Source organism: Klebsiella sp. BIGb0138 (assembly GCF_004342285.1).
Lineage (GTDB): Bacteria > Pseudomonadota > Gammaproteobacteria > Enterobacterales > Enterobacteriaceae > Klebsiella.
This window is the reverse complement of sequence record NZ_SMCV01000001.1, coordinates 516,089-631,431: the sequence shown is the minus strand read 5'-3', so window position 1 is coordinate 631,431 and position 115,343 is coordinate 516,089. Positions and strand designations below refer to the sequence as shown.

Genomic DNA, 115,343 nt, shown 5'->3' with positions numbered 1-115,343 from the left:
GCATTATGGGCGCCATCACCTGGTGGCTGTATAACGATCCGCAGCTGGGCGGGGTGATGACGCTGGCGATGATGCTGAATCTGCTGATGGCGGCGATGATGGGGGTGATTATCCCGATGGTGATGGTCAAGCTGGGGCGCGATCCGGCGGTCGGCTCCAGCGTGATGATCACCGCGATCACCGACACCGGCGGTTTCTTTATTTTTCTCGGTCTGGCGACGATATTTCTGATGTAATCTGCGGTTTGTTGCGCAGACGGCGGGGGATCAGCGCCATCACCACCAGGCCTGCCAGCACGCCGATCGCCAGATTGCTGGTGCCGACCGTGGCGCCGACGGTCACCAGCATGACCAGCGTTTCCGGCCATGGGGTTTGCGCCAGCTCCGCCGGACGGATGCTATGCCAGCTAAAGGTTTTTGCCGCCACAATTACCATCACTCCGGCGAGCACCACCATCGGAATTTTCGCCATCACCTCGCTCAGGGCGGTCACCAGCAGCAGCAGTACCAGGCCTGCGGCAATCGTTGAGACGCGGCTGCGGCCTTTCCCCATTTCCACGTTAACGATGGTTTGACCGATCATCGCGCAGCCGGCGATCCCGCCATACAGCCCGGCGAGAATATTGGCGATACCCAGCCCGGCGCTCTCCCGCGCTTTGCTGGAAGGCGTATGGGTCAGGTCATCCACCAGCTTTGCCGTCAGCAGGGACTCCATCAGACCGACGAAGGCGATACTTAACGCGCAGGGCCAGATAATGTGCAGGGTTTGCCGATCGAGCGGTACCAGCAGGGCGGTGAGTCCAGGTAATCCCCCGCCCATTGAACCTTCATCGCCGACGGTCGGCAGCAGCTGGCCGGTGGTGACGGTAAAGACGGTCAACAGGACGATGGCGATAAGCGGCGACGGGACGGCTTTAATGTAGCGCGGCGCCCACAGCACAATCAGCAGAGTCAGGACGAACAGGCCGAGAATCAGCGGCTGTTTGCTCCAGAAATGCGGGATCTGAGCAAAGAAGATGAGGATCCCCAGCGCATTGACGAAGCCGGTCATCACCGATTGCGGAATAAAGCGCATCAGTCGGGCCATACCGCACAAGCCAAACAAAATTTGAATAATACCCGCCAGAATAACAGCGGGCAGGATATACCCCACGCCGTGTTGCTGCACCATCGGGCCAATCACCAGCGCTACCGAGCCAGCGGCGGCGGTGACCATTGCCGGCCTGCCGCCGAGCACCGACATCGCCAGACACAGGACGACGGAGGCGATCAGGCTGACTTTCGGGTCCACGCCGGCAATTACCGAAAAGGAGATAACCTCCGGAATCAGCGCCAGGGCGGTCAGCACGCCGGCCAATGTTTCCCGCGTCAGCAGCGACGGAGAACGTAATACGTGGCGAACAGCGCCTGTTGAAGAGGACGAAACGTGGTTTGAGGGCTGGTGCATAAGAGATTCGCAGGTTAGTTAAAGCTGGATATATAAGCCTGAGCTTGTGTGCGGTCTGTCACAAAACAGGGGATGATAGCGCGGGAACTGTGCTTATACCAGTACAAAATATGATTTAGCGTACACATTTATTAAACATTTTTATAACAGATCTCAAAACTCAACTTAAATTTTAAACAATATTTAATTTTTTGATCTTCGGTGTTACCTTGATCTCCGATAATCGTTTCACCTGCGCTAAATACAAAAGCGAGTAAAGTAAGGCTCAAATCCGATGAAGAAAAAGATGGCCGTACCCAGCTCTCCGGCGGTTGGTTCAGAGACACCTCGGACCGACACCCGCCATGAGCAAGAGACGGATGTATTGTTGATTGGCGGTGGCATCATGAGCGCCACGTTGGGAACCTGGCTGCAGGAACTTGAGCCGGACTGGTCTATTACCATGGTCGAGCAGATGTCCAGCGTGGCTGAGGAAAGCTCGAACGGCTGGAACAATGCCGGTACCGGCCATGCGGCATTGATGGAGCTGAACTACACGCCGCAAACCGCCAGCGGGATTAATATCGATAAAGCGGTCGATATCAACGAGTCCTTCCATATCTCTCGTCAGTTTTGGGCTCATCAGGTGACGCGCGGCATACTCAGTAAGCCGAAATCATTTATCAATAGCGTGCCGCACATGAGCTTTGTGTGGGGCGAAGACAATGTGAATTTCCTGCGCGCGCGCTACGCGGCTCTGCAGCAGAGCGAGCTATTCCGCGGCATTCGCTACTCTGAAGATCATCAGCAGATCAAAGAGTGGGCGCCGCTGGTTATGGAAGGGCGCGACCCGCAGCAAAAAGTGGCGGCAACCCGCACTGAAGTTGGTACCGACGTTAACTACGGTGAAATCACCCGTCAGCTGATTGCCGGACTCCAGACCCACGACAATTTCTCCTTACAGCTTGGCACCGTCGTGCGTCGCTTTAAGCGCAACGCCGACAAGAGCTGGACGGTAACGTTGGCCGATGCGGATAACCGCCGCCAGAAGCGGGTCATTAAAGCCAAATTCATCTTTATTGGCGCCGGCGGCGCTGCGCTGACGCTGCTGCAGGAAACCGGTATTCCGCAGGCAAAAGAGTACGCCGGCTTCCCGGTTGGCGGCCAGTTCCTGGTTTGTGAAAATCCGGAAGTGGTTAATCACCATCTGGCTAAAGTATACGGTCAGGCTGAAGTGGGCGCGCCGCCGATGTCGGTTCCGCATATCGATACGCGGATTATCGACGGTAAACGCGTGGTGCTGTTCGGGCCGTTCGCCACCTTCTCCACCCGCTTTCTGAAAAACGGTTCGCTGTGGGATCTGCTGGCTTCAACCAATACCTCGAATATTCTGCCGATGCTCAACGTCGGTCTGGATAACTTCGATCTGGTGAAATACCTGATTAGCCAGGTGATGCAGAAAGATAACGATCGCCACGAAGCGCTGCGCGAATACTATCCTGAAGCGAGAAAAGAGGACTGGCGTCTCTGGCAGGCCGGTCAGCGGGTACAAATCATCAAACGTGACGGTAAGAAAGGGGTGCTGCGCCTCGGTACTGAAGTCGTCAGCGATGATGAAGGGACCGTTGCTGCACTGCTGGGGGCCTCGCCGGGAGCCTCTACGGCGGCGCCGATCATGCTGCAGCTGCTGGAGAAGGTCTTTAAGGACAAGGTTCAGTCAGCCGCCTGGCAGGCGAAGCTGAAAGAGATCGTCCCGTCCTACGGCCTGCGTCTGGATGGTAATCCATCGGCGATTGAACAGGCGCTGGCGTGGACCAGTGAAGTGCTGCAACTGCACTATGAGCCGGTTGCGGTGGTTGACCAGGTGCCGCTCGCCGAGCTGAAACCCCTGTCCGGCGATAAGCCGATGGCGGATATCGCGCTGTAAAACGTTGTACCCGGCAGCGCTGGCCGCCGGGTTTTTACCTTCTCGCCTTAGCGCTCGACGGCATTGCCAATCGTTTCGTCGGCTTTCCAGATCCGGTATTTCACTTCGACGTTAGCTGGCGTGTAGACCACGATAGGCAGCTTGCTGTTATAGCGCAGCATACCGGCGTCACCTAATCCTGCGGTGATGAACTTACGCTCTTTTTTACCGTCCGGGCAGGCCATCATCGTGGAAACCGGGGCGGTCACGTTATCAAATACGTAGTAATCGTAGCCCCAGCCTTGCAGGGTTTTGCTTTCCAGCTGGCCGCCGAGGCGATGGCGATTACAGTCGACTTCCAGCGTTTGACCAATCATCAGCTCAACTTTTAAGGCGGATTCGTCCTGCTGTTCCGGCAGCTGAATCACCTGACGCTTCATGCCCTTCTCGGCCTTCGGGTAAGGGGCGACCTTTTCCAGAGGCTGTTCCGCGGCCAGCGCGCCGGTGGAAACGCAGGCAACCGCCAGCAGGGAAACAGCAAGCGTAGAGATTTTTTTCACGATTCGTCATCCTTTGTTATCGATCTTCAACGGCCAAAGACTAACACTCTTTAGTTAAATGGTAAGAATAATTTACCATTATTTTCATACTCCATAGTCTTATTAACTGGGTTTGTTGATTTATTTGCGTGCATTCACTGCCGTGTTGCGCTCTCTGAGCGTAAGATTCTTTTGGTTATCCCTGAGGGAATATTGCCACCAACAGAAACCGGCGATCCAACGTTAATAATCAGCAAACGAAGTTGTTTTTAGAGGCACTGATTCCAGCCTGACGGGTCAATACCTGTGAATGACAAGGCGTTATCAGGGACATGAATGGAAACAGAAGGTCTTTCGGGGGAAGCGGGCGGCTTCCCCCGGAAGATTACTCATCCCGACTGATTTTCCCTTCTTCGATAAAATCTTCATCAATCTCATCGGTGTTACCGGCATGCTCGCGGCCGGAGAGCAAATTCCAGCAGGCGATAAACAGCGCGGCGATCAGCGGACCAATGACAAAACCGTTGATCCCGTAAATCTCCATTCCGCCAAGGGTGGCGATCAGGATCAGATAATCCGGCATTTTGGTATCTTTACCCACCAGCAGCGGGCGCAGAATGTTGTCTACCAGACCGATGACGACGACGAAGAAGCCGACGATAAACGCCCCTTGCCATATCTGATCGGTCGCGAAGAGGAAGATGGCGGCCGGTACCCAGATAATGGCCGAGCCCACCGCCGGAATCAGCGACAGAAACGCCATGATGGCTCCCCACAGAATACTGCCATCAATCCCGGCGATAGAAAATGCAATCCCGCCCAGGATACCCTGCGCCAGAGCCACCGCCACGGTGCCTTTAACGGTGGCTCGCGATACGGCGGCGAACTTGGCGAACAGATGCTGCTTAACGTAGTTAGACAGCGGCAGAGCCTCGAGGAACAGCATCACCAGATACGGGCCATCTTTAAGCAGGAAAAACAGCAGATAGAGCATGATGCCGAAGCTGACGGTAAAGCCAAAGGTCCCCTTACCAATCAAAAACGCGCTGCCGGCCAGATACTGTCCGCCTTTCAGCGCAGCGTCTGAGAGCTGTTTCTGAATCTGCTCGGCACTGTCAAGGTCATGCTCAGAGAGGAAACTTCTGGCCCACTCAGGGAGATGGCCAAACAGGCTCGCCACCACCGCGGGGAACTGTGTGTCATTGTGCTGAAGCTTGGTGTACACCACGTTCAGTTCGAAGGCCAGCGACGAAATAATAATCGCCAACGGCGTAAAGACAATCAGGCAGATAATCACCACGGTCAACAGCGAAGCCAGACCGTTACGCTCGCCGAGGCGGGCGCGCAGGTTATTCTTAATCGGGTTAAAAATCACCGACAGAATCGCCGCCCACAGGATGGCGGAGTAATAAGGGGAGAGAACATTAAAAAAGGCGAGGCTGACCATCAGCAAAATCAGGATAAAAAATCCCTTCGTAAGTCCATTAACTCTCATATTCAGTGTTCCGGTATACAGGCAAGTAGCTCGAATAATAGAAGCTATTCTTCGATTTACAATCACTATTGATCGTAGTTTCTTCGTCAGCAGCCGAAATGGCGGCTGCCACCTGTGGCTGGCATGGCGATTACTGGCCGCCGCGGCCGGGCAGAATCGGGCATTAAAAAACCCGCAAACTCAGAGAGAATGCGGGTTCTTAAGGGGTTACCGGTCGTTGCAATAACTTACCGGTGAATGATTTGGTCGGCACGAGAGGATTTGAACCTCCGACCCCCGACACCCCATGACGGTGCGCTACCAGGCTGCGCTACGTGCCGACGCGTGGGGGATAATATTACCCGTTCCCCGACCGAATGCAAGCCGGGAAACGGCTGATTGATTCATAATTAATCAATCAGTTAGCGATGAAGCGTTTTTCATCCGTCAGGATCTGCAGCAGCAGGCTGAGCTGAGGTTTGCGGTTATCGATCTTCTTGCCTTCGCTGTTCCAGGTACTGTAGGTCCCGTTGTGGTTTAGCACCACGGTGGACTCTGGCGAAGTGACGGCCAGCGTATCGCCGTTTGCCGCGGTGACCCAGCTGCGGCGGCGCGCCGGGCTGAACAGATCTTCACCCTGCGAATACTCGTTGGCAGGGGTGGAGACGTGCAGCAGACGCTGCATCAGGGTCGTCATCACATCTTTGTTATCGGTCAGCGCGGCGATGTTCTGCGCCGGGATGCCCGGCCAGTGAATCACCAGCGGCACCTGCAGCTGATCCCGTGACCACTCAAACTGCCCATGGCGTGGATTCAGCGGCATACCGTGACCGGCGGTAACGATCACTACGGTATTGTCGAGTTTGCCCGCGTCACGCAGGGTGCTCAGCACCCGGCCGATTTGCGTATCGACATCGCCCGCGGCGCGGCTATAGCGGCGGACAAAGTTTTGCTGCTGGCCGTTATCCAGGGTCGTGCCATTGAGTGAAATCCACGAGAACCAACGGTTTTCATCCTGCGCGTAGCGGTTCAGCCAGCTAATCCACTGGCTTGCCGTTTGTTCATCGCTTTGCGTTTTCGCCCCCGGCAGGGAGAAATCAGACAGCAGCGCCTGGCGATAGAGCGGGCTGCTGAAGCCGTCGGAGGAGAACAGTCCCAGCTGATAGCCCTGCTGGTTCAGAGCGGTAATCAGCGCCGCCGGAATACGGGCCGACAGGACGCCATCCATATAGCCCGGTGAAATCCCGTAGAACAGGCCAAAAATGCCGTTATCCGTGGTATTGCCGGAGCTCATATGCTGAGTGAAGTTGACGCTTTCTTTGGCAAAACCGGCCAGCTCCGGCATGTTCTTCTCAAAACGCGAATAGTTCAGGTTATCGACGGTGATCAGCAGCACGTTATAGCCGGCCCCGAGGTCGCGATAACGCAGGGGACTCAGCGGATACTCGACGGAGACCGCTTCCGGCGCGCCTTGTTCTACCAGACGACGCTGATAGTCCTGCGCGTCAAGCAGGCCGTGTTTCTCGAGGAAACGGCGTGCCGTCATCGGATAGGAGAGCGGCAGATTCGCTCGCTGCATGGTAATCGGGCGATAGAAATTCGCATCCGCCCAGATATAGATCAGGTGGCTGCTGATAAAAGAGAGAAAGAAAAACCAGGCAATCGGCCGGACATAGCGGCGGCGACGCGTCAGGCTGCGCAGCTTCTGCCAGCTCCAGGTGGCAAAGAGCATTTCCAGCAGGAAGATAACCGGCACGCTGATAAACATCAGCTGCCAGTCGCGCGCCATCTCGTTCTGATCGGGGTTGATCACCAGTTCCCAGACAATCGGGTTAAGATGCAGGTGGAAACGGGTAAAAACTTCGCTATCAATCAGCAGGAGCGTCATCCCCGCGGTCGCCAGAATGACCGACAGGAAGCGCATTAATCGTTGCGATATGACGATAAAGGTCAGCGGGAAAAGAATCAGTACATAGCTGGTGAACACCAGAAAGCTGAAGTGACCAACGAGGCTGACGTACGAGAAGATACGTCCGCCCAGCGTCGTTGGCCAGTCGGCGACAAAAAGATAGCGGCTGCCGAGCACCATGGCCAACACTATGTTGAACAGGGCGAACCAGTGCCCCCAGCTGACCATCTGGGAGATTTTTTCTCGGTAGGGCTGACGAAGAGTCACCATATACAGTTGTTGGTTATCCTTAGTGCGCCGGATCGTCGTTGATCGAAGACTGCAAAGCCTGGGCAAAAGAACGGGCGATCGCCTGACGCTGCGCCGGCGCGACGCTACTATTGATCAGGTTGGTCACCATATTGCCCAGCACCATCAGTGAAAGGTCAACGGGGGCTTTGTGTGTTTCCAGCACGTGGGTCAGCTCGCTGAGCAGCTGTTCGACGTGTTCATCACTATAGCGGGATAATTGCGGCATAAACTCAAAATCTGTTTGTTCGTGAAAGGGCAACATATTACCGTAGCAGCAGCTTTTTTTCCGCATTTTTTCGCCACGGCGCAAAAGCGCGCAGGATCGCGAGTCTCTGGTCGTTGCGGAGTCACGCGACGGTTGCGTCGCCGTCCCGGCGGTGGTTGAATACCGCCCGGTCTAAAAGGAGAGTTTAACATGAGTCTGGATATCGACCAGATTGCCCTGCATCAGTTAATTAAACGTGATGAACAAAACCTGGAACTGGTGCTGCGCGATTCCTTGCTGGAACCGAATGCGACGGTCGTGGAGATGATGGCCGAGCTGCATCGGGTCTATAGCGCAAAAAACAAAGCCTACGGCCTGTTTAACGAAGAGAGCGAGCTGGCGCAGGCTCTGCGCCAGCAGCGTCAGGGAGAAGAAGCGTTTCTCCCGTTCAGCCGTGCGGCAACCGGCCGTCTGCGCGACGAGCTGGCGAAATATCCTTTCGCCGAAGGCGGTATCGTGCTGTTCTGTCAGTATCGCTACCTGGCGGTAGAGTACCTGCTGGTGGCGGTGCTGAATAACTTAAGCAGCATGCGCGTTAATGAAGATCTGGATATCAGCTCCACCCACTATCTGGATATCAATCATGCCGACATCGTGGCGCGTATTGATTTAACCGAGTGGGAAACCAACCCGGAATCGACCCGCTATCTGACCTTTTTGAAAGGCCGGGTCGGGCGGAAAGTGGCCGATTTCTTCATGGATTTCCTCGGCGCCAGCGAAGGGCTGAACGCCAAAGCGCAGAACCGCGGCCTGCTGCAGGCGGTGGATGATTTTACTTCCGACGCGCAGCTGGACAAATCCGAGCGACAGAACGTGCGCCAGCAGGTTTACGCCTACTGCAACGAACAGCTGCAGGCCGGGGAGGAGATTGAGCTGGAATCCTTATCCAAAGAGCTTGCCGGAGTGAGTGAGAAGAGTTTCCAGGCGTTTACCGCAGAACAAGGGTATGAGCTGGAAGAGAGCTTCCCGGCGGATCGCAGCACGCTACGACAGCTGACTAAGTTTGCCGGTAGCGGCGGCGGGTTAACGATTAACTTCGATGCCATGCTGCTGGGCGAGCGGGTGTTCTGGGATCCGGCGACGGATACCCTGACTATCAAAGGCACGCCGCCCAACCTGCGCGATCAGCTTCAGCGCCGAACCTCCGGCGGGAGCTGATCGCGAACACCCTCAGCTTCGGCTGGGGGTGTTTGCCCTGTAGCGAACACCGGCGCGGCGCGTTTTAATCCCGCACTGCGCCAGCTGCGCCTCATCCACCAGGTCATCGACCAGCGCGACGGCACTGTCGGGGCTATGGGTTATGATAGCCCAGGCCAAATCAGCGCGGCCGCTCGTTGAACAACGGCCTGTTTTGCGGCGATTTGTACGTTTTTTGTTGTTGCACCGGGGGGCTGAACGCGGCATCGCTCCTTGCTCCGGGCGGCGCAAGGAGCGGTCACGCTTAGCGTAGCTTTTGGGCGATGGCGCTATACATCAGCGCCGCTTCCAGCGGCTGGGCAGTAAATGAAGGCTCAGCCTGCGGCCAGGTTGACCACTGCACAATCACCAGATGTTCCGCGCGGTTGACCATGATCACCTGACCATAGATACCCAGCGCCCACAGCGACCCTTTCAACCCTTCCTGCGGGGTGGGCGCAACGTTTTTGGCGTTTTGAGGTATCGCATTGTTCCACCATTGATAGCCATAAATTCCCTCCGGGTGCGCCGGCGAGACGGAGTTCAGCGCAGTGGTCCAGGCGGAGGATTGGTCAAACCAACCGTCGGGAACCAGTCGTTTACCGTTGGGCAGGCGTCCGTCGCGGGCGACAAATTCACCGAAGCGACCCCAGTCTTCCAGGGTGGCGTTGAAGCCATGAGCGCCGACGTCATGTTTGCCCTGCTGATAGGCATGCCAGACGCCATCGTGGGCCATTCCACCCGGCTGCCACAGGGTTTGTTCCAGCCATGCGGCAAGCGGCATTCCGGTGGCGCGCTCCAGCACATCTCCCAGCAGCCACGCGCCGCCGGAAGAGTAGGACCACTGCTCGCCGGCCGGATGCGCGCGTTGCAGGGAGGCGACAATCTTGCGTACGCAATCGTAGGCGCCCGGATGCGCCTCGCACTGGGTCAGGCGGGCGAAATGGGACTGCGGGTTGGTGTAGTCTTCATTCCATTCGACGCCGGAGGTGTGCTGAATCAGCTGACGGAGGGTGACGCCATCCCAGGCTGTGCCTTTCAGTTCGGCTTCATAATCGGTGACCCGGTCATCCAGCGTATGGATTTTACCTTGCTGAATCGCGATACCCACTAACGTCGAGACCACCGCTTTGCCCACCGAACGTGACGTCCACAGCGTGGTGTCGGTATTGCCGGCGCCAAGGTATTTATAGGCAATTTTGCCCTCTTTCAGCACCAGAAAACCGGTGACATTCTGGCGCTTCAGATAATCCTGCAGGTTCCAGGTGTGACCGTTTAGCGTATAGCTGACATCGGTCAGCGGCTGGTCTGCCTGCTGTAGCGCTACCGGGGTACCGTGATGGAAGACATCGCCGCGATAGTTACGATAGTCGTTACGAAACCCGATAACGCGATCGGACCGATCCCAGTTGAGCATCTCTTTTTTGTCCGGCAGCGTTTGGTCAAACGGCGTGGGGCAGACATCCAGCATCACGCCGCCGCATGACGCCTGCGACTGCGGTTGCGCGATGCTCACGGCGGGGAATATCGCCAGCATCAGCGCCAGGGCCAGCGGTTTTGCGCTTTTTATCTTTGTCATCAGAGATTCCTTATTAGCAATAACGAGCAGGCCCGCAGTATATAAACCGTTCCTGACAGGCTAAAATCAGCCTATGGGGGATTTTCCCCCGAAGGAAAAGATGAGATGACAACGCTACACTACTCCTTTGCCCAGATTGAGGCCTTTGCCACCATTGCCGAGACGGGCAGCCTGTCGCGGGCCGCCATTCGCCTTGGCAAAGACCGCACCACGCTGCGTGATCTGCTGGATTATCTGGAAGATGCGTTGGGATACACGCTGTTTCTGCGCGCAGGCCGCAGCCTGGCGTTAACCGCCGAAGGGGAGCAGCTATTTCGCCAGGCGCATTTACTGCTGCGCCAGGCCCAGGCGTTTGAATCGTTTGCGCAGACGCTGCCGCGCACGGCGTGTCAGGCGCTACGGGTAGTCTACGATCCGTTTGTGCCCCGGCGGTTTCTCTGCGCGCTGGCGGACACGCTGGCCCGGCGTCAGCTGCGGCTGAGCTGCTGGAGCGCGTCGCGGTGGGAGGCGGAGCAGGCGCTGGCCGCGGGGGAAGCCGATATGGCCATTTGCCAGGCCAATAACCGCACGCTCGGCAGCGAGATGGAGTGGCGGGCGCTGGGCGTCGTTGACCTGGGTTTTTATGCCGCAGAACGGCTGTTCGCCGACTGCGCGCGTCCGCTGACGCTACTCAATCTGTCTTTGGTGCCGCAGCTGGTGATGCATCGTCGCGCTGATGAGCAAATCGCCCGACGGGTGCAGATCTCAGGGCATACGCTGTATATGAATGAGAAAGCGCTGTTGCGTCATGCGTTACAGCAGGGGCAGGGGTGGGGATTCTTGCCCGATCATTTCCAGGCCGCCGACTGGGCTGGAGTGAAGGAGATTGCAACTGAGGTGGGTAGCCAGGGTCTGAACGTCACGATGGTGATGCTGTGGCTGCCGGGGATGAATAAACACCGGACGCTGGGCGAGGCGATCGATTTTGCCCCTCAGCTGTGGGAACGAAGCGCATAACAAAACGCCCCGGACCTTGCGGACCGGGGCGTTTGCCACTCAACGTTGTATCGCGATTAAGCGCGAACGAAGTCGATGTGAGTCAGTTTTGGCTTGAACGCGTGACGCTGAACAGCCTGAACTTTAACTTTTTCTTCTTTACCATCGATAACGATGGTCAGAACTTCACCGTAGAACTCAGCTTTGGTCTGAATGTTCCACACTTTGTCCTGGTCCAGCTCAATTGCTACCGGAGCAGCTTCGCCGCCATAGATGATGGCCGGGAATTTGTTAGCTGCACGCAGGCGGCGGCTCGCACCCTTACCCTGCTCTTTACGTACTTCTGCGTCGATAGTAAACATTGATGTCTCTCTATATTTAAATCCTGCTACAGGCGACCCAGCAGCAGGCAGATGATCTGCTTTGCGAATGCAAAAGCGGGCGGCATTATATCCACCTATGGCCCTGACAGCAATCAAAACCTCAGCCGCAAAGGCGATTAACGCAGTTCATTGGCCCGTCGGAAACGTCCCTGATAGTCGAACACTTTCTCACGTACCTGCCAGTATTGCCCCTTCATGCGCGCGACGACGAAGTCCGGATGGCGGAGCAGCGGCTGCTGGGCGAGGATGTCGGCAGGCGTTATCCAGCGCAGCGGCACGCCCGGCGTACGGGTATGCGGGCGAATAAACAGCTGTTCAAACGCGGTGCGCTGGGCGGGCGTCTGTAAGCGGAAGCGTTCGCTGACGTCGGTGCCGTCCTCATCGTAATAGGTGATTTTTAGCCACGGACCCTTATCGTCGGCGCCGTGCTGCAGGTCCATGCCGCTACAGCGCAGCACCAGCGCATCTTTGAGCTTCAGCGCCGCCTTCAGCATATCATCGGGGTCCACCAGAATGGTGTCGCACTCGCGGCAGCGGCGGGCGGCAATGTCATTCTCCGCATGACACTGCGGGCAGTTCTTAAAGCGAAAACGAAAATCGCACTGTTCGCGATGGCCGTCATCATCCTCAAACCAGCCCTGGCAGCGGCGGCCAAAATGTTCGATCAGCGTACCGTCGGCAGTGGTTTTACCCCAGAAGGTATTGGCGAAACCGCAGGCCGGGCAGAAGACCTGCACCGGGACGTTGTCGCTCTTGCCCTTAGGGGCACCGACTTCCGGGGCGTAAAGGTCGTGAGGATTGCCGGCATAGTCGAGAATCAGGCAGTCGGTTTTCCCCGGCGCGAGGCGCAGGCCGCGGCCGACGATCTGCTGATACAGACTGACCGACTCGGTGGGGCGCAGGATGGCGATCAGATCGACGTGCGGCGCGTCGAACCCGGTGGTCAGCACCGCAACGTTCACCAGATAACGATACTGCTGCGCTTTAAAGGCTTCGATGATCCGGTCGCGCTGCGGCCCGGGCGTTTCCCCGGTAATCAGTTCCGCTTCGCCGGCGGGGAGCAGGCCGCTAATTTCCCGCGCGTGCTCCACCGTGGAGGCAAAAATCATCACCCCTTTACGCGCCTTTGCAAACTCGACGATCTGGCTGACAATGTGTGGCGTAATGCGCCGCTGCTTTTTCAGCTCAAGGTTGAGGTCGGCTGCGCTAAACAGGCCGTTGCTCTGCGGCTGAAGGCGGCTGAAATCATACTGTACCACCGGCATATCGAGGCGTTCCGGGGGCGTCAGATAGCCGTGCTTAATCATATAGCGCAGCGGCAGCTCATAAATACAGTCGCGAAACAGCGCCTTCTCGTCACCGCGCACCATGCCGTGATAATGAAACTGGTAGATCCAGCCTTTGCCCAGCCGGAACGGCGTGGCGGTCAGGCCGAGCAGGCGCAGCTGAGGGTTAACCTGCTGTAAATGGCTGATAATTTGCTGGTACTGGCTGTCGTCGTCATCGCTGATGCGGTGGCACTCATCGACAATCAGCAGCGAAAACTCCCCCTGAAACTGTTCAAGATTACGCGCCACCGACTGCACGCTGCCAAACACCACTTTACCGTGGCTCTCCTTGCGTTTCAGCCCGGCGGCGAAGATATCCGCCTGCAGGCCGAGGGCGCAATACTTCGCGTGGTTCTGCGCGACCAGCTCTTTGACGTGCGCCAGCACCAGCACGCGGCCGCGCGCCAGGCGCGCCAGTTCAGCGATGACCAGGCTTTTACCGGCGCCGGTGGGCAGAACGATAGCTGCGGGTTCATGGTGGCGGCGAAACCAGGCTAAGGTGGCGTCGACCGCCTCTTTTTGGTAGGGGCGTAATGTAAAAGTCATGGATTTACTGGCGTTAATTAACTCGCAAATAGTATGCCACGAATCTTTTCCCTTGAGTGGCGTTAAGAGCCCGTTATACTAGCCAATGAACTTCTTCTTTTTCGGGCGTTTGCCCGCTCCAGCATTATTACAGGCTAAAAAAATCTCATGCGACTTGATAAGTTTATCGCTCAGCAACTTGGCGTCAGTCGGGCTATTGCCGGGCGTGAAATCCGCAGCAGCCGCGTTCTCGTGGACGGCGAAATCGTGAAAGACGCCTCGTTCAAGCTCCTGCCGGAGCACGACGTGGAGTATGACGGTAATCCGCTGACCCAGCAGAACGGCCCGCGCTACTTTATGCTCAACAAGCCGCAGGGATACGTGTGCTCTACCGACGATCCTGACCATCCGACGGTGCTCTATTTCCTCGATGTGCCGGTGGCGCACAAACTGCATGCCGCCGGCCGGCTGGATATCGACACCACCGGGCTGGTGCTGATGACCGATGACGGGCAGTGGTCGCACCGCATTACCTCCCCGCGCCACCACTGCGAGAAAACCTATCTGGTGTCGCTGGAAAACCCGGTGGATGAGCAAACGGCCGAACGGTTTGCCAAAGGAATTCAGCTGCATAACGAAAAAGAGCTGACCAAACCTGCGCGCCTTGAAGTGCTGACGCCGACGGAAGTCCGCCTGACCATCAGTGAAGGGCGTTACCATCAGGTGAAACGGATGTTCGCGGCGGTGGGGAACCACGTGGTCGGCCTGCATCGTGAACGTATTGGCGACATTATGCTGGATGAATCTCTGGAGCCTGGCGAATATCGCCCGTTGACGGAAGACGAGATCGCCAGCGTTGGCCTCCAGCATGCGCGGAGTAAAACGTGACGGCAAAGCAGAATTCTTCATTAGGGATTGTGTTTATTCTTGGCCTGCTGGCCATGTTGATGCCCCTGTCAATTGATATGTATCTCCCGGCGCTGCCGGTGATCTCGGCACAGTTTAATGTGCCGGACGGCAGCGCGCAGATGACGCTCAGTACCTATATTCTGGGCTTTGCGTTAGGTCAGCTGCTGTATGGCCCGATGGCCGACAGCATCGGCCGTAAGCCGGTGATCCTCGGGGGAACGTTGATTTTCGCCGCGGCGGCGGTGGCCTGCGCGCTATCGCAGACCATCGAGATGCTGATTAGTATGCGTTTCTTCCATGGCCTGGCGGCTGCGGCGGCGAGCGTGGTGATCAACGCCCTGATGCGCGACATCTATCCGAAGGAAGAGTTTTCGCGCATGATGTCGTTCGTCATGCTGGTCACCACCATTGCCCCGCTGGTGGCGCCAATGGTGGGCGGCGCCGTGTTGGTATGGTTCAGCTGGCACGCTATTTTCTGGATCCTCGCGCTGGCGGCGCTGCTGGCCTCGGCGATGATTGCGTTCTTCATCAGAGAAACGCTGCCGGTTGAACGGCGGCAAAAGTTTCGCATGCGCACCACGCTCGGTAACTTCGCGACCCTGTTCCGCCATAAGCGGGTGTTGAGCTATATGCTGGCGAGCGGCTTCAGCTTCGCCGGGATGTTCTCATTTCTCAGCGCCGGTCCGTTTGTGTACATCAATATTAACCACGTCTCCCCGCAGCACTTTGGTTACTATTTTGCGCTGAACATTGTCTTCCTGTTCATCATGACCATCATTAACAGCCGCTTTGTGCGCCGGGTAGGGGCGCTGAATATGTTCCGCGCCGGGCTGTGGATTCAGTTTGTGATGGCGGTATGGATGGTGGTTTGCGCGCTGCTGGATGTCGGATTCTGGGCGCTGGTGGTGGGAGTCGCGGCATTTGTCGGCTGCGTATCGATGGTCTCCTCCAACGGCATGGCGGTTATCCTCGATGAGTTTCCGCACATGGCGGGTACCGCCTCTTCGCTGGCGGGAACTTTCCGCTTTGGTATCGGGGCGATTATCGGCGCCTTGCTGTCGATGGCGACCTTTACCACCGCCTGGCCAATGCTTATTTCCATCGCGTTTTGCGCCAGCAGCTCGATTCTTTTCTATCTCTATGCCAGCCGGCGGCGAAAAATCGCCCATTAATACACCTTCCGGGGGGCGATTTCCGCCCCTTTTTTGATGCACATCAACCGCGATGGGCTTCAGGGTTCTGTAACTTGTTTCTTTTATGTAAAATAAATTAGTGTAAAAAGTCGCATTGTTGCGATAAAAAAGTTGTTTTGGATCACAGAAACGGGTACATATAGCCCCGATCTGTTTCCGCAGCGTAACTATAAAGTTCTGGATAATAAGCCGTTAACCCTGGCGCCATGCGGGTGTAAGCGTTTTCTATGCGGATGCAGGACTATTTGTCAACAGTGTGTTAATATTGATGTAAATTTATTGTGAAGTGCTTTGCTTCCGGGGAAACTAAGTGAATACACAACAACTCTCTATCGTACACCGTCTGCCGCAGAGCTATCGCTGGCTGGCCGGTTTTGCGGGTTCAAGAGTTGAACCGATTCCGCAAAACGGCGCGCAGAGCGAAAACAGCCTCGTGGCGTTGAAATTACTCAGCCCGGACGGTGAGAAAGCGTGGCCGGTCATGCATACGCTCAGCCAGGCGCTTAGCGACATCGAAGTCGACTGCTCCATCGTGGAGTGCGAAGGGGAGCCGTGTCTGTTCGTGAATCTGCAGGATGAGTTTGCGGCCACCTGCCGGCTGAAAAACTTCGGCGTGGCGATAGCTGAACCTTTCTCGGGTAACAATCCATTCTGACCGTCAGCTCAGCGCCAGAAGCTGGCGGGTATACTCCTGTTGCGGAGCGGTAAAGACGCGTTCGCACTCTCCCTGCTCGATAACTTCCCCCTGCCGCAGCACCATCACCTGATGACATACCGTGCGCACAACGCGCAAATCATGGCTGATAAAAATATAGGCCAGCTGATGCTTTTGCTGTAATGCTTTCAGCAGGGTCAGAATTTGCGCTTGTACGGTCTTGTCCAGCGATGAGGTCGGTTCATCGAGGACAATCAGCTGCGGTTTGACGATCAGCGCCCGGGCAATTGCAATACGCTGACGCTGACCGCCGGAAAACGCCGCCGGGTAGCGATGGCGGGTTTGCGGGTCGAGCCCGACCTCCTGCATCACCTGAATGACCGCCTGTTCACGGGCGGCCGGCGTGAGCGTAGGCTGGTGGACCCGCAGCCCTTCTTCAATAATCTGCAATACGTTCAGCCGGGGATTCAGCGACGAATTGGGATCCTGAAACACCACCTGCATCCGGCGGCGCAGCGGCAGCATCTGCCGGCGGCTGCGTCCCTGCAGCGGCAGGCCATCGAAGGCGATGGACCCCTCAGAGGCGATCAGGCGCAGCAGCGCCAGCCCGGTGGTGCTTTTTCCTGATCCGGACTCGCCCACCAGCCCCAGCGTTTCACCCGCGCGCAGCTGAAAGCTGAGCGCATTGACCACCCGATTACGATCGACCACCCGGCGGAGGATCCCTTTGCGAACCGGAAAAGCGACGCTGAGATCGGTGGCGTTGAGCAACAGCGGGGCATCTGCGGCCAGCGGGATTGGCAGGCCGCAGGGTTCGCTGTCCAGCAGCCGACGGGTATAGGGGTGTTCGGGGGCGGAGAACAGCGTGCGACAGTCGTTTTGCTCGACGCAGCGACCGTTTTGCATCACCGCGACGCGGTCTGCTAGCTGGCGGACGATGCTTAAGTTATGGGTGATAAACAGCAGCCCCATATTCAGCTCGTTTTTCAGCTCGCGTAAAAGCTGCAGAATTTGCGCCTGCACGGAGACATCCAGCGCGGTGGTGGGTTCGTCGGCAATCAACAGCTCCGGACGGGTGAGCAGGGCCATAGCGATCATCACCCGCTGGCGCTCGCCGCCGGACAGCTGGTGCGGATAGTCCGCCAGCCGGCGTAGGGGATGACGGATCCCTACCCGATCCAGGCAGTTCACTATTTCCCCGCGGGCGGCTTCCCGGCGCATACCGCGATGCAACGACAGCACCTCATAGAGCTGCTTTTCCAGGGTATGCAGCGGATTGAGCGACACCATCGGTTCCTGGAAAATCATCGCAATACGGTTGCCGCGGACTTTGCTCAAGGTACGCTCATCGGCATGCAGCAGCGACTGGCCGTGAAAACGGATGTCCCCGCCCGGGTAGCTGACCGGCGGCGAGGGAAGCAGGCGCAGCACCGAGAGCGCGGAGACGCTTTTCCCGGAGCCGGACTCACCCACCAGCGCCAGGGTCTCGCCCGCGGCAATGCGCAGCGACAGCTCGCTGACGACGGTCGTCGTTTCCCCTTGCTGACTGAAGGCGATGGAAAGGTTGTCTATTTCTAACAGTGGCTGCGTCATGTTATACCGCCTTGCCGGGGTCGAAGGCGTCGCGGACGGCTTCACCAATGAAAATCAATAACGTTAACAGTACCGCGACCGACAGAAAGGCGGCGATGCCCAGCCACGGCGCCTGCAGATTGTTTTTCCCCTGCAGCAGCAGTTCGCCAAGCGATGGCGAGCCGAGCGGCAGGCCGAAGCCGAGAAAATCCAGCGAGGTCAGGGTGGTGATGGAGCTGCACAGAATAAACGGCAGGAAGGTCAGGGTGGCGACCATGGCATTGGGCAGCATATGGCGCAGGATAATATGCCGATCGCTGACGCCCAGCGCCTGGGCGGCGCGAATATAGTCATAGTTACGGGTACGCAGAAACTCCGCGCGTACCACGCCCACCAGCGTCATCCAGCCAAACAGTACGGTAATAACCAGCAGCCACCAGAAGCCCGGCTGAACGACGCTGGAGAGCAGGATAATCAGGAACAGGGTCGGCATGCCTGACCACACTTCAATAAACCGCTGTCCCCACAGATCGAGCCGGCCGCCGTAGTAGCCCTGAACCGCCCCCGCCAGCACTCCCAGCACGCTGGAGAAAAAGGTCAGCAGCAGGCCGAACAGAATCGAAATCCGCGTACCGTATAAAATGCGGGCCAGCACATCTCCCCCGTTGGCATCGGTGCCCAGCCAGTTTTTCGCCGATGGCGGTGACGGGAAAGGGCTATCGGTGGCGAAGTTGATGCTGGTGGCGCCGAAGCGGACCGGTGCCCACAGCACCCAGCCGTGAGCGTCCAGCTGCTTTTGCAGCCACGGATCCTGGTAGTCGGCGGCGGTGGCGAAGTCGCCGCCAAAGGTCTTCTCGCTATAATTTTTCAATGCCGGAACGTACAGGCTGCCGCGATACTGCACCAGCAGCGGGCGGTCATTGGCAATAAGCTCCGCGCACAGGCTACAAACAAAGAGAATCGCAAACAGCCATAGCGCCAGGTAGCCGCGACGATTGTGGCGAAAGCGCGCCCAGCGGGCCTGATTGACGGGACTCAGAAATGACATCAGCGGCCCTCAAAATCGATGCGAGGATCGACCAGCGTGTAGCACAGATCGCTGACAATATTCAGCAGCAGGCCGATCAAGGTAAAGATATACAACGTGCCGAACATCACCGGATAATCGCGGGAAACGGTCGCCTCATAGCCCAGCAGCCCCAGGCCATTAAGAGAGAACATCACCTCGATGAGCAATGAGCCGGTAAAGAACATGCTGATAAACATCGCCGGGAAGCCAGCGATGACCAGCAGCATGGCATTGCGGAACACGTGTCCCCATAAAATTTGCTGCTCACTCACCCCTTTGGCGCGGGCGGTCACCACGTATTGTTTGCGGATCTCATCGAGAAAGCTGTTTTTGGTCAGCATGGTGAGGGCCGCAAAGCCGCCGATAACCGTCGCCAGCACCGGCAGGGTGATATGCCAGAGATAATCGAGGATCTTCTGATACCACGGCAGGCTGTCGAAGTTGGCTGACACCAGCCCGCGTAGCGGAAACAGGTCAAAGTAGCTGCCACCGGCGAAGATGACGATCAGGATAATGGCGAACAGGAACGCCGGGATGGCATAGCCGATAATAATCAGCGTACTGCTCCAGATATCGAACTGGCTGCCGTTGTTGACGGCCTTGCGGATCCCGAGCGGGATCGAGACCAGGTAGATAATTAAGGTGCTCCACAGCCCGAGGGTGATGGAGACCGGCATACTGTTTTTGATCAGCTGTAATACCGAGGCGCTGCGGAAAAGGCTGTCGCCAAAATCGAAGCGCAGGTAATCGCCGAGCATTTTCAGGTAGCGCTGATGAAGCGGTTTATCGAAGCCATAGCGGTGAGTAATCTCGGCAATCACTTCCGGATCGAGGCCGCGTCCGCCGCGATAATGGCCTTCGCTGACGTTGCCGACGCCGGTACGGGCGTGGCTGGCGGCCATACCGCTCTCTCCGGCGCCCGGCAAGCCGCCGCGATCGCCAAACTCAATTGCCGCAATGGCCTGATCGACCGGGCCGCCGGGGGCTATCTGGACAATAAAAAAGTTGATCGTGATGATCGCCCACAGGGTGGGGATTATCAGAAGCAACCGGCGGAGCAGGTATGCGCCCATCGTCATTCCTTACCGTCTGTCCGCGGGCAGTTTTGCCGCTTTGTTAACGTCATACCACCAGGTGTCAAAACCGGATGAGTAGATGGGGCGCGTTTGCGGGAAGGAGAACTTGTTCCAGTACGCGGTCCGATCCTGCGCCATATACCACATCGGCAGCATGTAGTAGTTCCAGGTGAGGACCCGGTCCAGCGCGCGCCCCAAAGGGAGAAGTTTCTGCTGGTTACCCTGCCAGCGAATGATCCCGGCAATCAGTTTATCCACCGCCGGGCTTTGAACTCCCGGCGCGTTGTAGCTTGAATGAATATATGACGAGTCCCAGGAGATCTGCAGGTCAGTCCCGGGCCAGGGCGTCGCGCGCCAGACGCTGGGCATCATATCGTAATCCCGGCTGCGGCGGCGGTTGCTGTATTGAGAGTTATCGACCTGACGAATATCCATGGTGATACCCAGGCGCTGCAGATTATGCTGGAACGGAAGCACCCAGCGATCGTTGCCCCCGGAAGGCAGCAGCAGCTCAAAGCGCAGCGGTTTGCCGCTTCTGGCATTCACCCGGCGCTGGTTTTTGACGACCCATCCCGCCTGATTAAGCAGCGCATCCGCCTGCAGCAGGTTGCTCCGATCGAAACCATCGCCGCGGGAGCGCGGCGGCTGGTAGATGTCGCTGAAGACCTCCGGCGGCAGATCGTTTTTCAGCGGCGTCAGCAGCGCGAGTTCATCGGCATCGGGTGCGTGACGGGCCGCATATTCGGTGTTCTGAAAGTAACTGTTCGCGCGGCTGTAGGCGCTGTAAAACAGCGCCTTGTTCATCCACTCGAAATCAAAGGCGAGGGTGATCGCCTCGCGGACCTGACGGTCGGCAAAAACCGGGCGCTGGATATTAAAGGCCAGCCATTGGGTATCCTGGGCCGAGGTATTTTGATACTGGTCTTTGACGATGTAGCCGTGGTCAAAGTTGCGTCCTACGTAGCGGGTGGCCCAGTTTTTGGCAATGGTCTCTTCACGACGGTCAACGGCGCCAGCCTTAAAGGCTTCAAAGGCGACGTTATCATCGAGATAGTAGTCGTAACGCAGGGTGTCGAAATTCCAGCGCCCGCGGTTAACCGGCAGATCGGCCGCCCAGTAGTCCTTGACCCGCGAATAAACGATGTACTGGCCCATCCGCCAGTCGGTAATACGGTAAGGCCCGCTGGCCAGCGGCGGGGCGGAGAGCGGATCGCTGAGCTTATGCTGGCGCCAGAATTTCTCCGGCATCACCGGCAGGGAGAGCAGACTCAGCATGTTCTCTTTACCCGGCTGCGCGAGGGTGATGCGTACGGTGAGCGGCGCGATGGCTTCGACGGTGGTCCCTTTGTAGAACAGGCGGAACTGGGGCACCCCTTCGGTCATAAATTTGTGGAAGGTAAAGGCGACGTCGGCGGCGGTTATCGGGCTGCCATCATGAAAGCGCGCGCGTGGGTTGAGGGTTATCTCCATCCATGAGAAGTCGTCGGCGTAGCGCGTGCGTTCGGCAATGAGCGGGTAATAGCTGCCCGGCTCGTCATCGGAAGTGGTGAACAGGGTATCGTACAGCGCATCGGTACGCACTCCTGGGTTGCCGCGCAGCGCGTAGCGGTTGAAGTTATCAAAGGTGCCAATGGCGGCAATGACGATCGCGCCCCCTTTCGGCGCCGCAGGATTAGCGTAATCGAAATGGTCAAAATCGACGCGGTATTTCGGCTCGCCTATGATGGCGAAAGTGGTGCTCTCTTTAATCATTTGCGCCTGGCTATTCAGGCTCAGCAGAGTCAGTAATATCAGGCAGATGCGCGCAAACATAACCAGACGATTATCCTCCGTGGGCAGGCCCGGTATGCTCCTGCCTGTAGACTGGCATCATAAGGGATACTCAGCGGGCCGCAAAGTATTTCGCCGGTTGAGCATGGGCGGCAACCAGCGTTTCCAGCGGCAAAGGTCGGCTCAGCCAGTAACCCTGCAGATAGTGAACGCCATGTTTGCGTAACCATTCTGCCTGTTCCGGCGTTTCCACACCTTCTGCGACGGTCATCAGCTGCAGGCGACGGCTCAGCGTCAGCACCGCGTCGAGCACCGGTGAGGTGACGGTTTCGGTGCCGATGGCCTGGACGAAGCCGCGGTCGATTTTCAGGAAGTCGAAGTTATAACGTTCAAGATAAATCAGCGCGCTATGCCCGGTGCCGAAATCGTCAATCGCAATTTCGAAGCCCAGCTCATGCAGCCAGTCGAAGATCGCCAGCGACTTGTGTTTATCGATCATCGCGCGCTCGGTAATTTCCAGTACCACGCTGAAGTGGTCGGCCGGCAGGGCGGCGGCGAACTGCCGCATATCGTGGCGGAAACCGTCGGTATGCAGATGGGCCGGCGAAATATTCAGGCCCAGCTTGCTCCCGGCGGGCAGAATCGTTTGCAGCGTTGGCGCATCGCGGGCGATCAGCGCGAGCAGATGGTGCGTGAGGGGCACGATCATTTCCTGCGTTTCAGCAAGATTAATAAACACGTCGGGCGGGATTTCACCGGCCACCGGATGGCGCCAGCGCATCAGAACTTCAACGCCGCTAATCTGCAGGGTGTCGGCTTTGACCACCGGCTGATAGACAATGTAGAACTGATGGTTCTTTATCCCCATCTGGATGGCTTTACGTGGATCGGACTTCATCGTCAGGACGTAGTATCCCACCAGTCCGGCCAGCAGGCCGCACACTACGCCCAACAGCAGCGCAAACTGCGTATTTTCCGACAGCCAGCTGTTTGCGTAGAGATAAACCTTCAGCGGTAGCCCTTTGATTTGCACCTCGCGAATCGGCTTGACGAGGATTGTCTGCGGATTAACAGGGCTATTTTTTAAGGTGGAGAGGATAACGTTATTCACCACCAGCGCAATACCGCTGAAGTCGTTCTGGCGGGCGGAATAGAGAATATAGGGCGTCAGGTTGGTATTAATCGACACGAAGATGCCATCGTTGCCGCCGTGCGGGCTACGTACCCACATTGCGAGGGCGGCGCTCTGCGGCATCATTGGCGTCCCCTGCAGCAGCCGCATATCGATCGGTTTATTGAGATTGAGGTGTGGAATTAACTGGACCAGCGGGGTATTCATGGGGCCGGTAGCGGAGGAACAAAAAGCGCGGCCATCTTTTACCAGCAGAAAGGCGCGAACGTTCGGGCTGAAGGCCGCCCGCGCGGTCAGATCCGCTAAAACGTCGGCACAGTCGCGATCGACCATGGGCTGCAGGCTGGCAACCGTCTTATTCAGTTCGCCGAAGTATTCCGTCAGGTAGATATCGACATTGTTGATGATGCTATCAAAACGTTCGGAGCGGTTGTGGTAAATCACCATAAACTGAATGCTACCGGCCAGCAGGGCGACGATGACTCCGATGAGTATGCTGGTCAGCCAGATATTACGCCGGGGGGAGAGGTAACGGGTCAGCATAGGCTATTGTCAGTCCGTGTTAATGAGTCACGCCAATGGGTTGATAGAAAACACTTTCTCTACCTCCACTACAAGACATAGCTTATATTGCGGCGTTGAGATGTAAATGGGCAAAAAAAAACACTGCCGCGGCAGTGTTTTTTTAATTCCTGCGCGTCAGCCAAGGGAAAACTGACGGCAGAAGAGATTACGAGCGGCTCAGAACCCGACGCGCTTCGTTATAGCGCTTTTTCCAGTACGGTTCGTTCATGCTGGAGATGGTCACACCGCTGCTGGTGGAAGCATGTACGAACTGGTTGTTGCCGATATAAATGCCGACGTGACGACCAGTGGAACCCGCCCGGAACAGGACTAAATCGCCTGTACGCAGTTGAGAACGTGAAATTGACTTGCCGGAATCCTGCTGCTCAGAAGTGGAGCGCGGCAGTTCCAGACCAAACTGTTCACGGAAGGTACGCTGCACGAATGCAGAACAATCGATCCCCTTCCGGGTGCTGCCGCCAAGACGGTAACGCACGCCTTTCCAGCTCGCATACTGGTCCATTAAACGGGACTTAACGTCCAGATTGCTGACCATTGTTTCAAATTCATCCTGAGAGGCTTGCAGTGATGATAAATCTTCACTACCCACAGCATGCGTCTCAGAATGCATATTCTTTGCGGTATGGCTTGTCGAACTACAGGCAGAAAGCAAAACTGCTACTGCAATCGCGGGAACGACCCGCAAGATATATCTCAAAATCGGCTGAGATTTGACCATGTTGTTTGTTTTCCCTTGTTGTCCTTAACGACAATGTCGTTATAAAAAATGCCAAACGTGGTAGAGCCTAAATACCTGGCAGCAATGAGACAATTCCTTAAACATAAATATGTGCGGTAACGCACAAATTTATTTCGCGCCGGATTGACGTTGCTGGAAAGGCAAAACGAGAACGAGATTACCCTATCAACCGGGGGATGGCGAGCGGTTTTGCGAGATTTCTTATAAGAAATTTTGCGTCTAAAAGTGAATCATCGGGAAAGGGCAAAATAGCGGCAATTATGGGTAAAAAATATGCAATTACTTCATTTGTAAGCTGATTAATGTGACAAAAAGAAGACGGCAGGCAAAAAAGAGGCCGCCAATAAAAAAGGGACCGAGAACGATCCCTTATGGATATGTTTAACAGGATGTAGCAGAAAGATTAATTTTTCTGTCTTCCAGCGGGCAACGTACGATCAAACCACGCAATCAGTTTATCGCTTAACGGCGTCAACAGAACCCAGGGCGCGCCAATCAGCAGGGCGGTCAATGAGCCAACGGCAATATCGGTAAACCAGTGGGCGCCAATCATTACCCGAGGGAAGGCGAAAATGACAAAAATAGCCAGCGCGATGGCAAATGCGCGACGGCCAAAATAGCGCCACATGAAGGCGGCGAATATCAGCAGCATCATCCCATGATCGCCCGGGAAGCTGTCTTTCGAGGCATCTTTGGTCGGGAAGGAGACGACATCGCTGACTTTAACAATCCCGCTGAACGAAAGAGAAGGGCTGGCGCGTTTAACCGGCATCAGGTGCTGAGCCAGCTGGTTAATAATGACCGCGGACAGCAGCATCACCAGGCCGATAATGACGATTCGGCGGCGTCCGGCGCTTTGCTCTTTCAACCAGAAGCTCAACATCAGGCAGCCCATAGCCAGCAGAGAACAGGCGTCGAAGGCGCGATTATTGATGATTGCCAGCAGCCAGGCATAGGCGTGACTCTTTCCCACTCCCTGGTTGAAGAAGTGGAAAATGGTGGAATCCAGCGGGAACCAGAAACCATGGTTAGCCGGCAGATACCACGAGAAAAAAAGTGCGAAACCTGCGGCGTTGAGCAGCAGGATCAGGGGAATTCGGTTTTTAATCATAACGGTCGCGAGTTGTGTAAAACGGCTGAAAACATAACCGCCCTAACTTAAACGAAGTTTCAACAAAGAGGTTTGTAACGCATTCCAGTCCGCCTCAGATTCCGTAATCAGTTCAATGCGGCTATCCGGGGGCGCCACGTTTTGCGTTTCGATATGCAGGTCGAGCCCCTGGCGGTTGATACGCACCAGGCCTTCAGGAATCCGCAGCACGCCTTTCACCCGGCCAACCGGCGCCAGGCGAGCCCATTCGAGCAGGCCAATGGTATCAAACGTGGTATCGGCGTCAAAAATCCAGCCGCAGGCCTGGTAACCCTGGCCGCTGTTCAGGCTCCGACGCCAGCGCTGGTGGGCCGGTAAATTCAGCGCGGCCAGCCCTTTTTTCTGCTCGTGACGATGCGCATGTTCTGCGCTGGCCGCCAGCGGAGTGACGTTAAGACGCGGTAAATCCAGCAGGGCCGGGTCAATATTGCCCTGCGTCGCGCTGACCTGCAGACGACCGCCCGCCTGCTCCTGCCACCAGGCGCTAAACGCCCGTTCGCTTTCTGCCGTCATCCGGTCAGCCTTGTTGCTGATAATGACGTCGGCGGCAGCCAGCTGATCGCGAAAGTTATCATTAGCGACAACGTTATCATCCAGCAGCTGGCGGGGATCCAGGACGCACAGCGTCGCCCGCAGATCGATCCACGGCTCGTAGACGGCGGCGGTCAGAATATCGAGGATCTGTTTGGGATGGCCGAGCCCGGTAGGTTCAATCAGCAAGCGATCGGGTTTCCCCTGGCGCAATAAGGTATTCAGCCCAACCTGCATCGGCAGACCGTTGACACAGCACATGCAGCCGCCGGGAATTTCTTTGAGCAATGCGCCGCTATCGGCCAGCAGGGCGCCATCGATGCCCACCTCGCCAAACTCATTAACCAGCACGGCCCATTGTTCATTTGCAGGCTTATGGGCCAGCAGATGAAGAATCGAGGTCGTCTTACCGCTGCCGAGAAAGCCCGTGATCAAGTTTGTTTTGGTCACTTTTTCTCCAGGATGAAAATGTAATGTTGTAACAGTTTGCACTATCCTGACGAAAAAAGGGCGAAAAGAGAAGGGTTACGGCGGACAGAAAAGGGTTCTGTCCGCAAAAATAGCAGAAATTGTTAAGCCTCCAGCGCCGCCGCGATGGCCTGACGGGCGCCGAGGGTGGCGATCTGACGCCACGCCGCGCTGATGGCCGCCACAAACTGCGCATTGCGCGGCAGGTCGCTGCCAAAGATCTCTTCCAGAGTCAGCAGAGCATTCACGCGTTCCGCTTCATCGCCGCCGGCGACGAGGGCCTGGATCTTCTCTGCCAGCGGGTCACGAATATCAATTGGTTGTCCTGCGTCATCGATACCGCTGACGTAGCGCATCCAGCCGGCGACGCCGAGCGCCAGCAGCGGCCAGCGGCTACCGCGTTCAAGGTGGATGCGGATACCGTCGAGCATACGCTGCGGGAGCTTCTGGCTGCCGTCCATGGCAATCTGCCAGGTCCGATGTTTTAACGCCGGGTTGCGAAAGCGTTCGATCAGGCTGTCGGCATAGGCGCTGAGGTCAACGCCGGCAATCGTCAGCGTCGGGGCCTGTTCGTCCAGCATCAGCCGGCGTGCGGCGGTGCGCAGAACCTCATCCTGCATGCAGTCGCTGATATGCGCATGACCGGCCAGGTAACCGAGCCAGGCAAGGAAAGAGTGGCTGCCGTTAAGCATCCGCAGCTTCATCTGTTCCCACGGCAGGACGTTATCGGTCATCTGCACGCCGACGGTTTCCCACGCCGGGCGGCCGGCGACGAAATTATCTTCGACGACCCACTGAATAAAGGGCTCGCAGCTAATCGCACAGGGGTCGTCGACGCCGAGAGCGGCGCTGATTTCGGCCAGCGACTCGTCGGTGGCGGCGGGAACGATGCGGTCAACCATGGTGCCCGGGAAGCTGACCCGTTCGGCAATCCACTGCGCCAGCTCAGGGCTGCGTTTTTCCGCCATCCCGAGAACGGCGTTTTTCACCACGTGACCATTGTCAGGAATATTATCGCAGGAGAGCACGGTAAACGGCGACAGGCCCCGTTCGCGGCGGCGGGTCAGCGCTTCAACCAGAATACCCGGTACCGACTGTGGCAGCGTGGGATTTTCCAGATCGTGAATAATGCGCGGCTGCGTCAGATCCAGTAAACCGGTAGCGGGGTCGATACAGTAGCCCTTCTCGGTGATGGTCAACGAGACGATAGCGACCTGCGGTTCGCAAAACTTTTCGATGATCGCCGGCAGAGAGTCCAGTTTCGCATTCAGGCATTCATGAACTGCGCCAACCACGATCGGCTGGTTGCCGCGAGCGCCTTTTTCCAGCACGGTGAACAGGTGATCCTGCTGGCGGAGTTGGCTCATCAGCCGATCGCCGCTGAACAGACTAATCTCACAAATCCCCCAGTCTCCGCCGCTGGCGTTCAGCACCCGATCGGTGAGCAATGCCTGGTGCGCGCGATGAAAGGCGCCAAAACCGAAGTGCACAATACGCGAACGCAGCTGACTGCGATCATACTGAGGAAGCTGCACGCTCTCTGGTAGCGTGGCTGTTGCAATAGTCGTCATTATTCACACACCTGATTAACCAATAATTAACATTGCCAGTGTAAAGTTATATGACAGCAAATTAAATTGGTGAGCCGTATTTATCCAGTTAGTGTGAGCTGGATCAATCAATTCAGCGGGACAATTTGATCCTTTGCAAGAAGCCTGTATGGTAGTCATCATTGATGTTCGCATTATTGGTATAACAACTTTAAGAGGGCATAGCGATGGAACAAACCTGGCGTTGGTACGGGCCGAACGATCCGGTATCGCTTGATGATGTACGACAGGCTGGCGCAACGGGGGTGGTCACCGCGCTGCACCATATTCCTAACGGCCAGGTCTGGCCGGTTGACGAAATTAAACAGCGTCAGGCGCTGCTGGCGGAAAAAGGGTTGACGTGGTCGGTAGTGGAAAGTATTCCGGTACACGAAGAGATCAAGACCCATAGCGGGCAGTATGCGACCTGGATTGCCAACTATCAGCAGAGCATTCGCAACCTTGCGGCCTGCGGGATTGATACCGTTTGCTATAACTTCATGCCGATTCTCGACTGGACGCGTACCGACCTGGAATACCTGCTGCCGGATGGTTCGAAAGCGCTGCGTTTTGATCATATCGCTTTTGCCGCCTTTGAACTCCATATCCTCCAGCGTCCTGGCGCAGAAGCGGATTACAGCGCGGACGAACAGCGCCAGGCGCAGGCCTACTTCGCCGCGATGAGCGCGGCGGAAATCGACAAGCTGACCCGCAATATTATTGCCGGCCTGCCGGGAGCGGAAGAGGGCTATACCCTCGATCAGTTCCGCGCACGCCTGGCGGAATATGACCATATTGATAAAGCACAGCTGCGTGAAAATATGGCCGTCTTTCTGCGCGCTATCGTGCCGGTCTGTGAAGAGGTGGGCGTGCGGCTGGCCGTTCACCCGGACGATCCGCCGCGTCCGATCCTCGGCCTGCCGCGCATTGTGTCGACTATCGACGATATGCAGTGGCTGAAAGAGACCGTGGATAGTATTAACAACGGCTTTACCATGTGCACCGGCTCTTACGGGGTGCGCGCCGATAACGATCTGGTGAAAATGGTCGAAACCTTTGGCGATCGGATCCACTTCACCCATCTGCGTTCGACCTGCCGTGAAGAGAACCCGAAAACCTTCCATGAAGCGGCGCATCTCGCTGGCGACGTGAATATGGTGGCGGTGGTGAATGCGATTCTCAGCGAAGAGCTGCGGCGTAAACGCGCCGGCGATCTGCGCCCGATTCCGTTCCGTCCGGATCATGGTCACCAGATGCTGGACGATTTGCGTAAGAAAACCAACCCGGGATATTCGGCCATCGGTCGTCTGAAGGGGATGGCGGAAGTGCGCGGCGTTGAGCTGGCGCTGAAGATGACGAAGTACCCGGAACTGCTGTAATCCCGGCAGAAAGGTAAAAAGGACAGCTTCAAGCTGTCCTTTTTTGTTGGCTTTCCCCGGATCGCAAGGTGAGGGCGCTGGCGCCGTCAGCCGGGAAGGTGGGGCGGCTAGTCCGCGCGGCCCATATAACGGCTTTCTTCGATATGGATGCGAATTTTTTCGCCGGTCGTCAGGTATTCCGGAACCTGAATCACCAGACCGGTGCTCAGGGTGGCCGGTTTGGTGCGGGAGCTTGCCGACGCGCCTTTGATGCCCGGTGCGGTTTCAACGATTTCCAGATCTACGGTCTGCGGCAGTTCCAGCGCCAGCAGCTGGCCGTCCCAGGTCAGAACCTGCATATCCGGCATGCCGCCTTCCGGAATGAACAGCAGTTCTTCTTCAATCTGCTCTTTGGTGAAGGTATACGGCGTATAGTCTTCTTTATCCATAAACACGTATTCGTTGCCGTCGACATACGAGAAGTCAACGAAACGACGGGTCAGGGTCACGGTGTCGACGATATCGTCGCCCTTGAAGCGTTCTTCCACTTTCAGACCGGTACGCACGTCAGAGAAACGCATTTTGTACAGCGTCGCTGCGCCACGGGCGCTCGGTGACTGAATATCAATATTTTTCACAATCAGCAGCTTGCCGTTGTAATTCAGCACCATACCTTTTTTAATTTCATTCGCTCTTGGCATTGCAGTAATCCTGTCGCTTAACGGTTCAAAAAATATCGCGTAAAACTACTCGCGCCGGGCCTTTCAGGCAAGCGGAATTCGCGAGTTTTGCTATCTCCTGATAAAACGTTTAGGCTGTGCCGAGAACCGCATCATCAAGAGAGTCATTTATGGAATGTCGTATCGATTGCGGTGCCTGCTGTATCGCCCCATCTATCTCATCACCGATCCCCGGAATGCCGAATGGCAAGCCCGCGAACACACGCTGTGTTCAGCTTTCCGAAAATAACCTGTGCAACATTTTTGAGTCACCGTTAAGACCTAAAGTCTGCGCCAGCCTGCAGCCGGTTTTGGAAATGTGCGCCACCAGCCGTGACGAGGCGATGACCTATCTGATCGAGCTGGAAGCGAGTACCGCGCCTTAAACGTCTTTAATTCGCCACAGACAAAGCTGGGCGACCGCGGCCATGCCGAGCGCAATCCAGAACACCGCATGATAGTTCCAGATCTCCGCCACCACGCCAGCCAGTGAGCCGGCGATAATCCAGCCGACGCGGGTGGTATTCGTGTACAGGGTGGTCGCCGCACCGGCCTGGCCCGGCATCAGGTCCTGGAAATAGAGCATGCCAATCCCCGCCAGAATACCGATAAAGATCGCGTTCAACGCCTGCATCGCCAGCAGCAAAGCGGGCGTATGCACCAGCAGCATACCGATGTAAAACAGCAGCCCAGCGGCGGAGGCAAGACGCATCAGGAAACGCTTGCCGAAACGTCTGGCATAATAGCCCGCGATCAGCATCGTCGGGATTTCGAGCCCGGCGGCGGTGCCCATCATCACTCCGGCCAGTTTCTCTGACAGATGCAGTTCATTAATGACATACAGCGGCATATTAATGATGTACAGACTGTTGATGCCCCACATTAATGTACAGACGCTGAACAGCAGCAGCGCATCGCGGCGGTTGGTGCGCGGCGCTTCCAGATGACCGACGTCGGCTTTTTTCTCTTTGCGCATACCCGGCAGGAACAACCACACCATCGCCCCGCAGATCACGAAGGCCAGCGCGGCGCAGAGATACATCACGGTAAAGCCGAATCCCATCGCCAGCGCGTAGGCCAGCGGCGGCCCGATAACCCACGCCAGAGAAACCTGGGCGCGCAGAATGGAGCTGAACATCACCGCTTCCCGGCCGGTCTTATCCGCATGCTCGCGGGCAAGGGCGAACATCTGCGGGTTGGCGGTGGAGCCGAAGCTGCTGAGGAAGACGCCGACGAAGAGCAGAATAAAGTAGTTGCGGTTCCAGGCAAACAGCAGGCAGGCCAGGACCCCTAACAGGCAGCAAAAGACGATCAGCCGTTTACGGTCGCCCTGACGATCCGAGCGGCCGGCGAGAAACTGACTCACCGCAATGCCGATGACCGCGCTGCCGGTAAAAAAGAAACCGACCATCGCCGGGCGCACATGCACTTCATTGCTCAAAAACAGACTCAGGGTCGGCGTTTGCAAGGCCCCGGCCATTCCGGTCAGGAAGGCGACGATCAGGAAGGCGGAAGAGGTGAAATCGAAGCCGCGTCGAGGGAGGGCGGCGCTACTGTTTTGCATGTGCAGTTATCTGTGATGGCTGGAGCTGCGGAGTTTACGCCGCCCGTCAGAAAATGAACAGTAGTATGGTATGAAAAATCAAAAAGCAGTTTCAAAATAGCATGTTCAGCAAAAGCTGACGCCGGGCTGAAAGTTGGCGTCTGGCTTCAGCAAAAATGTGCGGCATCTCTAATTTCTGTTATCAGGTTGCTAACAGATCTTGCGCGGTGGGTAAGAAAGGTACAGACTCATTGAAACGTTTCAGCGTCATCCGCCGTTTCTTTCGCAGCAAGATGACGCCTTTTTTCTCAAAGTAGCTGAAACGATTCAATTCAGCAGGAGAGGAGAACCATGTTCCAGTTATCTGTGCAGGATATTCATCCCGGTCAGCAGGCCGGTAATAAAGAAGAGGCGATTCGTCAGGTTGCTGCCGCGCTGGTCAGCGCGGGCAACGTGGCGGAAGGCTACGTTAACGGGATGCTGGCGCGCGAGCAGCAGACCTCCACCTTCCTCGGCAACGGTATTGCCATCCCGCACGGGACCACCGACACGCGCGATCGGGTGCTGAAAACCGGCGTTCAGGTTTATCAGTTTCCGCAGGGCGTGACCTGGGGAGAAGGGCAGACCGCGTACGTGGCGATCGGCATCGCCGCCAGCTCCGATGAACATCTGGGACTACTGCGTCAGCTGACCCACGTGCTTAGCGATGATTCCGTTGCGGAACAGCTTAAGTCAGCGACCACCGCGGAAGAGCTGCGCGCCCTGCTGATGGGTGAAAAGCAGAGCGAAGCGCTGAAACTGGATAATGAAACGCTGAGCCTCGATATTGCCGCCAGCGACCTGCTGACCTTACAGGCGCTGAACGCCGCGCGTCTGAAAGAGGCCGGCGCCGTCGACGCCGCCTTTGTCAGCCGCGCCATCAATGATAAACCGCTGAACCTCGGGCAGGGGATCTGGCTGAACGACAGCGCGGAAGGCAACCTGCGCAGCGCCATCGCGGTTAGCCGTGCCGCGAATGCCTTTACCGCCGATGAGCAGCCGGTATCGCTGCTGATCACCGTCGCGATGGCGGATGAACAGCCTACCGCGGTGCTGAACCGCCTGAGCAATCTGCTGATTGATAAAAAAGCTGACCGCCTGCTGAAGGCCGACGGCGCCACGCTGCTGGCGCTGCTGACCAGTGATGACGCCATCGCTGAAGACGTGCTCAGCGCCGAGTTTGTGGTGCGCAATGAGCACGGGCTGCATGCGCGTCCAGGCACTATGCTGGTGAATACCATTAAACAATTTTCCAGCGACATTACCGTCACCAATCTGGACGGTTCCGGCAAGCCGGCAAACGGTCGCAGCCTGATGAAAGTCGTGGCGCTGGGTGTGAAGAAAGGTCACCGTCTGCGCTTTACCGCGCAGGGTGAAGATGCGCAACAAGCGCTGGATGCGATTGGCGAAGCGATCGCCGCAGGCCTTGGGGAGGGCGCATAAATGAGCAGACGTGTAGCAACGATTACTTTAAACCCGGCCTATGATCTGGTGGGCTTCACTCCGGATATTGAACGCGGGGAAGTGAACCTGGTGCGGACCACCGGTCTGCATGCTGCCGGTAAAGGCATCAACGTCGCGAAGGTACTGAAAGATCTCGGTATCGACGTCACCGTCGGCGGTTTTCTCGGCAAAGATAACCAGGATGGTTTTCAGCAGCTGTTCAGCGAACTGGGTATTGCCAACCGCTTTCAGGTGGTGCAGGGCCGTACCCGTATCAACGTGAAGCTGACGGAAAAAGATGGCGAAGTCACTGACTTTAACTTCTCAGGCTTTGAAGTGACGGCCGCTGACTGGGAGCGTTTCGTCAACGATTCCCTGAGCTGGCTGGGTCAGTTCGACATGGTTTGCGTCAGCGGCAGCCTGCCGTCCGGCGTCAGCCCGGAAGCCTTTACCGACTGGATGGTTCGCCTGCGTAGCCAGTGCCCGTGCATCATTTTCGACAGCAGCCGCGAAGCGCTGGTTGCCGGTCTGAAAGCCGCGCCGTGGCTGGTGAAGCCGAATCGCCGCGAGCTGGAGATTTGGGCGGGTCGTAAGCTGCCGGAAATGAAAGACGTGATTGACGCCGCCCATGCGCTGCGCGAGCAGGGGATTGCCCACGTGGTTATCTCGCTGGGCGAAGAAGGCGCGCTGTGGGTTAACGCCTCTGGCGAATGGATTGCGAAACCGCCTTCAGTGGAGGTGGTCAGCACCGTCGGTGCCGGGGATTCAATGGTTGGCGGCCTGATTTACGGCCTGCTGATGCGTGAATCCAGCGAGCATACGCTGCGCCTGGCGACCGCCGTTGCCGCGCTGGCGGTCAGCCAGAGCAATGTTGGTATTACCGATCGTACCCAGTTGGCCGCCATGATGGCGCGTGTCGACTTAAAACCCTTTAATTGACAGCAGGAGAGGCATAATGAAAACGCTGCTGATTATTGATGCCGGACTCGGACAGGCGCGCGCCTATATGGCGAAAACCCTGCTGAGTACCGCAGCGCATCAAGCGCATCTTGAACTGACTGATAATCCGAACGATGCCGAACTGGCGATCGTGCTCGGTTCAGCCCTGCCGGCTGATAGCGCGCTGAATGGCAAACAGGTCTACCTCGGCGATATTAATCGCGCGGTTGCTCATCCTGAACTGTTTCTGAGCGAAGCAAAAGGTCATGCCGCGCCGTACGTGGCGCCGGTAACGGCCGCCGCCCCGGTTGCTACCGGCGGCGCCAAACGCATTGTGGCGGTGACCGCCTGTCCGACCGGGGTTGCGCACACCTTTATGGCGGCTGAAGCGATCGAAACCGAAGCCAAAAAACGCGGCTGGTGGGTGAAAGTGGAAACCCGCGGCTCGGTCGGCGCCGGAAACGCGATCACGCCGGAAGAAGTGGCGCAGGCGGATTTGGTCATTGTCGCCGCCGATATTGAGGTCGATCTGGCGAAATTTGCCGGTAAGCCGATGTACCGCACTACTACGGGCCTGGCGCTGAAGAAAACCGCGCAGGAGCTGGATAAAGCCGTCGCGGAAGCGAAACCGTATCAGCCTTCCGGGCAGAGCGGCCAGCAGGCCGATTCTGCTAAGAAAGAGGGCGGCGGCGCCTATCGTCACCTGCTGACCGGCGTTTCTTATATGCTGCCGATGGTGGTTGCCGGCGGGTTGTGTATCGCGCTGTCCTTCGCGTTTGGTATTAAAGCTTTTGAAGTGAAAGACACGCTGGCGGCCGCGCTGATGCAGATTGGCGGCGGCTCGGCCTTTGCTCTGATGGTGCCGGTGCTGGCGGGCTTTATTGCCTTCTCCATCGCTGACCGTCCGGGTCTGACCCCGGGCCTTATCGGCGGTATGCTGGCCGTCAGCGGCGGTTCCGGCTTTATCGGCGGGATTATCGCCGGTTTCCTGGCCGGTTATGTGGCTAAGTTGATCAGCACCAAATTAAAACTGCCGCCGAGCATGGAAGCGCTGAAACCGATTCTGATCATTCCGCTGGTTTCCAGCCTGATCGTTGGTCTGGCGATGATCTACCTGATCGGTAAACCGGTTGCCGCTATCCTCGAAGGCCTGACCCACTGGCTGCAAACTATGGGGACGGCGAACGCGGTGCTGCTGGGGGCAATCCTCGGGGCGATGATGTGTACCGATATGGGGGGACCGGTGAACAAAGCGGCGTATGCCTTCGGCGTCGGCCTGCTGAGTACCCAGACCTACGCACCGATGGCGGCGATTATGGCGGCCGGTATGGTGCCGCCGCTGGCAATGGGGATCGCCACGCTGGTCGCCCGTAATAAGTTCGATAAAGGTCAACGTGAAGGCGGTAAAGCGGCGCTGGTTCTGGGGCTGTGCTTTATCTCCGAAGGGGCAATTCCGTTCGCGGCCCGTGACCCGATGCGCGTCCTGCCCTGCTGTATCGTGGGCGGCGCGGTGACCGGGGCCATCTCGATGGCGGTGGGCGCGAAACTGATGGCGCCGCACGGCGGCCTGTTCGTCCTGCTGATTCCTGGCGCGATTACGCCAGTGCTGGGTTATCTGCTGGCGATTGTCGTCGGTACCCTGGTGGCCGGTCTCTCCTACGCGGTGGTGAAACGCCCGGAAGGGCAGACGGCAGAAAAAGCCGCCTGAGTCAGAGCGCGTTAAGCAAAAGGGCCGAATTATCGGCCCTTTTTTGATCTGCTGGTCAGCGATTCTGGATAATGGCCAGGCGGATTTACCCGCTGGCAAGCGGCGTCAGGCCGAGACGGCTTCGGTCTGCTGCGCCCGTAGCCAGGCAATTTCTTCCGCCCAGATATCCGGATTGATGGTTTCCAGAATCAGCGGAATACCGTCGAAGCGGCTGTCCTGCATGATCCAGCGGAAAGCATCGTGGCCGATATTACCCTCTCCCAGGCTGTGGTGGCGGTCAACGCGGCTGCCGAAGGCGCTTTTCGCATCGTTGAGATGCATACCGCGCAGGTACCTGAAGCCGACGATCCGCTCGAAATCGGCGAAGGTTTTCTCACACTCTTCGGCGCTGCGCAGATCGTACCCGGCGGCGAAGGCGTGGCAGGTATCAATGCACACCCCGACGCGGGATTTATCTTCCACCCCGTCGATGATGGCGGCGAGGTGTTCAAAGCGGAATCCGAGGTTGCTGCCCTGACCGGCGGTATTTTCGATCACCGCGGTGACGCCTTCGGTTTTGGCCAGCGCAATGTTAATCGACTCGGCGATCCGCGCCAGGCACTCCTCTTCCGGTATCTGCTGCAGGTGACTGCCCGGATGGAAATTCAGCAACGTCAGCCCGAGCTGCTGGCAGCGGCTCAGTTCATCAATAAAGGCGTCGCGGGATTTTTCCAGCGCTTCTTCTACCGGGTGGCCGAGGTTTATCAGGTAGCTGTCGTGCGGCAAGATTTGCCCGGGGGCAAAGTGATATTTTTCGCAGGCGGCTTTAAATTCAGCAATGGTCTCTTCGGTCAGCGGGGCGGCGCGCCATTGGCGTTGGTTCTTGGTGAACAGCGCGAAAGCGGTGGCCTTGATTTCGGCGGCGCGAATGGCGGCATTGGCCAGCCCGCCTGAGGCACTGACGTGCGCTCCAATGTATTTCATAAAAAACTCCAGTTAAGCCGCTGGGGGGAAAGTAATAATAGCGGCTTAACTGCAGAGTGACATCAACGAATGATGCCGTCAATCTGCTGCCGGTCAGGCCAGCATGCTGTGAATCACCAGGTTGATGGCGCCGCCGCCGATAATCAGCCAGACGAACAACATCAGTGCCATCAGCAGCGGTTTGGCGCCGGCTTTTTTCAGCGCGCTGACGTGAGTGGTCAGTCCCAGCGCCGCCATCGCCATGGCCAGTAGCACGGTATCGAGCGTCACCAGCATGTCGACAACCGGTTCTGGCAGCAGGTGGAAAGAGTTGAATACCGCCACCAGAATGAACAGGATGGCAAACCACGGAATGGTGATTTTACTTTTTTGCCCCTGTCCTTCCGGCGCCAGCTGTTTTACCCGGGCGGCCATGAACAGCAGGAACGGCGCCAGCATCATCACGCGCAGCATTTTCGCAATCACCGCGGCGTTCTCAGCATCCGGGCTGATGGCGTGCCCGGCAGCGACCACCTGCGCGACTTCATGCATCGTCGACCCCATATAGATGCCATAGGCCTCCGGCGTGAACCAGTGCGCCAGCAGCGGATACATCGCCGGATAGAGGAAGATGGCCAGGGTACCGAAAATCACCACCGTTGCCACCGCGACGGTGACCTTACTGGCCTCCGCTTTCACCACCGGTTCGGTCGCCAGAATCGCCGCCGCGCCGCAGATGCTGCTGCCGGCGCCAATCAGCCAGCTGGTATGTTTGTCGAGACCGAAGACCTTCTGCCCAAGGTAGCAGGCGATGAAAAAGGTGCTGGTCAGCGTCAGAACGTCAATGGCGATCCCGCTGACGCCGACATCGGCAATCTGGGCGAATGTCAGGCGAAAGCCGTATAAAATAATGCCCAGGCGTAATAAGTGCTGCCTGGCAAAGATCACGCCGCCGTCGCACGGCTGCCAGATTTGCGGGTAAAGCGTATTTCCGATGACCATCCCAAATAAGATGGCCAGCGTCAGGGCGCTGAAGCCGGCGCCGGCAATCGCGGGAAAGCTACCCGCCCAGAGAGCTGCGCCGGTAAGCACGGCGGTCAGCGCCAGTCCTGGGATAAAATGCCACACCGTGCGATGTTTTGTCGGTAAAGTGAGTGCTGTCATAACCTTCTCCTTTGTCTGCGGAAAGGTTACGACCTGCTGGTCTAAATATAAAATTGATTATATATTTATAATTAATCGTAATAAGTGGTATACGAGCATTCCCGTGGTTCAGCGCGCGATTCACGGAGCGCGACGGGGTATCGGCAAGCCACATTGGATATACAGGCAGGATGGGTTATGCATATCACGCTACGTCAGCTGGAAGTTTTTGCTGAAGTTCTCAAGAGCGGTTCCACCACTCAGGCGTCACAAATGCTGGCGCTTTCGCAATCGGCGGTCAGCGCGGCGTTGACCGATCTGGAAGGGCAGCTGGGGGTGCAGCTGTTTGACCGCGTCGGTAAACGGCTGGTCGTCAATGAGCACGGGCGTCTGCTTTATCCGCGGGCGCTGGCGCTGCTCGAACGGGCGGTGGAAATCGAACAGCTGTTTCACGGCGACAACGGCGCGATTCGCGTATCAGCCAGCAGTACCATCGGTAACTATATTCTGCCGGAAATTATCGCCCACTATCGCCGTGATTTCCCCGATCTGCCGCTGGAGCTGAGCGTGGGAAATAGCCAGGACGTAATCAATGCGGTGGCCGATCTGCGCGTGGACATCGGGCTGATCGAGGGGCCCTGTCACGCGGCGGATATCATTGCCGAACCGTGGCTGGAAGATGAGCTGGTGGTGTTTGCGGCGCCGGATTCGCCGCTGCTGGCGGGAGAGGTGACGCTGCAGCGGCTGGCGGAAGCGCCGTGGATCCTGCGTGAGCACGGCTCCGGCACGCGTGAAATCGTTGACTATCTGTTGCTCTCGCATTTGCCGGCGTTCCATCTTGGTATGGAGTTAGGCAATTCGGAGGCCATCAAACATGCCGTGCGCCACGGTCTTGGCATCAGCTGCCTCTCCCGTCGGGTCATCGCTGAACAGCTGGAGGTCGGCTCGCTGGTTGAGCTGGCGGTCCCGCTGCCCAATTTGACCCGCACCTTGTGGCGCATCCACCATCGACAGAAACATATTTCCAAGGCATTACAGCGCTTTCTGCACTACTGTCAGGTGTAAATACTGCAAATTCAACAGCCTGGTTGTCGCGAGCGGGCAGGGGATAAAGGCTGGCATTTCCGCGGATTAGTGCTTTACTAATAATCCATGCTCGATCATGAAGCTCTCTTATAACTTCGCATTTGTACCGGATGGAACCCGGATCGTCTGCTACAATCGCGCCTCGTTTTTTGGATGGATAGCATTTTCACATGGTTTCGGATACTAAAACCACAGAAGCGCCCGGCCTACGCCGTGAATTGAAGGCGCGCCACTTGACCATGATCGCGATTGGCGGTTCCATCGGTACAGGTCTTTTCGTTGCCTCTGGGGCGACAATTTCTCAGGCAGGCCCCGGCGGCGCGCTGCTTTCTTATATTCTGATCGGTCTGATGGTCTATTTCCTGATGACCAGCCTTGGCGAACTGGCGGCCTATATGCCGGTGTCCGGTTCCTTTGCTACCTACGGTCAGAACTATGTCGAGGAAGGCTTTGGCTTCGCGCTGGGCTGGAACTACTGGTACAACTGGGCGGTGACGATCGCCGTCGATCTGGTGGCATCGCAGCTGGTGATGAGCTACTGGTTCCCGGATACTCCCGGCTGGATCTGGAGCGCGCTGTTCCTCGGCATTATGTTCCTGCTGAACTGGATCTCGGTAAAAGGCTTTGGTGAAGCGGAATATTGGTTCTCGCTGATCAAAGTGGCCACCGTCATCATCTTTATTATTGTCGGCGTAATGATGATCGTCGGTATCTTTAAAGGCGCACAGCCTGCGGGCTGGAGCAACTGGGCCATTAATGATGCGCCGTTTGCCGGTGGCTTCTCGGCGATGATTGGCGTGGCGATGATCGTCGGCTTCTCGTTCCAGGGCACCGAGCTTATCGGTATCGCGGCGGGTGAATCCGAGAACCCGGAAAAGAATATTCCACGCGCGGTGCGCCAGGTGTTCTGGCGTATCCTGCTGTTCTATGTGTTCGCGATTTTGATCATCAGCCTGATCATTCCTTATACCGACCCAAGCCTGCTGCGTAACGATGTGAAAGATATTTCCGTCAGCCCGTTCACGCTGGTGTTCCAGCATGCTGGCCTGCTGTCGGCGGCGGCAATTATGAACGCGGTGATCCTGACGGCGGTGCTGTCGGCGGGTAACTCGGGGATGTATGCCTCAACGCGTATGCTCTATACCCTGGCCTGTGACGGGAAAGCGCCGCGTATCTTCTCGAAGCTGTCGAAAGGCGGCGTACCGCGGAATGCGCTGTATGCCACCACGGTGATTGCCGCGCTGTGCTTCCTGAGCTCGATGTTTGGTAACCAGACCGTGTACCTGTGGCTGCTCAATACCTCCGGGATGACCGGCTTTATCGCCTGGCTGGGGATTGCCATCAGCCATTATCGTTTCCGTCGCGGCTATGTGCTGCAGGGGAACGATCTGAACAATCTGCCGTATCGATCGGGGTTCTTCCCGCTGGGGCCGATTTTTGCCTTCGTACTGTGCCTGATTATTACCCTGGGCCAGAACTACGAAGCGTTCCTGAAAGATACCATCGACTGGGGCGGGGTAGCCGCAACCTATATCGGTATCCCGCTGTTCCTGGTGATCTGGTTTGGCTATAAGCTGGCAAAAGGCACCCGTTTCGTACGTTACAGCGAGATGAAATTCCCGCAGCGCTTTAAGCAGTAGCGTTATCGCCCGACCAATAAAGTCTCGTTAACCGTAATGCTGGTCACTTAAGGTGGCCAGCATTTTTTTATGGGCGATCGTCAGCTGACGTGATGCGGACAACGGTAGTTTGGGTGAACGCAGGTTTCTTCGCTCATGCTGTAAATATCCAGCAACGTACCACAACGATATGCCTGGCCCAAACCACCGTAAAAAAGAGGGCAGGCTCGCCTGCCAGAGGTGTTGAAAAGCTGGCTGAGCGGCATAAAAAAATCCGTAATCTCACAGAGATTACGGATTCTTACCTGGCCGCAGGCGCGCTCAACCGATCTTTAACCGATCGACATTCCGCTTAAGCGGGGCTTTTTCATCACCGGCTGATCAGAAACTGTAGGTCAGGCCCACGGTATAACGGCGGCCATCCAGTACCGTATCGTAGGTATCGTAATCAATCTGCTTATCGAGAACGTTATACACCCCGGCGGAAACCAGCAGGTTTTTGTTGGCGTTGTAGCGCAAGCCGAGATCCACCTGAGTATAGGACGGGGTCCCCTTCGCCATGGAGGTACGGCTCAGATACTCGGAGGTTTTGCCGCGGAAGTTCAGGCGGCTCCAGAAACCGACGTCCGGCGTGGCCTGCCAGTCCAGAGTGGTGTTGAACATATTTTTCGGCATTTTGTTCAACGGCTTACCAGAGAACTGGCCGCTCTTCTGCTCTGACTGGGTATAGGTGTAGTTCGCCGTCCAGTTCAGGTCGCGGGTGATCTTCCAGCCGAAGGTCGATTCCACGCCGCGCATATTGGCTTTATCGACGTTGACGCGATCGCTGACGAAGTCATAGCTGGTATTACCGATGGTGCAGGCCGGGTCGGCCTTGCTCTCACAGCGACGTACTTCGGTGATCTTGTTTTTAAAGTCGGTGTTGAACAGCGTGACGCCGGCGTTCAGGTTGTCGTTGTTATCCCACAGCAGGGCAATCTCTTCGCTCAGGCTCTTTTCCGGCTTCAGATCGGGGTTGCCGACGATAATGCCGTCAAGGCGGCCGCCGCCGGTCACCTGGCCCCAGCTGGCGGAAGACTGACGCAGATCCGGCGCGCGGTAGCCCGCGGAAACGCCGCCTTTCAACGTCCACTGCTCGGCAAGATGCCAGACGCCGTAGCCGCGCGGCGTCCAGTTGGTGCCGTAGTTTTCGTCTTTATCCATGCGCAGACCGCCGGTCAGCGTAAAGCTTTCGGTCATGGCCCACTCATCTTCAGCAAACAGCGCCCAGCTCCAGCGGGTCAGTTTGCTCAGGCCGTCGGCGGCCTCCAGCTGGTTACCTTTATCGCTCAGTTTCTCATAACGATACTGTCCGCCCAGCGTCAGGGTGTGATCGCCAAGGAAGACCTGGTTCTGGTTGTTAAAGGTCGTATTGTACGATTTCATCTTACGCCCGGGGTTGTTGGTCTCTTCCTGCTGGGCGTAGCTGGTGGTGTTGAAGTCGTCGTAATAACCGCTATGGGTCAGAGAATAGGTGGTGTGTTCATAGCGGGATTCGCTTTTGCTATTGGGCGTACAGACATTGCCGCGGCAGCTCTCCTCAGCCATTGACATCCCCGGGGTGCTGTTGCGGTCCTGCAGTTCACGCGCGTAATCGAAATCGAAGTCGTTTTGGTCATCGGGGGTGAAGTTCAGCGTCACGCCGCCGTTGCGCATTTTCTGCTCGTTGAAGCCGTTTTCGATTTTATCTTCCGCGCGGCGTGAGAGCAGACCGGTCACTTTTGCCCCCAGCAGGCCGTCAATCAGCGGGCCGGAAGCGTAGACGTTGGTCTGGAACAGGTCGCCGGAATCGTTGTTTTCCTGGAAAGTCGCGTCGCCATGCAGCGACCCTGTCCAGGCTTTGGTATTGGACACTTTTTTGGTAATGATGTTAATCACGCCGCCCATGGCATCGGAGCCATAGAGCGAAGACATCGGCCCGCGGATGACTTCGATGCGCTCGATGGACTCCAGCGGCGGCAGCCAGCCCTGTTCGATCCCGGAGTTATCGCTGTTCGGGCGGGTGCTGCGGGTGCTGACGCGCTTACCGTTGACGAGGAACAGGGTGTACTGGGAGGACATGCCGCGGATGCTGATATCGCTGCTGCTGCCGCCGCCCGTGACCACCACGCCGGGGACATCTTTCAGCGCGTCGGTGACGTCGCGGTAGGCCTTATCTTCAATCTGCTGTTTGCTGATAACAGAGATAGAGGCGGGCGCATTCTGAATTTTCTGCTCAAAGCCCGTAGCCGTAATGACCATCGTTTCATCGGCTGCGTGAACAAGCTGCGGAGTCGCGGCTGCGCATATGGCGGCGGCAAGTACCTTAATGCGAGGTATAGTCATTTTTACATTCCATTTCAAATGAATAAATCTCCATCGGGCTAACCCTGAGAACCGTATTTATTTGTCTTGTAAGAACTCTGAATGATGGAGAGAAGAAGGAGGGATTGTACAAAAAAATGTTATTTTGTAAACATTAATGATAATTGAAATCATTTGTATTTACTTGGCGAGAGATTAAATGAGCCTAAATTCAAAAAGATAGGGAGATGTAAAGATGGAGGGACTCAGCCCTCCTGTTTCATTTGATGAGGTGTCTGGCGTGAAAACGCAGATGGTCTTCGATAAAGGAGGCGATGAAATAGTAGCTGTGATCGTAGCCGGGCTGAATTCTCAGGGTTAACGGCCAGTCTTTTTGCCGGGCGACCTCGGCGAGGACCGCCGGCTGCAGCTGCAGGGCGAGGAAGGTGTCGTTATCGCCTTGATCGATCAGGGTGGGGATGGCGTCGGTCCCCTGGCTGGCCTGCATTAATGCGCAGCTATCCCACGCCTGCCATGTCGACTCATCGGCGCCCAGATAGGCGCTGAACGCTTTCTGCCCCCATGGCACCTGCGCGGGATTCACGATGGGCGCGAAGGCCGATACGCTGACGAAACGGCCCGGGTTTTTCAACGCCATGATCAGCGCGCCGTGTCCGCCCATGGAGTGGCCGCTGATAGCGCAGCGCTCACCGACGTTAAACTGGCTGCCAATAAGCTGCGGGAGTTCATCGCGAAGATAGTCATACATCCGGTAGTGTGCGGACCACGGCGCCTGGGTGGCGTTAAGATAGAACCCGGCGCCTTTACCCAGGTCGTAACCGGCGTCATCGGCGACGCTATCGCCGCGCGGGCTGGTATCCGGCATCACCAGCGCAATGCCCAGCTCTGCGGCAATGCGCTGTGCGCCGGCCTTGGTGGTAAAATTTTCATCGTTGCAGGTCAACCCTGATAGCCAGTAGAGAACCGGCGGCGGAGTGTCTGTGCGCAACGGTGGTAAAAAGATGCTGAACGTCATTGAACAGTTCAGGGTACTGGAGTCGTGTCGCCAGCGTTGCTGCCGACCTTCGTAACAGCGATGCTCTTCAAGCAATTCCATGCCGGGCTCCTCAGGAAGATAAGTGCACGTAATAAGCCATAATACAGATATTTCATGCGCCCGTGAGCAACTTTCACTTTCTCCTTTGATGAACCTATTGCATCATTAATGCAACTTTTAGCCAACATGCCGGCTGCTGCCATGTGAGGCGAGATGGCGTTCAGCCACGGTAGTGTATAAGGCGTGGCGATGGACGGCGTTGCATCATTGATAAGCGGTACGCGGGAGCCGTCGCGAGATATCAATAGCTAACGCAAATTTCAACAATTATCGTTTCGGCTACTGGATTATGTGCGCCACCTCACGCACAATGAATGCAAACTTTGCCCGCAGAAGAGCAAAGAGCGCCACACCTGCAGGAGAACCTAAATGTCAGCACTGAGTAAAGAAGCCATACTCGTTCATGAAGCGCTGGTCGCTCGTGGGCTGGAGACGCCGCTGCGTCCGCCAGTACAAGAAATTGATAATGAAACTCGCAAGCGTCTGATTGCCGGACACATGACCGAGATTATGCAACTGCTGAATCTTGATCTATCTGATGACAGCCTGATGGAAACGCCGCATCGCATCGCCAAAATGTATGTCGACGAGATCTTTTCCGGGCTGGATTACGCCAGGTTCCCAAAAATCACCGTTATCGAAAACAAGATGCAGGTGGATGAAATGGTGACCGTGCGTGATATCACGCTGACCAGCACCTGCGAACACCATTTTGTCACCATCGATGGTAAGGCGACGGTGGCCTATATTCCGAAAGATTCGGTGATTGGCCTGTCGAAAATCAACCGCATCGTGCAGTTCTTCTCCCAGCGCCCGCAGGTGCAGGAGCGACTGACGCAGCAGATTTTAACCGCGCTGCAGACGCTGCTGGGTACCAGCAACGTGGCGGTGTCCATTGATGCGGTGCATTACTGCGTGAAGGCGCGCGGCATCCGTGACGCCACCAGTGCGACCACCACCACCTCATTGGGCGGCTTGTTTAAATCCAGTCAGAATACCCGCCAGGAGTTCCTGCGCGCCGTCCGTCACCACAACTAAAAACGGAGCAGGTTACATGGAGCGAAATGTCACGCTGGACTTTGTCCGCGGCGTTGCTATCCTCGGTATCCTGCTACTGAATATCAGCGCCTTCGGCTTGCCGAAGGCCGCTTATCTCAACCCGGCATGGGCCGGGAGCTTTACTCTCCGCGACGCCTGGACCTGGGCGATTCTCGATCTGCTGGCGCAGGTCAAATTTCTCACGCTATTTGCCTTGCTGTTTGGCGCCGGGCTTCAGCTCCTGCTGCCGCGCGGCAAGCGCTGGATCCAGTCGCGTCTGACGCTGCTGGCGCTGCTGGGCTTTATTCACGGCCTGTTTTTCTGGGATGGCGATATTCTGCTGGCCTATGCATTAGTCGGTCTGGTGGCCTGGCGGATGGTGCGCGATGCGCATCACATCAAATCGCTGTTTAATACCGGCGTCATCCTGTATGTCATCGGCGTGGCGGTGCTGGTGCTGCTGGGGGTGATTTCCGGCGGGGCGCCGAACCGTTCGTGGGTCCCTGATGCCGCCAGCTTACAGTATGAGCAATACTGGAAGCTGAACGGCGGTATGGAGGCCGTGAGCAATCGCGCCGATATGTTATCCGCTAACCTGCTGGCGCTCGGCGCGCAGTACGGCTGGCAGCTGGCGGGGATGATGCTGATGGGCGCGGCCCTGATGCGCAGCGGCTGGTTAAAAGGGCAGTTCAGCCTTAGCCATTATCGGCGTACCGGTGCGCTGCTGATTGTCGGCGGAATGGCGGTCAACCTGCCGGCGATTCTGGCGCAGTGGCATCTCGCCTGGGACCCGCGCTGGTGTGCTTTCCTGTTACAGGCGCCGCGCGAGCTGGGTGCGCCGCTACAAACGATTGGCTACGCCTCGCTGGCGTGGGGCTTCTGGCCACAGCTGTGCAGACTGCGGCTGGTGGGCGCGATTGCCTGCGTCGGGCGGATGGCGTTAACCAACTACCTGCTACAGACCCTCATTTGCACCACGATTTTCTACCGTTTCGGCCTGTTTATGAAGTTTGACCGCCTGCAGTTGTTAGCCTTCGTCATCCCGGTCTGGGCGGTCAATCTCATCTTTTCCTGGTTCTGGCTGCGCCATTTCCGCCAGGGGCCGGTTGAATGGCTATGGCGTCAGTTAACCCTGCGTGCGTCAGGGACCTCATTGAAAAACACATCCAGATAACGATCTTGATCACAATCGTTAACAAAATGAATGTAACCGTTTCCAGGCTTGTGACATCACTCACGTAGCATGCCCCGCGTCGCTGCCAGAATAGCCTCCTTGCTGAACACAGGAGGTGGGTGTGACGTATTGCAATTCTCTTAAGGTCGGTGAGCATGATCACCATTCGTGATGTCGCCCGTCAGGCGGGCGTTTCCGTCGCTACCGTTTCGCGGGTGCTTAACAACAGTGCACTGGTGAGCCCGGATACGCGGGAAAATGTAATGAAAGCGGTAGCGCAGCTGGGCTACCGGCCGAATGCCAATGCGCAGGCGCTGGCGACGCAGGTCAGCGACACGATTGGCGTGGTGGTGATGGATGTGTCGGATGCCTTCTTCGGCGCGCTGGTCAAAGCGGTCGATACCGTCGCCCAGCAGCACCAGAAGTATGTGCTGATCGGCAACAGCTATCATGAGGCGGAAAAAGAGCGTAACGCCATTGAAGTGCTGATTCGCCAGCGCTGCTCGGCGCTGATTGTCCATTCCAAGGCGCTAAGCGATGAGGAACTGGGCGATTTTATGCAGCATATTCCCGGGATGGTGCTGATTAATCGCATCGTACCGGGCTACGCCCATCGCTGCGTGGGGCTGGATAACGTCAGCGGCGCGCTGATGGCGACGCGCATGCTGCTCAATCATGGTCACCAGCGCATCGGCTATCTCTCTTCTAATCACGGTATTGAAGATGACGACCTGCGCCGGGAAGGGTGGTTCAAAGCGTTACAGGAACACGGCATTATGGCCCCGGATAGCTGGGTCGGTTGCGGATCGCCGGATATGCAGGGAGGGGAGGCGGCCATGGTCGAGCTGCTGGGGCGTAACCTGGGCCTGACCGCCGTTTTCGCCTATAACGACAGTATGGCGGCAGGGGCGCTGACAACGCTGAAAGATAACGGCATTGTCGTCCCGCAGCATCTTTCCCTGATTGGCTTTGATGATATCCCGATTGCCCGTTACACCGACCCGCAGCTAACGACGGTGCGCTATCCGGTTATGTCGATGGCGAAACTGGCGACGGAGCTGGCCCTGCTGGGGGCGGCGGGCAAGCTGGATAGCGATGCGCGCCACTGCTTTATGCCGACGCTGGTGCGTCGTCATTCGGTGATGCAGCGGCAAATTGCGGGGCCGATCACTAACTGATTATGCGCTTTATGTAACCGCTTTCAATCTGTGAGTAAATTCACAGTATATTAACATTCAACTGATTATGATGGCCTCGTTTACCAGTCTGAACCACTATGTCACGGTGATTAATCACTTTTAGCGTAGGAACAAGGCGCTAAACGCTTAATAAAGTCGTATTTCTGGAGCGTTACCCTACACGGAAGACAGAACTTACAGTCGTGAACGTTGTTGTGCGGTAACTTTAATGTAACAAATCCCCGCCAGCTATTTTCACACCAACGGCCCTACATAATAAAACCGGAGATTCCATGAATAAGAAGGTGTTAACCCTGTCTGCTGTTATGGCTAGCATGTTATTTGGCGCCGCGGCACACGCAGCTGATACCCGCATCGGCGTAACCATTTATAAATATGACGACAACTTTATGTCGGTGGTGCGCAAGGCAATCGAGAAAGACGGTAAATCGGCGCCGGACGTCCAGCTGCTGATGAATGACTCACAGAACGACCAGTCTAAACAGAACGATCAGATTGACGTTCTGCTGGCTAAAGGGGTGAAAGCACTGGCGATCAACCTGGTTGACCCGGCAGCAGCGGGTACCGTTATTGATAAAGCGCGCGGCCAGAACGTACCGGTGGTGTTCTTTAACAAAGAGCCTTCCCGCAAAGCGCTGGACAGCTATGACAAAGCTTATTATGTCGGTACCGACTCCAAAGAGTCCGGGATTATTCAGGGCGACCTGATCGCGAAACACTGGAAAGCTAACGCCGGCTGGGATCTGAATAAAGATGGTCAGATTCAGTATGTGCTGCTGAAAGGCGAACCGGGCCACCCGGACGCTGAAGCGCGTACCACCTACGTTATCAAAGAGCTGAATGACAAAGGTCTGAAGACTCAGCAGCTGCAGCTGGACACCGCTATGTGGGATACCGCTCAGGCGAAAGATAAGATGGATGCGTGGCTGTCCGGACCGAACGCCAACAAAATTGAAGTTGTCATTGCTAACAACGATGCGATGGCGATGGGCGCAGTTGAAGCGCTGAAGGCCCACAATAAGAGCAGCATTCCGGTATTTGGCGTCGACGCCCTGCCTGAAGCGCTGGCGCTGGTTAAATCCGGTGCGATGGCCGGCACCGTGCTGAACGATGCTAACAACCAGGCGAAAGCCACTTTCGATCTGGCGAAAAACCTGGCAGAAGGTAAAGAAGCGGCCGCAGGCACAAACTGGAAGATTGATAATAAAATCGTCCGCGTGCCTTATGTTGGCGTAGATAAAGACAATCTCAGCCAGTTTATCGGTAAATAATTATTGAGTTACGGGCGGGGGGATGATACCCGTAATTATTTCGGGTTGCTGAAAGCTACCGCTGATGCAACCTGAAATATAATGCGTAGCCCCGCCCGATTATTCCTGATACAGAACCAGACTCTGGCCGTGCGTTTATTCGCCGGGCGGGGTGTGCATGAACGCAGCCAGGTATAACTATGGTCAGCAATAATAGCGAACGGTCAGGCGAATTCTTGTTGGAAATGAGCAATATCAACAAGTCGTTTCCTGGCGTCAAGGCACTCGATAATGTCAATCTGAAAGTCCGTCCTCATTCTATTCATGCATTAATGGGAGAGAACGGCGCGGGTAAATCAACATTATTAAAATGTCTTTTTGGGATCTATCAAAAGGATTCCGGTAGTATTCTTTTCCAGGGACAAGAGATCGATTTCCATTCCGCGAAAGAAGCGTTGGAAAACGGTATTTCAATGGTTCATCAGGAGTTAAACCTGGTATTGCAACGTTCGGTGATGGACAACATGTGGCTGGGGCGTTACCCCACCAAAGGCATGTTTGTCGATCAGGATAAAATGTATCGCGATACCAAAGGCATCTTTGACGAACTGGATATTGATATCGATCCGCGGGCGCGCGTTGGCACCCTGTCAGTTTCACAAATGCAGATGATTGAAATCGCTAAGGCATTTTCCTATGACGCGAAAATCGTCATTATGGATGAGCCCACTTCGTCATTGACGGAAAAAGAGGTCAATCACCTGTTTAAGATTATCCGTAAGCTGAAAGAGCGCGGCTGCGGTATTGTCTATATCTCACATAAGATGGAAGAAATTTTCCAGCTGTGCGATGAAATTACCATTCTGCGCGATGGTCAGTGGATTGCCACCCAGCCGCTGGAAGGGCTGGATATGGACAAGATCATCTCGATGATGGTTGGCCGTTCGCTGAACCAGCGCTTCCCGGATCGGCAAAACAAACCGGGTGAAGTGATTCTTGAGGTTCGCAACCTGACTTCACTGCGTCAGCCGTCGATTCGCGATGTCTCTTTCGATCTGCACAAGGGCGAAATTCTCGGGATCGCCGGGCTGATGGGGGCGAAGCGTACCGATATCGTTGAGACGATTTTCGGCATCCGTGAAAAATCAGGCGGCACAATCACGCTGCATGGCAAGAAGATTAATAATCATAGCGCCAATGAAGCGATTAACCATGGTTTTGCCTTAGTCACCGAAGAACGACGTTCTACCGGGATTTATGCCTATCTGGATATCGGCTTTAACTCGCTGATCTCCAATATTAAGAAATATAAGAACAGGGTTGGCTTGTTAGATAACTCACGTATGAAAAGCGATACCCAATGGGTGATTGACTCGATGCGCGTGAAAACGCCAGGGCAGCATACGCAAATTGGTTCGTTGTCCGGTGGTAACCAGCAGAAGGTGATTATCGGGCGCTGGTTATTAACCCAGCCGGAGATACTGATGCTTGATGAACCGACGCGCGGGATTGACGTCGGCGCGAAGTTCGAAATCTATCAGCTGATTGCCGAGCTGGCTAAGAAAAATAAAGGAATCATCATTATCTCCTCCGAGATGCCGGAGCTGCTGGGTATTACCGACCGTATTCTGGTAATGAGCAATGGTCTTGTCGCCGGAATTGTTGAGACAAAAACTACTACGCAAAACGAAATTTTACGTCTTGCGTCGTTGCATCTTTAAGAGCAGGGGCTTCTCATGAGTGTGTTAAATAAAAAAAGCTTTCTCACTTACCTGAAAGAAGGTGGGATTTACGTCGTTCTTTTGGTTTTGCTGGCCATTATTATTTTCCAGGACCCCACGTTCTTAAGTCTGCTGAACTTGAGTAACATCCTGACCCAGTCTTCAGTACGTATTATTATCGCCCTCGGCGTGGCCGGGCTGATTGTGACCCAGGGTACCGACCTGTCGGCCGGTCGCCAGGTCGGGCTGGCGGCGGTTATCGCCGCCACTATGCTCCAGGCGGTCGATAACGCCAACAAGGTGTTCCCGGATATGGCCACGATGCCGATTCCGCTGGTGATCCTGCTGGTCTGTGCCATTGGCGCGGTGATTGGTCTGATTAACGGCATCATCATTGCTTATCTGAATGTGACGCCGTTTATTACCACCCTCGGTACGATGATCATCGTCTATGGGATCAACTCCCTGTACTACGATTTTGTCGGAGCGTCACCGATTTCAGGCTTTGACAGCCACTTCTCGCAGTTTGCCCAGGGGTTTGTGGCGCTGGGAACTTTCCGCCTGTCGTACATTACTTTCTATGCGCTGATTGCGGTGTTCTTCGTGTGGATCCTGTGGAATAAAACCCGTTTTGGCAAAAACATTTTTGCCATCGGCGGCAACCCGGAAGCGGCGAAGGTTTCTGGCGTTAACGTGGCGCTTAACCTGCTGATGATTTATGCCCTGTCCGGCGTGTTCTATGCCTTCGGTGGCCTGCTGGAAGCCGGGCGTATCGGTTCTGCGACCAACAACCTCGGTTTTATGTATGAGCTGGACGCGATTGCGGCCTGCGTCGTCGGCGGCGTATCGTTCAGCGGCGGGGTGGGTACGGTGCTGGGGGTGGTGACCGGGGTTATCATCTTTACCGTCATCAACTATGGTCTGACCTATATCGGCGTAAACCCTTACTGGCAGTATATTATTAAAGGGGCGATTATTATCTTCGCCGTGGCGCTGGATTCCCTGAAATACGCGCGTAAGAAATAATATTCCGCTGTCATCCGGCCCGCGCAGATCGCGCGGGCTTTTTTTATGTTTCGCAATGGGGACGATTTCTGTGTTACGCGCCTCTTCGCTAAACGTTTTATCGCGAAAGACGGCGCTGCGGGGGAACGAGCGGCGACGCCGTCGACACGGGCTGCATCGAGGAACGGCCGTTCTCTATGGCCTGTCACTTCTCTTTTTGCAATTCCAGCAGCTGCTCCGGCGTTACCGCCGGGTAGGACTGCGCCCCCTCCGGGACCGCCTGCAAGGTCGGAATGGGAATCAGCGGCCCTAAAAAACGCGGCTCACGTTTGAACACATACAGATCGGCCAGCGCGCCAAAGCGGGCGCCGAACTCACGTAAGCGCACATTCCACATATCTTTCGGCGAAGGCACCGCATAGCACTGCGCCTGAATCCCCATATGCAGAGCGATAAACAGCGCCCGCTCGCAGTGGAAGCGCTGGGTGATGATAATAAAGTCGTTGGTATCGAAAACTTTACGCGTCCGCACAATGGAATCGAGGGTGCGGAAACCCGCGTAATCGAGCACGATATCTGCCGGATCGACGCCGCCTTTAATCAAATCACGGCGCATGGTCATCGGCTCATTGTAGCTTTGCAGCGCATTATCGCCGCTCAGCAGCAGATAGTTCACCTTCCCGCTATTGTAGGCGTTCAGCGCGCCCTGAATGCGGTAGCGGTAATATTGATTGATGACCCCGGTGCGATAATACTTGGCGGTACCGAGCACGACCCCAACCTGGCGGTAGGGCAGATCCTGCAGCTCGTCGTAAATATAGGGGGCTGTTTTCCAGCTCATCCAACGGTCAAGACCCAGCACGGTCAACAGCAGCAGGCCGAACAGGACTAACAGGCTGTATAACACACGCTTTAACATTCACCTGACTCAATGTGGACAATGGAGCTATCAGGCTACTTTACCCGCCGGGCAAGAGCAAGAAACCATCGTTTAATTGCGGGGATTTTCAACAATGCGGGCCAGCAGACCCGCATGGCAGGATGCTTAAGCGAGCAGAATGCGGTCAATGCTGTGACAGCCTAACGCTTTCAGCGTGGCGGCGGTCGCATCCCACTGAATCAGCGGCGCATCGGCTTTCTCGGCAAGAATAGCGCGCTGAATATCCGGATAATCATATCCATTGAGACTCAGCAGGTTCAGCGCCCCCTGCAGCGGAGGCAGGGTGGGGTTAAAGGCGGCATTTTCCGCATAGCTGCCGGCGAAAATCGTCCCGTCTTTCAGCTCCAGCGCCACGCCGGAAGGGGCGTTGCTGTAGGGCATATGGCAGCGGTTGGCCGCCTGAATAGCCGCCTGCGTCAGCGCATCGCCGGCCAGTGGGAAACCATGGTCCTGCTCATCCATCAGCAGCGTTTTGATCGCCAGATCCTTCGGGCCGAAAGCATCCGGCAGGTAGTGCTGTAGGGAGTGCGCCTCGCGGCCCGGCAGATGGATACGCAGGACCTGGCTGCTGTTCAGCTCATTCATAAACTGACGGCAGTGGCCGCAGGGGGTGTAGTTGACGGTGATCGCCAGCAGGGACTTTTCGCCGCGCAGCCAGGCATGGCTGATGGCACTCTGTTCCGCGTGGACGGTTTGCTGCATGGTTGCGCCGGGGAATTCCATGTTACCGCCGAAATACCAGCTGCCGCTGATCCCGCGGGCGATGGCGCCAACGTTAAAATGGGAGAGGTCGGCGCGCGCGCAGGCCGCGGCGAGCGGCAGCAGCGCAAAGGCCAGCGCGTCTTCGTCCAGCCCTGTGGCGTTGCGCAGCGCTGTGACCTGCCCGGCATCCAGCAGTGCTGGAAAATGCGGGTCGGTCAGCATCGGGGCGATGGCCGCTTGCAGGTCTGCCGCCAGGAGAGGAAGAGCAGCTTGAAAACGTGGGTGCATGGCGTTGCCTCATAACAATGTAATGGGAATCTAGTGTACGGGCGGTGATGGCTCGTATATGTGATTAATATCTCATTGTTTATGCAACTTTGTTATGTTGCACTGATAAATGTGATTTAAATCACATTTATCCGACTATCGCCAGCACCAGCGGAAACAAAAAGGGGGCGACCAGCGAAGTAATAATCCCGCAGAGTACCAGCGCCAGCGAGCTGAACGCCCCTTCCTGATAATCCAGCTCCGCACAGCGGGCGGTGCCCAGCGCATGCGATGCGGTACCCATCGACAGCCCGCGCGCGGCTTTGGTGCGGATACGCATCAGGTTAAGCAGCGTATGGCCGAATACCGCCCCGAGAATACCCACGAAAATCACGCACACCGCGCTGATCGCCGGAATACCGCCAATGCTGCCGCTGACCGCCATCGCAATGGGCGTGGTGACCGATTTCGGCATAATCGACGCGGCGATTTGCGGCGTCGCCCCCATCAGCAGAGCAACGCTGGTTCCGGTAATCATGGCCACGACGCTGCCGATAAAGCAGATCGTAATGATCGATTTCCAGCGGGCGCGGATTTGGTGCAACTGTTCGTATAAGGGAAAGGCCAGCGCCACGACCGCCGGCTGAAGCAGGTCGTTGAGAATTTTGCTGCCCTGAAAATAGCGATCGTAGGAGATTCCGCTGATGAGCAAAAAGGGGATGATTACCACCATCGCCACCAGCAGCGGGTTGAGCAGCGGGAATTTAAACCGCACGGCCAGCTTACGGGCGAGGAAAAAAACGATTAGCGTCAGCGGCAAAGACCACCAGATTTCATGCATCATCTTTGATGTCCTCTTTTTGTCCGATCACTTTACGTTCGCCGTGGACCAGGTGCGAGCTCCAGCTCACCACCAAAAAAACCACCAGTGTACTGATGGCGCAGGAGATCGCCACCGGGCCCAACTGCGCGCGCAGCAAATCCCAGTATTGCATGACGCCCACGCCGATGGGCACGAACAGCAGCGCCATGTAACGAATCAGCACGTTACAGCCGGGGTTGACCCATTTCGGCGGCATAATCTGCAGCGCCAGCAGAACGAACAAAATCAGCATCCCGATAATGCTGCCGGGGATAGTCATCGGCAGCAGGGAGGCAATAAAAATCCCGGCGTATAAACAGGCATAGATCAGGACAAAAGCCCGTAGATACTGCCAGATAATATTCAGCGATTTACTCATGGTAATAACCCTTGATGAACCGAATTCATCATACAATTAAACCTTGAAATGTGCTACCGATCACATCATGAATTCTACGCATACCTGGAATAGAGCGACGGAACTGGAACACCCGCAGGCGCGGTAGATAATGTGTTCCCTGCGCGCGTTGTCGACCATCAGATTGGACCAGCTATGATAAAAGCATAGAGATCATCTTACGGCTTTGCAGCAGGTTTCCGCTTTCAACCGTCGGCAGGCTATTGAAATGATAGACAGCACGGTGAGCCGACCGGCAAGACGATGGCCTGATCTCTCGCTAAAGCCCCTTTTAACCCGCAGGCAGAGGCGTTAACATAGCGCCTCTTTTTTTCCCGGATAACGATATGCGTGTTTTACTGGCGCCGATGGAAGGCGTGCTCGATTCGCTGGTGCGCGAGCTGCTGACCGAAGTGAATGATTACGATCTGTGCATCACCGAGTTTTTACGCGTGGTGGATCAGCTGCTGCCGGTAAAATCGTTCTACAGGCTCTGCCCGGAGCTTCATCACCATAGCCGGACGCCTTCCGGTACGCGCGTGCGGGTGCAACTGCTCGGCCAGTACCCGCAGTGGCTGGCGGAAAACGCCGCGCGGGCGGTAGAGCTGGGCTCCTGGGGCGTCGATCTTAACTGCGGCTGTCCGTCAAAGCTGGTTAACGGCAGCGGCGGCGGGGCGACGTTGCTCAAAGACCCGGAGCTGATTTATCGTGGCGCCAGGGCGATGCGCGAAGCGGTACCCGCCCATCTGCCGGTGACGGTCAAAATCCGTCTGGGCTGGGACAGCGGGGCGCGTCGGTTTGAAATTGCTGATGCGGTGCAGCAGGCCGGAGCGACGGAGCTCGTCGTGCATGGGCGTACCAAAGAAGATGCGTATAAAGCGGAACGCATCAACTGGGCGGCAATTGGTGAAATCCGCCAGCGGCTGTCGATTCCGGTGATTGCCAACGGTGAAATCTGGGACTGGCAAAGCGCGCAGGATTGCCTGGCGGCCACCGGCTGCGACTCGGTGATGATTGGCCGCGGCGCGCTTAACGTGCCGAATTTAAGCCGGGTGATAAAATACAACGAGCCGCGCATGCCGTGGCCGCAGGTCGTTGCGCTGTTGCAAAAATATACCCGTCTGGAAAAACAGGGCGATACCGGACTGTACCATGTGGCACGAATCAAACAGTGGCTCAGTTATTTGCGTAAAGAATATAATGAAGCGCTGGTGGTATTTAATGAAATCCGCACCCTGAAAACCTCCGCGGACATTGCCGCCGCTATTGCCCGCTATTAGGGAAAGATTGTTAATCCGCTCACACTTTATTACTCCGGGAGCGTCTGCTGATGGGCATTTCTGTCGCTGAGTGATATTGTGGGGCTCTTATATTCAGGGTTGCTACTGATTACAGGCAAAACCTAAGCACTTCCGTCATTCGTGGCGGGAGTGCTTAGGTTTTTTTTTGCCTTTTATTTTTGAGGGGTTAAATGACGATTTAAAACAATAAGTTATGCTAAGGTCGGTTGCATTAATAAAGCAGTTGGATGACTGACGGGCAGCTATTGCAAAAATAAAAATGAAGACTAAAAACGGGCGGTTTTATTGCCTGGGGCCAGCTATTACCTTTACGCAGTCATAATGGATATCTTTATGCACAACAAGAAAATAAATCATCTCCTGTTGCTGGTGACATTTTCGCTGTTAGTTCCCGGCGCTTTCGCTGCGGAAACGGAAAAATGGAACGGTACGGTATTAGGTTTTGAAAAACCGCAACAAGGATTGCTTGGCGATATGCTGGGAATTCGCCCGATCCTCGAAGATAACGGGTTTAATTATAATCTCGGTTATCTCAATGAAATGGGCTACAACGCCGGCGGCGGCTATAACCATGATAAACATCTGGCCTATATTGACCAGTTTGCTTTGACCTTTAACCAGGATCTGGAACGCTGGACCGGGATCCCGGACGCACGGATTGAAGGCAATATCGTTAACCGCAACCATAACGACGATCTGACCACCCGGCGGTTGCAGGATCCGCGCGTCAACTTTAACGATTTGACCCAGGAGAGCTGGGGAGGGCAGTCCATTACCCGTCTCGGCTGGCTGACCTTTGCCCGCAGCTTCGATGACCGCCGTCTGACCTGGCGTATCGGGATGATGAATAAGGTCCAGACCTTCGATCAGATTATCCCCTGCGATTTCCAGATGCTTTCACAGTGCGGCGGTAAGTCCGCCAATTCGCTGACCTGGAATAACTGGAATGTGCATACGTGGGGGACGACCGTTGAATATAAACTGACCCCCACGCTGACGCTGAAAGGCGGGGTTATGGAGCAGAATCCGCAGGCCTCATCCCGTAGCCATGCGTGGAGCTGGTCGACAAAAGGCAGTAAAGGCATTCTGCTGCCGGTCGAGATCGAAGCGCGACCGACGATCGGCGGGCTGCCCGGCGCCTGGAACCTGGGGGTACTCTTTACCAATGCACCGCAGAGCGATCTTTATACGGGAAAATCCGGCGGTCCTGGGGCCAGCGACCCGCAGGGATATGCCCAGCATAACCGCACCTGGTTTCTGTACAGCGGGATGAATCAGCAGATCACCCGTCATGCCGACGATGCGAACCGGGGCATGAGCGTCTCGCTGAGCGGCAGCTATAGCGATCGGCGCAGCAACTACATCCATACCGCCGTGGCCGCATCAATGCGCTATCGCGGCCTGTTCGACGCCCGCCCGCAAGACTGGCTGGGTTTTGGCCTGACCTGGATGGATATGAGCAGCCACTACGCGCGTAACCAGCAGTATATGAACGAGATGAGCGGGGCGACGGACTACTCTGCGGCGAACTACCAGCCGGTGGCCGGCCATTCGCTGAATGCGGAACTGTACTATCGCCTGCGTCCGGTGTCGTGGCTTGAGCTGCAGCCGGGCCTGCAGTACTGGCATCGCCCGGGCGGTGTGGCGCAGACTCAGGATGCCTGGGTTATCGAGTGGAAAACCGTGGTGACCTTCTGAACCGCGAAGGCCGGACAGGCATCCGCCCGCCGTGCGGGCGGATGCTATCCAACGTGCCGGTTATTCAGACGGTCGCGAAACTCCAGCGGCGTACAGCCGAGGTGCTGGCGAAAGCGTAAACAGAAATAGGCGCTATCGGTAAAGCCCGCGCTTTGGGCGACATCGACAATTTTTAGCTGGCTGGAGGTCAGCAGCTGAACCGCCACCTTGAGCTTACGGAGAAAAATATACTCTTTGAATGTCATGTTAAACAGCTGCTTAAACGTGCGCGAAAAGTAGGACTTCGACACCTGGCACCGCTGCGCCGCCTCCAGCGTGGTGGTCTCCCAGGCCTTATTCTCTTCAATCTCATACAATAATTGGCGCACTCTGCTGACAAAACCGCTGCCGGGGGCATGGGGGAAGGTCTCATCATCGTGATGCAGGGAGAACACGAACTCCATCAGCAGGGCGATGCTTTTCAAAAATACCGCCTGATTCTCCGGTTTCTTCCCCTGACTGACGGCCCAGTCAAAAAGCGCCGTCAGCTGCACGCCGGTCGCTGAATCCGGATACAAAACCCGGATGCGATCCTTTTGCCGGGAAAAATGGCTCACGGCCAGCGGATTTAAAAAATCAAATTCAAACTGGAACAGATAGCGATTGTGATTGCGCTCGGGAAGCAGGTACATCGCATGAGGGATCAGCGCCGGGACGAAAATCAGCGTGCCGTTTTTTATCGGGATCTGGCGATCGTTGATACCAAAATAACCACAGGAACGATCGAACCACATCAATTCATACATAAAGTGAAAATGCGTCTTCACATCATCGCCGGAATACTCGGGGAGCTGATATTGCTGCAGGTAGTAGAGTTCTTGCGTCAGGGTAATGATATTTTCATAGGTGACCGGGTCATCATGCATACAACGTCTCCTTTTTTATACTATATGACGATCGGCAAATAAAACAAAAAGCGTTCTTAATGTAAATGCGATAGCCATCACAGGGCAGGTTCACTTTTATTATATAGCCATCCTCTCTTTATACATATCGACGGCGCCGATGGGCCTACAATGGCCTTGTCAGCAGCAACAACCTTTACTTGTATGGGGTTACCGTCAATGAACAGAATAATGCCGTTAAACTGGTATAAGAAAATGGGCTATGGGCTTGGAGATACCGCCTGTAATTTGGTCTGGTCATCCATCATGTTATTTATGGCCTATTTTTATACGGATATTTTTGGTTTGTCACCGGCACATATGGGGACGATGTTTTTAGCCGTCCGGGTAATCGATGCCTTTTTTGATGTGGGGATCGGGGCGGTGACTGACCGCACGCGAACCAGATATGGCCAGTTTCGTCCTTATTTACTGTGGTTTGCTATTCCTTTTGGCGTAATGTGCATGTTGACCTTTTATACGCCTGATTTTTCCTATACCGGCAAGCTGATTTATGCCTACGGTTCTTATACCCTGCTGTCGCTGTTATATAGCGCCATTAATGTTCCCTATTGCGCGATGATTAATAATATCAGCCAGAGCTCCGTCGAGCGGGTATCGTTGCAATCCTGGCGCTTCGCCATGAGCTCAGCGGGAGGATTATTAGTCTCCGTGGCCGCGCTTCCGGCGGTAGCGTGGCTGGGGAAAGGGAATATCCAGCATGGCTACTTTTATGCCATGGTGCTGATTAGTAGCCTGGGCATTATTTTGTTTTATCTGTGCTTCTTCCTGACCAAAGAGACCTCGATTGCGGCGATCGACGCCAATCGCGGAAGTCTGTTGCAGGATCTACGTATTTTATTGAAAAACCGGGACTGGCGGATCCTCTTTACGCTTAACGTCATCAATCTGGTGGCGGTTATCTTTAAAATGGGGATCATTATTTACTTCTGCAATTACGTGTTGCAACGTAGCGACATGAGCAGTGTGATGATTACCGTGTCAATTGTTTCCGGGTTAGTCGGGACGATTTTTTCGGTTTATATATTTCGCGATATGGATAAAGTTCGCGGGTTTAAGCTGGCGATGTTGCTGGAGGCGATATTACTCGCCGCGCTCTATTTCTTTGCTCATTCATCGTTAGTGATTATTTTTGCTTTTGTTATGGCGATTAATTTTATTCAACTGGCGGCCACGCCATTACAATGGGCGATGCTCTCGGATGTCGTCGATGTAATTGAACGAGATACCGGTAAGAAAATGAGCGGCATCGTTTTTTCAACCAACCTTTTTGCTATCAAATTAGGCATTGCGATCGGCGGTGCGCTGATGGGCTGGCTATTGTCATGGAGTGGCTATATTGGCGGCGCGGCGCAGCAACCGCAGGCGGCGATACTGACGATTAAATTAATTTTTACCGTATTACCGGCGGTGCTGGTTCTGGCGCTGACGATCGTCATGCGCCGGTATTCTTTATCCGATCGGTCGCTGGCGGCGGTGGAAAAACCCGGTACGTTATAATTTATTAAAAGGACGTAGTTGATGATTAAAAATCCTGTATTACGTGGTTTTCATCCGGATCCGGCAATCTGTCGGCGGGGCGATGAGTATTACATTGCCGTTTCGTCATTCGAATGGTTCCCCGGCATTCCGGTTTATCACTCCACCGATTTAGAGAACTGGACGTTACGCAGCCACGTGTTGAACGATCCGCAAACTCTGGATCTGCGCAAGCTACGTTCCGCCAAAGGTATCTGGGCGCCGTGTCTGACCTGGTGTGAAGCCGACCGGCTGTTTTACGTGGTTTACGGCATCATGAACGCCATGAATGGCCGCTATTTTGATGTCGATAACTATCTGGTCACCGCCGCGGAGATTAACGGTCCATGGAGCGACCCGGTCTATATCCACTCCGTGGGCTATGACGCCTCCATTTTCCATGATGATGATGGCAGAAAGTGGATTGTCGCCGTCGATTGGGAGACCCGCGATGGCTATGCCGGGGCGATCTCCATCGTGGAGTACGATCCGCAGGCGAAAGCGGCGGTTGGCTATCCGCAGCGTATCTGGCAGGGGGTATATGGCATGGCGGAGGGGGCGCATATCACCCGGCGCAATGGTTATTATTACATCATGTGCGCCGAGGGCGGCACCGGCTACGGCCACTGCGTGACCCTCGGGCGGGCGCAGCATATTCTGGGTCCTTATCAAAAAGATCCGCAAAGTCCGCTGCTAACCTCCGCGCGGGCGGACGATTTGCAAAAACCGGTGCATATCGATAAAACATCCGCCTCGGCGTTTGATAAAGATTATCTCCGGCGTGAGTGTTTTAACCCGGCATCGACGCTGCAAAAATCCGGTCACGCCAGCTACGTCGAAGATGAGCACGGGAATGTTATTGTGGCCCACCTGTGCGGCCGGCCGCTGCTTCCGGAACTGGCCTGCACGCTGGGGCGGGAGACCGCGCTCCAAAAAATGCACTGGACGCCGGAGGGGTGGCTGCGCCTGAACGCGGGCGGCAACCTGGCGCAGGAATATGTCGATCTGGGGCCGTCGGCGACGGTTGATGAAGCGGCGGAGCGGGTTGAGCGGGTCGATTTTTCTGCGGAGGTACTGCCGCCCGGGTGGTACGCGCCGCGCATTCCGGCCGCGGATTTTACGCGCTATGTGCCCGACCAGGGGTATCTGGCGCTGCGCGGTCAGGAGTCGCTGTGTTCTGAGAACCGCGTCAGCCTGCTGGCGCGGAAGCTGACCTCGGTGTACGCCACGTTGACGGCATGCATGGATTTTCAACCCGAGGTGTTCCAGCACGGCGCCGGGCTGGTGCTGTACTACGACAACATGAACTATCTGTTCCTGCAGAAAACCTTCGACGACCGGCAACAGCGCTCGCGCTTGTATGTCATCCATGTCGATAACGGCTTGAAGCGGGAAGATCATCTGGCAACGGTGGCTGGCGTGGATGGCCCGGTTTATCTGCGGCTGGCGATTGACGGAAAGTCGACGCAGTTTTTCTGGTCGCCGGACAACCAGACCTTTCATGCAATAGGCCAGGCCTACAGCACCGCCCTGTTTTCCGATGAATATAGCCGCTATGGCGAATTTACCGGCGCGTTTGTCGGTATTGGCTGCGTGGATTCCGCCTACCACCGGCGGCAGGCGGCGTTTTATTCGCTGGAATATCGCGCGTCTGAGCAGCGTTCGCTACCGCAACCGGCATAGATAAGCGGATTAGTCGCGATCCGTATCACGTTTTTCTGCTTCATTAGTTGAGACGGCGGAAGAAATTGCTACAGTGCGGGGGTTGGATTGCTACTGCTTCGGCAGGCAAAACCTGATTTCCTGGCGTTTGTCGGGGGTCAGGTTTTTTTGTTTCTGGGGTTCATATGCAAATCGCCAAAGTTCTTAATAATAATGTGGTGGTTGTTTTAGATGAGCAGCGACGCGAACAGGTGGTGATGGGGCGAGGGCTTGCCTTTCAGAAACGCGTCGGCGACTCGCTGGATGAAAGTAAAATTGAAAAGGTCTTCGCGCTGCAGAGCGATGAACTGGTTGGCCGTTTAGGTGAACTACTCAGTCAGATACCGTTAGAAGTGATGACCACCTGCGATCGGATTATCGAGCTGGCGCGCGGGCGGTTGGGTAAGCTCCAGGAGAGTCTGTATATCACCCTGACCGACCACTGCCACTTTGCCATTGAACGGCAAAAGAACGGGGTGACGATTCGCAACGTCCTGCTGTGGGACATTAAGCGGCTCTATCCGAAGGAGTTTGAGCTGGGCCAGGAAGCGCGGGCGATTATCGCCAGGCGGCTCGGCGTTGAGCTTGCCGAAGATGAGGCCGGGTTTATTGCGCTACATCTGGTGACCGCACAGCTCAACAGCGAAATGCCGGAAGTGATGCACGTGACCCGGGTGATGCAGGAAATCCTGCAGCTGGTGAAGTATCAGCTGCAGCTGAATTATGACGAAGAGTCGCTAAGCTACCAGCGCTTTGTCACCCATCTGAAGTTTTTCGCCCAGCGGATGCTAACGCGCACGGTGGTGGCAGATGATGACATCACTTTGCATAGCGCGGTGAAAGACAACTACGCCAAAGCGTGGAAGTGTGCGGAAACCGTCGCTCGTCATCTGCAGAAAAGCTATCAGCGTTCGCTGACGACGGAAGAAATTATGTTTCTCGCTATCCATATCGAACGGGTGAGAAAAGAAGGGCGCTAAATCCCCTTCGCATTACTACTGGATTGTTACTGCATTAGGCAGGCAAAACCTGAGCGCGACGCCACCCGGCGTTGTTCTCGGGTTTTTTTTATTTTTACACTCAGTCACGGTTGCCTGCGGGCAGCGGAAGTAAGGAAAACAGCATGGAATATAAAGCACTCGCGCAGGATATTCTTAGCCGGGTAGGCGGCAAAGAGAATATTGTGAGTCTGGTTCACTGCGCTACACGGCTGCGTTTTAAGCTCAAAGAGAATAAAAAAGCCGATGCCGAAGGGCTGAAAGCCAACCCTGGCGTGATCATGGTGGTGGAGAGCGGCGGTCAGTTCCAGGTGGTGATCGGCAACCACGTCCACGACGTCTGGCAGGCGGTGCGTCACGAGGCGGGCCTGACGGACGACAGCGAGCCGGTGGCGGAAAGCGGCGAGAAAGCGTCGCTCCTGGGCCAGGTGATTGATGTGGTCTCCGGTATTTTTACTCCGTTTATTGGCGTACTGGCGGCCTCGGGGATCCTCAAAGGGCTGCTGGCGCTGGCAGTGGTCTGCGGCTGGCTGGCGCCTCAGCAGGCGACCTATAAAATCTGGTTTGCCGCCAGCGACGCGCTGTTCTTTTTCTTCCCGCTGTTTTTGGGCTATACCGCCGGGAAAAAATTCGGCGGGAGTCCGTTTATTACCATGGTGATCGGCGGCGCGTTAACCCACCCGCTGATGATTCAGGCCTTTGACGCCAGCCAGGCGCCGGGGGCGGCGGCAGAGTACTTTCTCGGTATACCGGTGACCTTTATCAACTACAGCTCTTCAGTGATCCCGATAATCCTCGCTTCATGGGTCAGCTGCTGGCTGGAGCGTAAAAGTAACGCTCTGCTGCCTTCATCGATGAAAAACTTCTTCACCCCGCTGATTTGTCTTGCTCTGGTGGTCCCGCTGACCTTCCTGGCGATTGGCCCGGTGGCCACCTGGCTAAGCCAGCTGCTGGCCCACGGCTACCAGATTATCTACACGGTTGCGCCGTGGCTGGCGGGGGCGGCGATGGGCGCGCTATGGCAGGTTTGCGTGATATTCGGCCTGCACTGGGGGCTGATCCCGCTGATGATTAATAACCTGACGGTACTGGGACATGATTCGATGCTGCCGATGCTGCTGCCCGCGGTCATGGGCCAGGTGGGGGCCGCGCTGGGGATCTTCCTGCGCACCCGCGATGCGCGACAAAAAGTGCTGGCGGGTTCGGCGGTGTCCGCCGGGATCTTTGGCATTACTGAACCGGCGATTTATGGTCTGAATCTGCCGCTGCGCCGTCCGTTTATCTTTGGCTGTGTCGCTGGCGCCATCGGCGGGGCTATCGTCGGCCTTAGCGATAGCCACGTCTACTCCTTCGGTTTTGCCAACATTTTCACCCTGGCGCAGATGATCCCGCCGCAGGGGATTGACGCCACCGTATGGGGTGGGGTGATTGGCATCGTGGCCGCGCTGGTTATCTCCTGCGCGTTGACCTTTGCCGTCGGGCTGCCGGCCAGAGGCGCGGCGGCGTCGGCTGTCCCGGTCGCGGCGGTGTCGGAAAACGCGATTCTGGCTCCGATGTCCGGCACCGTGCTGGCGCTGGATCAGGTTCCTGACAGCACCTTCGCCAGCGGTTTGCTGGGGCAGGGCGTGGCGATTATTCCCGCCGCCGGCAAGGTGGTTGCGCCGTTCTCCGGGGAGGTGGCGTCGTTATTCGAGACTAAACACGCGATTGGACTACTCAGCGATAGCGGCATTGAGCTGCTCATCCACGTCGGCATCGACACCGTCAAGCTCGATGGCGTGCCCTTTACCGCCCACGTTCAGGTAGGCGATAAGGTACAGGCCGGTGATTTACTGATTGAATTTGACCGTCAGGCCATTCTCGACGCCGGTTATGACCTGGCGACGCCGATTATTATCAGCAACAGCGACGATTATCGTTCACTCGACATTGTCTCCACCAGCGTGGTCGATGCCGGTCAGCCGCTGTTGTCCGTAAGCCATTAATCACAGGAGAGAAAGATGAAGAAATTCCCACAGACCTTTTTATGGGGCGGCGCGACCGCGGCAAACCAGGTGGAAGGCGCTTACCTGGAAGATGGCAAGGGATTATCGACCTCGGACGTGCAGCCGCACGGCGTGTTTGGCGACGTCGTCGAGCGTGTTCCGGGCGACAGCGGCATCAAAGATATCGCGATCGATTTTTACCATCGTTACCCGGAAGATATCCGTCTGTTTGCGGAGATGGGCTTTAACTGTCTGCGGGTGTCGATTGCCTGGACGCGTATTTTCCCCAACGGCGACGATGCCGAACCGAACGAAGCCGGGCTGGCGTTTTACGATCGGCTGTTTGCTGAAATGGCGCAGCACAACATCACCCCGCTGGTGACCCTATCGCATTATGAAATGCCGTGGGCGCTGGTGAAAAACTACGGCGGTTGGGGCAGCCGCGAGGCGATCGGCTTCTTCGAACGCTACGCGCGGACGGTGTTCACGCGCTATCAGGAGCGGGTCAAGCTGTGGCTGACCTTTAACGAAATCAACATGTCGTTGCATGCGCCAATGACCGGCGTCGGCCTGCCGGAAGGCAGCAGCAAAGCGGCGGTCTACCAGGCGATACACCACCAGCTGGTGGCCAGCGCGCTGGCGGTCAAAGCCTGCCATGAGATCGTCCCTGACGGTAAAATCGGCAATATGCTGCTCGGCGGCTTAATGTATCCGCTAAGCTGTAAACCGGAAGATGTGTTTGAAACCCTGCAGCAGAACCGCAGCTGGCAGTTCTTCGGCGACGTCCAGTGTCGCGGCAGCTATCCCGGCTATATGCTGCGCTATTTCCGCGACCAGGGGATCGAGGTGACGATAACCGATGCCGATCGCGCCGCGCTGAAAGAGACCGTGGACTTCATCTCTTTCAGTTATTACATGACCGGCTGCGTCACCGCCGATGAGGAACTCAATAAGCAGGCGCGGGGTAATATTCTCAGCATGGTGCCAAACCCGCATCTGGCGAGCTCGGAATGGGGCTGGCAGATCGATCCTCTGGGCCTGCGTACGCTGCTCAACGTGCTGTGGGATCGCTATCAAAAGCCGCTGTTTATTGTCGAAAACGGTCTCGGTGCGAAAGATCGGCTGGAGGCCGACGGATCGATTAATGATGATTATCGCATCAGCTACCTCAACGACCATCTGGTACAGGCGCGGGAAGCCATCGAAGATGGCGTGGAGCTGATGGGCTTTACCAGCTGGGGGCCTATCGATCTGGTCAGTGCCTCAAAAGCGGAGATGTCCAAGCGTTACGGCTTTATTTACGTCGATCGTGACGATCGGGGGGACGGGACGCTGGCACGGAGTAAGAAGAAGAGTTTCTACTGGTACAAAGAGGTGATTGCCAGCAATGGCGGCAGCTTAACAGAGTAATATCCCCGGCGGCCCGGGTCCTCCGGGCCGCTCACCGCTTACGCCGGTTTGCGGGCGCGCAGCAAAAAGATCATCGGCCGTTCTTTCTCTTCATCAAGGCCCGGCTGGGCGGCGATTTGTTCCGCCGTTGGCCCCCATTCGTCAAGATGCTCAATCCTGAAACCCGCGGCAATCAGCAGGTTTATCCAGCTCGCCAGCTTACGATGCTGTTTTTTCACTCCGTCGGCGAACCAGTTGCTGATACGCTCGCCTTCCTGTTGATAATGGCTCACCGGCCAGCTTTTTTGCCCGGTTTCATCTTGTTGCCAGCCCTGACGCGGCGGGGCGGTGTAGATCGGGTGTTCGGCGGAAAATACCAGCGTCCCACCCGGGGTTAACGCCTGATAAATCGTGGCGAACAGCGGGGCAACGTCGGGAAGGTAATGCAGCGCCAGTGAACTGTAGACCAGCTCGCAGCTGTTGGCGGGGAGAGCCAGGGTCTGTAAATCCGCGCAGCGATAGTCAATCCCGTCGTGCTGGCCCATTTCGCGCGCGCGATCGAGCATCCGGCGGGAAATATCCAGACCGCTAATCTGCGCGGCCCCCTGTTCACGAGCCCAGCGGCAGAACCATCCGTAGCCGCAGCCGAGGTCAACAACCCGCAGGCCGGATAACGGCGGCAGCATCTGCTGAATCGCCGGCCATTCTGGCGCGCCGTCCAGCCCTTTTACCGAACGGTCGAGAGTGGCATATCCTGCAAAAAAATCAGGATCATCGTAAATATTCTGGCTCATTATCACTCCATGAATGATTTGTTTATTTTTAATTATCCGGGTATTTAGTCACACATTTTACTTAACGGCTTAATTTTATATCACTTATTATAATCGGTCTTATTTAATCATCCGATCTATCCAATGAATTTTACTCTCAGAAAAAGCGTATTGGCTGGGTTACCCCTGGCCATCGTTCTGGTTGGCTGCGCGCCGTCCCATGATATCGGGGAACCGCCGCAGCAGCAGATCCCTGCCTCCCATGTCTCTATGGATCTGCCCGCCGCCGTTAAAAATGGCTGGCCGCAAAGCAACTGGTGGCAGGAATACCGTGACCCACAGTTGAATAACCTGATTCAACGCGCCCTGGCCAATGCCCCGGATATGCAAATTGCCAACCAGCGTATTAAGCTGGCAGAAGCGCAGGCGCGCATGTCGCAAGCCAGTCTTGGGCCGGAGATGGATTTTTCCGCCAATGTTGAACGGCAGAAAATGTCGGCAGAAGGGCTGATGGGGCCGTTTGCGACGGATACCGACGGTAATACCGGACCGTGGTATACCAACGGCGCCTTTGGCCTGACGGCGGGTTGGGATCTGGACCTGTGGGGGAAAAACCGCGCGTTGGTCAAAGCGCGTATTGGTGAGGTCAAAGCGCACATCGCCGAACAGGCGCAAACCCGCGAACTACTGGCCAGCAGCGTGGCGCGTCTTTACTGGCAGTGGCAGACCGAAGCGGCGGTGAAAGATGTCCTGCAGCAGGTGAAGGCTGAGCAAAATAATATCGTCAGCGTCGACCAGGCGCTGTACCAGCGCGGGATCACCAACTCCGCCGAAGGGGCAGAGAACGATATCAATGTCAGCAAAACCGATCAGCAGCTGGCCGATGTTGCCGGTAATATGAAAGAAATTGAAGCCCGCCTGATGGCGCTGACCAACAGCCAGAGCCAGGCGCTGAATCTGCAGCCGGCGACTCTGCCGGCGGTCAGCGCGCAGATGCCAACGGAGCTGGGGTATGAACTGCTGGCGCGCCGTCCGGATCTGCAGGAGGCGCACTGGTATATTGCGGCGTCGTTGAGCGAAGTCGATGCGGCGAAAGCGGCGTTCTATCCGGATATTAACCTGATGGCTTTCCTGCAACAGGATGCGCTGCACCTGAGCGATCTGTTCCGCCACTCCGCGCAGCAGATGGGGCTTACCGCCGGGCTAACGCTGCCTGTCTTTGATAGCGGCCGGCTCAACGCCAACCTGGATATTGCCAGCGCGCAGAATAACCTGTCGATAGCGAAGTACAACAAAGCGGTGGTTGATGCGGTGAACCAGGTGGCGAAGACCGCCAGCCAGGTGGAGACGCTGATGGAGAAAAACCAGCAGCAGCTGCAGGTCGAAAAAAATGCCCGGCGGACGGTGAATCTGGCCGAACAGCGAATGAAAGCCGGGATTCTGCCGGGCGCGAGAGTCAGCCTCGCCAGACTGCCCGCGCTACAGGAACGCATTACCGCGCTGCGCCTGCAAGGCCAGTGGCTGGATGCCAGTATACAGCTGACCTCCGCGCTGGGCGGCGGCTACCATCAGACCACAAAATAAACCGCCGCGCAGACCGGCTCATAAGCGCATCGGGGATACCCCGGTGCGCTTTGCCCATTGCGGCTACTCTTTCTTTTTTGCCTCGCGGCGTCGGAACCACCAATGGGCGGCCACCACCAGCGCAATCGCCAGCCCCAGCCAGATAATGTGTTTCAGATGGCCATCAAGATGATGCAGCCACGGCCCAATGGCTTCTCCGCCCAGATAGCCGAGGGTGGTGAATAGCAGCGCCCAGGCCAGCGCGCCGAGGATATTTAACGGCAGGAACACTTTTGGCGGCAGGCGGCTGGCGCCGATCAGCAATGGCCCGATCACCCGAAAGCCGTACATAAAACGGGTACCAATCACGAACAGATAGGGGCGACGCTGAATCATACGCTGTGCTTTATGAATCCGCGCCTGATGGCGGGAAAAGCGCCGCAGCAACCGGCCGCCGAAGCGCCTGCCCAGCAGGTACAACAGCTGGTCGCCAATCATCCCGCCCAGCGCGACCGAGATCACCACCAGTGGAAACTTTAATAAGCCCTGATGCGCCGCCACGCCGCCAAGGAGGGTGACGGTTTCGCCTTCCGCCAGGCTGCCGATCGCCAGCGCAGCGTAGCCATATTGGGAAATCAGGTTATTGATATCCATACAAAGATAAACTCCCTTACCCTTCCTGTTTCACGCTGTCTCTCCGGCAACGTGCATGATCAAAGGTATCAATTATCAATCCATTAATCATACACCCTGCAGCTTCAAACACGGTTAAGCGCATTTTTATTGCTGTATACAAAATAATCTCTCAGGGTGAATTATACTTGGATCAGTGCTGTACGAGGCCGTGACAAGGGGGACGCTATGAACCATGTCTGGGGACTATTCTCTCATCCGAATCAAGAGATGAGCGTTATCAAGAGCGAAAACGAGACCGTTTCGCACCACTATACGCACCATGTACTGGTCATGGCGGCGGTTCCGGTTATCTGCGCATTTATCGGTACCACGCAGCTTGGCTGGAACTTCGGCGATGGCAACGTGGTAAAACTGTCGATGTTAACCGGTCTGGCGTTGGCGGTGGTCTTCTACGCCGTGATGCTGGCGGGCGTGGCGGTGATGGGGAGGATCATCTGGTGGATGGCCAGAAGCTATCCGCAGCGGCCATCGCTAAAACGCTGCATGGTGTTCGCGGGCTATGTCGCGACGCCGATTTTTCTTAGCGGGCTGGTGGCGCTCTATCCGCTGGTATGGCTGTGTGCGCTGGTGGGGACGGTCGCTCTGTTCTACACCGGCTATCTGCTGTACCTCGGTATTCCGACATTCCTGAGTATCAATAAAGAAGAGGGGCTTAGCTTTGCCAGCTCCACCCTCGCCATCGGGGTACTGGTGCTGGAAGTCCTGCTGGCGATCACCGTGGTCCTGTGGGGCTACGGCTACCGCCTTTTCTAGCCAGACCCGGCACCCTTCACGCCGCCCGCCGGTGGGGCGGCAAGCGGAATGCGATCAGGACTGATCTATTGCCGGCATAAATGGATATTTATGCCGGCAATGCAGCATTTGTTCACGATTCTTATTAGTCAGGTGCCGTAATGGCGCGCTATGATAGGCTTTGCCAGCGTCGCCTGTTCCCCGGCGTCGCAGCGTACGTTAATCACGTGCAAAAATACTTTTCAGAATGTTCACAATGCCGAAATTTCGAGTTTCTTTGCTCAGCCTGACGTTGCTCCTGGCTGTGCCTTTTGCGCCTCAGGCGATTGCCAAAACCCCCGCGCCCCTTGCCGCCGCGCAGCCGGAGATAGCCTCCGGGAGTGCGATGATCGTCGATCTTGCCAGCAAAAAGATTGTTTACCAGAGCCAGCCGGACCTGGTCCGCCCCATTGCGTCGATTACCAAAGTGATGACCGCGATGGTGGTGCTGGATGCGCATCTGCCGTTAGACGAGATGCTGAGCGTGGATATCAGCCATACGCCAGAGATGAAAGGCATCTATTCGCGCGTGCGCCTGAACAGCCAAATCAGCCGCCACGACATGCTGCTGCTGGCGCTGATGTCCTCGGAAAACCGCGCCGCCGCGAGCCTTGCCCACCATTATCCCGGTGGCTATGACGCCTTTATTCGCGCCATGAATGCCAAGGCCCAGGCGCTGGGGATGACCCATACCCGCTATGTTGAGCCGACGGGGCTGTCGATTCATAACGTCTCCACCGCCCGTGACCTGACGAAGCTGCTGCTTGCCAGCGAGCAATATCCGCTGATTGGCAAGTTGAGCACCACGAAAGAAGATACCGCGACCTTTGCCCATCCGGCCTATACGCTGCCGTTCCGCAATACCAACCATCTGGTATATCGCGATAACTGGAATATTCAGCTGACCAAAACCGGCTTTACCAACGCCGCCGGCCACTGCCTGGTGATGCGTACGGTGATTAATCAGCGCCCGGTGGCGCTGGTGGTGATGGACGCCTTCGGGAAATATACCCACTTTGCCGATGCCAGCCGCCTGCGTACCTGGGTTGAGACCGGGAAGGTGATGCCGGTTCCGGCCGCCGCGCTGAGCTATAAAAAGCAGCGTGAAGCGCAGATGGCGGATGCCATGCTGAAAGGCGGCGCGCAGACCGCGCAAAACGATTAATGCCTCTCCCCCGACTCGCGCAGGCGGGCGGGGGATGTTTTTATTCCGGAATGGTTAAGTCGCCCTCACCGAGCTGGCGCTGCATAATCAAGGTATCCCGCCAGTCCCCCATCTTATACCCGACGCTGCGCAGCTGACCCGCCACGCTAAAGCCAAATTTTTTGTGGATCGCCAGCGAACCGGCGTTGTTATGCCCGTCGCCGATAATCGCCAGCATCTGCCGCCACGGCCCCTGTTCACATTTTGCAATCAGCTGCGCCAGCAGGGCGCTGCCGATGCCGCGCCCGCCCATGCCGGATTCGACATAAATCGACTCCTCAAGGGTGTAGCGATAGGCCGGACGCGGGCGGTAAAAGGTGGCGTAGCAGTAGCCGACAATCGTCCCGCGCCATAGCGCAACCAACCACGGCAGCCCGTTATCGCGCACGGTTTTGATCCGCTTGCGCATTTCGTCGACTGTGGGGGGAATATCTTCAAAGGAGGCGCGTCCATTCAGCACGTGCCAGACGTATAGCGCGGCGATGGCGTGCGCGTCATCGGGCAGGGCTTCGCGGATTTCTAATTCAGCGCCGTGTAACATATCCGCTTCGGACATGAGAGGGACTCCTTAACCTGGTTTGCCGGAGATGCGTTTCTCCGGCGTGCAGCGTAATACAGAATCCCTCTCCGCGTCACCCTGGATTATTGCTGCTCAGGGACGTCGCTCTCGCTCTGCTGACGCTCTCCCCAGTACTTGTGCTTACTGGTTTTGCCGAGGCCTGGGTTCATGCTGTTGGTCGGGTCGTTCTGACGGTAGAACTGTTTTAAGCTATCCGGCGCTTCATACAGGTGGCCGACGTTATGCTCGGCGGGGTATTGCGCGCCGCGTTCGTTCAGCAGCGCCAGCATTTGCTCTTTCAACGCGTGGGCATCGACCCCTTTCTTGACGATGTAATCCTGGTGGAAGACATGGCACATAAAGTGGCCGTAGTAGAGCTTATAGACCAGCTGGCTGTCGATCTCGGGCGGCAGATGCTCGAACCATTCGCTGTCGTTGCGGCGCAGGGCGATATCCAGCGCCAGAATATCTTCCACCTCATCGGCATGAACCGCCTGGTAACGAATGGCGGCCCCCGCGGCGGCGAAGCGGTGAAGAAACGCCTTGCTGCCTTCTTCCGGCGTGCAGGCAAAGAAATCGCCCTCGGCATCGCGGAAGTATTCCGTCAGCCATGCCTGAGCTTCTTCGATGCCATCGCCCGCCATTTTCAGCAGCAGGTGATGCTCATACTTATCGCGCCAGCTTTTCATACGTTCCGGCAGGTGCGCCGGGAAGACGTGCCCGAGCTTTTGCATGAAGCGGTCGGTAAAGTGGGGCTTAAACAGCGACACTTTCTCCAGCATGGCGTCGGTACGGCCTTTCATGGTGAAGAAGAACGGCATTTTGTCGGTGCCGAGCTTATCGATCATCAGGAAGGTGTCTTTGCCGTAGCGTTCGGCGATATCGTAAATATCGCGGTGCATATACTCGCCCGCCACCGGCAGATGCGCAAATTCAGCGAGAATATGGCGACGGATTTCCGTCAGCACCGCGGGTTGATTGGTGCCGATGTAAAAGACCTGCTGGCGCTTTTCCGCCGGAAAGGTGTCCAGACGCGCGGCGAAAACCGCCAGCTTGCCGGCGCAGCCGGAGGATTCAAACAGGCGATCCGGGTCGGCGTTGTAGCGCGCCGGGGTATCGGCATTGACGTCGCGCACGCGGGTGACGTAATCATGGTCATGGGCGTGACGACCGTCGTGCTGCACATCTTCATCTTTAATACGATCGTCGTCGAGACGGCTGAGGATCTGTTCCGGCGTGGTGCCGAGGTCAATACCGAGATGGTTAACCAGCCGCAGCTTGCCGTGTTCGTCAATCTGCGCGAACAGCGACATCTCGGTGTAGGCCGGGCCGCGTTGCACCAGCGAACCGCCGGAGTTGTTGCAGATCCCGCCGATCACCGACGCGCCGATGCAGGAAGAGCCGATCACCGAATGCGGCTCGCGGCCGAACGGTTTCAGCGCTTTTTCCAGCGAATAGAGCGTGGTGCCAGGGAACGCCAGCACCTGTTCGCCTTTATCCAGCAGGTGCAGTTTATCGAGGCGCAAAGTGCTGATGATCACGATGTCGCGGTCATAATCATTGCCGCTGGGCGTCGAGCCTTCGGTCAGACCGGTGTTTGCCGCCTGCATCAAAATGATTTTATCGGCGTCGACGCAGGCGCTCAGCACGCGCCAAAGTTCCAGCAGGGTTCCCGGGAAAACGACCGCCAGAGCATCGCCCTGGCCGGAGCGGAAACCCTTACGGTAACGCTGCGTTTTGGCCGGGTCGGTTAACAGATGGGAGGAGCCAACCAGTCTTGCCAGTTCCGCCAGAAAATCAGGATTATTCGATGGTGTTGCAGATGACATGATCCACTCCTTGTGGTGGTAGCGAAAATATCAGGATTAAGCATAACGCTTTGTATGACAATTGTGGGCATCAATGTTTCGAAAAATCAGAGAAGAACCTTAGCATTCTGCAGGCGTCTTGTTTATATATATGGCAAACTGCGGTTTTTATTATGTTTTGCCGTAATCCCGGCCTGAGAGAAGAGAGATAACAATGAAATGGCTCTGCACTATAGGCGTCGCCGTGAGTCTGGCGCTGCAACCCGCGCTGGCGGATGAACTGTTCGGCAACCACCCCTTAACGCCGCAGGCGCGAGACGCGTTCGTCAGCGAACTGCTGAAGAAAATGACCGTCGATGAAAAAATCGGTCAGCTAAGGTTGATTAGCGTCGGCCCGGATAACCCGAAAGAAGCGATCCGCGAGATGATCAAAGACGGGCAGGTCGGGGCGATCTTTAATACCGTGACCCGCCCGGATATCCGCGTGATGCAGGACCAGGTCATGCAGCTCAGCCGTTTGAAAATCCCCCTGTTTTTCGCCTATGACGTGATCCATGGCCAGCGTACCGTGTTCCCGATAAGCCTTGGCCTGGCCTCCTCGTTTAACCTCGACGCGGTGAATACCGTGGGCCGCATTTCGGCCTATGAAGCCGCCGACGACGGCCTCAATATGACCTGGGCGCCGATGGTGGATGTCTCCCGCGATCCGCGCTGGGGCCGCGCGTCGGAAGGCTTTGGCGAAGATACCTACCTGACCACCATGATGGGGCAGGCGATGGTTGAGTCGATGCAGGGCAAGAGCCCGGCGGATCGTTACTCGGTGATGACCAGCGTGAAGCACTTTGCCGCCTACGGCGCGGTGGAGGGCGGGAAAGAGTACAATACCGTCGATATGAGCCCGCAACGCCTGTTCAACGACTATATGCCGCCCTATAAAGCGGGTCTCGATGCCGGGAGCGGCGCGGTGATGGTCGCCCTGAACTCGCTCAACGGCACGCCGGCCACCTCCGACGCCTGGCTGCTGAAAGAGGTCCTGCGCGATGACTGGGGCTTCAAAGGCATCACCGTTTCCGACCACGGCGCGATCAAAGAGCTGATCAAACACGGCGTCGCATCCGATCCGCAAGACGCGGTGCGGGTGGCGCTGAAGTCGGGCATCAACATGAGCATGAGCGACGAGTACTACAGCAAGTATCTGCCGGGGCTGGTCAAATCCGGCAAAGTGACGATGGCCGAGCTGGATGATGCGACGCGTCACGTCCTGAACGTCAAATATGATATGGGGCTGTTTAACGATCCGTACAGCCACCTCGGGCCGAAGGGATCTGACCCGCAGGATACCAACGCCGAAAGCCGTCTGCATCGCAAAGAAGCGCGCGAAGTCGCGCAGCAAAGCCTGGTGCTGCTGAAGAACCGTCTCGAGACGCTGCCGCTGAAAAAATCGGGCACCATTGCGGTGATCGGGCCGCTGGCCGACAGCAAGCGCGACATGATGGGCAGCTGGTCGGCGGCGGGCGTGGCGGATCAGTCGGTGACGGTGCTGAGCGGTATTAAAGATGCGTTGGGCGACAAAGGTAAAGTGATTTATGCCCGCGGCGCTAACGTTACCAATGATAAAGGCATTGTTGATTTCCTTAATCTGTATGAGAAAGCGGTGCAGGTTGACCCGCGTTCGCCACAGGCGATGATCGACGAAGCGGTGGCGGCGGCGAAGCGGTCCGACGTGGTGGTCGCCGTGGTCGGCGAGGCGCAGGGCATGGCCCATGAAGCCTCCAGCCGGACCGACATTACCCTCCCGCAGAGCCAACGAGATTTGATTAGCGCCCTGAAAGCCACCGGTAAACCGCTGGTGCTGGTGCTGATGAACGGCCGTCCGCTGGCGCTGGTGCAAGAAGACCAGCAGGCTGACGCGATGCTGGAGACCTGGTTTGCCGGTACTGAAGGCGGCAACGCCATTGCCGATGTGCTGTTTGGCGACGCCAACCCGTCCGGGAAACTGCCGATGTCGTTCCCGCGCTCGGTGGGGCAGATCCCGGTGTACTACAGCCACCTGAATACCGGCCGTCCGTACAACGCCGACAAACCGAATAAATACACTTCCCGCTATTTCGATGAGGCCAACGGCCCGCTGTATCCGTTTGGCTACGGCCTGAGCTACACCACCTTTAGCGTCTCCGACGTGAAGATGTCGGCGCCGACCATGCCGCGAGACGGCAGCGTCACCGCCAGCGTGCAGGTGACCAACACCGGTAAACGAGAAGGGGCGACGGTGATTCAGCTCTATCTGCAGGATGTGACCGCCTCGATGAGCCGTCCGGTGAAAATGCTGCGCGGCTTCAAGCGCGTGACCCTCAAACCGGGAGAGACGCAAACCGTCACTTTCCCGATTGAGATTGATGCGCTGAAGTTCTGGAATCAGAAAATGAAGTACGACGCCGAGCCGGGTAAATTCAACGTCTTTATCGGCGTTGATTCTGCCCGCGTGAAGCAGAGCGAATTTGAACTGCTGTAATCCATCACCCGGGTGAGGCCGCCGCGCCGCCGCCCGCCAGCCCCCCGGCAGCGTTGTGCTGACCGGGGGGCTGGCTTCCTTACCTCTCTCTGCGGACATCGGAGCCGCGAAATCCCGCCAGATGAACTACGCTTTTGTCTTAAGCTCCTGTAAACGGAGCGCAAAATAATGAGGGAAGCAGGATGATGATTGCGACAAAATTGACCGGGGCGCTGGCGCTGGCTGCCCTGGTAAGCCTGCCGCTGCAGGCGGCGGAGCCGGTAAAAGTGGGCTCAAAAATCGATACTGAAGGGGCGCTGCTGGGCAATATTATTTTGCAGGTGCTGGAGAGTCACGGGGTGAAAACCGTCAACAAGGTCCAGCTGGGCACCACGCCGGTGGTGCGCGGGGCGATTACGGCGGGTGAACTCGACATCTATCCGGAATATACCGGCAACGGCGCTTTCTTCTTTAAAGAGGAGAACGATCCGGCATGGAAAAACGCGCAGCAGGGGTATGAGAAGGTCAAAAAGCTGGATGCCGAAAAGAATCAGCTTATCTGGCTGACGCCCGCCCCGGCCAACAATACCTGGACCATTGCCGTGCGTCAGGATCTGGCGGAAAAAAATCATCTGACTTCGCTGGCCGATCTTAGCCGCTATCTGCAAAACGGCGGCACCTTCAAGCTCGCGGCCTCCGCCGAATTTATCGAACGCCCGGATGCGCTACCGGCCTTTGAAAAGGCTTACAACTTCAAGCTGAATCAAAGCCAGCTGCTGTCGCTGGCGGGCGGCGATACGGCGGTGACCATCAAGGCGGCGGCGCAGCAAACGTCCGGCGTCAACGCGGCGATGGCCTACGGTACCGACGGGCCGGTGGCGGCGCTGGGGCTGCAAACGCTCAGCGATCCGCAGGGCGTACAGCCGATTTACGCCCCGACGCCGGTGGTGCGCGAGGCGGTGCTGAAAGCCTACCCGCAGATGGCGCAGTGGCTGCAGCCGGTCTTCGCCAGCCTCGATGAAAAAACGCTGCAACAGCTGAATGCCAGTATTGCGGTGGAAGGGCTGGATGCGAAAAAAGTTGCCGCAGATTATCTGCAGCAAAAAGGGCTGTTGAAGTAGATTATCCGTGGCTATTCGTTGTTATAACCGCGTATCGCTACTGCTGGCCTGCTTACTGCTGCTGGTGGTGGCGTTACCCTTCGTCAACTATGCGCCTAATCGCCTGCTGTCCGGAGAAGGGCGCTGGCTTTGGCAGGTCTGGCCGTGGCTGACGGCGGCGCAGGCCGGCGGGGCGCTACTGCTGCTGATCCTCAGCTGGCGCCCCGGTCGCCTGCCGCTGCTGCTGACCTTCCTGTGCGCCGATGTGCTGCTGGCGCTGTTGTTCTGGGGGGCAGGGCAGGCGGCGGTACAGCTGGCGCAAAGCGGTTCTCCGCTGGCGCGTACCTCGCCGGGGAGCGGCCTGTGGCTGGCGCTGGCGCTGTGTCTGCTGATGGCCAGCGATGCTATCCGCCGCCTGACGCCGCGGGCGCTCTGGCGCTGGCTGCTCAATGCGCAGATCTGGCTGCTTCCGTGCGCGCTATTAGCGACCGGCGCGCTGGATCAGCTCTCGCTGTTGAAAGAGTACGCCAACCGTCAGGAGGTGTTCGATGACGCCCTGCGCCAGCATGTGATCCTGCTGTTCGGCACGCTGCTGCCGGGGCTGCTGATCGGCCTGCCGGTGGGCATCGGTCTCTGGCGCCGGCCGCGCTGGCAGGCGCCGGTGTTTACCTTTCTCAATATTATTCAAACCATCCCCTCGGTCGCGCTCTTTGGTCTGCTGATCGCGCCGCTGGCCGGCCTCGCCCGCCATTTTCCCGAGCTGGCGGCGATCGGCGTGTCCGGTACCGGGATGACGCCAGCGCTCATTGCGCTGGTGCTGTATGCCCTGCTGCCGCTGGTGCGCGGGGTGGTGACCGGGCTGCAGCAGGTGCCGCGTGAAGCGCTGGAGAGCGCGGCGGCAATGGGGATGAGCGGCGCTCAGCGGTTCTACAACGTGCAGCTGCCGCTGGCGCTGCCGGTCCTGCTGCGCAGTCTGCGGGTGGTGAGCGTGCAAACCGTCGGCATGGCGGTGGTGGCGGCCTTGATCGGCGCCGGGGGATTTGGCGCGCTGGTATTCCAGGGGCTGTTAAGCAGCGCGCTGGATCTGGTGCTGCTTGGGGTGATCCCCACGATTGCGCTTGCGGTGGCGATCGATGCGCTGTTTGCGCTCTGGAGCGCATTCCTGAAAGGAGAGGCGGGTGATTGAATTTGACGGCGTCACTAAATCTTTTGCCGGCTTACCGGCGGTGAAAAATCTCAACCTGCACCTGCGTGAGGGGGCATTCTCGGTCCTTATCGGCACTTCCGGTTCGGGCAAATCGACCACGCTGAAGATGATCAACCGGCTGGTCGAGCATGACGGCGGCACGATCCGTTTCGCCGGGCAGGATATTCGCCAGCAGCCGGTGCTGGCTCTGCGACGGCGGATGGGGTATGCCATTCAGTCCATTGGCCTGTTTCCGCACTGGACGGTGGCGCAGAATATCGCCACCGTCCCGCAGCTGCAAAAGTGGCCCCGGCAGAAAATCGACGCGCGCGTTGATGAGCTGATGGCGCTGCTGGGGCTGGAACCGACGCTGCGGGCGCGCTATCCGCACCAGCTTTCCGGCGGCCAGCAGCAGCGCGTCGGGGTGGCGCGGGCGCTGGCGGCAAACCCGGAGGTGCTGCTGATGGACGAACCGTTCGGCGCCCTTGACCCGGTTACCCGCGAAGCATTGCAGCAGGAGATGATCCGCATCCATCGTCTGCTGGGGCGCACCATCGTGCTGGTGACCCATGATATTGATGAAGCGCTGCGGCTGGCCGACCATCTGGTGCTGATGGACGGCGGCGAGGTGGTGCAGCAGGGAGCGCCGCTGCAGATGCTGCTCGAACCCGCCAACGGCTTTGTCCAGACCTTCTTTGGCCGCAGCGAGCTGGGCGTCCGGCTGTTGTCGCTGCGCGGCGTCGGGGACTATCTGCGCCGCGACGAACGGCTGGCCGGGGATAGCTTAAACGTGGCGATGACCCTGCGCGAGGCGCTATCGCAGTTTGTCGCCCAGCGTCGTGAAGTGCTGCCGGTGGTGGATGAACAGGGGGAAGCGTGCGGGACGCTGCATTTTGCCGACCTGTTGGGCGAGGAGGTCCGGCGTGAGAGTACTGCGTGATCCGCTGCTGTGGCTGCTGGCGCTGTTTATCGCCATCCTGCTGGCGCTGCCGTACAGCGCGCCGCTCTTCAGCGCCCTGTTTCCCGAACTGCCGCGCCCGGTCTATCAGCAGGAAAGCTTTCTTTCGCTGACTCTCGCCCACTGCTGGCTGGTAGGGCTTTCCAGCCTGGCGGCGACGGTGGTTGGCGTGGGCGCCGGAGTCGCGGTGACGCGTCCCGCAGGCCGTGAGTTTCGTCCGCTGGTGGAGACCATTGCCGCGATGGGGCAAACCTTTCCGCCGGTGGCGGTGCTGGCGATTGCCGTACCGGTCATGGGATTTGGCTGGCAGCCCGCGCTGATCGCGCTGGCGCTCTACGGGGTGCTGCCGGTACTGCAGGGGACGCTGGCCGGGCTGAGCGAGGTACCGCCAGGCGTGCTGAGTATCGCCCAGGGAATGGGGATGACTGACTGGCAGAGGTTGGTCAAAGTGGAACTGCCGCTGGCCGCACCGGTGATGCTGGCCGGCATTCGGACTTCGACGATCGTCAATATCGGCACCGCGACCATTGCTTCAACGGTGGGAGCTAACACGCTCGGCACGCCGATTGTGATCGGCCTGAGCGGATTCAACACCGCCTATGTGCTGCAAGGGGCGCTGCTGGTGGCGCTGGCGGCGATTATCGTCGATCGCGGGTTTGAACGGCTGAACCAGTGGATCAGCCGACACCGCCGCGAACAATGAAGGAATAACCGGCCAGCATCACGCCGCTAATCCCACCGATGGCCATAAATAAGAAAAGGGTAATCACCGCGATTTTCGCTGGCTTCATAATAGGCTCCTGATGTTAACGCAGGGATTATACGGTGAAGCTCAGGTGTTAATGAAACATTAATTGCTATTTAGCCAGATCACCTGCCCCTGCTGCTGCCAGGCCTGCAGCTGCTCCTGCTGAGCCGGGCCAGGGTTTTCACCGCACCATACCAGCAGGGTGCTGTCGGGAAAAAGATCGGGGCGAATCTGCGCCAGCGAGTGGGGGAGGATATCCACCCGCCAGCCCTGTTCACAGGCAATCCAGCCTTCCAGCCAGAGCCGCGTGGTATCGTTGACGTTCCAGCCGACCACCAGCGCGTGGCTGCCCGGGCGTTTCCAGGCGCTGGCGAGGCTGTGCGCAATATGGCTGATGAGGATCCCGTCGAGGATGCTGCGCAGCGCGATAAGCGTCGGCTGAGGGCTGAGCAGGCGATGGCGCAGGGGAACAAACAGATGATTGACCAGGGTTTGCGCGGAGTAACTATGGTTGCGCTCTTTGATCCACAGGCGTAAACGATGGTAGCTGCCGTCGTGGAGATAGCCCAGCAGGATCTCCTGCTGTTCCCGCCAGCCGCCTTCCTCCTGACGATCGTCGTCGTTGAGCAGCGTTTTGACTTTACTGACCTGAACCCCGGAATCAATCCAGCGTTTAATTTCGCGGATGCGGTCGATTTCCTGCTCGTTAAACAGACGGTGGCCGCCGTCGGTGCGCTGAGGTTTGAGTAGCCCATAGCGCCGTTGCCAGGCGCGTAACGTTACGGGATTGATGTCACAGAGCTGAGCCACTTCACCAATCGTATAAAGCGCCATTTATCCCCTCCCGCAGATGCTCCCCTTATAACTGTAGAAGCTGTTTGCCGAAGGTAAAATATTTGCTCGTTTTTTGTGCTTTACGGCGCCGGGACGCAGGCAATAAATGTGATCGTGACCATCATTTGCGATTTTCTTGTAGTGCTTCAAAGAAAGTTTGGACCCGGCAGTGTATGTTACGCGCTTTCGAGTGAAGCGTGGTCTGCGGGTATGTACGAGTTCGATCTGGTGTTGCTGCTGCTTCAGCAGATGTGCGTGTTTTTGGTCATCGCGTGGCTGATGAGCAAGACGCGGCTGTTCATCCCCTTAATGCAGGTCACCGTCCGCCTGCCGCACAAGCTGCTGTGCTATGTCACTTTCTCCATTTTCTGCATTATGGGGACCTACTTTGGTCTGCATATCGAAGACTCGATCGCCAATACCCGCGCCATCGGCGCGGTGATGGGCGGCCTGCTCGGTGGCCCGGTGGTGGGCGGCCTGGTGGGGCTCACCGGCGGGCTGCATCGCTACTCCCTCGGCGGCATGACGGCATTAAGCTGCATGGTTTCCACAATTGTCGAAGGGCTGCTTGGCGGTCTGGTGCACAGCGTGCTGGTGAAGCGCGGACGGCCGGATAAAGTCTTCAGCCCGCTCACCGCCGGCGCGATTACCTTCTTTGCCGAGCTGGTGCAGATGATGATTATTCTGCTGATCGCCCGCCCGTTTGCCGACGCGCTGCACCTGGTGCAAAGCATCGCCGCGCCGATGATGGTGACCAATACCGTCGGCGCGGCGCTGTTTATGCGCATCCTGCTGGATAAGCGGGCGATGTTCGAGAAATACACCTCGGCCTTTTCCGCCACCGCGCTTAAGGTTGCGGCTTCGACGGAGGGGATCCTGCGCCAGGGGTTTAACGAAGAGAACAGCATGAAGGTGGCGCAGGTTCTGATTCAGGAACTGGACATTGGCGCGGTGGCGATAACCGACCGCAACAAGCTGTTAGCGTTTACCGGGATCGGCGACGATCATCATCTGCCCGGCAAACCGATCTCCTCGTCCTATACGCAAAAGGCGATTGATAGCGGGGAGGTGGTCTACGCCGACGGTAATGAAGTGCCTTACCGCTGCTCGATTCACCCCAACTGTAAGCTGGGGTCGACGCTGGTGATCCCGCTGCGCGGCGAGAACCAGCGGGTCATCGGCACCATTAAGTTATATGAAGCCAAAAATCGCCTGTTCAGTTCTATCAACCGCACGCTGGGGGAGGGGATTGCCCAGCTGCTGTCGGCGCAAATTCTCGCCGGGCAGTACGAGCGGCAAAAGGCGCTGCTGACCCAGTCGGAGATTAAACTGCTGCACGCCCAGGTGAACCCCCATTTCCTGTTTAATGCCTTAAATACCCTGAAAGCGGTGATTCGCCGCGACAGCGATCAGGCCGGGCAGCTGGTGCAGTACCTGTCGACGTTCTTCCGTAAGAACCTGAAACGGCCGTCGGAGATTGTCACCCTGGCGGATGAGATTGAACATGTGAACGCCTATCTGCAGATTGAGAAAGCGCGTTTCCAGGCCAATCTGCAAATTCAGATGCTGGTGCCCGACGCGCTGGCCCACCATCAGCTGCCGGCGTTTACCCTGCAACCGATTGTGGAAAATGCGATTAAGCACGGCACCTCGCAGCATCTCGGCGTGGGGGAAATTACCATTCGCGCCAGCCAGCACCAGCGCTGGCTGCAGTTAGATATCGAAGATAATGCCGGACTGTACCAGGACAATCCCAACGCCAGCGGGCTGGGAATGAGCCTGGTGGACAGGCGTTTACGGGCGCGCTTCGGCGCCGACTGCGGCATTACCGTCACCTGTGAGGCGGAGTGCTTTACCCGCGTCACGCTGCGACTGCCTCTGGAGGAGAATGCGTGTTAAAAGTGTTGATAGTTGATGATGAACCGCTGGCACGAGAAAATTTGCGGGTTTTGCTGGAGTCAGCCAGCGACATCGAAATCGTCGGTGAATGCGCCAACGCGGTGGAAGCCATCGGCGCGGTGCATAAGCTGCGCCCCGACGTGCTGTTTCTCGACATCCAGATGCCGCGCATCAGCGGGCTGGAAATGGTCGGGATGCTCGATCCTGAACATCGGCCTTACATCGTGTTTCTCACCGCTTTCGATGAGTATGCGGTGAAGGCCTTCGAAGAGCATGCCTTTGATTATTTGCTGAAACCGATTGAAGCAAAGCGGCTGGAGAAAACCCTGGCGCGCCTGCGCCAGGAGCGCAGCCTGCAGGATATCTCGCTGCTCGACGATACCCAGCAGGCGCTGAAATATATTCCCTGTACCGGCCATAGCCGCATCTGGCTGCTGCAGATGGAGGATGTGGCCTTTGTCAGCAGCCGGATGAGCGGGATTTACGTCACCGATCGCGAAGGGAAGGAAGGATTCACCGAACTAACCCTGCGCACCCTCGAAAGCCGGACGCCGCTGCTGCGCTGCCACCGCCAGTATCTGGTGAATATGGCGCACCTGAAAGAGATTCGTCTCGAAGAAAACGGCCAGGCGGAACTGCTGATGCGGGCCGGACAAACGGTGCCGGTCAGCCGTCGTTACTTAAAAAGTCTGAAAGAGGCGATTGGTCTGTAAAACGGCGGAATCGTGATAGACTTAGCGCCAGCATTTTTCATCATGAAGGCATTATGATCAGTAACGATATCCTACGTAGCCTGCGCTACACCCTGAAAACTAACAATAACGACCTGGTGCGTATTTTTGCGCTGGGCGAAGCCGTCGTCAGCGCAGAGCAGCTGGTACCGTGGTTGAAAAAGGAAGATGAAGAGGGCTTTCAGCGCTGCCCGGACATTATGTTGTCGCTTTTCCTCAATGGCCTGATTTATGACAAACGCGGTAAAGATGAGTCCGCGCCGCCGCTGGCGGTTGAGCGCCGGGTGAATAACAATATCGTGCTGAAAAAGCTGCGTATCGCTTTCTCTCTGAAGACCGAAGATATTCTCGCCATCCTGACCCAGCAGAAGTTCCGCGTCTCGATGCCGGAAATCACCGCCATGATGCGCGCGCCGGAGCATAAGAATTTCCGCGAATGCGGCGACCAGTTCCTGCGCTATTTCCTCCGCGGGCTGACCGAGCGTATCCACGCCAGGCCCTGAATTTGCCGCCCGTTGAACTGTCCCGGCTGGCGCCTGGCTGAGCCGGGCTGCAACGACCGCGCCGGGCGGCGACAGCCGCAATTTTTTTGTCCCCGTGTAGCCCGGGTAAGGCGTTTACGCCGCGACCCGGGAATACTCCGCGCGCTATTTCACTTCCTGGAACCCCTGCTCTTTGAGCAATTTCTCTGACTCCGCCATCGAGATATCCTTGAGCGCGCAGTTGGTGAACATCGACCCCGGCAGCTTACACAGTTCGCTAATCTGAGCCTGGGTAAAATCAACGCTGAGATGCTCCAGAGCATAGCTGTCCTGATAATCGATGCGCTGTTCTACACCTTTTACATGGTGATAAACGCTGCTCATCGGCTCGATCAAGGCCTGCGCCTGTTCTTTACTGGCGGCGCCGATGCTCTTATAGGGGATGGTATTATTCGCATCCTGACGCAGCACTTTGTCACCCGCGTAATGGTAGGTAAAACTCAGATCGACGCCGTTGGCGGTGCGGATGAAGGTTTTGCTCTCTTCTTTTTGGTTATCGCAGCCCGAGAGGCCGACAACCAGCAGGGAGACCGCCGCAGCGGCCGCCAGCTTGCGGTAAAGTTTCATCACAGTCCTTATGTTGGTCATGAGTGGAGTACCGTTTATCAGACGGTATGCCGATTGATTATTATCACGATTGCCGTCGCGCGCAACGCGCAGAAAAGGTAGGGGAGTGAGAATCGGAATGAATAGATAAAGAAAAAGCGCTGCCGGAGCAGCGCTTGATGCGGAGATTATTTCACCTGCTGGCCAGGCTGGGCGCCGCTGTCCGGGCTTAACAGGAAGATATCCTTCCCACCGGGACCTGCCGCCATCACCATCCCTTGCGAAATGCCGAAACGCATTTTACGCGGCGCCAGGTTGGCCACCATCACCGTCAGACGGCCGATCAGCACCTGCGGGTCCGGGTAGGCGCTACGAATGCCGGAGAAGACGTTGCGCTTCTCGCCGCCCAGATCGAGGCTCAGACGCAACAGCTTGTCCGACCCGTCGACAAATTCGGCATTCTCAATCAGCGCGATACGCATATCCACTTTGGCGAAATCGTCAAAGGTGATGGTGTCCTGAATCGGGTCATCCGCCAGCGGGCCGGTTACCGGCGCGGCGGTGGCTTTCACCTCTTCTTTCGACGCGTCGACCAGCGCTTCAACCTGTTTCATTTCGATACGGTTGTACAGCGCCTTGAAGGCGTTGACCTTATGCGACAGCAGCGGCTGCTGGATAGCGTCCCAGCTCAGCTCGCAGTTGAGGAACGCTTCGGCGCGCGCGCTCAGGCCCGGCAGCACCGGCTTCAGCCAGGTCATCAGCACGCGGAACATATTCAGGCCCATGGTGCAGATCGCCTGCAGGTCGGCATCGCGGCCTTCCTGTTTCGCCACTACCCACGGCGCCTGTTCGTCGACGTAGCGGTTAGCCACATCGGCCAACGCCATAATCTCGCGGATGGCTTTGCCGAACTCGCGGCTTTCCCAGGCTTCGCCGATGGTGGTTGCGGCATCGGTAAAGGTTTTGTACAGCGCCGGGTCGGCCAGTTCTACCGCCAGCATGCCGTCGAAACGCTTGTTGATAAAGCCCGCATTACGCGACGCCAGATTCACCACCTTGTTGACGATGTCGGCGTTGACGCGCTGAATGAAATCTTCCAGGTTCAGGTCGATATCATCGATGCGTGAAGAGAGCTTCGCGGCGTAGTAGTAACGCAGGCTGTCGGCATCGAAATGGTTCAGCCAGGTGCTGGCCTTGATAAAGGTGCCGCGTGATTTGGACATCTTGGCGCCGTTAACGGTCACGTAGCCGTGAACAAACAGGTTGGTCGGCTTGCGGAAACCGCTGCCTTCCAGCATCGCCGGCCAGAACAGACTGTGGAAATAGACGATATCTTTGCCGATAAAGTGGTACAGCTCGGCGGCGGAATCTTTCTTCCAGTAGGCGTCGAAGCTTTCGCTATCGCCGCGCTTGTCGCACAGGTTCTTGAAGGAGCCCATGTAGCCGATCGGCGCGTCCAGCCAGACGTAGAAGTATTTCCCCGGCGCGTTGGGAATTTCAAAGCCAAAGTAAGGCGCGTCGCGGGAGATGTCCCACTGCTGCAGACCGGACTCGAACCACTCCTGCATTTTGTTCGCCACCTGCTCCTGCAGCGCGCCGCTGCGGGTCCACGCCTGCAGCATTTCGCTAAACGACGGCAGGTCGAAGAAGAAGTGCTCGGATTCACGCATCACCGGGGTCGCGCCGGAGACCACGGATTTCGGGTCGATCAGCTCGGTCGGGCTGTAGGTGGCGCCGCACACTTCACAGTTATCGCCATACTGGTCCGGCGATTTACACTTCGGACAGGTGCCTTTCACGAAACGGTCCGGCAGGAACATGCCTTTTTCCGGATCGTAAAGCTGAGAGATGGTGCGGTTTTTGATAAAACCGTTCTCTTTCAGGCGCGTGTAGATAAGCTCCGACAGCTCGCGGTTCTCTTCGCTGTGGGTGGAGTGGTAGTTATCGTAGCTGATGTCGAAGCCAGCAAAATCGGTCTGGTGCTCCTGACTCATTTCGCCAATCATCTGCTCCGGAGAGACGCCGAGCTGCTGAGCTTTCAGCATAATAGGCGTGCCGTGGGCGTCGTCTGCGCAGATGAAGTTGACCTCGTTGCCGCGCATTCGCTGGTAACGGACCCAGATATCAGCCTGGATGTGCTCCAGCATGTGGCCGAGGTGGATTGAGCCGTTGGCGTACGGCAGGGCGCACGTTACCAGAATTTTCTTCGCGACTTGAGTCATAGTGGGCATTACATCTTCTGTTGTAAAAAGGGCTTTTGATATTACCAAAAGGGTAATGGGTGCGCCATAAATGGCTGACCATATATGGATAATCCTCAGCTGTGATAAACTCAATCATTACTGAAAGCATCTCATAACAACAAAGGAGTCGGGATGAATTCGCAATCCCAGGCCAAATCCCCCGAACGTCTACGTGCGATGGTCGCCGGAACGTTGGCTAATTTCCAGCACCCAACTTTGAAGCATAACCTCACCGCGCTGAAAGCTCTGCACCACGTCGCGTGGCTGGACGATACCGTGCATATCGAGATCCAGATGCCGTTCGCCTGGCACAGCGCCTTTGAGGACTTAAAAGAGCAGTGCAGCGCCGATCTGCTGCGTATCACCGGCGCCCAGGCGATCGACTGGAAGCTGACGCACAGCATCGCCACGCTGAAGCGGGTGAAAAACCAGCCGGGCGTCAACGGCGTCAAAAATATTATTGCCGTCAGCTCCGGCAAAGGCGGCGTCGGTAAATCATCGACGGCGGTTAACCTCGCGCTGGCGCTGGCCGCGGAAGGGGCGAAGGTGGGGATCCTCGATGCCGATATTTACGGCCCGTCGGTGCCGACCATGCTGGGGGCGGAAGATCAACGTCCGACCTCGCCGGATGGCACCCACATGGCGCCGATCGTCAAATTTGGTCTCGCCACGAACTCGATCGGCTATCTGGTGACCGACGATAACGCGATGGTGTGGCGTGGCCCGATGGCCAGCAAGGCGCTGTTGCAGATGCTGCAGGAGACGCTGTGGCCGGATCTGGATTATCTGGTGCTGGATATGCCGCCGGGCACCGGCGACATTCAGCTGACGCTGGCGCAGAATATCCCGGTCACCGGAGCGATAGTGGTCACCACGCCGCAGGACATCGCGCTGATCGATGCGAAAAAAGGCATCGTGATGTTTGAGAAAGTGGAAGTACCGGTCCTCGGCATCGTGGAAAACATGAGTATGCATATCTGCAGCAACTGTGGCCACCATGAGCCGATTTTCGGCACCGGCGGCGCGGAGAAACTGGCGGCGCAATATCATACTCAGCTGCTGGCCCAGCTGCCGCTGCACATCAATCTGCGTGAAGATCTGGATAACGGTAAGCCGACCGTCGTCGCCCGTCCGGAGAGCGAGTTCACCGAAATTTACCGTCGGCTGGCGGGGCGCGTGGCGGCCCAGCTCTACTGGCAGGGGGAAGTCATTCCTGGTGAGATTGCCTTCCGCGCGGTATAACGCCCGCAGATGACATCACGCCCTGTGCTTTGCTGTGCCGGACCGGACAGTAAAAGGACAGGGCGTTTTCGTTGGCGCATGCTGGCGAGGTGCCGTCAGCCATTAGTGCTGATAGAAAATCTCGCCATCGTAAATTTTGACAATTTTACCTTCGGTATCGGTGATCAGCACGTAGCTGCCGCCCATATAGGTGTAGTGGGTGCCGGCATCCGGCGCGGGCAGGTTGCGCTGCTGCCACTGTTTAATGGTGTATTCCGGGGTGAGATACAGCGGCGGCACGGTATCGCCTACGCGAAACTGGGTGAAGTCGGCGGTGAAGCCATCCAGTTCGTATTTTTGCACAGCGCCGGTGGACGCCGCCCATACGCTACTGGTGCCGGCCAACAGTACGCCCAGAAGCATCATTTTTGTTTTACGCATAATTTCCTCGTTATTATCCTGGATTATCCTGGACACAAAATCGCAGCCTCGTATCATTCCTGAAGCAAGGCGGGAATGGCAAGCGTTGGTTTGGCGAAAAATGTAAGAAAACTCTGGCGCGGGTGGCGTGATTCGGTGGCTAGCGCCTGTTTTGGGAACAATCCTGGTATCGGGATTCGGGAGTCAATATGTTCAGACTGGAAGACCTGACATTGTTTGTCCGCGCGGCGGCATTAGGCAGCTTCAGCGACGCGGCGCGGGAGGCCGGGCAGCCGCCGGCGCAGGTGAGCGCGGCGATTAAGCGCCTGGAGACCACCTTGAATATTCGCCTCTTTGCCCGTTCGACCCGCAGCTTGCGCCTGACCCCCGAAGGGGAGACCTGGCTACCCTATGCCACGCAGATGCTCGATACGCTGCATGCCGGGTTACAAAAAATTCAGCAGCCGGACGATGAGATCCACGGCACCTTGCAAATTGCGGTACCTTCCGATCTGGGGCGCAATCTACTGCTGACCGTTTTTCGCGCTTTCCGCCAGCGTCACCCGGCGCTCAGACTACGGATCCTCTTTTCTGACCATCGCACCGATGTGTTTAAAGATCCGGTAGACGTGGCCTTTCGCTATGGCGACAACGACGATGCCTCGTTTATTTCGCTTCCCGTCGCCCCGGAAAACCGGCGGGTGCTGGTGGCTTCCCCGGCGTGGATTGCCGCACACGGCGAGCCGCAAACTCTGGAGGCGCTGACGCAACATGACGCGCTGCTGTACGTGCTACGCGGCAGGCAGTTCGATCGCTGGCAGCTCAGCCTCAATGGTGAAGTTCAGCACATTCAGGTTTCCGGCGCGATAGTCAGCGATGACGCCGAAGTGATCCGCCGGCTGGCGATTGCCGGAGAAGGCTTTGCCTACAAGTCCGGGCTGGACGTCAGCGATGATATTCGCGCCGGACGCTTGCAGGTGCTGTTGCCGCGCTACCTGGGTGACAGGGTGCCGCTGAATATGATTTGCCCGCACCGCAAGCAGCTGTCTCCTGCGGTGCGTTTGCTGTATGAAGAGGTGAAAGCACATTGCGAGGCGTTGCAGGGCAATGCGCTCAATGAGCCATCGGGCGGTCAGTGCTTCACCAGGGTGGCGAAATAGTAGACCAGCGGAACGGCGAGGATCCACAAACCCAGCGGGATTTCCCGCCACTTGCCGGCAATGGCTTTAATCACGATATAAAACAGCAGCCCGCCGGCGATACCGGTACCGAAGCTGTTGGCAATCAGGGTGATCATCACCATCATCAACACCGGCAGCCCGTCGGTAAAATTGCCCAGATCGACTTTGCGCAGGCCGCTGAACATATTCAGGCCGATCAGGATCAGCGCCGGGGCGGTGGCCTCTTTCGGGATCATCAGCGCAACCGGGGTAAACAGCAGCATCAGCAGGAACATGACCGCCGCCGCCAGCGCCGTTAGCCCGGTTTTGCCGCCCGCTTCGGCCGCGGCGGATGACTCAATCAGCGCGGTAGCCGCCGGAATACCCAGCCACGGACCGATGGCCGCGGCAATCGAGTCGACCATAAACGGCCGGTTGATCAACGGCATGTTGCCTTGTTCATCCAGCAGGCCCGCTTCACCGCCTACTGCCAGCGTCGTCCCCATGGTGGAGAAGAACTCGGAGGCGAAAAAGACGAACAGGAACGGCAGGAAGGCGATATTCAGCGCCCCCAGCATGTCTATCTGCGCGAAAACCGGCGTCAGCGAGTGCGGCATATCGATCGGGCTGCCCGGCAGTTTGGTCACGCCAGCCGGGATCCCCACCAGAGTGGCAAACAGAATCGCCCACAAAATCGCGCCCGGAATGCGTCGCGCCTGCAGCGCAATGGCGAGAAACAGGCCGCACAGCGCCACCAGCGCGCCGGGGGCAAGGAAGTCACCGAGCATCAGGGCGCTGGTTTTGGCGTTAGCCAGTACCAGACCGGCGTTGCGAAAGCCGAGGACCGCCACAAACAATCCGATGGAGGCGGTGAGTCCCAGCTTGATCGACTGGGGCACTGAGCGGGTGACCACCTCGCGCAGGCCAAATCGGGTTAACAGGAAGAACAGAATGCCGGACCAGCAGGCGATGCCGAGGCCGATTTGCCAGCCGATCCCCTCGCTCCCGGCAAGAGTCACGCCAACCAGCACCGAACCGCCGATGCCTGGGCCGACGATAAACGGCAGGTTGGCGTAAAACGCCATCAGCAGCGTTCCGGCGACGAACACCAGAATCGTCCCCGTGGTGGCCGCCCCTTTATCCATACCGCCCACCGCCAGCAGGCCGGGAATCACCACCAGCAGATAGGCGGCGGCGAGAAAGCCGGTAACGCCCGCGAGGCACTCGGTGCGGAGCGTGCTGCCGCGCGCGCGCAGGGCAAAGCGCCGCTCCAGCCAGCTCCCTCGCGCGGCGGTTTGAAGGGTATTGTCGGCCATGATCAGGCTCCCCGATGTTGATTATTGTGATGGGTCGGTTCCGGCGTTTCCCGGCAGTCTATCAGCGGTTCAACGATCTGACGGGTGGTGCCGTCGGTCAAACCTAAATCGGTCAAATGCGGTCCGACGTTACAGGCGAGGCAGGTTCCCTCGATGGCCTTAAATACCCGATACGGCGGCTCCCAGTCGGCAATTTCCGCACTGAGATCGCGCAGCTGGCGGAACTGCCGGGCCAGCTCAACCGCCGGCAGGTCGGAAAGCATCCCGGCAATCGGCATCGCCACGTGGGCCAGAATGGCCCCCTGACGGGACAGGGCCATCCCGCCGCCGGAGGCAATCAGCCGGTTGGCGGCGAGCGCCATCTCATCGGGGTTGCGCCCGAGCACCACGAGGTTATGCGAATCGTGCGAGTAGCTGGTGGCAATGGCCCCGCGCAGCTCCCCCCAGCCTTCGAGCAGGGCGATTTGCGGAGTGGCCTGATGGCGACCGTGACGGTGCTTAACCCAAATCAGGCTGAAGCCGTCGGGCAGCAGGACTTTACCGTCGCGCACCTGTACCTCGACTTCTCCCCACTGTGTAAAACGCGCGCCGCGAATATGCCGCAGGCGGGCGACGCCGTGGCGAATCCCTTCGACCCGCAGGACAAAATCGTCCGCGCCCAGCGGCGTCAGGCGGAGCGTATTGCGCGGTGGGGTGACCCCCGCGGCGGCGATGATGGGCTGCAGAAGCGCGCCGTCGCGGGCAATCAGCTGCCCGGCGACGTAGACCCGACGGGCCTGTAGTTTCTCCAGCGAATCAAAGACCACCAGGTCGGCGCGGCGGCCGGCGGCAATCAGCCCTGCGTCGTTACGCTGCAGGCGAATCGCGGCGTTCAGAGTCGCGAAGCGCAGGGCGTCGGCGGCCGGCAGGCCATGTTCAATCAGCTGGTTGAGCAGGGCGATAATTCCGCCTTTTTCCAGCAGCATATCCGGCGGCACATCGTCGGTGCAGACGGTGATTTGCGATGAGAGGTGCGGCAGCGTTTTTAGCGCCTTGACGATATCCGGCAGCAGATACGGATGTGAGCCGCGAATCTCGAGGGTCAGCCCGGCGCGCAGCTTTTCCAGCGCATCGTCCGCGGAGGTGAGTTCATGATCGGAGGTAACCCCTGCGGCGAGGTAGGCCTGCAGGTCGGCGCCGTTCAGGCCGCGGGCGTGGCCTTCAATCAGTTTGCCGCTCTCGAGGCCGGCCTGAACAATCTCCTGCATGCGCTCGCTGCCGTGCAGCACGCCGTGCATATCCATCACTTCCGCGACGCCGCGGACCTCCGGCCATGCCAGCATGGTCGCCATCTCGGCGCCGGCAAAATCCGCCCCGGACATTTCCAGACCCGGCGTCGACGGCACGCTGGAGGGGGCGGCTACCATCACCTGCAGCGGCAGGTTCCGGCTGGCGGCCACCGCATAGCGCACGCCCTCAACCCCGAGGACGTTGGCCAGCTCATGCGGATCCCAGAACACCGCCGTGGTGCCCTGCGCGAGGACGATTTCCGCGTAGCGCTCGGGAGGCAGGTGCGAGCTTTCGAGATGCACATGGGTATCCATCAGCCCCGGCGACAGGTAGGCGCCATCCAGCGCATGCTGTTGCCGGGCATCGCTGCGGCTGCCGCGCGGATGCACGCTGGCGATCATCTCGCCGACGATGCCGACATCGGCGGCGCGGAGTTCGCCGGTGACCATGTCGACGATCTGCGCCCCGGTCAGTAAGAGGTCAAAAGGGACTTCGCCCCGGGCCGCCAGGACGGCGCGGCGGCGGTTTTCAGCACTGCTGGACATAACAACTCCGGCACAAGGATAATGGCGATACTCTAGGTGGACAGCAAACGTTTGCCCAGATGAATAAATTTATCACCCGATAAGCTCGGGTTATTCTGGCTGATTACCCTTAGCGAAGAACACCATGACCGAACCGTGGCAGCGCCTGCCCGCGCTTTCTCTGAAACAGCTACAGTATTTTGTCACCCTGGCGCAGCTGCGTCATTTCACCGATACCGCCAACCGGCTGGCCATCAGCCAGCCGGCGCTGAGCAGCGCGCTGCGGCAAATTGAAACGGTGCTGGGCGGCAAACTGGTCAACCGCACGGCCTCTTCGGTGACGCTGACCGATCTGGGGGCGGCGATTTTGCCGCACGCTCGTCGCGTGCTGAGCGTGGCCCAGCTGGCGTTTGATGACATGCAGCAGATTGTCGCCGCCGGCGGCGATGGCACGGTACGGATTGGCCTGGTGCCGTCGGTCAGCTCGCTGCTGTTTCCCCTGCTGCCGCAGACCCTGGCGCAGACTTTTCCCCGCCTGCGGGTCGAGTTTCACGACCAGACCAACGATGCGCTGGTGCGCGAGCTACAAAGCGGACAGATTGATTTTGCTATCGGCGCCCTCGACAGTTCGCTTCCTGACGCGCTGCAGGTCTATCCGCTGCGGGAAGATCCGTTTGTCGCAGTGCTACATTGCGAGGATCCGCTGGCCGACCAGCCGCACCTGCCGTGGAAGCTGCTGGCCGGGCGCGATATTGCGGTGTTCTCGAAGGGCAATATTCAGCGTCTGGTGGGCGCGCTGGCGGAGAGCCACCGCCTGACGCTGAATACGCGTTATCAGGTTGATTATATTGAAACCCTGTATGGCCTGGTGCGCTCGCGGCTGGCGATCGCCATTCTGCCCGAGCTGTATACCACCCACCTGCAGGATCCTGGCCTGACCATCGCCCAGCTGCAGCAGCCCGCGTTGGCGCGTACCGTGGCGTTAATGCGCGGGCCGCAGGCGCTGCCGCCGCTGATTGAGGACTGTTTTGCGCTGCTGCTCAGTTCGCTACGCGAAGCCGATCCGCGGCTCAGGGGAGATGCTTGATCAGCACATCGACCGTCAGGTGATTAATATACTCCAGCGAATGGGAAGCCATGACCCCCAGCAGCCGGTTACGGTGCCCGGCGATAAGCAAATCAATTCCCCGCTGGCGTACGCAGGCGTCGACATCCTCAAAACGGCGGGCGGTAACCAGCGCCAGGGTTTGCACCGGCAGGGGGACGCTGGCCGCCAGCGCGTTGAGCAGCGCTTTTGCCTGAATCACCTCCTGGGAGACATTATCATCCAGCAGGCTATCGGAGACATAGTTCAACGCCCGGTAGTCGGTGCTGATATGGGCGAGGGTGATGCGCATGGCGTTCTCTTCCGCCATGTTAGCCGCATGCCGCAACAGCGGTATGCCGTCAAGGCTGTTGTTAATCAGCACCAGGGCATGGTGATAAACGGGCATAGCCGTACCTCGAGATAGGTGTGACCGCGAACGCCGGTCCCTGCGATTAAGTTTGTGCCCGTTCGGGCATGAAAGCAAACGGATAAATGGATAACCGGCCAGGCGCCAGGAGACGTCGCGCGGGAGATGACACAAGATGGCTTGCGCTGGCACGCGGCTTCCCGTAACCTGCCAGCAGAGAATGTTTATATCTTCTTGATGACTCGGGGTGCCCTTCCTGGTGAAGGCTGAGAAAAACCCGTAATACCTGATCTGGATAATGCCAGCGTAGGGAAGTCAGAGACCAGCGGGTCGTTGCTTCTTCATCGCCTGGCTGGAGCAAACGATGCAAGCTGAGCCACTCAATCCCGCGCATATTGCGCACCTGCAACATCTCTTTCGCCGCCACGCCCCCCTTGTTCACTGCATGACCAATGATGTGGTGCAGACCTTTACCGCCAACGTGCTGCTGGCGATCGGCGCCTCGCCGGCGATGGTTATCGATCCGCAAGAGGCGAGCCAATTTGCCGCCATCGCCGATGGGCTATTGATTAACGTCGGTACCTTAACTGTCGAACGGGCGACCGCCATGCGGGCGGCGGTACATAGCGCCCAGCGGGCGGGTAAGCCGTGGGCGCTGGATCCGGTGGCGGTCGGCGCATTAACGCTGCGCACTGAGTTTTGCCATGAACTGCTGAGACTGCACCCGGCCGCCATTCGCGGCAACGCCTCCGAGATCATGGCGCTGGCCGGTATGAGCGCCGGCGGACGCGGCGTCGATACCACCGATACCGCAGCGGCGGCACTTCCTGCCGCCCAGGCGCTGGCGCGTCAGCTCAATAGCGTTGTCGCGGTGACCGGCGAGGTGGATTACGTCACCGACGGGCAGCGTACGCGGATGGTGACCGGCGGCGACCCCCTGATGACCCGGGTGGTGGGTACCGGCTGCGCGCTCTCGGCGGTCGTGGCGGCCAGCGCCGCGCTGCCGGGGGACCGTCTGGAAAACGTCGCGGCCGCCTGTGGCCTGATGAAACAGGCGGGCGGTCAGGCAGCGCGGCAGGGCGGCCCGGGGAGCTTTACCCCGGCACTGCTGGATGCCCTGTACGGGGAGATAAAACCATGAAACGCATCAATGCCTTAACTATTGCCGGCACCGATCCCAGCGGCGGCGCGGGGATCCAGGCCGATCTGAAAACCTTCTCGGCGCTCGGCGCCTATGGCTGCTCGGTGATCACCGCCCTGGTGGCGCAGAACACCCGCGGCGTACAGTCGGTGTATCGCATCGAACCCGATTTTGTCGCCGCTCAGCTGGATTCGGTGTTCAGCGATGTACGCATCGATACCACCAAAATCGGCATGCTGGCGGAAACGGATATTGTCGAAGCCGTGGCGGAGCGCCTGGCACGCTATCAGATTGACAACGTGGTGCTGGATACGGTGATGCTGGCGAAAAGCGGCGACCCGCTGCTGTCAGCGTCGGCGGTGGCGACGTTACGCACGCGCCTGCTGCCGCGGGTATCGCTGATCACGCCGAATCTGCCGGAAGCGGCGGCGCTGCTCGATGCCCCGCATGCGCAGAGTGAAAAAGAGATGCTGGAGCAGGGGCGCGCGCTGCTGGCAATGGGCTGCGGCGCGGTGCTGATGAAAGGCGGGCATCTTACTAACGCTGAAAGCCCGGACTGGCTGTTTACCCGCGAAGGCGAGCAGCGTTTCACCGCGCCGAGGGTCAACACCAAAAATACCCATGGCACCGGCTGCACGCTGTCGGCGGCATTAGCGGCGCTGCGCCCGCGCTATGCCGACTGGGGGCAGACGGTCGCCGAGGCCAAGAGCTGGCTCTCCGCGGCGCTGGCGCAGGCGGATTCACTGGAGGTTGGCCACGGTATCGGCCCGGTGCATCATTTCCACGCGTGGTGGTAGTCTGGACGCGTGAGACTTCAGGTTGCCGCCTGAGCGCAACCTGAATGATTTAGCGTATAATGGCTGAAACTGTCAGCCAGGAAAACCACAGATGGAACAAGCGCATACCCGGCTTCTCGCCCAACTGAATGAGCGCATCGCCGCTGCCGATCACACGCCGCTGTACCTGAAATTCGCCGAAACGGTGAAAAACGCGGTGCGCAGCGGCTGGCTTGAGCATGGCAATATCCTGCCCGGCGAGCGCGATCTCAGCCAGCTGACGGGGGTGTCGCGCATCACCGTGCGTAAGGCGATGCAGATGCTGGAAGACGAAGGGGTGGTGACCCGTGCGCGCGGCTATGGCACGCAAATCAACAACATCTTTGAATATTCGCTGAAAGAGGCGCGCGGATTTTCCCAGCAGGTGGTGTTGCGCGGTAAAAAACCGGACACGCTATGGGTGAACAAGCGGGTGGTGGAATGTCCGCAGGAAGTGGCCGAACAGCTGGCGCTGGAGCCGAAAAGCGAAGTGTTTTTGCTCAAGCGCATCCGCTATGTCGATGAAGAGGCGGTGTCCATCGAAGAGTCGTGGGTGCCGGCGCATCTGATCGCCGACGCCGAAGATATCGGTATTTCTTTGTATGATTATTTCCGCAGCCAGCATATTTACCCGCAGCGCACGCGCTCAAGAGTCAGCGCCCGGATGCCGGACGCTGAGTTTCAGTCGCACATTAAAATGGATGACAAAATTCCGGTGCTGGTGATTAAACAGGTGGCGCTGGATCAGCAGCAGCGGCCGATTGAGTACAGCATCAGCTACTGCCGCAGCGATTTATACGTCTTTGTGTGCGAGGAGTAGTGCTTCACGGGTGGGGGCGCAGTCGCCGCCGCGGTGGCTGACCACCCACGATGCCACCGCGTTCCCCAGCGTCACCGCTTGTGCCAGCGGCCAGCCGGCGGCTAATCCGGCCAGCACGCCGCCGGCGTGGCTGTCGCCAGCGCCAATGGTATCGACCACCGTCGTGGGAAAGGCCGCCGCCTGTCCGCATTCCGCCGCGCTGAAATACCACGCCCCGTCTTTATCCTGACGCACAATCAGCGGCGCGTTCCAGCGTTCGAGCCAGGCTTTCCCCAGCTGTTCCGTCTCCGCCGGGAATTGCTGCTGTCCGGCGACAATTTCCGCTTCCTGACGGTTGAGCGTGACGATCGGCTGACAGGCCATTATGCGGGTGAAGATCGTCGGTGCGACGTCGGCAATACGCGGTCCGAAGTCGATCAACGCCGTCACCTCAGGGGAGGTTTCCAGCCAGCTAATCAGTTTCCCGGCGCACGGGGCGGTGAGCTGATAGCCGGAAAGATAGACCAGACTGCCCGCCGTGCGCGGCAGACGAGCCAGCCAGTCGTCATCCCACGCGTTTTCCACGCCGGTAAAGGACATAAAGGTGCGTTCGCCATCCGGTTCGACCAGCGCCAGGCACCAGCCGTTATCGCCTTTGTCAGTGGCAATAATGCTGTGAATGCCCTGACGATTCAGGTTGTTGCGCACAATATCGGCCCATATCCCCTGGCCGAGGGGCAGGGCGTTGCAGGCGTCGATGCCGAGGCGTTTCAGCGCCACCGCCACGTTCAGCGCGCAGCCGCCAATATTGACGCTTTGCTGCTGTAATTCGATATCGCAGCCGCGCCAGGGCAGAGCGTAGGCGTCGGCGATGACGTCAATGACCGCTGAACCGATGACCGTTACCGGGCGCTGCTGACGGAGCTGGCTTAGTGTGTCGATCAGCATCGTGCCTCCCGCTGGTGGCGATAGCGCAGCAGGGCGCTGGCATAGCGGTCAAAGTCCAGCTGGTTCACCTCGTCCAGCTCCTGTTTCAACGGCGGATCGATGGCGTCAATGCCGTGCAGCGCGCCGCAGATAGCGGTGGCCATCGCGCCGATGGTGTCGGTATCGCCGCCCAGGTTGGCGCACAGAATGGCGCAGCGGTTTGGGTCGGTGCCCGCCAGTTCGACCATCGCGATCGCGCAGGCGACGGATTCAAGCGTGCTGGTGCCGGCGCCGACCAGTTGATAAAGCCGCTCGCAGGCGGACTCCACCCCGTTGGCCTCGCGTACCGTTTTCAGCGCCAGCTCGATACGCATCGCCAGAGAGGCGCTGAAGGTGGTGACGCGTTTTTCCTGGGCCCGGCGGGCGACGGCGGGCAGCGCATCGACAATGTTGCGCCAGCTCGCGCCATCAATCGCCCGGGAAACCGCCCAGCCGATAGCCACCGCCCCGGCGATCGCCAGATCGGATTTGTGCGTCGGGCTGGAGGCCAGCGCAACCGCGTCAATAAAGGCGTCCAGATCCGCACCAGGCAGCATGCAGCCCAGCGGGGAGACGCGCATCGCCGCGCCGTTGGTGACGCCGTTGTTTTCCAGCGCGCTCACCGGTTGGCCATCGCGAATGGCGTTCAACGCAATTTTTGAGGTCGGGCCAAGTACGTTTTTGTTGAATGCGTCAAAGCCTTCCGCCCACGCCAGAATATGGCGGCCGATCGCGTCCGGGACGATTTCGCCCTCGCATTCGATCAGCGCGTCGGCCAGACACAGCGCCATCGAGGTGTCGTCGGTAAACTCCGCCCGTTTGAAGTAGCAGGCGGCGTTGTTTTCCGCCGGGCCGGGTAAAAAGCGGTCAATCCAGCCAAAGTGCGCTTTCACGCGAGTACGTGGCCACAGCTCTGATGGCATCCCCATCGCATCGCCTAACGCCTGGCCGTACAGAGCCCCAAGAATTCTTTGGTGTTTCATTTCACTTCCTCATGTGTCATCGCCATGTCGCCTTTGTCGCCGTCGACGGGGATGGCGGTAATTTCTCTATCCGATTCGCGGAAGAACAGCATAAACAGCACGGCAATCACCGCGATCATCACGGCGCCGAAGGTCCACATTCCCGCCCAGTTGAAGGTCAGGCCGTTCACGGGTTGCGGGTAGGCGAACATTTTTTCCATCATCACGCCGCCAAGACGATAGCCGAGCAGGCTGCCGAATCCCTGACAGCACAGGGTGATCAGGCCCTGGGCGGCGTTGCGCATTTGCACCGGCGCTTTTTTGTCAACGTAGATATAGGCGGTCACGTAGTAAAAATCGTAGCTTACCCCGTGCAGCAGGATACCGAGGAAAAGCAGGCCGTAGGTAAAGTAATGCTCTGCGCCGCCATAGACGAAAAAGCCGTAGCGAATCGCTGCCGTTACCAGACCAAGTAATAATACCTTTTTAATACCAAAGCGCTTGGTAAAGAACGGCAGCGCCAGCATAAAGAAGATTTCGGAGAACTGGCCGAGGGTCATCCAGCCGGTGGCGTTGCGCATCCCGACTTCGGTCAGATAGCCGTTGGCGAAGATGTAGTAGAACGCCAGCGGCATCGCAAACAGGAACGAGCAGAAGAAAAAGACGAGGAAGTTTTTGTCGCGCAGCAGTACCAGCGCGTCCAGACCGAGCATCACTTTCAGGTTCAGTTTGCCGGTGCTCTTTGGCGGGGTATCCGGCAGGAACAGCGCGAAAACGCCCAGCAGCGCGGAGCTGGCGGCGGCGATCAGTAAGGGAACGCTGGTCGGGGAAATATCGTTGTAGCCCAGCATTTGTGGCAGGAAACCGCATACCAGACCGGAGCCAATCCAGCCAATGGTGCCCATCACCCGGATGCGCGGGAAGTCGCGCTCGACGTCCGGCACATGGGAAAAGGCGATGCTGTTAGTCAGGGCGATGGTCGGCATGTAGGTCAGCGAGTAGGCCAGCAGCAGCGGGAAGAAGCCGTGGAAGGCGGTCTGTTGCGCGGCGAAATACATCAAAATGGCCCCGGCGAACATCAGCACCGCCAGCACTTTCTGCGCCGGGAAGAAGCGGTCGGTCAGCGAGCCGACGAGGATCGGCGAAAGGATCGCCGCAATGGCGGTACAGGCATACGACCAGCCAATTTCCCCGGCGCTGAAGCCGTTTTTACTCAGCCATAGCCACAGGGGCACAAACCACGCGCCCCAGATAAACCACTCCACGAACATCATGAACGACAGCTTCACTGTAGTTTTCATCTTTAAATCCTTCATGACAGGTAAGGTACATCTGCACACTACCATTTAATAATACCTTTTAAATACCTTTGAGGGTGTTTCATGAGCGACTTAACACTTTTTTATACCTGAATCGTGCCAGCGGAATGTGCTTAAAAGCGCACGAATCGGCTGGAAAAATCAGGCTCAGAAGACCAGGCTTAGTGTTGCCTTAAAAATCGGGCACAGGACATTCATGGCCAGCTCAGCTGGCACTTACGGGAGTTATTGCTATGACTGATATTACGCAGTTGCTTGGCAAAGATGCCGACAGCCTTTTACAGCACCGTTGTATGACCATTCCAGCTGAACAACTCTATTTACCGGGAGCGGACTACGTCGACCGGGTAATGGTGGATAACAATCGTCCGCCGGCGGTGCTGCGTAATATGCAGACCCTGTATAACACGGGGCGCCTGGCAGGTACCGGATATCTCTCGATCCTGCCGGTTGACCAGGGCGTGGAACACTCGGCCGGCGCATCGTTTGCCGCCAACCCGCTCTACTTTGATCCGAAAAATATCGTCGAGCTGGCTATTGAAGCCGGGTGTAACTGCGTGGCGTCGACCTATGGCGTGCTGGCCTCGGTATCGCGTCGCTATGCGCACCGCATTCCGTTCCTCGTGAAGTTAAATCATAACGAGACCCTGAGCTACCCGAACACCTTCGATCAGACGCTGTACGCCAGCGTTGAGCAGGCCTTTAATATGGGCGCGGTGGCGGTGGGGGCGACCATTTATTTTGGTTCAGAAGAGTCCCGCCGTCAGATTGAAGAGATCTCCGCGGCGTTTGAACGTGCGCATGAACTGGGGCTGGTCACGGTTCTGTGGGCCTATCTGCGTAACCCGGCGTTTAAGAAAGATGGCGTTGATTACCATGTCTCTGCCGATCTAACCGGTCAGGCCAACCACCTGGCGGCGACCATCGGTGCCGATATCGTGAAGCAGAAAATGGCGGAAAACAACGGCGGCTATAAAGCGGTGAACTTTGGCTACACCGACGATCGCGTTTATAGCAAACTGACCTCTGATAACCCGATCGATCTGGTCCGTTACCAGCTGGCGAACTGCTATATGGGGCGTGCCGGGTTGATTAACTCCGGCGGCGCGGCGGGTGGGGAAACTGACCTGACGGACGCGGTCCGCACGGCGGTGATCAACAAACGTGCCGGCGGGATGGGGCTGATTCTCGGGCGTAAAGCCTTTAAGAAATCGATGAGCGACGGCGTGAAACTGATTAACGCCGTGCAGGATGTCTATCTCGACGGCAAAGTCACCATTGCCTGAGTCGAAAGAACGTGGCGACAACTCTTCTGTGACGAGGTAGTGCCGCCCGTTTAAGGATGCATCGCTCGCCGCTGTGGCGACATAAGAATCCGTAACCACGCCGTGATTACGGATTTTTTATGCTGTTCAGCCTGGTTCTCAACCTATCTGGCAGGTGAGCCTGTACCTGACGTCGCCGTTAAGCAGGGGATTTCGCGTTAACGGTGGTTTGGGCGAAAAGGGGGCCGTGCAGCGAGTGCCGTAGAATGTATGTCCTGTGGAATATTCCGTTCACGGTGGATCCATCACTTTTCTCACACCCTCTGCGTGTGAACGGCATGGGGGCGTTTCGCCCGCCCCCATGACCCCCGCATTGCGCTGAAAACTGCCGCTACGCGGTGCGCTCCACTCCGGCTTCATCTGGCGGACCGGGCAGGACTCAACGTCCCTGTCTCGACCTGCCGCTCTGGCCGCCGTCCTGGCGGCCAGTCCTGGATGCGCGCCTGCGTTCCCGCCAGTTTTCCTGACGCGCCTTAACCCCCGCGCTGCCAGCCCGTGGCCGCTCTGTAGCTATATCGTTGCTGAACGTTTTTTTCAGCAACGATCATGCAAGCACAGCAGAGGGGCTGGCCGCCTTCTTCAGTGGCCAGCATGACTCTGTGACGAGAGGGGTTTTTATGTTCCGGAGATGCGGGCAGTCAACTGCGCGGCGGTTGTCTGGCGCGCCAGGCCCGGCTGTTCGACGCGAATGAACGGGCAGATAAAGAAGGCCAGCACGTACAGAGCGGTATAGGCCACCACCACGCCGAGGGTGCTGAAGTACGGCAGCAGCACCACCGCAATCGCCGGAGCGAGGAAGTTCGACAGCCCCGCCGACAGGTTGTACACCGAAATCGCCGCCCCTTTATGCTGCGGCTCCAGCGCCGGGAACACCGCCGCCATCGGCACAAACGCCGCGACGAAGATCCCCAGCGCAATCGCCGGCACCAGCGCCATGGCAAAGTTATGCCCGAAGTGCTGCGGGATGTAGTAAAACGCCAGACTTGACAGCGCCATCCCAACACAGCCAAACCAGCGCACCACTTTCATCCAGCCCATTTTCTCCGCCACGATCCCCCAGAAAACGTTAGAGAAAATGGTGGTGAAGAAGAACGCCGCCCACACCTGGAGCCACTCCGAGGTGGTGAAGCCCAGTTCATCGACGAACATCAGCGGCATGATCACCGCAAAACCGAACAGCGACAGGGTGTTGATAATGCGCACCATGCTGGAGAGCAGAATATTGCGGTTGGTGTAGAGCAGCGTCGCCGCGCGCCCCAGTTCGGCAAACTTCTCGCGGGTGGTGAGGTTTTGCATATGGCGCGGCGTTTCGACGTTACGCAGCGACAGGACAGCGATGATGCCGCCGGCGACGCAGAACGCCAGGGCCAGCCACAGGGTGCCCAGTTCGCCAATATGCGGGATGGTGAAGCTGGGGATATAGCTGCCGAACACGCCAATACCGATCGAGTACACCGCCCAGAACCAGCCCAGCGCCGAGCTGGCGCCGTCGCTTCTGACGTTATGCACAATGGCGATGATGAAGGAGTAAAGGAACAGCGGATAGGCCAGGCCGCGAATGCCGTAGAACAGCAGGATCAGCGGATAGTTGGCGTGGCCGAGACCGAAGACGAGGAACAGTACATGGAACACGCACCACAGCACGAAGCCGATGAGCATCGTTTTCTGCGGGGTGATAATTTCGGCCACCACGCCGGAGACCCATGCCGCCAGCGCGGCGGTGAGGCCATACAGGGTAAAGGCGAAAGAGGCCTGGGCCGGGGTAAAGCCCAGCTCCTTGATATAGTGCGACAGGAAAGCCAGCTCAAAGCCGTCGCCGGTCATAAATACGGCGATGGCGATGTATCCCCATAGCAGATTCAGCGGCAGACCGAACCACTGTTTATTATTTACGGACATAATAACCTCGTTTTCAGGGTACAGAAGACCACTCCGGTGCGGGCACCGGAGGGTTTTTATGCTTACAACGGTCGGAGCGGGCGGTTATTCCCGGATCAGCCGGGCGGTTTGCTGTAGCGCCAGATAAGCCTCGTAGCGGCGTTGATGCAGCGGCTGAACATGCGTCGCACAGCGGTAGGTTTTATCCACCCGGGTAAATTGTTGCATGGCTTCCGGCAGCGAAGCGCAAACCTGGCCGGCGACGGCGCCAAGAATTGCCGAACCCAGCAGCACCGGTTCGCGACACAGGGTGCTCACGATGGTCATCCCGCAGGCATCGGCCAGCAGCTGGCGGACCAGCGGATGTTGCCCGGCGCCGCCGCTGATGACGATGTTTTCGCTTTTAATCCCGCAGGCGCTCTGCGCATCCAGAATCTGCCGCAGGCCGTAGCCGATTCCGCATAGCCCCGCGACATAGAGCGCTATCAGATTATCCAGATCCCGCTCCATGCCTAACCCGGCAATAACCGCTTTGGCGTCCGGGTCGGCCAGCGGGGCGCGGTTGCCTAAGAACTCCGGCACCACGTGGAGCCCGGCGGCGAGGTTGACGGCCGCCGAGGGATCGCCCACCTGAGCCAGCACCCGGTCAGCGAGATATACCGGCAGCGGTACGCCCGCCGCCTGGGCCAGTTCGCGCGCCTGCGCGGCGGCGGGATGGAAGCTTAACAGCTGGTCGATAGCGGCGCCCGCCGCGCTTTGCCCCCCTTCGCTGAGCCACAGCCCCGGCACCATGGCGGAATAGTAAGGTCCCCAGACGCCGGGCACGAAGACGGCATCCGGGGTGGTGGTCATGGTGCAGGAGGAGGTGCCGAAGACATAGGCCATATTGCTGACCGCGCCATTGAGGACGCCGACGGTGCCGATGCCGCCGGCGTGGGCATCAATCATTCCGACCGCTACCGGCGTAGCGACCGGCAGGCCCATCTCCTGCGCGGCGGCGGCGGAGAGACCCTGACCGCAGGGGGTTCCCGGGTCGACAATACGTTGGCCGATACGGGCAAAACCGTCGTCGGCCAGGTCGCCAAGGCCAATCTGGCGGAAATAATCGGCATCCCAGCGCTTTTCATGCGCCAGATAGGTCCATTTGCAGGTGACGGTACATACCGAGCGGGCTAAGTCGCCGGTGGCGCGCCAGGTCAGGTAATCCGCAAGGTCGAAAAAGTGCTGCGCCTGCGCGTAGATATGCGGCCGGTTCTCCTTGAGCCACAGTATTTTCGGCGTTTCCATCTCCGGCGAGATCGTCCCGCCGACGTACTGCAGCACCGCATGTCCGGTGGCGTTAATCTTTTCCGCCTGGCCGCTGGCGCGGTGATCCATCCAGACGATGATGTCGCGATCCGCATCCTCGGAAGGCCCGACGGCCAGCGGCGTCGCGTTTTCGCCGACCACCACCAGCGAACAGGTGGCATCGAAACCAATCCCGGCAACCGAAGACGGCGATGCGCCGGAGTGGGCTACCGCGGTTTTAATGCACTCGCACACCGCCTGCCAAATCTCGCGGCTGGATTGTTCCACCACGTTTCCCGCGCTGCGAAACAGCGTGATTTCCCGCGTGGCGTGGGCGAGGAGTTCACCGTTAAGGTTGAAGATGCCGGCACGTACGCTGCCTGAGCCAACATCGACGCCAATAATGGTTTGTGTATCGTCATTCATAAAGCATCCTTAAGCCTGCCGGGTTGAAGGGTCAGAGATCCACGCTGTTAGGCAGGATGACGAGATCGCGTACGGTCACGTTTTTCGAGCGCGTCACCATAAACAGCACCGCCTCCGCGACCTCGATCGGTTGCATCAGGCTGCCGTTCGCCAGCGCCTCTTCCATTTTTTCTTTCGGCCAGTCGTCGAGCAGGGCGGTGACCACCGGGCCTGGCAGAACGGCGCCGACGCGGACGCCATACTGCGAAACCTGGCGGCGGGTGGTGTGCACAAACGCCTGCACGGCAAATTTTGAGGCGGTGTAGATCGGTTCCCAGATAACCGGCACCACGCCGGCGATGGAGCTGGTGAAGATGATGTCGCCGGATTTTTGCGCGATCAGGTGCGGCAGCACGCTACGCACGCAGCGGAAGGCGGCGTTGGTGTTGAGATGGAGGACGCGATCCCAGACGTCCGGGTCGCCTTCGGCCACCGGCCCGCCGATATAGGCGCCGGCGTTGGCATGGAAAATGTCCAGCCCCCCGGCGAGGTTCAGAATGCCGGCCAGCAGGTTGTCGACCTGGTCGGCCTGCATTAAGTCAACCTGCAGGGCGAAGGCGTTGTCGCCGAGTTCAGCGACAATCTTCTTTAACTTTTCGCCTTCGCGGTCGATCAGCACCACTTTGGCGCCCGCGGAGAGCAGGGTCCTGGCGCATTCGAGGCCGATACCGGACGCTGCGCCGGTGACGGCGGCTACTTTACCATGGAGAGAAGTATTCATAGAGGATACGGAGTGGTTCATTTTATAATCCTTCATTGAGTCTGTTTTGGGCAGTCGATCTGGTCCTCGATAAGCATGGGCCAGCGTTGATGTTATGCACAAAATATTGTTAAGGTTTTGAATATCAGCATCATTTATTTCAATGCGCTGTAAATTGAGCGATGAGTGGCTAAACAGGCCATAGAGCATAATGGTTGCTCAATCGATGAAGCTAATGTTGCGCCAGCTTCATCGATTGAGCAAGTGGGGAAATTAACAGCGAAATGAATTTGTGACGCAAGTTGGGAAAATGAAAAAAATCACTATCTACGATCTGGCGGAATTATCCGGCGTCTCGGCCAGCGCGGTGAGCGCGATCCTCAATGGCAACTGGAAAAAACGCCGCATCAGCGCAAAACTTGCGGAAAAGGTCACGCGGATTGCGGAAGAGCAGGGCTATGCGGTCAACCGCCAGGCCAGCATGCTGCGCAGTAAAAAATCCCATGTGATCGGCATGATTGTTCCCAAATACGATAACCGTTACTTCGGCTCGGTTGCGGAAAGCTTTGAAGAGATGGCGCGCGAGCGCGGTCTGCTGCCGATCATCACCTGCACCCGCCGCCGCCCGGAGCTGGAGATCGAAGCGGTGAAGGCGATGCTCTCCTGGCAGGTGGACTGGGTGGTGGCGACCGGGGCGACCAACCCGGATAAGATCGCCGAACTGTGCCAGCTGGCGGGCGTTCCTACCGTCAATCTCGACCTGCCGGGTTCCCTTGCCCCTTCGGTGATCTCGGACAACTACGCCGGAGCGAAAGCGCTGACCGATAAGATCCTCGACAACAGCGTCAGGCGTTACGGCAAACTGGCGCCGCTGACCTTTGTCGGCGGACGCAGCAGCGATCACAACACCCACGAGCGTCTGCGCGGTTTTCGCGATGCGCACCGCGAGCGCGGTTTAAACGTACCCGACGAGAACGTGCTGGCCCCCGGTTACTCGAAGGGGAAAGTGGAGGCCTGTATGCAGGCCCGGTTCAGCACCCCGGATGAGCACCTGCAGGGGCTGTTCGTTAACTCGACGATTTCCCTCGAAGGGGTGGTCAGGTGGCTGGCGCAGCTGGGGTTAACCGGCACCGAGCAGCCGCCGATGGGCTGTTTTGACTGGGACCCCTTTGTTTACCTGCTGGGGCACGATATTGACATGGTGCAGCAGAATGTCCCGGCGATGCTCGAAGCGGTGTTTAGCATTATTGATTCCGGCGATGTCAGTCAACAGCGGGTCGAAATTCCGCCGCTGCTGATCGGTAGCCGCGACCCTATCTGAGACGCTCCCCGGCGGCAGCGCAGGCTGCCGCTAGCGCGTCAACAGCCAGCGGGCGGTGTGTTCATCGGTCACCAGCCCGTTGATCCAGCCGCCTTTTAGCGCCGCCAGAATCGCCGGGCGTTTATATTCTCCGCAGGCCACCGCTATGCGCGGGCACTGATTCTGGCGAATATCATAGCTGGTGATCATCCGGTTGATATCGCTCGCCACCACGCCGCCGTCGGCATCAATGAAGCGGCCCAGGATTTCGCCAATCCCCCCGCGCGCGGTCAGCTCGTCCAGCTGCGCCTGGTTGATAAAGCCGTCTTTGAAGATCGGGCTGTGGGTGCCCAGCGGGCCGATGCCGACGAAAATCACATCCGCCTGCTGGGCCACGCCTGACACGTTGCGGAACAGGCGGCTGGTGCACCACATTTCATGTTCATCCCTCGTTTGCGCGTAGCGCGGCGCCGGCCATTGGTAATATTTGGCCTGAATTTTTCGCGCCAGCAGCAGGGGGACATCGTCGTAGTAGTTACACTGTCCGTCGGCGTCCATGGCGCTAATCAGGGCCACGCAGCGCGTATTCAGGCTGTCAAAGTCGATCCGCTGCATGGTTTTTTTCAGCGTCAACCCGGAGCCGATTCCGATGATCTTCACCTTATCGTCCTGCAGATAGCGGGCCATCAGCTGGTAACAGCCAAACGAGACGCTGTCGAGGGTGCTCTCTTCGCTATAGGCGGGAACGATATTGCAGTCGATCAGCCGGTATTTTTCCTGCAGCAGCTGGGCGTAGTCGAGGCAGTTGGCCACCGGGTGATGCAGGCCAATCGAGACAATTCCTTCCTCTTTGGCGGCGGCGATCAGCCGCTGGACCACCGGCCTTGAGGTACCCAGCTGGCTGGCGATCTCGCTTTGGTTGAGACCGGCGATGTAGTACATCCACGCGGCGCGGACCTTCTGATCCAGCCTGATGTCATCTTCTTTACTCACGATTCCCTGCCTCACATGTGCGGTCACCCCGGGATACTCTCCCTGGCCGGCGTTAATTCGGCCTGCGACCCGAATTTTAGGGTATAGCCGCATTCTCGCTGCGGTTTAGCATTCTGGCAAGCTTTCGCTCTCCTCTGGTCATTTGTAATTTTATTGGGTAATTGCTCTTTTGTGATCTATGGCTCTTATTTGGGTCAAATGATCATCTACAGTGAGTCACATCACTCAAGGAGATCAGAATATGAATCAGCAATTCACATGGCTTCACATCGGTCTGGGTTCTTTTCATCGTGCGCATCAGGCGTGGTATCTGCACCGGCTGATTGCCTCCGGCGATAAGCGCTGGCATATCGCCGCGGGCAATATTCGCCCGGATGCTGAACAGGTGGTGCAGGCGCTGGCCGCCCAGAACGGGCGCTACGTGCTGGAAACCGTCAGCCCGGAAGGCGAGCGCGAATACGAAGAGATCGCCTCGATTCAAAAACTGCTGCCGTGGCAGAAAGGGCTGCAGCCGCTGATTGCGGAAGGGGCGAACCCGCAGACCAAAGTGATCGCCTTCACCGTGACAGAAGGGGGCTACTACCTGAATACCAGCCATAAGCTGGAGACCAGCAACCCGGATCTTATCAGCGACCTGCAGGGCGACTGCAAAACGATATACGGCACCCTCGCGCGTATTCTTGAAAAACGCATGGCGGATAACGCCGGGCCGCTGACTCTGCTCAACTGCGATAACGTCCGCCACAACGGCGAGCGCTTTCACGACGGGCTGGTGGAGTTCCTGCAGCTCACCGGCAAACACGAGGTTATCGCGTGGCTGGCGGCCAATGCGACCTGTCCAAACACCATGGTTGACCGCATCACGCCGCGCCCGGCGGCCGATCTGCCCGCGCGCATCAAAGCGCAAACCGGCATTGATGATAAAGCGCCGGTGATGGGGGAAACCTTTATTCAGTGGGTGGTTGAGGACAATTTCCGCGACGTGCGTCCGAACCTGGAGGCCGTGGGCGTTGAGATGGTCGAGTCGGTTATCCCTTACGAAGAGGCGAAAATTCGCATTCTGAATGCCTCGCACAGCTGCATTGCGTGGGCAGGCACCCTGATCGGCCAGCAGTATATCCACGAAAGCACGTTGACCGATTTCATCTACGCCATCGCCGACCGTTACGTCAGCGAAGATGTCATTCCTTGCCTCGGCGATAACGGTATCGATCTCGCCACCTATCGCGATGTGGTGCTTAAACGCTTTACCAACCCGTATATCCAGGACACTAACCAGCGGGTGGCGGCGGATGGTTTCTCAAAAATCCCGGCGATGATCGCCCCGACGTTGCAGGAGTGCTACCAGCGCGGCGCCCGCCCGGAAGCGACCGCCATGCTGCCAGCGCTGTTCTTTGTCTTTATGGAGCAGTGGCACAAGGGCACGCTGCCGTATGAGTACCAGGACGGCATCCTCGATGCCCAGGCGGTACATGCCATGTTTGAATCCAGCGATCCGATTGCCCGCTATGCCAAAGACCGGGCGCTGTTTGGCTCTCTGACAGAACGTGACGATTTTCTGGCGCTGCTGCGCGAGAAGATTGCTGCCGTCTACACGCTGATTAAGTAAGAGGTGGCTATGTACTTAGGGATCGATCTCGGTACCTCGGAAGTCAAAGCGCTGGTCATTGATGAGAATTATGAGGTTGTCGCCAGCCATAGCGCGCCGCTGACTATTCAGCGGCCCCATCCTCACTGGTCAGAACAGGCGCCGCAGGCATGGTGGGAAGCCACGGAATATCTGATGACCATCCTGCGGGAAAAATGCGGCGATCGCTGGTCGGCGATCAAGGCGATAGGCCTCTCCGGGCAGATGCACGGCGCGGTGATGCTGGATAGCCACGGGGAAGTGATTCGTCCGGCCATTCTGTGGAATGACACCCGCTGCGCCGAGGAGTGTCGTGAGCTGGAAGAGATGGCCCCCGAACTGCATCAGGTTGCCGGAAACCTGGCGATGCCGGGATTCACCGCGCCGAAACTGCTGTGGGTGCGCCGCCACGAACCGGCAAACTTTCAGCGTACGGCAACGGTGATGCTGCCGAAGGATTACCTGCGCTACAAAATGACCGGCACAAAAATCTCCGACATGTCGGATGCGGCCGGCACGCTGTGGCTGGACGTGGCGAAGCGCGACTGGTCCGATGCGCTGCTGGATAAATGCGGCCTGTCGCGCAGCCATATGCCGGCGCTGGTTGAAGGCTGCGACATTTCCGCAACCCTCGACCCGCAGGTGGCGGCCCGCTGGGGATTAAATGCCTCGGCGGTGGTGGCCGGCGGCGGCGGGGATAACGCGGTGAGCGCGATTGGCGTCGGGGCGGTGTCACCGGGGGATGCTTTTATCTCGCTGGGGACCTCTGGCGTCCTGTTCGTGGTGACCGATGCTTATCGTCCGGCGCCGCAGTCGGCGGTACACGCCTTCTGCCACGTCTTACCCAACCTGTGGCATCAGATGAGCGTGATGCTCAGCGCCGCCAGCTGCCTGCAGTGGTTCTGTCGTTTAACCAGTACCACCGAAGTCGCGCTGCTGGAGGAGATTGCCCAGCTTAGCGCGGAAGAGAAAGCCAATGCGCCATTCTTCCTGCCGTATCTTTCCGGGGAACGCACGCCGCATAACGATCCGGATGCGCGCGGTATGTTCTGGGGGATGACCCACTCCAGCCTGCGGGCGCAGCTGGGCTATGCGGTGCTTGAAGGGGTGAGCTTCGGCATCAACGATGGACTGCAGGTTCTGAAGGAGAGCGGTACCCGCATTGAACGCTGCTCGCTGGTCGGCGGCGGGGCGCGGAGCCCATTCTGGGCGCAGCTGCTGGCGGATATTCTCGATATGCCGGTGGTGACGCATAAAGGCGGTGAAACCGGCGGGGCGCTGGGGGCGGCGCGGCTGGCCTGTCTGGCGGCAGGGAAACCGCTCGCCGCGGTGTGTGAAAAACCGGAGGTCTATCAAACCTGGCGCGCCGCGCCTGAACGCCATCGCCCCCTGATGCAGCGCTATGCGCAATTTAAGGCGCTGTATCGCAACGACCTGAATTACCGACATCACGCATTTTAATAAGAAAAAGTCCTCCGGTGCCCGCACCGGAGTGTCTTCCCGTACCTGTACCCTGAAAACGAGGTCATTATGTCCGTAAATAATAAACAGTGGTTCGGTCTGCCGCTGAATCTGATATGGGGATACATCGCCATCGCCGTGTTTATGACCGGCGACGGCTTTGAGCTGGCTTTCCTGTCGCACTATATTAAGGAGCTGGGCTTTACCCCGGCCCAGGCCTCTTTCGCCTTTACCCTGTATGGCCTCGCCGCCGCGCTGGCGGCATGGGTCTCCGGCGTGGTGGCCGAAATTATCACCCCGCAGAAAACGATGCTCATCGGCTTTGTGCTGTGGTGCGTGTTCCATGTGCTGTTCCTCGTCTTCGGTCTCGGCCACGCCAACTATCCGCTGATCCTGCTGTTCTACGGCATTCGCGGTCTGGCCTATCCGCTGTTCCTTTACTCCTTCATCGTCGCCATTGTGCATAACGTCAGAAGCGACGGCGCCAGCTCGGCGCTGGGCTGGTTCTGGGCGGTGTACTCGATCGGTATTGGCGTGTTCGGCAGCTATATCCCCAGCTTCACCATCCCGCATATTGGCGAACTGGGCACCCTGTGGCTGGCCCTGGCGTTCTGCGTCACCGGCGGCATCATCGCTCTGGCGTCGCTGCGCAATATTCAAACGCCGCGCCATATGCAAAACCTCACCACCCGCGAGAAGTTTGCCGAACTGGGGCGCGCGGCGACGCTGCTCTACACCAACCGCAATATTCTGCTCTCCAGCATGGTGCGCATTATCAACACCCTGTCGCTGTTCGGCTTTGCGGTGATCATGCCGCTGATGTTCGTCGATGAACTGGGCTTCACCACCTCGGAGTGGCTCCAGGTGTGGGCGGCATTCTTCTTTACCACCATTTTCTCCAACGTACTGTGGGGGATCCTCGGTGAAAAGCTGGGCTGGATGAAAGTGGTGCGCTGGTTTGGCTGTGTCGGGATGGCGCTGTCGAGCCTGGCGTTTTACTACATCCCGCAGCACTTCGGGCATAACTTTGCCATGGCGCTGGTGCCGGCGATTGCGCTGGGGATCTTCGTCGCGGCGTTTGTGCCGATGGCGGCGGTGTTCCCGGCGCTGGAGCCGCAGCATAAAGGGGCGGCGATTTCGGTGTACAACCTGTCGGCGGGGCTGTCGAACTTCCTCGCTCCGGCGATTGCGGTGGTGCTGCTGCCGTACTTCAGCACCCTCGGCGTGGTGGTGGCCTATACCGCTCTGTATGTGCTGGCCTTCTTTATCTGCCCGTTCATTCGCGTTGAGCAACCGGGCTTTACCCTGAAGCCTGCGCCTGCCGGCAAAAGCGTTGAGTTTTCCTGATTAAAGACTGCGGGCTGGTATGCGCGTCATATCAGCCCTGTTTAGAGGTAGAAGTAGATGATGAGTATCAAAGCGGTCATTTTTGACATGGACGGGGTGATTATTGATTCGGAAGGCCTGTGGCGACAGGCGCAAAGGGAGGCGCTGGCCAGCTGGGGGGGTGAGGTCAGCGAGGAGGAGTGCGAAACGCTGACCAAAGGTAAACGTCTGGACGAGATTGCCCGCGTGTGGTGTCGGCATTGCCAGCTGGCGATTGCCCCGCAGCAGCTGGAGCAGCGCATTCTGCAGCGTATTACCGCGCTGATTGCCGCCAACGGGCAGGCGATGGCCGGCGTCCATGAGGCATTAGACTACTTTCGCGCTCAGGGCTATAGCATCGCGCTGGCGACCTCATCTTCCCGGCAGGTGATTGCCGCGGTACTGAATAAACTTGCTCTGTGGCCATACTTTGACGTGGTCTCCAGCGCCGATGATGAAGCGTGGGGGAAACCTCATCCGGCGGTGTATCTGTCGACCCTGGGTAAGCTGGGGCGGTCTCCCGGGGAGTGTCTGGCGATCGAAGACAGTTTTCATGGCTTTTGCGCCGCTCAGGCGGCGGGGATCCCCACGATAGTGATTGCTGAAGATTGCCGGCATCCACGTTTCGCCGCCGCTGTGGCCCACCATCACTCGTTACCGGAGCTGCTGCGGACGCACTCTGAACCCGTTCTGGCGCTCGGGTAACGACCTTATCGGTGAGCGCAGAAGCCCTGGAGATGTAAACGGTCTTTTAATCTCTTCGTTCTGCGCTCACTTCCTGTTCTCGCCGCATCATTTCAGCAGCGGGCAGTCCGGCGGCAGACGGCAGCGCAGGGCGGCCGGTAGAATTTCCATGCGGAACTGCTTACCGCTCAGCGGTTCGCCGTCGAGGTTAAAGGTCATCTCGTGCGGGGCGGTGATTTCAAACCACGATGACACGCCGTCAACCAGGTTCGGGGAGTTATCCGGATCCGCCAGGGTGCTGAACAGCGCGGGCAGCAGCTCTTCACCGGTAAAGACCCGCAGATGCAGCAGGCCGTCGTTGATTAAGGCCTGCGGGCACAGCTGCTGGCCGCCGCCGGCCTGACGACCGTTGCCGATCCCGATCACCAGCGCGTTGCCCTGCCAGCTAAAGTTCTCACCGCGGATTTCACAGCGGTCGGGCTTGAGGGTATCCATACGCATCAGGCCATGAATCAGGTAGGAGACGCCGCCCAGCGCGGCTTTGAGCTTCTCCGGCGTTTCGCTGGTGATCCGGGTGCCGAAACCGCCGGTGGCCATATTAATAAAACCGGTTTTATCGTTGACCCGGACAACGTCTATCGGCATATCGCGACCGACGATCGCCAGCTTCAGGGCGCTGGCCAGCTCCTGCGGGATGCCCACGCTGGTGGCGAAGTCGTTGGCGGTCCCCAGCGGCAGAATGCCAAGCGCCGCCGGGCTTTCGCTGTGCACTAGCGCCGTGGCGACTTCATTAATTGTGCCATCGCCGCCGCCGGCAATCACCGTGCCGACGTTAAGCTGGCGGGCTTCATCGACAAACCGGGCGGCATCGCCTTTTTCCCAGGTCACGCGGACATGAATGTCGAGGCCCTCATCGCGTAACAGGGCGATCGCTTCGCGCAGCTGTGGCTCATTAGCCCCTTTGCCATTAAGAATCAGTAAGCTGGCTGGAAACGTTGACATTATTATGGCTTCCTCATTGCACAAGATGCACAAAGTGTACCGCATGAAGAGACGGATGGACATTTCGTAAATTATCGGCCCGGGCGGCGCGGATATCGGGCTATCGATATCCGCGCCCCTCTTTTTCTGCAATGGTAGCTCAACCAGCGCACTATTCGTCCTGTGATACGTTGAGCGGGAGTGTCAGAATTGCGCGGGTAAATTTGACCATTGATACAGTAAGGAAAAGAGGATGTCCCGTAACACATTCACCTACGTAACGAATTCCGGCATGGCGGTATTTTGTCTGGTTTTCTCCCTGCAGGCGCTCTCCGCGCAGGTGACGGAGAAGAGTATTTCCGGCGGGGAACAGTTTACCGTTACGCTGCAGGATATCCCGGGTACCGGCTACAAGTGGATGCTCCGTTCCTTACCCGCGCAGGTCATGCTGGTCGCCGAGAATTACCGCCAGCCCGCCAGCTGCGGTAAGCGAGCCACGGGCTGCCCGGTGGAAAGAACCTTTACCTTTAAAGGTGTCCAGCAGGGGAGCGGAAATATTAACTTCGTCTATGGCCGCCCCTGGCTGAATATCACAGAGAAAGCGACCATCGTACGGGTCAGCGTAAGGTCAAATGCCCCTGCGCGGTAATTCGGCATTACGCTATTACTTCTCATCTTATTCGCGCACGGTTTTTAAACTGTGCGCATTATGTTAATTGTCTTTTCAAAAAGGCTTCTTCATATTAACAACCTGCCCCTGCGAGCGTCATTATTGAAACAAAGGGCAAAAATATTTCTCTATATATCGTGTGGTTTTAGTTTGGTTGTTCTTTACCAGGGGATTATCTGCGTAATTTGAATAACCCGGTCCATAGAGAGATATTATGAAACAGAACCAACAAGCCGAACCTTCACGTCGTACTATTCTGAAGCAAACGTTAGCGCTTTCCGCGCTGTCCATCACCGGGCTGGCGGCCTT

The 115,343-nt window shown here is 57.6% G+C and carries 99 protein-coding genes, 1 tRNA gene, 1 pseudogene and 1 riboswitch (2 of these 102 running past the window's edge); of the genes and pseudogenes, 52 read left to right on the top strand and 49 right to left on the bottom strand.

Going from position 1 to position 115,343, the window contains the following annotated elements; translation table 11 throughout:
- Window positions 1-236, top strand: partial view of a magnesium transporter gene (mgtE, locus tag EDF73_RS02955; RefSeq protein ID WP_132725552.1) — the 3' end only. It extends 1,201 nt beyond the left edge of the window; only the last 236 of its 1,437 coding nucleotides appear in the window; its start codon lies off the left edge, out of view; its stop codon occupies window positions 234-236.
- Here the strand turns inward: mgtE and EDF73_RS02950 are convergent.
- On the bottom strand, window positions 199-1,446 hold the full coding sequence (locus EDF73_RS02950) for a SulP family inorganic anion transporter (protein ID WP_132725550.1): 1,248 nt from the start codon (window positions 1,444-1,446) through the stop codon (window positions 199-201). The genes mgtE and EDF73_RS02950 overlap by 38 nt on opposite strands.
- 274 nt (window positions 1,447-1,720) lie before the next feature.
- On the opposite strand from EDF73_RS02950, the gene mqo reads away from it, so the two are divergent.
- Window positions 1,721-3,352 carry a malate dehydrogenase (quinone) gene (gene mqo, locus EDF73_RS02945; protein ID WP_132725548.1) on the top strand — a complete coding sequence of 544 codons (1,632 nt, stop codon included), beginning with the start codon at window positions 1,721-1,723 and terminating at the stop codon, window positions 3,350-3,352.
- Window positions 3,353-3,399: 47 nt separating this feature from the next.
- Here mqo and eco read toward each other — a convergent pair whose 3' ends face one another.
- The 5 genes from eco to EDF73_RS02920 all read right to left on the bottom strand — a co-directional run bounded on the left by eco (window position 3,400) and on the right by EDF73_RS02920 (window position 7,770).
- Complete coding sequence (gene eco, locus EDF73_RS02940; protein ID WP_132725545.1) at window positions 3,400-3,891, bottom strand: serine protease inhibitor ecotin; 492 nt, start codon at window positions 3,889-3,891, stop codon at window positions 3,400-3,402.
- Window positions 3,892-4,255: 364 nt separating this feature from the next.
- The gene (locus EDF73_RS02935) at window positions 4,256-5,365 is read right to left on the bottom strand and encodes an AI-2E family transporter (protein ID WP_132725543.1); all 1,110 of its coding nucleotides are present in this window, start codon (window positions 5,363-5,365) and stop codon (window positions 4,256-4,258) included.
- A gap of 243 nt (window positions 5,366-5,608) precedes the next feature.
- Window positions 5,609-5,685, bottom strand: a tRNA-Pro gene (locus EDF73_RS02930).
- Window positions 5,686-5,762: 77 nt separating this feature from the next.
- Window positions 5,763-7,523, bottom strand: a complete 1,761-nt coding sequence (yejM, locus tag EDF73_RS02925) for an LPS biosynthesis-modulating metalloenzyme YejM (RefSeq protein WP_132725541.1) — start codon at window positions 7,521-7,523, stop codon at window positions 5,763-5,765.
- A gap of 19 nt (window positions 7,524-7,542) precedes the next feature.
- Window positions 7,543-7,770, bottom strand: coding sequence for a YejL family protein (locus EDF73_RS02920; RefSeq protein WP_132725538.1), 228 nt, complete (start codon window positions 7,768-7,770; stop codon window positions 7,543-7,545).
- 189 nt (window positions 7,771-7,959) lie between these two features.
- On the opposite strand from EDF73_RS02920, the gene yejK reads away from it, so the two are divergent.
- Window positions 7,960-8,967, top strand: coding sequence for a nucleoid-associated protein YejK (gene yejK / locus EDF73_RS02915; protein WP_132725535.1), 1,008 nt, complete (start codon window positions 7,960-7,962; stop codon window positions 8,965-8,967).
- A gap of 283 nt (window positions 8,968-9,250) precedes the next feature.
- On the opposite strand, the gene EDF73_RS02910 is transcribed toward yejK, so the two are convergent.
- Window positions 9,251-10,564 (bottom strand): serine hydrolase, encoded by a 1,314-nt coding sequence (locus EDF73_RS02910; RefSeq protein ID WP_132725533.1) that lies wholly within the window; start codon window positions 10,562-10,564, stop codon window positions 9,251-9,253.
- Between the two features lie 105 nt (window positions 10,565-10,669).
- Here EDF73_RS02910 and EDF73_RS02905 point away from each other — a divergent pair, with 105 nt between their 5' ends.
- A complete protein-coding gene (locus EDF73_RS02905) occupies window positions 10,670-11,560 on the top strand; it encodes a LysR family transcriptional regulator (RefSeq protein WP_132725531.1) in 891 nt (296 codons plus the stop codon).
- Window positions 11,561-11,616: 56 nt separating this feature from the next.
- Here EDF73_RS02905 and rplY read toward each other — a convergent pair whose 3' ends face one another.
- Entirely contained in the window at window positions 11,617-11,901 is a 285-nt protein-coding gene (gene rplY / locus EDF73_RS02900) for a 50S ribosomal protein L25 (RefSeq protein WP_132725528.1), read from the bottom strand.
- Window positions 11,902-12,038: 137 nt separating this feature from the next.
- The gene (locus EDF73_RS02895; RefSeq protein WP_132725526.1) at window positions 12,039-13,796 is read right to left on the bottom strand and encodes a DEAD/DEAH box helicase; all 1,758 of its coding nucleotides are present in this window, start codon (window positions 13,794-13,796) and stop codon (window positions 12,039-12,041) included.
- Window positions 13,797-13,943: 147 nt separating this feature from the next.
- Between EDF73_RS02895 and rsuA the strand changes: the two genes are divergently transcribed.
- The 3 genes from rsuA to EDF73_RS02880 all read left to right on the top strand — a co-directional run bounded on the left by rsuA (window position 13,944) and on the right by EDF73_RS02880 (window position 16,532).
- Entirely contained in the window at window positions 13,944-14,663 is a 720-nt protein-coding gene (gene rsuA / locus EDF73_RS02890) for a 16S rRNA pseudouridine(516) synthase RsuA (RefSeq protein ID WP_132725523.1), read from the top strand.
- The gene (locus EDF73_RS02885; protein WP_132725521.1) at window positions 14,660-15,856 is read left to right on the top strand and encodes a Bcr/CflA family multidrug efflux MFS transporter; all 1,197 of its coding nucleotides are present in this window, start codon (window positions 14,660-14,662) and stop codon (window positions 15,854-15,856) included. The genes rsuA and EDF73_RS02885 overlap by 4 nt, the downstream gene beginning before the upstream one ends.
- A 331-nt stretch (window positions 15,857-16,187) precedes the next feature.
- A complete protein-coding gene (locus EDF73_RS02880) occupies window positions 16,188-16,532 on the top strand; it encodes a YejG family protein (protein WP_132725518.1) in 345 nt (114 codons plus the stop codon).
- A 3-nt stretch (window positions 16,533-16,535) separates the two neighbouring features.
- Here EDF73_RS02880 and yejF read toward each other — a convergent pair whose 3' ends face one another.
- From yejF to EDF73_RS02830, 9 genes are all read right to left on the bottom strand, one after another.
- Window positions 16,536-18,125, bottom strand: a complete 1,590-nt coding sequence (gene yejF, locus EDF73_RS02875; RefSeq protein ID WP_132725516.1) for a microcin C ABC transporter ATP-binding protein YejF — start codon at window positions 18,123-18,125, stop codon at window positions 16,536-16,538.
- A gap of 1 nt (window position 18,126) precedes the next feature.
- A complete protein-coding gene (locus EDF73_RS02870; protein WP_132725514.1) occupies window positions 18,127-19,152 on the bottom strand; it encodes a microcin C ABC transporter permease in 1,026 nt (341 codons plus the stop codon).
- Window positions 19,152-20,246, bottom strand: a complete 1,095-nt coding sequence (locus EDF73_RS02865; RefSeq protein ID WP_132725511.1) for a microcin C ABC transporter permease YejB — start codon at window positions 20,244-20,246, stop codon at window positions 19,152-19,154. The genes EDF73_RS02870 and EDF73_RS02865 overlap by 1 nt, the downstream gene beginning before the upstream one ends.
- Window positions 20,247-20,255: 9 nt before the next feature.
- Window positions 20,256-22,061: an extracellular solute-binding protein gene (locus EDF73_RS02860; RefSeq protein WP_132725509.1), complete on the bottom strand. Its 1,806-nt coding sequence runs from the start codon at window positions 22,059-22,061 to the stop codon at window positions 20,256-20,258.
- Between the two features lie 70 nt (window positions 22,062-22,131).
- Window positions 22,132-23,694, bottom strand: coding sequence for a cyclic di-GMP phosphodiesterase (locus tag EDF73_RS02855; RefSeq protein WP_132725507.1), 1,563 nt, complete (start codon window positions 23,692-23,694; stop codon window positions 22,132-22,134).
- Window positions 23,695-23,881: 187 nt separating this feature from the next.
- On the bottom strand, window positions 23,882-24,454 hold the full coding sequence (gene mepS, locus EDF73_RS02850) for a bifunctional murein DD-endopeptidase/murein LD-carboxypeptidase (protein ID WP_132725504.1): 573 nt from the start codon (window positions 24,452-24,454) through the stop codon (window positions 23,882-23,884).
- 424 nt (window positions 24,455-24,878) lie between these two features.
- Window positions 24,879-25,586 carry a phosphatase PAP2 family protein gene (locus EDF73_RS02840; RefSeq protein WP_132725502.1) on the bottom strand — a complete coding sequence of 236 codons (708 nt, stop codon included), beginning with the start codon at window positions 25,584-25,586 and terminating at the stop codon, window positions 24,879-24,881.
- Between the two features lie 42 nt (window positions 25,587-25,628).
- Window positions 25,629-26,606, bottom strand: coding sequence for a GTP-binding protein (locus EDF73_RS02835; protein WP_132725499.1), 978 nt, complete (start codon window positions 26,604-26,606; stop codon window positions 25,629-25,631).
- Window positions 26,607-26,728: 122 nt separating this feature from the next.
- Window positions 26,729-28,195 (bottom strand): fructuronate reductase, encoded by a 1,467-nt coding sequence (locus tag EDF73_RS02830; RefSeq protein ID WP_132725497.1) that lies wholly within the window; start codon window positions 28,193-28,195, stop codon window positions 26,729-26,731.
- Between the two features lie 206 nt (window positions 28,196-28,401).
- Between EDF73_RS02830 and uxuA the strand changes: the two genes are divergently transcribed.
- Entirely contained in the window at window positions 28,402-29,592 is a 1,191-nt protein-coding gene (gene uxuA, locus EDF73_RS02825) for a mannonate dehydratase (protein ID WP_132725495.1), read from the top strand.
- A 107-nt stretch (window positions 29,593-29,699) separates the two neighbouring features.
- Here the strand turns inward: uxuA and yeiP are convergent, their stop codons facing one another.
- Entirely contained in the window at window positions 29,700-30,272 is a 573-nt protein-coding gene (gene yeiP, locus EDF73_RS02820; RefSeq protein ID WP_004864815.1) for an elongation factor P-like protein YeiP, read from the bottom strand.
- Window positions 30,273-30,421: 149 nt separating this feature from the next.
- On the opposite strand from yeiP, the gene EDF73_RS02815 reads away from it, so the two are divergent.
- The gene (locus EDF73_RS02815; protein WP_132725492.1) at window positions 30,422-30,676 is read left to right on the top strand and encodes a YkgJ family cysteine cluster protein; all 255 of its coding nucleotides are present in this window, start codon (window positions 30,422-30,424) and stop codon (window positions 30,674-30,676) included.
- Here EDF73_RS02815 and setB read toward each other — a convergent pair.
- The gene (gene setB / locus EDF73_RS02810; protein WP_132725490.1) at window positions 30,673-31,854 is read right to left on the bottom strand and encodes a sugar efflux transporter SetB; all 1,182 of its coding nucleotides are present in this window, start codon (window positions 31,852-31,854) and stop codon (window positions 30,673-30,675) included. The two genes, EDF73_RS02815 and setB, sit on opposite strands and share 4 nt — an antisense overlap.
- Window positions 31,855-32,184: 330 nt before the next feature.
- On the opposite strand from setB, the gene fruB reads away from it, so the two are divergent.
- The 3 genes from fruB to fruA are packed head-to-tail and all read left to right on the top strand — an operon-like array spanning window position 32,185 to window position 35,962.
- Window positions 32,185-33,315, top strand: a complete 1,131-nt coding sequence (fruB, locus tag EDF73_RS02805) for a fused PTS fructose transporter subunit IIA/HPr protein (RefSeq protein WP_132725488.1) — start codon at window positions 32,185-32,187, stop codon at window positions 33,313-33,315.
- Window positions 33,316-34,254, top strand: coding sequence for a 1-phosphofructokinase (fruK, locus tag EDF73_RS02800; RefSeq protein WP_132725485.1), 939 nt, complete (start codon window positions 33,316-33,318; stop codon window positions 34,252-34,254). It abuts the gene before it with no gap.
- Between the two features lie 16 nt (window positions 34,255-34,270).
- Window positions 34,271-35,962 carry a PTS fructose transporter subunit IIBC gene (gene fruA, locus EDF73_RS02795; protein WP_132725483.1) on the top strand — a complete coding sequence of 564 codons (1,692 nt, stop codon included), beginning with the start codon at window positions 34,271-34,273 and terminating at the stop codon, window positions 35,960-35,962.
- Window positions 35,963-36,067: 105 nt separating this feature from the next.
- Here the strand turns inward: fruA and nfo are convergent, their stop codons facing one another.
- Both nfo and EDF73_RS02785 read right to left on the bottom strand, forming a co-directional pair.
- Window positions 36,068-36,925: a deoxyribonuclease IV gene (nfo, locus tag EDF73_RS02790; protein ID WP_132725481.1), complete on the bottom strand. Its 858-nt coding sequence runs from the start codon at window positions 36,923-36,925 to the stop codon at window positions 36,068-36,070.
- A 93-nt stretch (window positions 36,926-37,018) separates the two neighbouring features.
- Window positions 37,019-38,068: a YeiH family protein gene (locus EDF73_RS02785; RefSeq protein ID WP_132725478.1), complete on the bottom strand. Its 1,050-nt coding sequence runs from the start codon at window positions 38,066-38,068 to the stop codon at window positions 37,019-37,021.
- 177 nt (window positions 38,069-38,245) lie between these two features.
- Between EDF73_RS02785 and yieE the strand changes: the two genes are divergently transcribed.
- Both yieE and EDF73_RS02770 read left to right on the top strand, forming a co-directional pair.
- Complete coding sequence (gene yieE / locus EDF73_RS02775; protein WP_132725473.1) at window positions 38,246-39,112, top strand: DNA-binding transcriptional regulator YeiE; 867 nt, start codon at window positions 38,246-38,248, stop codon at window positions 39,110-39,112.
- A 191-nt stretch (window positions 39,113-39,303) separates the two neighbouring features.
- Window positions 39,304-40,773 (top strand): amino acid permease, encoded by a 1,470-nt coding sequence (locus EDF73_RS02770; RefSeq protein WP_132725470.1) that lies wholly within the window; start codon window positions 39,304-39,306, stop codon window positions 40,771-40,773.
- Between the two features lie 360 nt (window positions 40,774-41,133).
- Here EDF73_RS02770 and EDF73_RS02765 read toward each other — a convergent pair whose 3' ends face one another.
- Both EDF73_RS02765 and fghA read right to left on the bottom strand, forming a co-directional pair.
- Window positions 41,134-43,116, bottom strand: a complete 1,983-nt coding sequence (locus EDF73_RS02765) for a ligand-gated channel protein (RefSeq protein WP_132725467.1) — start codon at window positions 43,114-43,116, stop codon at window positions 41,134-41,136.
- A gap of 238 nt (window positions 43,117-43,354) precedes the next feature.
- The gene (fghA, locus tag EDF73_RS02760) at window positions 43,355-44,191 is read right to left on the bottom strand and encodes an S-formylglutathione hydrolase (protein WP_132725464.1); all 837 of its coding nucleotides are present in this window, start codon (window positions 44,189-44,191) and stop codon (window positions 43,355-43,357) included.
- Between the two features lie 369 nt (window positions 44,192-44,560).
- Between fghA and folE the strand changes: the two genes are divergently transcribed.
- From folE to mglC, 6 genes are all read left to right on the top strand, one after another.
- Window positions 44,561-45,229, top strand: coding sequence for a GTP cyclohydrolase I FolE (gene folE / locus EDF73_RS02755; protein ID WP_132725462.1), 669 nt, complete (start codon window positions 44,561-44,563; stop codon window positions 45,227-45,229).
- Between the two features lie 16 nt (window positions 45,230-45,245).
- A complete protein-coding gene (gene yeiB, locus EDF73_RS02750) occupies window positions 45,246-46,403 on the top strand; it encodes a DUF418 domain-containing protein YeiB (RefSeq protein WP_132725459.1) in 1,158 nt (385 codons plus the stop codon).
- Window positions 46,404-46,558: 155 nt separating this feature from the next.
- A complete protein-coding gene (gene galS / locus EDF73_RS02745) occupies window positions 46,559-47,581 on the top strand; it encodes an HTH-type transcriptional regulator GalS (protein ID WP_132725456.1) in 1,023 nt (340 codons plus the stop codon).
- Window positions 47,582-47,874: 293 nt separating this feature from the next.
- Window positions 47,875-48,873 carry a galactose/glucose ABC transporter substrate-binding protein MglB gene (gene mglB, locus EDF73_RS02740; protein WP_132725453.1) on the top strand — a complete coding sequence of 333 codons (999 nt, stop codon included), beginning with the start codon at window positions 47,875-47,877 and terminating at the stop codon, window positions 48,871-48,873.
- 179 nt (window positions 48,874-49,052) lie between these two features.
- The gene (gene mglA / locus EDF73_RS02735; RefSeq protein ID WP_132725450.1) at window positions 49,053-50,573 is read left to right on the top strand and encodes a galactose/methyl galactoside ABC transporter ATP-binding protein MglA; all 1,521 of its coding nucleotides are present in this window, start codon (window positions 49,053-49,055) and stop codon (window positions 50,571-50,573) included.
- A 15-nt stretch (window positions 50,574-50,588) separates the two neighbouring features.
- The gene (gene mglC, locus EDF73_RS02730; RefSeq protein ID WP_132725447.1) at window positions 50,589-51,599 is read left to right on the top strand and encodes a galactose/methyl galactoside ABC transporter permease MglC; all 1,011 of its coding nucleotides are present in this window, start codon (window positions 50,589-50,591) and stop codon (window positions 51,597-51,599) included.
- Between the two features lie 184 nt (window positions 51,600-51,783).
- Here the strand turns inward: mglC and sanA are convergent, their stop codons facing one another.
- The 4 genes from sanA to EDF73_RS02710 form a co-directional block, all read right to left on the bottom strand.
- Window positions 51,784-52,497 carry an outer membrane permeability protein SanA gene (sanA, locus tag EDF73_RS02725; protein ID WP_132725444.1) on the bottom strand — a complete coding sequence of 238 codons (714 nt, stop codon included), beginning with the start codon at window positions 52,495-52,497 and terminating at the stop codon, window positions 51,784-51,786.
- Between the two features lie 126 nt (window positions 52,498-52,623).
- On the bottom strand, window positions 52,624-53,508 hold the full coding sequence (gene cdd / locus EDF73_RS02720) for a cytidine deaminase (RefSeq protein ID WP_132725442.1): 885 nt from the start codon (window positions 53,506-53,508) through the stop codon (window positions 52,624-52,626).
- A gap of 127 nt (window positions 53,509-53,635) precedes the next feature.
- Window positions 53,636-54,331 carry a CidB/LrgB family autolysis modulator gene (locus EDF73_RS02715; RefSeq protein WP_132725440.1) on the bottom strand — a complete coding sequence of 232 codons (696 nt, stop codon included), beginning with the start codon at window positions 54,329-54,331 and terminating at the stop codon, window positions 53,636-53,638.
- Window positions 54,321-54,728 (bottom strand): CidA/LrgA family protein, encoded by a 408-nt coding sequence (locus EDF73_RS02710; protein ID WP_132725438.1) that lies wholly within the window; start codon window positions 54,726-54,728, stop codon window positions 54,321-54,323. Before EDF73_RS02710 ends, EDF73_RS02715 begins: the two co-directional genes overlap by 11 nt.
- Window positions 54,729-55,093: 365 nt before the next feature.
- Here EDF73_RS02710 and dusC point away from each other — a divergent pair, with 365 nt between their 5' ends.
- Both dusC and EDF73_RS02700 read left to right on the top strand, forming a co-directional pair.
- Window positions 55,094-56,026, top strand: a complete 933-nt coding sequence (gene dusC / locus EDF73_RS02705; protein ID WP_132725436.1) for a tRNA dihydrouridine(16) synthase DusC — start codon at window positions 55,094-55,096, stop codon at window positions 56,024-56,026.
- Window positions 56,027-56,380: 354 nt separating this feature from the next.
- Window positions 56,381-57,745: a carbohydrate porin gene (locus EDF73_RS02700; protein ID WP_132725435.1), complete on the top strand. Its 1,365-nt coding sequence runs from the start codon at window positions 56,381-56,383 to the stop codon at window positions 57,743-57,745.
- A 44-nt stretch (window positions 57,746-57,789) separates the two neighbouring features.
- Here the strand turns inward: EDF73_RS02700 and EDF73_RS02695 are convergent, their stop codons facing one another.
- On the bottom strand, window positions 57,790-58,650 hold the full coding sequence (locus tag EDF73_RS02695; protein WP_132725433.1) for a helix-turn-helix domain-containing protein: 861 nt from the start codon (window positions 58,648-58,650) through the stop codon (window positions 57,790-57,792).
- A gap of 198 nt (window positions 58,651-58,848) precedes the next feature.
- Between EDF73_RS02695 and EDF73_RS02690 the strand changes: the two genes are divergently transcribed.
- The 5 genes and pseudogenes from EDF73_RS02690 to ascB all read left to right on the top strand — a co-directional run bounded on the left by EDF73_RS02690 (window position 58,849) and on the right by ascB (window position 66,301).
- The gene (locus EDF73_RS02690; protein ID WP_132725431.1) at window positions 58,849-60,189 is read left to right on the top strand and encodes a glycoside-pentoside-hexuronide (GPH):cation symporter; all 1,341 of its coding nucleotides are present in this window, start codon (window positions 58,849-58,851) and stop codon (window positions 60,187-60,189) included.
- A 21-nt stretch (window positions 60,190-60,210) separates the two neighbouring features.
- Entirely contained in the window at window positions 60,211-61,890 is a 1,680-nt protein-coding gene (locus tag EDF73_RS02685) for a family 43 glycosylhydrolase (RefSeq protein WP_132725429.1), read from the top strand.
- A gap of 164 nt (window positions 61,891-62,054) precedes the next feature.
- On the top strand, window positions 62,055-62,888 hold the full coding sequence (gene bglG, locus EDF73_RS02680; protein ID WP_132725427.1) for a transcriptional antiterminator BglG: 834 nt from the start codon (window positions 62,055-62,057) through the stop codon (window positions 62,886-62,888).
- A gap of 33 nt (window positions 62,889-62,921) precedes the next feature.
- A pseudogene (gene bglF, locus EDF73_RS02675) lies at window positions 62,922-64,891 on the top strand (PTS beta-glucoside transporter subunit IIABC).
- Window positions 64,892-64,906: 15 nt separating this feature from the next.
- Window positions 64,907-66,301 (top strand): 6-phospho-beta-glucosidase, encoded by a 1,395-nt coding sequence (ascB, locus tag EDF73_RS02670; RefSeq protein WP_132725424.1) that lies wholly within the window; start codon window positions 64,907-64,909, stop codon window positions 66,299-66,301.
- Between the two features lie 38 nt (window positions 66,302-66,339).
- Here the strand turns inward: ascB and EDF73_RS02665 are convergent, their stop codons facing one another.
- Window positions 66,340-67,074, bottom strand: coding sequence for a class I SAM-dependent methyltransferase (locus tag EDF73_RS02665; protein ID WP_132725422.1), 735 nt, complete (start codon window positions 67,072-67,074; stop codon window positions 66,340-66,342).
- Window positions 67,075-67,197: 123 nt separating this feature from the next.
- On the opposite strand from EDF73_RS02665, the gene mdtQ reads away from it, so the two are divergent.
- Window positions 67,198-68,637, top strand: a complete 1,440-nt coding sequence (gene mdtQ, locus EDF73_RS02660; RefSeq protein WP_132725420.1) for a multidrug resistance outer membrane protein MdtQ — start codon at window positions 67,198-67,200, stop codon at window positions 68,635-68,637.
- Between the two features lie 63 nt (window positions 68,638-68,700).
- Here mdtQ and EDF73_RS02655 read toward each other — a convergent pair whose 3' ends face one another.
- The gene (locus EDF73_RS02655; protein ID WP_132725419.1) at window positions 68,701-69,270 is read right to left on the bottom strand and encodes a DedA family protein; all 570 of its coding nucleotides are present in this window, start codon (window positions 69,268-69,270) and stop codon (window positions 68,701-68,703) included.
- A 207-nt stretch (window positions 69,271-69,477) separates the two neighbouring features.
- On the opposite strand from EDF73_RS02655, the gene EDF73_RS02650 reads away from it, so the two are divergent.
- A complete protein-coding gene (locus EDF73_RS02650; protein ID WP_132725417.1) occupies window positions 69,478-70,065 on the top strand; it encodes a Yip1 family protein in 588 nt (195 codons plus the stop codon).
- Between the two features lie 235 nt (window positions 70,066-70,300).
- Window positions 70,301-71,248 carry a D-alanyl-D-alanine endopeptidase gene (pbpG, locus tag EDF73_RS02645; RefSeq protein ID WP_132725415.1) on the top strand — a complete coding sequence of 316 codons (948 nt, stop codon included), beginning with the start codon at window positions 70,301-70,303 and terminating at the stop codon, window positions 71,246-71,248.
- Window positions 71,249-71,288: 40 nt separating this feature from the next.
- On the opposite strand, the gene EDF73_RS02640 is transcribed toward pbpG, so the two are convergent.
- Both EDF73_RS02640 and dld read right to left on the bottom strand, forming a co-directional pair.
- Window positions 71,289-71,843, bottom strand: coding sequence for a GNAT family N-acetyltransferase (locus tag EDF73_RS02640; protein ID WP_132725413.1), 555 nt, complete (start codon window positions 71,841-71,843; stop codon window positions 71,289-71,291).
- A gap of 86 nt (window positions 71,844-71,929) precedes the next feature.
- Complete coding sequence (gene dld, locus EDF73_RS02635; protein ID WP_132725411.1) at window positions 71,930-73,675, bottom strand: D-lactate dehydrogenase; 1,746 nt, start codon at window positions 73,673-73,675, stop codon at window positions 71,930-71,932.
- Window positions 73,676-73,868: 193 nt separating this feature from the next.
- Here dld and bglX point away from each other — a divergent pair, with 193 nt between their 5' ends.
- From bglX to EDF73_RS02610, 5 genes are all read left to right on the top strand, one after another.
- On the top strand, window positions 73,869-76,166 hold the full coding sequence (gene bglX / locus EDF73_RS02630) for a beta-glucosidase BglX (RefSeq protein ID WP_132725409.1): 2,298 nt from the start codon (window positions 73,869-73,871) through the stop codon (window positions 76,164-76,166).
- A gap of 182 nt (window positions 76,167-76,348) precedes the next feature.
- Entirely contained in the window at window positions 76,349-77,266 is a 918-nt protein-coding gene (locus tag EDF73_RS02625) for an ABC transporter substrate-binding protein (RefSeq protein WP_165905627.1), read from the top strand.
- 7 nt (window positions 77,267-77,273) lie between these two features.
- A complete protein-coding gene (locus tag EDF73_RS02620) occupies window positions 77,274-78,431 on the top strand; it encodes an ABC transporter permease (protein WP_132725407.1) in 1,158 nt (385 codons plus the stop codon).
- A complete protein-coding gene (locus tag EDF73_RS02615) occupies window positions 78,424-79,371 on the top strand; it encodes an ABC transporter ATP-binding protein (RefSeq protein ID WP_132725406.1) in 948 nt (315 codons plus the stop codon). The genes EDF73_RS02620 and EDF73_RS02615 overlap by 8 nt, the downstream gene beginning before the upstream one ends.
- The gene (locus EDF73_RS02610; protein ID WP_132725404.1) at window positions 79,355-80,092 is read left to right on the top strand and encodes an ABC transporter permease; all 738 of its coding nucleotides are present in this window, start codon (window positions 79,355-79,357) and stop codon (window positions 80,090-80,092) included. The genes EDF73_RS02615 and EDF73_RS02610 overlap by 17 nt, the downstream gene beginning before the upstream one ends.
- Here EDF73_RS02610 and EDF73_RS02605 read toward each other — a convergent pair.
- Together EDF73_RS02605 and EDF73_RS02600 are read right to left on the bottom strand one after the other, a co-directional pair.
- A complete protein-coding gene (locus EDF73_RS02605) occupies window positions 80,067-80,180 on the bottom strand; it encodes a protein YohO (RefSeq protein ID WP_071844955.1) in 114 nt (37 codons plus the stop codon). The genes EDF73_RS02610 and EDF73_RS02605 overlap by 26 nt on opposite strands.
- A 59-nt stretch (window positions 80,181-80,239) precedes the next feature.
- Entirely contained in the window at window positions 80,240-80,971 is a 732-nt protein-coding gene (locus EDF73_RS02600) for a MerR family transcriptional regulator (protein WP_132725402.1), read from the bottom strand.
- Between the two features lie 210 nt (window positions 80,972-81,181).
- Here EDF73_RS02600 and EDF73_RS02595 point away from each other — a divergent pair, with 210 nt between their 5' ends.
- The 3 genes from EDF73_RS02595 to EDF73_RS02585 are packed head-to-tail and all read left to right on the top strand — an operon-like array spanning window position 81,182 to window position 84,104.
- Window positions 81,182-82,870, top strand: coding sequence for a sensor histidine kinase (locus tag EDF73_RS02595; protein WP_132725400.1), 1,689 nt, complete (start codon window positions 81,182-81,184; stop codon window positions 82,868-82,870).
- Complete coding sequence (btsR, locus tag EDF73_RS02590) at window positions 82,864-83,583, top strand: two-component system response regulator BtsR (RefSeq protein ID WP_132725398.1); 720 nt, start codon at window positions 82,864-82,866, stop codon at window positions 83,581-83,583. The genes EDF73_RS02595 and btsR overlap by 7 nt, the downstream gene beginning before the upstream one ends.
- Before the next feature lie 53 nt (window positions 83,584-83,636).
- On the top strand, window positions 83,637-84,104 hold the full coding sequence (locus EDF73_RS02585) for a DUF1456 family protein (RefSeq protein WP_132725397.1): 468 nt from the start codon (window positions 83,637-83,639) through the stop codon (window positions 84,102-84,104).
- 144 nt (window positions 84,105-84,248) lie between these two features.
- Here EDF73_RS02585 and EDF73_RS02580 read toward each other — a convergent pair whose 3' ends face one another.
- Entirely contained in the window at window positions 84,249-84,710 is a 462-nt protein-coding gene (locus EDF73_RS02580) for a YehR family lipoprotein (protein ID WP_132725395.1), read from the bottom strand.
- Window positions 84,711-84,877: 167 nt separating this feature from the next.
- Window positions 84,878-86,911 (bottom strand): methionine--tRNA ligase, encoded by a 2,034-nt coding sequence (gene metG / locus EDF73_RS02575; RefSeq protein WP_132726286.1) that lies wholly within the window; start codon window positions 86,909-86,911, stop codon window positions 84,878-84,880.
- A gap of 153 nt (window positions 86,912-87,064) precedes the next feature.
- Here metG and apbC point away from each other — a divergent pair, with 153 nt between their 5' ends.
- On the top strand, window positions 87,065-88,174 hold the full coding sequence (gene apbC / locus EDF73_RS02570; RefSeq protein ID WP_132725393.1) for an iron-sulfur cluster carrier protein ApbC: 1,110 nt from the start codon (window positions 87,065-87,067) through the stop codon (window positions 88,172-88,174).
- Between the two features lie 102 nt (window positions 88,175-88,276).
- Here apbC and EDF73_RS02565 read toward each other — a convergent pair whose 3' ends face one another.
- Window positions 88,277-88,594, bottom strand: coding sequence for an RcnB family protein (locus tag EDF73_RS02565; protein WP_132725391.1), 318 nt, complete (start codon window positions 88,592-88,594; stop codon window positions 88,277-88,279).
- 188 nt (window positions 88,595-88,782) lie between these two features.
- Here EDF73_RS02565 and EDF73_RS02560 point away from each other — a divergent pair, with 188 nt between their 5' ends.
- Window positions 88,783-89,733, top strand: a complete 951-nt coding sequence (locus tag EDF73_RS02560) for a LysR family transcriptional regulator (protein ID WP_132725389.1) — start codon at window positions 88,783-88,785, stop codon at window positions 89,731-89,733.
- Here EDF73_RS02560 and EDF73_RS02555 read toward each other — a convergent pair.
- Together EDF73_RS02555 and EDF73_RS02550 are read right to left on the bottom strand one after the other, a co-directional pair.
- The gene (locus EDF73_RS02555; RefSeq protein ID WP_132725387.1) at window positions 89,706-91,049 is read right to left on the bottom strand and encodes an NCS2 family permease; all 1,344 of its coding nucleotides are present in this window, start codon (window positions 91,047-91,049) and stop codon (window positions 89,706-89,708) included. The two genes, EDF73_RS02560 and EDF73_RS02555, sit on opposite strands and share 28 nt — an antisense overlap.
- Before the next feature lie 2 nt (window positions 91,050-91,051).
- Complete coding sequence (locus EDF73_RS02550; protein ID WP_132725385.1) at window positions 91,052-92,863, bottom strand: adenine deaminase C-terminal domain-containing protein; 1,812 nt, start codon at window positions 92,861-92,863, stop codon at window positions 91,052-91,054.
- A 124-nt stretch (window positions 92,864-92,987) separates the two neighbouring features.
- Between EDF73_RS02550 and EDF73_RS02545 the strand changes: the two genes are divergently transcribed.
- Complete coding sequence (locus tag EDF73_RS02545; protein WP_132725383.1) at window positions 92,988-93,929, top strand: LysR family transcriptional regulator; 942 nt, start codon at window positions 92,988-92,990, stop codon at window positions 93,927-93,929.
- Here the strand turns inward: EDF73_RS02545 and EDF73_RS02540 are convergent.
- On the bottom strand, window positions 93,913-94,335 hold the full coding sequence (locus tag EDF73_RS02540) for a universal stress protein (RefSeq protein ID WP_132725382.1): 423 nt from the start codon (window positions 94,333-94,335) through the stop codon (window positions 93,913-93,915). The two genes, EDF73_RS02545 and EDF73_RS02540, sit on opposite strands and share 17 nt — an antisense overlap.
- Before the next feature lie 194 nt (window positions 94,336-94,529).
- A riboswitch (TPP riboswitch) is annotated at window positions 94,530-94,626 on the top strand.
- Window positions 94,627-94,660: 34 nt separating this feature from the next.
- On the opposite strand from EDF73_RS02540, the gene thiM reads away from it, so the two are divergent.
- The 3 genes from thiM (at window position 94,661) to EDF73_RS02525 (ending at window position 97,072) form a co-directional block, all read left to right on the top strand.
- Complete coding sequence (gene thiM, locus EDF73_RS02535) at window positions 94,661-95,437, top strand: hydroxyethylthiazole kinase (protein ID WP_132725380.1); 777 nt, start codon at window positions 94,661-94,663, stop codon at window positions 95,435-95,437.
- Window positions 95,434-96,234 (top strand): bifunctional hydroxymethylpyrimidine kinase/phosphomethylpyrimidine kinase, encoded by an 801-nt coding sequence (gene thiD / locus EDF73_RS02530; protein WP_132725378.1) that lies wholly within the window; start codon window positions 95,434-95,436, stop codon window positions 96,232-96,234. The genes thiM and thiD overlap by 4 nt, the downstream gene beginning before the upstream one ends.
- A gap of 91 nt (window positions 96,235-96,325) precedes the next feature.
- Entirely contained in the window at window positions 96,326-97,072 is a 747-nt protein-coding gene (locus EDF73_RS02525; RefSeq protein ID WP_132725376.1) for a GntR family transcriptional regulator, read from the top strand.
- On the opposite strand, the gene EDF73_RS02520 is transcribed toward EDF73_RS02525, so the two are convergent.
- The 3 genes from EDF73_RS02520 to EDF73_RS02510 are packed head-to-tail and all read right to left on the bottom strand — an operon-like array spanning window position 97,046 to window position 100,280.
- Window positions 97,046-97,999 (bottom strand): PfkB family carbohydrate kinase, encoded by a 954-nt coding sequence (locus EDF73_RS02520; protein WP_132725374.1) that lies wholly within the window; start codon window positions 97,997-97,999, stop codon window positions 97,046-97,048. The two genes, EDF73_RS02525 and EDF73_RS02520, sit on opposite strands and share 27 nt — an antisense overlap.
- Window positions 97,993-99,000 carry an ADP-ribosylglycohydrolase family protein gene (locus EDF73_RS02515; RefSeq protein ID WP_132725373.1) on the bottom strand — a complete coding sequence of 336 codons (1,008 nt, stop codon included), beginning with the start codon at window positions 98,998-99,000 and terminating at the stop codon, window positions 97,993-97,995. The genes EDF73_RS02520 and EDF73_RS02515 overlap by 7 nt, the downstream gene beginning before the upstream one ends.
- Window positions 98,997-100,280, bottom strand: coding sequence for a nucleoside permease (locus EDF73_RS02510; protein WP_132725371.1), 1,284 nt, complete (start codon window positions 100,278-100,280; stop codon window positions 98,997-98,999). The genes EDF73_RS02515 and EDF73_RS02510 overlap by 4 nt, the downstream gene beginning before the upstream one ends.
- 251 nt (window positions 100,281-100,531) lie before the next feature.
- Here EDF73_RS02510 and fbaB point away from each other — a divergent pair, with 251 nt between their 5' ends.
- A complete protein-coding gene (gene fbaB / locus EDF73_RS02505; protein ID WP_132725368.1) occupies window positions 100,532-101,584 on the top strand; it encodes a class I fructose-bisphosphate aldolase in 1,053 nt (350 codons plus the stop codon).
- Window positions 101,585-102,238: 654 nt separating this feature from the next.
- Here the strand turns inward: fbaB and EDF73_RS02500 are convergent.
- The 3 genes from EDF73_RS02500 to EDF73_RS02490 all read right to left on the bottom strand — a co-directional run bounded on the left by EDF73_RS02500 (window position 102,239) and on the right by EDF73_RS02490 (window position 105,995).
- Window positions 102,239-103,522 carry an RbtT/DalT/CsbX family MFS transporter gene (locus EDF73_RS02500; protein WP_132725365.1) on the bottom strand — a complete coding sequence of 428 codons (1,284 nt, stop codon included), beginning with the start codon at window positions 103,520-103,522 and terminating at the stop codon, window positions 102,239-102,241.
- A gap of 84 nt (window positions 103,523-103,606) precedes the next feature.
- Window positions 103,607-105,214 (bottom strand): FGGY-family carbohydrate kinase, encoded by a 1,608-nt coding sequence (locus EDF73_RS02495; protein WP_132725362.1) that lies wholly within the window; start codon window positions 105,212-105,214, stop codon window positions 103,607-103,609.
- A gap of 31 nt (window positions 105,215-105,245) precedes the next feature.
- On the bottom strand, window positions 105,246-105,995 hold the full coding sequence (locus EDF73_RS02490; protein WP_165905626.1) for an SDR family oxidoreductase: 750 nt from the start codon (window positions 105,993-105,995) through the stop codon (window positions 105,246-105,248).
- A gap of 268 nt (window positions 105,996-106,263) precedes the next feature.
- Here EDF73_RS02490 and EDF73_RS02485 point away from each other — a divergent pair, with 268 nt between their 5' ends.
- Window positions 106,264-107,274: a LacI family DNA-binding transcriptional regulator gene (locus EDF73_RS02485; RefSeq protein ID WP_132725360.1), complete on the top strand. Its 1,011-nt coding sequence runs from the start codon at window positions 106,264-106,266 to the stop codon at window positions 107,272-107,274.
- A 30-nt stretch (window positions 107,275-107,304) separates the two neighbouring features.
- On the opposite strand, the gene EDF73_RS02480 is transcribed toward EDF73_RS02485, so the two are convergent.
- Window positions 107,305-108,246, bottom strand: a complete 942-nt coding sequence (locus EDF73_RS02480; protein WP_132725357.1) for a sugar-binding transcriptional regulator — start codon at window positions 108,244-108,246, stop codon at window positions 107,305-107,307.
- Between the two features lie 241 nt (window positions 108,247-108,487).
- Between EDF73_RS02480 and dalD the strand changes: the two genes are divergently transcribed.
- The 4 genes from dalD (at window position 108,488) to hxpB (ending at window position 113,404) form a co-directional block, all read left to right on the top strand.
- The gene (dalD, locus tag EDF73_RS02475) at window positions 108,488-109,855 is read left to right on the top strand and encodes a D-arabinitol 4-dehydrogenase (RefSeq protein ID WP_132725354.1); all 1,368 of its coding nucleotides are present in this window, start codon (window positions 108,488-108,490) and stop codon (window positions 109,853-109,855) included.
- A 9-nt stretch (window positions 109,856-109,864) separates the two neighbouring features.
- Window positions 109,865-111,334 (top strand): xylulokinase, encoded by a 1,470-nt coding sequence (gene xylB, locus EDF73_RS02470; RefSeq protein ID WP_132725352.1) that lies wholly within the window; start codon window positions 109,865-109,867, stop codon window positions 111,332-111,334.
- A gap of 69 nt (window positions 111,335-111,403) precedes the next feature.
- On the top strand, window positions 111,404-112,681 hold the full coding sequence (locus tag EDF73_RS02465) for an RbtT/DalT/CsbX family MFS transporter (RefSeq protein WP_132725349.1): 1,278 nt from the start codon (window positions 111,404-111,406) through the stop codon (window positions 112,679-112,681).
- A gap of 60 nt (window positions 112,682-112,741) precedes the next feature.
- A complete protein-coding gene (gene hxpB, locus EDF73_RS02460) occupies window positions 112,742-113,404 on the top strand; it encodes a hexitol phosphatase HxpB (RefSeq protein ID WP_132726280.1) in 663 nt (220 codons plus the stop codon).
- Between the two features lie 87 nt (window positions 113,405-113,491).
- On the opposite strand, the gene yegS is transcribed toward hxpB, so the two are convergent.
- Entirely contained in the window at window positions 113,492-114,385 is an 894-nt protein-coding gene (yegS, locus tag EDF73_RS02455) for a lipid kinase YegS (protein WP_132725346.1), read from the bottom strand.
- Between the two features lie 232 nt (window positions 114,386-114,617).
- On the opposite strand from yegS, the gene EDF73_RS02450 reads away from it, so the two are divergent.
- Both EDF73_RS02450 and EDF73_RS02445 read left to right on the top strand, forming a co-directional pair.
- Window positions 114,618-115,013 (top strand): protease inhibitor I42 family protein, encoded by a 396-nt coding sequence (locus tag EDF73_RS02450; protein WP_132725343.1) that lies wholly within the window; start codon window positions 114,618-114,620, stop codon window positions 115,011-115,013.
- Window positions 115,014-115,248: 235 nt separating this feature from the next.
- Window positions 115,249-115,343 carry the start of a carbonic anhydrase gene (locus EDF73_RS02445; RefSeq protein WP_132725340.1) on the top strand. The gene runs 646 nt beyond the window's last position, so only the first 95 of its 741 coding nucleotides appear in the window; its start codon is at window positions 115,249-115,251; its stop codon lies off the right edge, out of view.

Coding starts and splice junctions, on each gene's coding strand:
- EDF73_RS02640 (WP_132725413.1), bottom strand. CDS start 71,843: ATGTCCGAAGCGGATATGTTACACGGCGCTGAATTAGAAATCCGCGAA.
- fghA (WP_132725464.1), bottom strand. CDS start 44,191: ATGGAATTGCTTGAAGAGCATCGCTGTTACGAAGGTCGGCAGCAACGC.
- yeiP (WP_004864815.1), bottom strand. CDS start 30,272: ATGCCAAGAGCGAATGAAATTAAAAAAGGTATGGTGCTGAATTACAAC.
- EDF73_RS02710 (WP_132725438.1), bottom strand. CDS start 54,728: ATGAGTAAATCGCTGAATATTATCTGGCAGTATCTACGGGCTTTTGTC.
- fruK (WP_132725485.1), top strand. CDS start 33,316: ATGAGCAGACGTGTAGCAACGATTACTTTAAACCCGGCCTATGATCTG.
- EDF73_RS02765 (WP_132725467.1), bottom strand. CDS start 43,116: ATGACTATACCTCGCATTAAGGTACTTGCCGCCGCCATATGCGCAGCC.
- dalD (WP_132725354.1), top strand. CDS start 108,488: ATGAATCAGCAATTCACATGGCTTCACATCGGTCTGGGTTCTTTTCAT.
- mglA (WP_132725450.1), top strand. CDS start 49,053: ATGGTCAGCAATAATAGCGAACGGTCAGGCGAATTCTTGTTGGAAATG.
- EDF73_RS02520 (WP_132725374.1), bottom strand. CDS start 97,999: ATGCTGATCGACACACTAAGCCAGCTCCGTCAGCAGCGCCCGGTAACG.
- EDF73_RS02515 (WP_132725373.1), bottom strand. CDS start 99,000: ATGAAACACCAAAGAATTCTTGGGGCTCTGTACGGCCAGGCGTTAGGC.
- EDF73_RS02895 (WP_132725526.1), bottom strand. CDS start 13,796: ATGACTTTTACATTACGCCCCTACCAAAAAGAGGCGGTCGACGCCACC.
- yegS (WP_132725346.1), bottom strand. CDS start 114,385: ATGTCAACGTTTCCAGCCAGCTTACTGATTCTTAATGGCAAAGGGGCT.
- fruA (WP_132725483.1), top strand. CDS start 34,271: ATGAAAACGCTGCTGATTATTGATGCCGGACTCGGACAGGCGCGCGCC.
- cdd (WP_132725442.1), bottom strand. CDS start 53,508: ATGCACCCACGTTTTCAAGCTGCTCTTCCTCTCCTGGCGGCAGACCTG.
- EDF73_RS02545 (WP_132725383.1), top strand. CDS start 92,988: ATGACCGAACCGTGGCAGCGCCTGCCCGCGCTTTCTCTGAAACAGCTA.
- yejM (WP_132725541.1), bottom strand. CDS start 7,523: ATGGTGACTCTTCGTCAGCCCTACCGAGAAAAAATCTCCCAGATGGTC.
- EDF73_RS02905 (WP_132725531.1), top strand. CDS start 10,670: ATGACAACGCTACACTACTCCTTTGCCCAGATTGAGGCCTTTGCCACC.
- EDF73_RS02910 (WP_132725533.1), bottom strand. CDS start 10,564: ATGACAAAGATAAAAAGCGCAAAACCGCTGGCCCTGGCGCTGATGCTG.
- EDF73_RS02580 (WP_132725395.1), bottom strand. CDS start 84,710: ATGAAACTTTACCGCAAGCTGGCGGCCGCTGCGGCGGTCTCCCTGCTG.
- EDF73_RS02690 (WP_132725431.1), top strand. CDS start 58,849: ATGAACAGAATAATGCCGTTAAACTGGTATAAGAAAATGGGCTATGGG.
- mglC (WP_132725447.1), top strand. CDS start 50,589: ATGAGTGTGTTAAATAAAAAAAGCTTTCTCACTTACCTGAAAGAAGGT.
- yieE (WP_132725473.1), top strand. CDS start 38,246: ATGCATATCACGCTACGTCAGCTGGAAGTTTTTGCTGAAGTTCTCAAG.
- EDF73_RS02490 (WP_165905626.1), bottom strand. CDS start 105,995: ATGAACCACTCCGTATCCTCTATGAATACTTCTCTCCATGGTAAAGTA.
- bglG (WP_132725427.1), top strand. CDS start 62,055: ATGCAAATCGCCAAAGTTCTTAATAATAATGTGGTGGTTGTTTTAGAT.
- sanA (WP_132725444.1), bottom strand. CDS start 52,497: ATGTTAAAGCGTGTGTTATACAGCCTGTTAGTCCTGTTCGGCCTGCTG.
- pbpG (WP_132725415.1), top strand. CDS start 70,301: ATGCCGAAATTTCGAGTTTCTTTGCTCAGCCTGACGTTGCTCCTGGCT.
- EDF73_RS02510 (WP_132725371.1), bottom strand. CDS start 100,280: ATGAAAACTACAGTGAAGCTGTCGTTCATGATGTTCGTGGAGTGGTTT.
- EDF73_RS02565 (WP_132725391.1), bottom strand. CDS start 88,594: ATGCGTAAAACAAAAATGATGCTTCTGGGCGTACTGTTGGCCGGCACC.
- EDF73_RS02855 (WP_132725507.1), bottom strand. CDS start 23,694: ATGCTGACCCGTTACCTCTCCCCCCGGCGTAATATCTGGCTGACCAGC.
- EDF73_RS02870 (WP_132725514.1), bottom strand. CDS start 19,152: ATGTCATTTCTGAGTCCCGTCAATCAGGCCCGCTGGGCGCGCTTTCGC.
- hxpB (WP_132726280.1), top strand. CDS start 112,742: ATGAGTATCAAAGCGGTCATTTTTGACATGGACGGGGTGATTATTGAT.
- EDF73_RS02595 (WP_132725400.1), top strand. CDS start 81,182: ATGTACGAGTTCGATCTGGTGTTGCTGCTGCTTCAGCAGATGTGCGTG.
- metG (WP_132726286.1), bottom strand. CDS start 86,911: ATGACTCAAGTCGCGAAGAAAATTCTGGTAACGTGCGCCCTGCCGTAC.
- setB (WP_132725490.1), bottom strand. CDS start 31,854: ATGCAAAACAGTAGCGCCGCCCTCCCTCGACGCGGCTTCGATTTCACC.
- thiM (WP_132725380.1), top strand. CDS start 94,661: ATGCAAGCTGAGCCACTCAATCCCGCGCATATTGCGCACCTGCAACAT.
- EDF73_RS02695 (WP_132725433.1), bottom strand. CDS start 58,650: ATGCATGATGACCCGGTCACCTATGAAAATATCATTACCCTGACGCAA.
- dusC (WP_132725436.1), top strand. CDS start 55,094: ATGCGTGTTTTACTGGCGCCGATGGAAGGCGTGCTCGATTCGCTGGTG.
- EDF73_RS02555 (WP_132725387.1), bottom strand. CDS start 91,049: ATGGCCGACAATACCCTTCAAACCGCCGCGCGAGGGAGCTGGCTGGAG.
- EDF73_RS02770 (WP_132725470.1), top strand. CDS start 39,304: ATGGTTTCGGATACTAAAACCACAGAAGCGCCCGGCCTACGCCGTGAA.
- EDF73_RS02560 (WP_132725389.1), top strand. CDS start 88,783: ATGTTCAGACTGGAAGACCTGACATTGTTTGTCCGCGCGGCGGCATTA.
- galS (WP_132725456.1), top strand. CDS start 46,559: ATGATCACCATTCGTGATGTCGCCCGTCAGGCGGGCGTTTCCGTCGCT.
- mdtQ (WP_132725420.1), top strand. CDS start 67,198: ATGAATTTTACTCTCAGAAAAAGCGTATTGGCTGGGTTACCCCTGGCC.
- rplY (WP_132725528.1), bottom strand. CDS start 11,901: ATGTTTACTATCGACGCAGAAGTACGTAAAGAGCAGGGTAAGGGTGCG.
- fbaB (WP_132725368.1), top strand. CDS start 100,532: ATGACTGATATTACGCAGTTGCTTGGCAAAGATGCCGACAGCCTTTTA.
- xylB (WP_132725352.1), top strand. CDS start 109,865: ATGTACTTAGGGATCGATCTCGGTACCTCGGAAGTCAAAGCGCTGGTC.
- EDF73_RS02950 (WP_132725550.1), bottom strand. CDS start 1,446: ATGCACCAGCCCTCAAACCACGTTTCGTCCTCTTCAACAGGCGCTGTT.
- uxuA (WP_132725495.1), top strand. CDS start 28,402: ATGGAACAAACCTGGCGTTGGTACGGGCCGAACGATCCGGTATCGCTT.
- dld (WP_132725411.1), bottom strand. CDS start 73,675: ATGTCATCTGCAACACCATCGAATAATCCTGATTTTCTGGCGGAACTG.
- EDF73_RS02655 (WP_132725419.1), bottom strand. CDS start 69,270: ATGGATATCAATAACCTGATTTCCCAATATGGCTACGCTGCGCTGGCG.
- yeiB (WP_132725459.1), top strand. CDS start 45,246: ATGGAGCGAAATGTCACGCTGGACTTTGTCCGCGGCGTTGCTATCCTC.
- folE (WP_132725462.1), top strand. CDS start 44,561: ATGTCAGCACTGAGTAAAGAAGCCATACTCGTTCATGAAGCGCTGGTC.
- EDF73_RS02785 (WP_132725478.1), bottom strand. CDS start 38,068: ATGACAGCACTCACTTTACCGACAAAACATCGCACGGTGTGGCATTTT.
- EDF73_RS02605 (WP_071844955.1), bottom strand. CDS start 80,180: ATGAAGCCAGCGAAAATCGCGGTGATTACCCTTTTCTTATTTATGGCC.
- mqo (WP_132725548.1), top strand. CDS start 1,721: ATGAAGAAAAAGATGGCCGTACCCAGCTCTCCGGCGGTTGGTTCAGAG.
- EDF73_RS02920 (WP_132725538.1), bottom strand. CDS start 7,770: ATGCCGCAATTATCCCGCTATAGTGATGAACACGTCGAACAGCTGCTC.
- EDF73_RS02685 (WP_132725429.1), top strand. CDS start 60,211: ATGATTAAAAATCCTGTATTACGTGGTTTTCATCCGGATCCGGCAATC.
- nfo (WP_132725481.1), bottom strand. CDS start 36,925: ATGAAATACATTGGAGCGCACGTCAGTGCCTCAGGCGGGCTGGCCAAT.
- EDF73_RS02840 (WP_132725502.1), bottom strand. CDS start 25,586: ATGATTAAAAACCGAATTCCCCTGATCCTGCTGCTCAACGCCGCAGGT.
- EDF73_RS02815 (WP_132725492.1), top strand. CDS start 30,422: ATGGAATGTCGTATCGATTGCGGTGCCTGCTGTATCGCCCCATCTATC.
- mglB (WP_132725453.1), top strand. CDS start 47,875: ATGAATAAGAAGGTGTTAACCCTGTCTGCTGTTATGGCTAGCATGTTA.
- EDF73_RS02500 (WP_132725365.1), bottom strand. CDS start 103,522: ATGTCCGTAAATAATAAACAGTGGTTCGGTCTGCCGCTGAATCTGCTA.
- EDF73_RS02525 (WP_132725376.1), top strand. CDS start 96,326: ATGGAACAAGCGCATACCCGGCTTCTCGCCCAACTGAATGAGCGCATC.
- rsuA (WP_132725523.1), top strand. CDS start 13,944: ATGCGACTTGATAAGTTTATCGCTCAGCAACTTGGCGTCAGTCGGGCT.
- EDF73_RS02540 (WP_132725382.1), bottom strand. CDS start 94,335: ATGCCCGTTTATCACCATGCCCTGGTGCTGATTAACAACAGCCTTGAC.
- ascB (WP_132725424.1), top strand. CDS start 64,907: ATGAAGAAATTCCCACAGACCTTTTTATGGGGCGGCGCGACCGCGGCA.
- EDF73_RS02550 (WP_132725385.1), bottom strand. CDS start 92,863: ATGTCCAGCAGTGCTGAAAACCGCCGCCGCGCCGTCCTGGCGGCCCGG.
- EDF73_RS02715 (WP_132725440.1), bottom strand. CDS start 54,331: ATGATGCATGAAATCTGGTGGTCTTTGCCGCTGACGCTAATCGTTTTT.
- yejF (WP_132725516.1), bottom strand. CDS start 18,125: ATGACGCAGCCACTGTTAGAAATAGACAACCTTTCCATCGCCTTCAGT.
- EDF73_RS02860 (WP_132725509.1), bottom strand. CDS start 22,061: ATGTTTGCGCGCATCTGCCTGATATTACTGACTCTGCTGAGCCTGAAT.
- fruB (WP_132725488.1), top strand. CDS start 32,185: ATGTTCCAGTTATCTGTGCAGGATATTCATCCCGGTCAGCAGGCCGGT.
- mepS (WP_132725504.1), bottom strand. CDS start 24,454: ATGGTCAAATCTCAGCCGATTTTGAGATATATCTTGCGGGTCGTTCCC.
- bglX (WP_132725409.1), top strand. CDS start 73,869: ATGAAATGGCTCTGCACTATAGGCGTCGCCGTGAGTCTGGCGCTGCAA.
- EDF73_RS02865 (WP_132725511.1), bottom strand. CDS start 20,246: ATGGGCGCATACCTGCTCCGCCGGTTGCTTCTGATAATCCCCACCCTG.
- EDF73_RS02485 (WP_132725360.1), top strand. CDS start 106,264: ATGAAAAAAATCACTATCTACGATCTGGCGGAATTATCCGGCGTCTCG.
- EDF73_RS02465 (WP_132725349.1), top strand. CDS start 111,404: ATGTCCGTAAATAATAAACAGTGGTTCGGTCTGCCGCTGAATCTGATA.
- yejK (WP_132725535.1), top strand. CDS start 7,960: ATGAGTCTGGATATCGACCAGATTGCCCTGCATCAGTTAATTAAACGT.
- EDF73_RS02450 (WP_132725343.1), top strand. CDS start 114,618: ATGTCCCGTAACACATTCACCTACGTAACGAATTCCGGCATGGCGGTA.
- thiD (WP_132725378.1), top strand. CDS start 95,434: ATGAAACGCATCAATGCCTTAACTATTGCCGGCACCGATCCCAGCGGC.
- apbC (WP_132725393.1), top strand. CDS start 87,065: ATGAATTCGCAATCCCAGGCCAAATCCCCCGAACGTCTACGTGCGATG.
- EDF73_RS02700 (WP_132725435.1), top strand. CDS start 56,381: ATGCACAACAAGAAAATAAATCATCTCCTGTTGCTGGTGACATTTTCG.
- EDF73_RS02600 (WP_132725402.1), bottom strand. CDS start 80,971: ATGGCGCTTTATACGATTGGTGAAGTGGCTCAGCTCTGTGACATCAAT.
- EDF73_RS02585 (WP_132725397.1), top strand. CDS start 83,637: ATGATCAGTAACGATATCCTACGTAGCCTGCGCTACACCCTGAAAACT.
- EDF73_RS02665 (WP_132725422.1), bottom strand. CDS start 67,074: ATGAGCCAGAATATTTACGATGATCCTGATTTTTTTGCAGGATATGCC.
- EDF73_RS02830 (WP_132725497.1), bottom strand. CDS start 28,195: ATGACGACTATTGCAACAGCCACGCTACCAGAGAGCGTGCAGCTTCCT.
- EDF73_RS02650 (WP_132725417.1), top strand. CDS start 69,478: ATGAACCATGTCTGGGGACTATTCTCTCATCCGAATCAAGAGATGAGC.
- EDF73_RS02625 (WP_165905627.1), top strand. CDS start 76,349: ATGATGATTGCGACAAAATTGACCGGGGCGCTGGCGCTGGCTGCCCTG.
- EDF73_RS02495 (WP_132725362.1), bottom strand. CDS start 105,214: ATGAATGACGATACACAAACCATTATTGGCGTCGATGTTGGCTCAGGC.
- EDF73_RS02935 (WP_132725543.1), bottom strand. CDS start 5,365: ATGAGAGTTAATGGACTTACGAAGGGATTTTTTATCCTGATTTTGCTG.